Source organism: Leptospira idonii, from assembly GCF_004770995.1.
In the GTDB taxonomy this organism is placed as follows: Bacteria; Spirochaetota; Leptospiria; order Leptospirales; family Leptospiraceae; genus Leptospira_A; species Leptospira_A idonii.
In genome coordinates, this window is the sequence record NZ_RQHW01000031.1 from 1 (window position 1) to 115,343 (window position 115,343).

Genomic DNA, 115,343 nt, shown 5'->3' on the forward strand with positions numbered 1-115,343 from the left:
CACGCTCACGTGCCCGTCGGTAAAAACCAACTTACAATTATGTGCTAAGCCGTCAATTAAGTTTTATAAAAATTTTCCAAGTTACGCTTCAAAAATTAGATTTTTAGAGCGCAAAAAAGAGGGAAAATGATGCGGAATTATGTCTCATTACAAGAGGAGAAAATATATCCTCTCGGAGAATTAAACATACGTTAGGCAATAAGCTTAAGACCGTTACACGACACAAAACGAACAAAAAAATACGATCGATGGAGACAAGGCTTTCTTTCGAAAAAAGGGAGAGGTAGTTCCAACAAACAACGGACATAGCGGATTTTCCGAATGTAAATAAGATACGTCAAAAACAAAAGGTTTAGAACTTTATAAAATACAAATTCTCTGACACAATTCTTCTATGAGTTAGAAGCGCAGATTGTATTGAAAGTAACTGTAGGAGTCCGGCATAAAAACTCCATTCGCATTGGAGGAATACACTCCTCCTGCCGGTTGTTTGGAAGGAAGAAAACCTATATCGAAAGACTCTTCATCCAATCCTAATGCGAAAAAAGTGATCGCAGAAACAAACATGAGTCCGATCCCTACGACCATCACTCCTCCCACCAACTGACGATTGCGCCTGTTTTCCATAGGAAGAGTTCCCGCCAAATCCTTGTAATGATCTCGTTTGCTCTCGGCAGGATCAATGATCGATTTTTGATACGCATACCACATCCAGAACTGATCCGGATTTCCAGACAACGCCGCCTGAAACGCAGCGGTATTCACCCAAGTTACCTGCGGCCTGGCAGCCTCAATCGCTTTGTTTCCTGCATAATTGAAATACAAATAACCTGCATAAAAAAGAAGAGAGCCGTACATAGAATAGGTGGCAAAGTCCTTATAGGTATGATCTAAAAATACGTTCTGTTTGTTCGGATAATAAATCGAAGATTTTCCCGGACGAAGTGTCACATGAAAGCGGGAGAGTTCCCCTTCCTTAGCGTCTACAGGGCGAAATGAATCCACAAAGCCCTCTTTGGAAACCCGCAAACGATTCATTCCCGTAGGAATGGCAACGTTTTCCAAAGGAGTTTTTCCTAAAAATTGAACTCCCAAATAGACATCCGCATCTTCCTCTTCGGAAGTCACAGAGAGGGAAGCAGTATTTTTGATCTGATTCAGCTTGATGTCCAGATAAAACGACTTTCCCGATTCCAAATGAATGGTTTGTTTATAAGGAGCATGTCCCTCCAGAAATACGAATAACTCTCGTTTACCGATCGGAAACTTCTTATCCAATAAGGGAGTTTTTCCCAGATAAACTCCGTCGATATAAACCAAAGAAGATTCGGCGCCGGAGGTTTCAATTTGTACGGTAGTGGTTTCTTTTCCCTGAAGAGACTTGCGGATTTTTTCTCCCAAAGGGGCCATTTCTTGGTAGGCGCGAACGAAGCTTGTTTGATGGGAAAATTTAAGCGTCTTCCCTTCGTATTCATCGAACAATTCCGCATCCAGTTTGAGGTCCAGATCCGTTGCTGTAAATTCCCCGGTAAGAGTAAAGTCACATTCGTATTTGGAAGCGAGAGAATATACATCTTCGAAAAAAGGAGGTTTGATTTCGAAAATCTGCTTCAATTCCAGTTTGATGTATCTAGGATCTTTTTCGGGTTTTAGATTTTTTCTGCCTGCACGAAGATCCGCCAGATCATCCAAGTTTTGAATATCTCGTTTTTTCTTTTTTTTACCGGAAGATTCCGCATCCAATTTTTCCTGCAGAGTTTTCTCGGGATTTTTCCCGAAAGAATGATACACAATTTGAGGATGAGGATGTTCTATATAAATATATTCTAAATTTCTTAAATCAGAGAATAATACGGATGGAAGACCTTTGGATAGATAAGAGAATTTTTCCTCTTTGTGCGAAGATCGAAAAGGAAAGAGACAGAGTTTTCTTTTTTTCTCGAAATCGACAAAACCCTTTACGGATTGTTCCGGAAAACGATAATATTGATCCACCGCAAAGAGCGGAAATATTTGGCAAAAGAACGCAACTAGAAGTAAAAAACTGACAAGTCGCTTCATCCCGAATTTATTTTTCATCCCTACCGAAAGAATAAACCAAACCTATGATACCGAGTATGGGAAGCAAAACCGAAACAGGTGTCTTCTCAAAATAATCTTTGGAAAAAGAAATTTGTTCTCCTAGTCCGGGACCCCAATCGAATAAACTTGTATCCACTCCCAAATAGGAAAAAAGGGCGGTAGTCATGATCACGGAAGGAATCCCGGTTAAAAACAAATATTCGAACAAATTACGAAGAGCCGGCAAGAAATGAACGATAAAAACATGTCCGGAACTTCCACCTAACGAAAGAGAGGCAGCGACATATCCGCTTTGCCTCACATCTCTGATCTTCGCTTGAATCGATTCGTAGCTCATCGCCCAATCGGAAAGTACGATCGCAAAAAGAAGAGTCAATTTTGTTTCCGGAAAAACGGCAAGCACAACCAAAGCGACCAGAAGAGAAGGTAAGGATAAAAAGACGGAAGAGAAAGTTTCAACGAACAACGAATAACGGCTTTTGCGAATATAAGACAAAAAAGAAAAGAAAAAAGATACGAGCAAAGTAACGGCTCTCGCAGGAATGCAGAGAAGTATCGTAGCGACTGCACCGTAAGAAAAAAGAGCGATATTGTCTCTTCCCAAACGATCGCATCCAAGAGGATGTTCCGCAGATAAAAAAGCTTTTTCTCCCGCAAAAGACAAGTTCACTTCATTCGGAGAAGCATTTTTGAAACATCCGAATAAAACCAAAGCGAGAAACAAAACCCTCACCCAATTTCGGGGATTTTTCAGAGATTCAGGCATGTTCCCCTTCCCCGGAAAGTTTTTTCTGCCAATAAAGCGCAGATCGATTTACGATGTAAAATACGATTCCCGTGTACAAGAGTAAGGTGGCAAGAAGCCGAGAATCCATCGATTTGATAGAAAAATATAAGGACTTACCGATTCCAGGAAAAAAGAAAATCTCTTCTACTACCATAGCTCCCGACAATAAGGATCCGAAATCCAAAACGATGAGAATCATAGTCACAGGAAAAAGTTTCAGAAAAATTTCCCTAAAAACGATATGCCTCCAAGGATAACCTCTGGTTTTCAGAAGAAGGACGTATTGAGAATCTGCCTCTTGCCAAACTTCTTTCGATTGGAAGATATAAATGCGTGCGAATACCCTCATTCCTAAAGCCAGTCCGGGCAAAACCACATAATATGTGTTCCACGGTTCATATCCGCCGGGAGGAAAAAGCTCCCATTTATAAAAAAAGAAAAGAAGAAGCAAAACGGCTGCGACAAAGATGGGAGTCGACAGTATGATTTCGGAAACGGACTTAAAAAACAGATCTAACGTTCGAGAACCTAGATACAAAGCGAACAAAGATATTACGATCCCTCCGACGGATCCGAAAAGAATCGCAAATAAGGACAGATGCAAAGTGGGAAGAAATCGGGAAAAGATGTGAGAATAAACCGATTCCCCGCTTTCCGTTTTGCCTCCGTTTTCTAAGAGAATATTTTTCCAAAATTCCCCGAACGGCAGAACAAAAGAAGTAAGGATGGAATCGTTTTCGTTAGATGTAACTTGAGTTAAACCTCCATCCGCATAGAGATAAGCTTTGTCTTTGGAACGGAATGAAGAGATGGAACTGGCGATGAGGCTGAGTAAAAACAAAAACAGGAAAAAACGGATGAGTTCCGATTTCACAGATTTAGGCTTAAGAAAGAAATGCCTTTTGAATCTCTTCAAAGTTTTTCGCTTTGATGAGCTTCTCTCTTTCCTCAGGAATATTTAAAGTTTTTGCGATGAGTGCCAATGTTTTGATGTGATCTTGGAATTTATTTTTGGGAACGATCAACATGATGAAGATTTGCACCAAGGAATGATCCAAAGCCTCGAAGTCGATTCCTTGCGGAGCAATCGCCATCGAACATTTCAATTCATTCACATAATGGACAGAACAGTGAGGAATGGCAACTCCGCTTCCGATTCCCGTGGACATGGACTTTTCTCTGCTTAACAAAGAAGAGACGATCTCTTCTTCATTTGCGGCATCTAGCGTGGATGTAGCGACCATATGAGAAATCATTTTGCGGATCGCTTCTTCTTTAGAAGAAGCTGCGAAATCAAAAATGATATTCTTAGGTTCCAGAATCTCCAGGAGTTGATTCATAGGAGTATTACTTCCATAATTTTTAGACAGGGTTATTTTCCAAGAAAAACCCTAACAAAGACTCCTTCCAAGGGAAAAAAAAGCATAAATATGAGAAACGGATTTCCATTCAATTTGGCAATTAAGAAAGAAATCGGTAATACAATAATAAAACCAAATATGGTAACGAAAAAAGAGCCATAAAAATTTCTTCCCGGTGAGATATGAGAAATCAAAGAAACCGAGGAAAAGCTCACAATCCAGGCAAACGGCAAAGGAATCGTAGAGAATCCCATGACAGAATAGAGCAAAATCCAACCCAAAAAGTAAAAGAACAATACAGGTCTGCGGAAGGCTACCCATGAGATTCCGATTAAGACATAAGTAGATAAAATTTCAAAACTGGAGCGGAAAGGTTCCGCGGTGAAGTTTGCACCACGAAACAAAGGTAATGCGAAATTAGGACCGAGAGATGCGGGATCCACCTCGCCTCTTCCCGGGAAAAACAAAGATGCAGGATTTTGAGATCGAAAGCCCAACCCCATCAGTGAAAATACGGAATCCCATATAAAAGAAAACAGAAGCAGATACCAGAAGACAGGAATCTTTACTGAGTAGTTTTGAGAAACCACTGCATGAAAGAAAAAACCGGAAAGTAACGCCAATACTACAACTGCAGGATGAAACAAAGGCAAAGGAAGAAGCAAAAGATAAAGTAAAATTTGAGATGCGATTGCGATAGGATAAATATGATTTTTAGTACGAAGCAGGTAGTAATAATACAAACCGGAAAGCACCAAACAAAGAATTGTTGAGACTAGATACACGCCCGGTTGAAAAAATAAGAACAAACCGTATACGGCAAGAAGAGAGATAAAATAAAACAGGTCTGCGAATATCTCGGAGGATTTGATTCCCCAACTTCCTTCCGACAATATATAAAGATTTCGTATCATTAAGACTCTTTCGCCTCCAAGATACGAGCTCGGATATCGATTCCGGAAGGACAATATAAAGTGCAGATCCCGCATTCAATGCAGGAAGATTTCAAAAATTCGTCTTCTCTTGTTTTAACAAGGGCCAAAGGATTTGCTTTCGTAGGACAATAGGTATTACATTCATAACAGTCTATACATGCGAATTCATTTCGAATGACAGGAAGTCTTTCGTAAAGAGTAAGATTGTAATGCTCGTAAATATTAAAATTTCCTAATGAATGAATTTCGACGGATTGGATCGGTTCGAACATCCCTTGGAAACTCGCCACTTTATAACGCTGATCGATGTTCTGAGGTATAAAATCCAAAGCCTGACCGTTCGTCAAAAGAAATTGTCTGGGTTCTGTATCCAATCTGCCTTTTTTATCCACAAGACAAACGGAAAGATGCCTTCTCGTAAACGGCTCTCCATAATATAACATTCGTAATATATGGAAGATGGTTTCTGCGCCTAAATAGAGAAGTTCACAATGACGTAAGGAATGGTTCGCTTCTTCGATTCCTAATCCCATTTTAGTATGAATGAGATATTCCGGGATTCCATCCGGGTGTTTGTACTCCAGTTTTTCAGCGAGGAAATAGTTCTGCAAAACCGCCTTAGGAAAAACAGACTGCAAAAGAGCACCGAACTGAGAGAAGGCGTCCGCCATCTCGGATTCGATCATTTCTTTGAAATCCAAATGATTGTAACGAGAATAAGGAGAAAGAATGATATTGAATTCTTTTTGGCTCGAAAAATAAGAGAAATAAGTCTGAAGAGAAACGGAAGGAAAATCCAAAGAAGCAAGAGCACCTTTTTGGAATGTATTCAATAATTCTTCGTATGTGTAACTCTTAGAAGAATAAGGAGATTGAGTTCTCCAACCACCGTCTTGTTTGATTTGAAAATGGGAGCGGCTTTCCGTAAGGGAAGCAACTCCATTGACTGGTGCCAGGATACGTAAGGATCCTGTTTCGACTAAAACCTCCCCAAGCTCGACTCGCTTGGGAAATACATTCGGAATTTCGCTTCCCGGAGGAACGGGGATCAGGAAATTTCCCTGAATCGTCCGCTCCCGTTTGTTTTCTATTTTATGAAATTTCCGGGTAAAGGCGCGAGGAAGCCTAGGGAACAACACTTCCTTAGTCTGACTAGACGGCTTTCACCATGTAAATTTCATCTTTGATTGGGAGTTCTTTTTTGAGATTTTTGATATAAGGCAAAATCTCTCCCATTTCTTCGTAAAATTCGCAGTTGGTTTGCATTCTTCGAGCTACAGTAAAGTATTTATAGAGTTTTTCTTCTCCAGAACGTTTGGACCATTTTTTCTTATTACATTTCACTCGGAGAATGTATTTGTCCTGTTCCGATTCGTATTGGCGAACAACGACACAATGCAAGCAGTTCGCGCAGTAGACTTTTTCACTCATGGAAGACCCCTGAACCTAAGTTGAATGTACAGCTTTTAAAAGAAGGCCGTTTCGTCAAGTAAAGTACCCTGCCAGACCTTAGGCGAGGGCACTTGCCTCTTTTTCTTCCTTGGTGGCCGGCTTAAATTTCCAGTAAGATTCAGCCACAGACAGGAAGGAAACATAGTAAAACCCGATGGCGTAGAGAACCATAAATCCTATGATGTACGGTTTTCCGACCAAAAAGGAAAGATAAATGCAAAATAGGCAGTAGGATCCCATAAAGAATTCTAAAATAGCGCGGTAATCCACAGGTACCACATATTTCATCTTTTCTTTCAGATTCTCTGCTCCGCCCTCGATGCGAAGTTTAGGAGTTCTCTTGAATCCGGATTGAATTCCGAAAACCGCTTCCATCCAAGCGTAAGTGTTCATCACAGCGATTCCCGTTCCGATCATCACCAAAATTGGCAGATAGATGAGTTTGCTTTTCCATTCCTTATGGATTTCTCTTTGAGAATATGCGTAGAAGATCACCGGTCCCAAAGAACCGATGGAAAGGATGGCCGCTGAACCGAAAAGGATTTCCATCGGAAGGTCATCCATTTTGAAACCTGCCCAGTATTCCATCAGTAAGAGAGGAGCTGTCAGAAGGATATTGATGATCATCAAAGGATGAACGGAATAATTGATTAAGTGGGTGATCGCTTCCGCTTTGATCTTCCAAGATTCGTTGGAGTTCCAAATTCTAGGAATCAATTTCACTGCGGTTTGGATCGAACCTTTGCACCAACGGAATTGTTGGGATTTGTATGCATTCATGGTCGCAGGAATCTCTGCCTTACATACCACATCTTTGATGTAACGGAATTTCCATCCTTTCAATTCGGCACGGTAAGATAGATCGAAATCTTCCGTAAGAGTATCGTGTTCCCATCCGCCCGCATCTTCAATACAAGAACGACGCCAGATCCCTGCAGTTCCGTTGAAGTTCATCCAAAGATCGGAACCGTTACGAGCTACTTGCTCGATCATAAAGTGACCGTCGATTCCGAAACTTTGCGCTTTGGTAAGAATGTTGTAATTTTCGTTTAAGTGACCCCATCTGGTTTGCACCATTCCGATGATAGGATCTTTGAAATATCCCATAGTTCTAAGTAAAAAATCGGGTTCAGGAGTAAAATCAGCATCGAAAATAGCGATGAATTCGCCTTTCGCTTTTGCCATCCCTTCGTCTAACGCACCTGCTTTGTGACCTCTTCGATTGGTTCTATGAAGGTGTTCGATCCAAATTCCTTTTTGCGCATAGGAATGAACGAGCCCTCTTACCTTCTCGATGGTCTCGTCCGTAGAGTCGTCCAAAACCTGAATTTGGAGTTTGTCTTTCGGATAATCCAAAGCGCAGGCAGCATCCACAAGACGATCAATCACATAAAACTCGTTAAAGATAGGCAATTGAACAGTTACCACAGGCAATTTTTTGTCGTTTCTGGAAACTATGGATTCCGGTTCTTCGGCACAGTTTTGTTTAAACCTGCTGTATAGAAATACCATGAGGTAGGTATGTAGGCCGAAGTAAAAAAGGAATACTATGTCTAATCCATAGATCGCTAGGAAAGAAAATGACAAGAACGTAAGCATGGCTAATGTCAATGTCGGCAAGTCGACAGTTTCGGTCAAATATTTTGTGCAGCGCCAAATGATTTCGAATTTTCTTTAGTTTCTTTTCCGTACCGATCCTAAAATTTGGTTACCACTTACATGGATTCTCAATGGAAACGTTTTTGGGAAACAGGTCTTTTCCCTTCTCTCGAATTTAGTTTAAGCTTATCTTTCGGTTATTTTCTATCTCTGCTTTTTTACATTTCTTCCCGTGAATTGAGTTTGGTGGATACAAGCGATTCTGCCCTTCCGATTCTACAGGGAATTTTGACAGCGGGGTTCGGATTCGGATTCGTATATAGAAAATATTCTCAAAATCTCCCCAAACCGCTCACCATCGTATTATGTGTCCTGATCCTTACGGAATGGGTTTGGGTATTTCGGGAATCCGCTTCCGAATTTCTGATCGATTACATATTCTCCTTCGATTTGATTTTGGTAGGAGGAGCCGTAGGAAGTTTCGTCGCAGGATTATACTCCGGTTCCTTGAGAGATTACCGTTTTTTAAGTTTCGCTTTAGGAATCACCTTATTCACGTTTCACTCCCTATTCGACCCCAACCACGGTTATTCTCTAAAGACGATCCTGCTTATTCTTTTCACATTACTCGAAATTTATTTACTGAGCACTTTTTTGCAGAAGTCTCCTTTTTCCCTCAGGTTTTATAAAATCAGATCCAAAATAGGAAGACACCCGTTATTCGCTCCTTTTTACAGATCTGCGCTCTCTTTGCTTCTAGCTTATTGTTTTTTGCATTTGTACTTTCAACCCGGCCCGAAGATCCCTTTGATCCTATCCATTTCGTTTTCCGTTTTTTTCGGAAGGATTTTATCCTTAGTAACAAGTATTAAACGAGAAACGAAGGCGGTTTTTTTGATCGCAAGGATTCTTCTAGTAGTAGCTTTTTTCTTTTTTATCTACCAATCGTATTGGAATTCGTTTTATATCGCGCTCTGTATCTTATTAGGAGGAATCATAGGATTTTTCAAACCGAACGAAACAAAACAAAAAGAATATATATTCGTAAGTTTGGAAGCGGCAGGATACATCGGCCTCTCTTTATTGCTTTATCATTGGAACATTATGTTGGGGATTCGATCCCTTCTGGCTCTTTTGTTCGTTCCTATTCTCACACTTCCTTACCTAAGGCAAAAAAATATCACACGACTTCCTAAAGTTCTAATGTTTTGTATCACATCTCTTCTTGCGGTGATATTTTTCTATCCTCCTTCCATTAGAACCAGTCTTCCTTTTTCCAAAAACGAGATTTATGATCCTATCCCTTTTCAAATCCTTAATCTGGATATGAAGACGGATCACTTTATATTTTACAGATCGATTCTGCCTTTTCCTTCCAATAATTTCCTTCCTAAAAAATCGGAAATCGAAGATAAAATCGTAATTTTGAGTTTAAAGAACAATCAATCGCAAATCATTTCTTATATCGAAAGATTGAGCGAAGAAACTCATCCTTTCCTAATCTTTGTAAGTCGAAACAAAAACAACCCTACTCATCATATCAATGCCCTTTCCCTGCTACAAAGATTGAGCTTCTGGAGTTTCGATGTTTATTATCCTTCTTATATGAAACTTCCTGTGGATTTTTCCTCCGATCTTCCTAAAGACTGGAGAATCAAATACTTCCATGAAAGATTGGAGAATGCCTCTCCGGAAGAAGCGCAGAATGTTTTGGATTCCATCATCCGTTTCTCAGGCGGAGATTTGAGGAAAGACGCCCTCACCATTAAACACTCATATTACGAATCTTATTCGTCTTATGCCAGTTATTACCACGAACTAGGCCAGAATAAACTGGCTCTGGATGCGATCGCATTGGCGCGTAAATTCGAAACACCTAAAAAAGATCTCCTTCGCATCGCGTACAACAGTTTGAAGTATGCAACTCCCGAACCAGATTTTATTCCCATTCTGGAAGATCTTTCTTTAGAACCTGAATTTCAGGAATTCGCTTGGAACACTTTAGTCCCTATGTTCGAGTCTCTGGGAGATTGGAACAATGCATTAAAAAACATGTCCAACCTGGAAAGATATTACAGAGCCAAAAATCAGATTGAACTTGCCAATGAATTGGAGTTAGTTAAAGTTAGGCTGTATCTGAATCAGGAAAACTGGAAAGAGGCGGAGCCTTTGATTCTAACGAGGTTCAAAGAAAATCCTCAATCTGTGATTTGGGAAAGACTGAAGAACGAACTCATCGAAAAGAAAGATTCCTCCAGACGAGTTTATGTTCGTCCTGAAATGAAAGAAGCAAGGATTCAATGATGAATACCAGTATCTTAGGCATATTAGCGGCCGTTTTATCCGTCCTTGTGGCAATCCTAATCGAAGGAGCTTCCCTTCGATCGTTTTTACATCTTCCTGCCTTTCTTCTGATTTTGGGAGGAACCTTAGGTGCGACTTTAGCATCTTTCTCTCTAACACAGGTTTCACGATCCATTAGGGATTTAAAAAGTTCTTTGTTTGAAAAAGAACCCCTCGAACTACAATCCATCTTTTTTCGTTTCTGGGAAAAGGCACGGAAAGACGGACTTCTTTCTTTAGAAGAAGAAGCGAAAAAGCTAAAGAACCCTTTTCTACAAAAAGGCGTTCAATTGATCGTAGACGGATCCGATCCCAGAACCATCGAAGAACTTCTTTGGGATGCTCACGAAGAGTTGGAAAAAAAAGATCTTCGTTCCGCAAAAGTATTCGAAACAGCGGCGGGTTTTTCTCCTACGATCGGAATCATAGGAACCGTTCTAGGTCTTGTCAGTGTTTTGGAAAATTTGGAAGGAGGAACAAAAGTATTAGGGCAAGGAATTGCGACTGCATTCATCGCTACTTTTTACGGAATTTCCTTCGCAAACTTGATCTTTCTGCCTCTTGCCAATCAATTGAAATCTTTCGCAAAAAGACAAAGTAACGAAAGACAGGCGATCTTAAGAGGGGTTCTTGCACTGCAATCCGGAGAAAATAGAAGAATTTTAGCGGAAAGAATCGAACCTTTTTTAGAAAGATAAGCTTTCGAATCGTCAAACAGGGACAATTCGATACAATCTGTGGATTTTTTTATCTCTGAAATCTTCAGGAATGCTTTTTTCGGAAAGATCAATGCATTGATAATCCCTTTCTTTCCATTCCTCTTCCGGAATATTCCAGGCAAACTTACGGAAATTAGTCGAAAACCAAATTTCTCCCTTTTCAGTCAGAAATTTAGTGAGAAGAGTTAAGATCAAATTTCGATGATTCTCCTGAACATCCCACTCCTCCGTCATTTTTTTGCTGTTGGAAAAAGTAGGAGGATCCAAAAAAATCATATCGTATCTTTTACGATTCGGATTTTTCGCTTCATCCCGAATCCATGCCAAAACGTCCTTACATACGAATTCGTGATCTCTGCCGGAAAATCCGTTTTGAAGAAGATTCGTTTTTGCCCAATCGATATATGTGTTCGACATATCGACACTTGTAGTGGAAGCAGCGCCGCCTATCGCAGAATATACGGTAAAAGAGCCGGTATAACAGAATAAATTTAAAACGGACTTACCTTTCACTTCTTTAGAGAACCATTCTCTTGTCACTCGGTGGTCCAAAAACAAACCAGTGTCCAAATAGTCGGATAAGTTTACGGAAAATTGAATTTGGTTTTCTTTAACCCAAAAGGAACGAGAATGGGAGCTTAATTTTTCGTATTGATCTCTCCCTTTTTGTTTCTTTCTATTTTTTAAATAAAGGGATTCGGAAGGAATTGCAAAAACAGTTTCCACAATCTTAGCAATTTGTGAGAAGCGGTCTTCTTTTTCTTCTTCCGTTTGAAAACGTAAGGAACTTCTATCATACAATACGAAAGAGTCAGAATAACGATCCAAGATCACAGGAACCTGAGGAATGTCCTCGTCATAGACTCGATAACATTCGATCGAATTCTTTTTGGCCCATTTTTCTCTTTCTTTTTTAAGTTTACGCAAACGGTTTTCAAACATCTGAAGAGCGCCTGTGCCGGATGGAGAAGAAGTCATCGAAAGTCCTTAATACTAGAGATGGCGATTGTTAGGTAATGTCCTGCCTTTTTCCTTTTTAAAGGAAAATTTTTCCGTTTCATTCGCCTTTTTGCCTTTTCTCCTTGTGAGTTTTCTATGGATGAAGAATTTATCTTTCAATGCACAATCGCGATGCTCTCTTTATTTTTTGCGACGGTTCTTCCCGAGGCAATCCAGGCCCTGCAACGATAGGCGTTTCCGCTCAGACAAGAGACGGTGAAGAAATTTTTTTCCTTTCCGAAAAGATCGGAAATGCAACGAATAATGTCGCCGAATGGAGTGCTTTGGCCAGAGGAATGGAAGAAGCTCTTTCCAGGGATGAAAAAATCGTAAAATTCAGACTCGATTCCGAGCTAGTCGTAAAACAGATGAAAGGCGAATACAAGGTAAAAAACCAGGACCTTCTGAAATATAAAATAAAATGCGATCAGTTGAAAACAAAATTCGAATATTTTGAAATTCTTTATGTTCCCAGAGAACAAAATTCCCGAGCCGATGCTCTGGCAAACTTGGCACAAGACTCACCATGAAATTCTCTTTCCTAGTTCTTTTTACACTGCTTCTTCTGATTGGATGTAAACAAAATTTGGCGGTGGACGAGTTCGACGAACTCAAAAGAACCGGCTCCGTTTTTTCCCTGGCTCGTTACTGTGAAGAGAATAAACTCATTCTGGCACGCAGGGAAAAAGAATGCGAAAAGGCATTTGCAGACAGTCTCTCCGAAATCGAGTCGATTCTTTCCCGGCAAATCGACCTCTCCCTTACAAAAGTGATTGTACCAAAATCGAAGGGGGAAGAAATTGAACTTCTACTTAGAACCAAAACAAAATGGGGCATTCGTTATCTGGAAATCTGGAAACAATCCGTGATTTTAGAATAGACAAACCCCGGTCTAAATAGATAAACAAAGTATGGCAATCGGCGATCCTTCACAAATCCTGAAAAAAATCGGTCTAAAAGTGACCAAAAACAGGGAAAAAGTTATTTCTATCCTCCAGGAGTCCAGAAGGCCGCTGAACCACCATGAAATCATGGAAAAATTGCCGAAAGACGAATCCTGGGATCGGGTTACCATTTATCGTGCGTTATCTGACCTTGAGGAAAAAAACCTTTTAAACTCTCTTCACTCGACGGATCGAGTCACCTATTTCGAGTTAAAAGAAGAAGGAAGCCAAACGGTTTCCTTAGCACATGGCCATCTTGTATGTAATTCCTGCGGGAAAATAGAATGTATCGACGATCCTTGGAACGGCATCCCTTCCGCAAAACAACTGAGAGGTTTCCAAACCGAATCCGTAGAAATCGTGTTCAGGGGTATTTGTAAGTCTTGCCAATAACAGACTTAGCTCTATCGATTCCGGAACCCTTTCGTTCCCATTTATCCTTCATTCAATCCACTCTCAAAAAGGCGGGATTCGAATCCTACTTAGTGGGAGGTTCCGTTCGGGACCTAGTAATGAACAAAGTTCCGAAAGAATACGATCTTACCACTTCCGCACGTCCAGAGCACGTAAAATCCCTTTTCAAACAAGTGATTGAAACGGGAATTCAGCATGGAACTGTAACTATAGTTAAAGATAAAATCCATTACGAAATCACCACTTATCGAATCGATAAGGATTACACGGACGGAAGACATCCCGATAAAGTGGAATTCGGAACAAACCTCAGTGAAGATTTAAAACGCCGTGACTTTACGATGAATGCACTCGCCTTAAACCTGGAGACAGGCGAACTCATAGACGAGCACGGAGGCAGAGAAGATATAAACAATCGAATCATTAAAACGATAGGAGATCCTATCTTAAGATTTACCGAAGACGGCCTCCGTCCTGTGCGGGCAATGAGATTCGCAAGCGTGCTCGGGTTCAAAATCGAATCCAATACGAAAGAAGCGATCGCAAAAACGAAAAACATCACTTCCAAAATTTCCGTAGAACGGCTGCAAGATGAGATCATCAAATCCTTCTTGGGTCCTGCCCCTTCCGTTCTTCTGACTCTTCTTCTCGAGGAAGGTACTCTTTCCTTATTCATTCCGGAACTAAAGGAAAAAGTAAAACCGAACGGGGAATACCTCCTTATGCAAGATACCCTTCCTAAAACCCAATTGGGTTTTGTTTTAGGTGCTTGGCTCTTGGCAATTGATCCTTATGTCTCATCTTCCTTGGCGGAAACATCTCTGAAAAAATTGAAATTTTCGAATCAGATGCAAAAGGATGCTGTTTTTTTCCTGGATCTGATACAAAATCTTAAAAAAGAACAAACTAACGAAGAATATCCGATTAGAAAGAAATTTCTTTCTCCGATCAAAAAACACCTAAACACACGTAAGATGACTCCGGAAGATCTTTTTTCCTGTTTAAAAACGATTTTTCCGGACTGGACCAAACAAGCGGAAGGTGTTTGGGAGACTTCTCCCCCTCTGCTTTTGTCCGATTTGCAAATCAACGGGAAAGATTTGGAGAAACTATATCCGAATCTCCCCAAAGAAAGGTACGGAGAACTCCTCAACTTCCTTCTGGACCAAGTTTTGCGCTCTCCAAATAACAATCACTTCGCTCACTTATCAGCACAGTCTGCTCAATTTATAGACAATTTGTAAAGTTTTCGAAAAGGGATTTGTAGGAACTCCTACAGCCGCTTTCAAAAAATGTGCAAAAAATACTCATCCTGCACTCAGGATGCGTGAATCCTGTTCGTTTCAGAACCAGTACAAGTTTATTTTTTTTGGGAACCTTTCTCCTGGTACATTACTTGCACCTGTCCTCTCATAGGAGAAAAGGCAAATGAGAAATAAATATACTCTTCTAGCAACTTCTGTTGCCCTTCTCGCATCAACTTCCCTTTTGGCACAGGACACAAAAGAGAAGTCTTGGTACGATAAGATCAATGTTTCGGGATATGTAGATGTATTCTACATGTACACCATGAACAATGTGGAAGGCGCGAAACGGGATGCTTCCGGTACCTTTAACACGCAAAACAAACAATTCGGAGTCGCAGCTGCTGCTTTAGATTTGCAAAAACTTGCTGAGAAAGATAGCCCATGGGGTTTCCGAGTCGTATTCCAAAACGGTCAAAACAACGTTTATCAGGAAGCACCTTATAACCAAACAAACGGAACAGTAAACATGAACATGTTGCAACAAGCGTATGTTTCCTTTTACTTCCCAGTTTTGAAAGGTATGACAGTTGATATGGGTAAGATGGCGACGCACATCGGTTATGAAGTATTGGAATCGAAAGATAACCCGGTTTACACGATAGGGTACATCTTCTTTAACACAATCCCCTTCATCAACACCGGTGTAAGAGCGAACCTTGCCATTACAGATAAACTCAACTTCGCAGCTTATCTATACAATAGTGTTGGTGGAACAGGATCCGACATCAGCCGTTTGAACAACGGAAACATGTCTGTTTACCAAGACGGTATCAACAAAAATAAGGCGATTGGAACTCAGTTGAAATACGACGTGATCTCAGACAAATTGCAATTTGTTTGGAACACATTGTATGGTGTTGATGTTACTACTGCACGTCCTACCAACGAACAAGTTTGGTTGAACGAGCTGTACGGTTCACCGATCCCTGCAACTAGAGCTAGTTACAAAAACGACTACTGGATGATCAACAACGTTATCATCAACTTCACACCTAACGACAGAACTTTGGTTTCCTTCGACTATACTCAAGGGGATAAAAGCGGTGCGGCGGCTACTTTGAACGATCCTACTACACAAGTAGAAGTTCCGGATGTCGGTAAATTGTCCTTAACAAGAGACGGTGCAACTGCGAAAAGAACTTATAAAACTTACGGTTTATGGTTCAGATACAAATTCACTGATTCTTGGGCACTTGCAGGTCGTTACGAAAGAATTGATGACTCTAAAAATGGTGGTCCACTCGGGGTGAGCAACAACCTTACCGGAAGATACGACCTTCAGTACATGAGCGGTCTAGGCTACAATAACAACACGCAGTATCACTTAGGAAGTGCACAAAGTTTTACAATCACTCCTACTTACTACTACGGAGACAACATCATCATCAAGTTGGACTTGAGACGTGACCAAGCGAAAGCTCCTGTGTTCACGGATGAAAAAGGAAATCCTAAATCTCACCAAAATGGTGTGGTGCTAGGCGTTGTTGCAACTTTCTAAATTGGAAAAGGAGAATAGAAACATGAGAACTAACACTTTCAAAAAAGTCTCCTCTGCAGTTGCTGTTTTAGCTGCGCTTACTTTCGTAGGTTGCACAAAATCATCTGCGGAAAAGAAAGACGACACAACTTTACTTACCTACTTGGTCACAAACCAAACGATTCCTACGGGACCACAAGCTGATTGTCTATCTTCAGTTTTGTTAATGAACCAGTGTATCACTGCTACGACAAAATTGGATGCGGGCGCAAACTGCTCATATGCACATATCAACAGTATGGTTACTGCTGGAGCGGATTACGCTGCAATCAAAACAAAAGTGGTGACAAAATACAATTCCTTGAAGTGTAACTTACCAGAGAACGCATACACTCTTGCTTCGGATGCAATCACTGCATTCAAAGGGGAGTTCCCGATCGTGGTAGACGGAAAGGAAACTACTGTTTTCACAGCGCCTACTTATTACTAAGATTTAACTTCTAGTAAATAGACGCTAAGAGGAGTGGGATGAAAATCATCCTACTCCTCTTTTTTTATTATAGCAAAGAAAAGAGAAAAGATTGGATTACTTATCTTCCAGCTCGTCTCCTCCCCTATTTTCATTCTTATTTTTCTTAGAATTCTTCAACCAGTTTCCCCAACTGAATCCTTTACTTCTTTCGGAAGAAGGTTTAATGATCGTTACTTTCTGCACGAAATTCTTACGGAAAAAAACATACACTTCATCGTCAGGAGCGGAACCTATCTCATAAATAGAAATAGGTCTAGTATAATGAAACACTTCCCCGTCTCCCGATAAAGAAACGCTGTCCGGCTCGCCTAAGTATTCTTTTACGAAAGGTTTTGTCTGTTTATAAAGTTTTTGAAGCATCACTTCTCGGATCTTCAGGCCGTTGTAGCCTTCCTCAGTCAATTTTTCTCTCTGCTCAGCCCGTTTCTGTTCCGTAGTCTTCAGATCTTCTTCGGATTTTTTCAACATCTGATTGCATTTTGTTTCGTCTTGAAAAGTTTCCATACAATTGTCGTATAGCGCTTGTTTGTTCTCAATCTGAACTTTATTAAAACTGGAACAATCGGAAAGAATAAGTAAGGAAATAGGCAGAATGATCGTCTTCTTCATATATTCCTATGGTAACTGAAATATCTAAATCGTCCAAACAATAATGACGGCATCAAAAAATAGAAATAAATGTCATAGATTTTGCTAAAAAGTGGAAGACGATGCTCAAAAACTAAGCAATAGTGTGGAAACATACCAATCGGTTTGTAAAATGAGTACTCTTTATGCTTAGCGGATTTACAATCAAAACCAGACTCATCCTCCTACCGATACCTTTGCTTTTGCCTATTTTGGCCTTATTTATCTCTCTTTTTTCAGAACAAAACAAGTCGATTCGCTTTTCGGAAAAAGAACTCTCGGGAATCATCAGTTTACGCAAGACCTATCACATCTTCGAAACTCTGATTTGGAAATCGAAACGATCCCCAAATATGCAAGAAAATGACAAAATCGATCTCTTACTGGAAGAGGAAAACATTCGAAAACTGACCAATGATTTGGAAAATATTGACAAATCCCCAACGAATGCTCTCTCTCTTCTCGAAAATTTAAGAATTCTGCAGTCGAAAATCGGGGACGATTCCAATCTTATTTTAGATCCGGACATCGATACTTACTATCTGATGGACATCTGTTTGATCCGCTTTCCTTCCATTTACGAATCCTTAGCAAAGATTCGCCTGGAAGGGAATGATCCTTCGAACAAGGCAGATTTAAAGGCGGAACTATTTTCCATCCATAAAGAGATCAAGGAAGTTCGAAAATCCATCGGAAAGATCAAAGAGTTTAATCCTGCTTTTTTTGAGGAAGATTTTCAGAAATCGGAATCTTTGATAACAAAGATTGAAGAAAAAGTTTCCAAAATGGAAGCCCGGATTTCCGACCCGAAAGAAATTTCCATTCCTGCTTGGAACGGAACCGAAGAAGAGGAATTCTCGGAACTGCTTACACTCTCCCTGGATCAGTTGGAAAAACTCATTCAAATCAGAGTCGCTTCTTTCCGTTCCTCGCAAAAATTATCCGCACTCGCTATTTTTATCATACTGTTTGCAGCGGTGAGTTTTCTGGTTCTCATCTTAAAAAGCATACTTTCTCCTTTGTCTCTCATTGTGAAAAAGATAGAAGAATTAACGAGTGAGGATGCCAATCTTTCCCACGAACTTCCGAACTTAGGCCAAAATGAACTAGGGATACTTTCCGAATCTATCAATAAATTTTTATCTAATTTAACCGATATTATATTAAAACTAAAATCTGCATCCCTCAATGCGAATACGTCTTCACATCGACTGAAGAAAGATGCGAGACTCGTTTCCGAATCTGCGAATAATCTGGCAAGCACATCGGAGGAATCCTCTTCCGCTTTGGAAGAACTCAGCCGTTCTTTCGATTTAATGTTAATCTCTATCGTCAGCGAAACGAAAAATATTTCGGAAATAGAAACGGCAATGCGTTCCATCAAAAGTTTTCTGGATTCCGTCAGCGGTTCTCTTGCCTCTTTGGAAAATATCTCCTCTGAATCGAATCGTGTCGCAGAAGAGGGAGATAAAACCGTGAAATACACCGAGAATTCCATGAATGAAATCAAGGAAGTCACCTCCCAAATTTCAGGAATCGTAAAACTCATCACGGATATTTCGGAGCAAACCAACTTACTTGCATTAAATGCAAGTATAGAAGCCGCCAGAGCAGGAGATGCAGGAAAAGGATTCTCAGTCGTTGCGGATGAAATATCCAAACTGGCGAACAAAACAAGATCTTCCGTGAACGGAATCAAAGCATTGATCGAAAAAACGAACTCTGCCGTAAACACAGGTTCCGATCATGTGACCGAAACTGTTACCACCTTATCTCATATAGTCGATAAGTCCCAAGCAATTCGAACCAAAGTGAGTCAACTTCAGAAAGAAATGTCTCTTCAATCCCAAAGCGTCAACTTAGTCACTACTGAGTTAAGAGGTTTGAAGGATATGGCGGAAATGATCGAACATTCCAGCAAAGAACAGAAAAAGGCATCGGAAGAAATGCAGATCGCAATCAACGAACTTGCCAAAAGAGCCGAACTGCTTGCGAGTAATTCGGAAGATTTAAACGAAGTAAGCGATGAGATTTCGGGAGTGTCCGGGAATATTTCCGAAATTACGGGAAGATTTAAAGTGAAATCGCCGAACTAAAGTTCGGCGATTTGATATGGATTATTTTTTTCTTCGGCTGGATTTTCTTTCCGAACTTCCTCCGGAACTGGTTTGAGTGGAAACCTGAGGTTTTGTCTGATTCTTTTTAGAATTCACCTCGTTTCCGAACATATCCACTTCCGCTCTGGATTCTTGACCCACTTTTTTGTATTCTTTCGGAGAACTTTCTCCCACAGAAGATTTATCCGATTCACTCACTTCGATTCTCAATAGGAAGGAAACCACTTCCAATTTCAAATTCTCAACCAGTTGATCGAACAATCTAAATCCTTGAAGTTTGTATTCCACCAAAGGATTTTTTTCTCCGTAACCTACGGTCCAAATCCCTTCCTTCAAGTGATCCATACCGTAAAGATGTTCTTTCCAACGATGATCCAAAATATCAAGGAATACGTTTCTTTCTATGGAATGCCAGATTTCTTCACCGATACCCTGCACTTTTTCGTTATAAGCCGCTTTCAAAGCAGCTGAAATTTCTTCGAAAACCTTTAGCTGCGGATTGGATTCTTTTTTGAATTTAGCAGCATCCACCTGATAAGGAATTCCCAAGGAAGAAGCCCACTCATTCAAAGAGTCGGTATTCCAAGCATCCGTATTATTTCCATCACAATGAGCGACGATTTGGTTTTCTGCCACTTCCTCGAAATAATCCAGGATGGTTTGAGACATGTTTCCTTTTTCAAGAAGTTCATTACGGATTCCGTAAATGTAAATTCTCTGGCGGTTCATCACGTCATCATACTCTAACAAATGTTTTCTGATATCGAAGTTATGACCTTCTACTCTTTTCTGAGCACGAGCAATCGCATTGGATACCATGGAATGTTCCAACTCTTGTCCTTCCGGCATCTTTAAAGTATCCATAATTTTAGCGATTCTGTCGGAACCGAAAATACGCATCAGATCGTCTTGCAAGGAAAGATAAAATCGAGAAGAACCAGGGTCTCCCTGTCTTCCGGAACGACCTCGCAACTGATTGTCGATACGACGAGACTCATGACGTTCAGAACCGATGATATGCAATCCGCCAGCTTCGATCACCAAGTCATGATCTACTTTCCATTTTTTGGCGGAATCCAAGATATTGATGCATTGTTTTTTGATGGCTTCATGGGAAATCGAATTTAAAGCCTCCCCACTCTCATCAAACTTTTGTTTCACGAGAAGTTCTCTAAAACGATAGATCGAATCCAAAACGTCTTTGGAAGTGATTCCCGCTTTTTCGGCGATCTCGTCCAATTTCTCCAACTCATCTTTGTATTTAGGAGCTCCTCCTAAAACGATATCCGTTCCCCTTCCCGCCATATTCGTTGCGATTGTGACTGCGGACGATTTTCCCGCATTGGCAACAATCTCGGATTCGCGTTCGTGTTGTTTCGCATTTAATACGTTATGTGCGACTCCGTTGGCAGTTAAAAGTTTGGAAAGAACTTCCGATTTTTCGATGGAAATCGTTCCCACGAGAACCGGTTGTTTTTTTGCGACTCTCTCTTTGATGTCTTTCAAAACTGCGTCGAATTTTTCTCTTTCCGTTTTATAGACTCTGTCCGCAAGATCTTCCCTTTTTACTTTCAAGTTGGGAGGAATGACGATCACGTCCAAATTATAGATTTTTTTGAATTCTTCCGCTTCCGTATCGGCAGTTCCGGTCATACCGGCTAACTTCTTATAGATACGGAAATAGTTTTGGAAAGTGATGGAAGCGAGTGTTTGGGATTCGCGAGCGATAGGAACTCCTTCCTTCGCTTCCAAAGCCTGGTGCAATCCGTCGGAGTATCTTCTTCCTTTCATCAAACGACCGGTAAATTCATCGACGATGATGACTTGCCCTTCTTGCACCACATAGTCTTTGTCTCTATAAAAGATTTTATGGGCTTTCAAAGCCTGGTTCACGTGATGCACCAGCTCGATGTTTTCGGCGTGATATAGATTTTCCACATCCAGAAGTTTCTCTACATGATGAACTCCTGCCTCAGACAAGATCACATTCCTTGCTTTTTCGTCGATTTCGAAGTCTTCGCCTTCGATCAACTTAGGTATGATATGATCAACTTTGATGTATTTATCGGTAGATTCTTCCGCAGGACCGGAGATGATGAGAGGAGTTCTAGCTTCATCGACTAAAATCGAATCCACCTCGTCCACAATCGCAAAGTTATGTTGTCTTTGTACTTTGTGTTCCTTATAAGAAACCATATTGTCTCTAAGATAATCGAAACCGAATTCGTTGTTGGTTCCGTAAGTGATGTCGGAACCGTAAGCTTCTTTTCTTTCCTCATGATCCATATCGTGTTGGATCACTCCTACGCTTACCTTTAAAAAGTCGAATATAGGCTTCATCCAGTTGGCATCCCTTTTCGCCAAATAGTCGTTTACCGTGACTACGTGGACTCCTTCGCCGGAAAGAGAATTCAAATAGATAGGAAGAGTGGAAGTTAATGTTTTCCCTTCTCCCGTTTTCATTTCGGAGATGTTTCCCCAATGAAGGGAAATTCCCCCCATCATCTGCACGTCGAAATGGCGCATCCCCAAAGTTCTGTATGCGACTTCCCGAACGGTGGCAAAAGCTTCCGGCAGGATGTCGTCCAAAGTCTCCCCCTTCGCCAATCTTTCCTTAAAAGAGGAAGTTTGGAGAGAAAGATCTTGATCACTCAGATCTTTGATTTTGGATTCGAAGGAATTGATTGCCGTAACGATAGGAGTGAGTCTTTTTAAATCTCTTTCGTATTTACTGCCGAATAATAGGGTTAAGAATTTTTGAAACATAATTGATCCGTTATATATTTAGAATATTGCGAAATATGATTTTTCCGGTCTCTTCCATCGCACTTTGTTTGCCGGCTATGTCGGAGAAATCTCCGTTTCCTTTGGCGATGAATTCCCTGTGAACCCCTTGCCAAACGCGAAGCATAGGAAGAGTCGGCTCCAAATGAGTTTGAAAAGCGAAAGCCTTGTTTCCGTAAGAAAACATTTGGTTAGGATAATAACTTCCTTCCAAAAGATGAGTGGCACCGTTCGGAATGGAAAACACGTCTTCATGAAGATGGAATGCTTGGATTTCCGAGGAAAAAATGCCTTGGAAGATAGGGTGGGATTTATCTTTGATTCGAAGAGGAGAAAACCCGACTTCCGGTCCTTTTTCTCCCACAGTCACACTTCCACCTAACACCTTTGCAAGGATTTGAGAACCGAGACAGATCCCGATCATCTTTCTTCCTTCCGTAGCCAACATGCTTTCCACCAATTCATAATAAGGTGCAAAAAAAGAATCCATAGAAGGATCGGCCACGGACTGAGGCCCTCCCAAAAGTACGATCAAATTGAAATTCAAATGCGCTTCCGGCATCAAATGAACATGTTTGTCGTAAGCGTTGTGGTAACTGATTCGATACCCTTTTTCACGTAACACCGGTTCCAAGATACCGGGTCCTTCACAATCTTTGAATCTTATGAGTAAACTTCTCATATACCGTCCATCCCGAACTGGTGTCGGAAGAATTCGATTTTCGGATCTTTACGAATGGCATCCAAAGAAGTTTCCTCCGAAATGGATCCGATAAAGTTATAATATAGACGAAGCGGCTTGGTTTCAAAGAGGAGAGTTTCCGGAGTTGCAGTGACCAAAGCCCCTTCTTTCACTCGAAAACTGGGTTTCATGAATAAAATAGGAAGATGGATGCCTCTGGAGATTTTTTCTTTCTCCATTCTTGCCTTCGCTTTGGAAAATGCCTCTCCCCATCCTGCTTGTTCCGGAAGATCGGGAACCGTCTGATAAGGATCTACCACAAGATAGAGCGCCTTTCTGGGAAATTTTTCCTGAATTTGCTCATGGAGAAAATTCAATGCGGGGATTTCTTTCCAACAAGGGACGCAATCGGGAGAATATACGTTCAAAGCGATTTGATCTTTATCCAGGGAAGAAAAGAAAATCTCTTCTCCGGATTCGGTAACGCCGGACCATTCCGATTCTCCGAAATAAGACGACTTTGCAGGAGCACAAAAGGTTAGGCTCAAAATAAGAAAAAAAAGGCCGGGGAAAGTTTTTTGTCCCATCAATTGTTCCCAATTTAGGCGGTCAAACCAGGGTGTAAAGTCCCTTTTCGAACTTTCCCCCTTGACAGAGAGGTGCCCATCCCCAAACTGGTCTAACATTCCATTCCTTCCTCTGGGGAATCTAAAAAATGAGCCAATCGCACAAAGAAGACTTCGACATCGTATCCTTAATTGAACTCTGCCGTGATAAAAAATACGAAACTTGCGTGGCTGGATTTGGGGCGATCGATAAAATCGAAAAAATCACCCTTCCTAAGAAGCTTAAAAACCGCAAGCTCACAGTACAAGCACTTTATTCTCTCACTAACGATTTAATTCAATGGAAATATCTTTCTAAAGAAGAAAGGGAAAAAATCCAAGAAGAAAAAGACAAATTGGCGGGAGTTACTTCTACGCAAGGTGCCTCTTTCGCTCCTCATGCGGAAGAAGACATCGAAGAAGATTTCATTCCTGAAGAAGAAGCACGTAAGCCGGAACTTATGGATGAAGACGGTTACGAAGATGAGTTCGGCGACGATTCGGATGACGATGATGACGACGACGATTTTGATGATGACGATGATGATTCGGATGATGACGACGAAGAGGAAGAAGACTAAGAGGTCTTTCCCATCAGCTTCGAACCGATTCTCGAAAACCAAGAACTTCTAAATTTCTTTCACTCTCCCACTCAATCTTATATACACTCGCGATTCGATCCTTTAAAGGAAGGGTCGCGGTTTGTATCTTATTATTCTCCCAATCCAGATCTCACACCTTGTTGGATCGGGCTAGGCGCCTTACATCACATTGACTTTGTTTTGCGGCTGCACGGAGACAAAATCAAAAGATGGATCTTTTGGGAACCCTTCTCAGAAGTCGCAAACAATCCTTATTTTCAAAAGAAATGGGAACGAATTGCGGAAGAAATGACAGAGAAAGGAATCGATTTCGTTCTGCTTCCTCCCGACCCTCATTCGGAAGAATGGCAGTCGGAATGGAAACTGTTTTTATCTCGCTCGGAAGGCTCACAAATATCCATAGAGTTTTTTCCTTTCCCCTATTACTCTCGTTTTGCGGCCAAAGAAATCACAGAGTTCAAATCGAATCTTTCCCGGCAGAAAAACCTGCACGAAGAGATCAATCAGTCCACTCAATCTTTCTTTCAAAAGATATGGACTCAAAACTATTTGAAAAACTTGTTTTGTATCGACCGAAAAGAGCATATTTTCTGGTTAGATGGTATATCCCTCGAAGGTAAATCGGTTTTGTTCGTAGGAGCCAGTCCAAGTTTGGAAGAAATCGTCTCCGAGATTCCCAAAATCAGAAAAAATATAATTTTACTGGCGAGCGACACCTGTCTCGGCTTTCTGCTCCACCATTCGATTCTGCCGGATGCGGTTTTATCCATGGATCCGGGGAGAGGAACTTTGTTTCATTTTCTTCCCGAAATTCCCAAGTCCGTTAAAATCATAACTTGGTTAGGCGGAAATCCTCACTTATTCTCTTTGCCGAATCCGATTTATCTGGTAAATACGAATCATCCTTTCGATCAATTGATCGGACATTATTGGAATTCGGAAGCAGTCTCCGAAAAACGATCGGAAGCGGCGAAAGAGGTATGGAAAGAATTTGAAAATCCCAGTTTGAATTTGATCGGTATGGCGATCGCTTTCGCAGAAAGAGGGAAAGCAGACAAACTGATATTAGCCGGTGTGAGTTTTAAAGAAGAATCCGGAAAATCCCATTGTAAGGGAACAGGTTATGAGTCCTACCGATTGCCACAAGCCACTAGAAAAACTACTTACGAAGCTTTGCACCGCAGGCTTTATGGAAAAGAAAGATCTGGAAAAAATTTATTGGCTTGGGATTCCATTTGGAATCGTAAAGAAAGCGTATCTATTCTTCCTTTTTCAGAGTATATATTAGAAAAATCGAATATTACTGGAATGAGAAATGAGAATGAATTCCACTGGATGTCAAGCTTTAGGGGAAACCCCCAAGTAAAACAAAGCTTATGGGAAAGGGCTTTCCAAGAATTTCCCCATGCAGTTTCTCTTTCTACTCTCAAACGTTGGAAACTCGCTTAAGCCCCGAATAATATAGGGATTTCGCTCAAATTCCACTCTGGTTTTTCTTTGTTAGCAGGGAGCATGGGAAAGAATCCAGACTTCTTCTTTTGCTTTTTTTCCTTTGTCACTTCTTGTAAAATTTTTTCCAATCGATCCTCCATAAGATGATGTAAATTTTCCAAATCGACTGTAGTTAAATTTTGATTTTGCTCGTGTACTTCATTATGTAATTCCATATTGAACTCCTTTCTGAATACTACTGTAACAAAGTACTGGGACAAATCTCAGTAGAATGAAGAAAAAAATAAATCAATTGCAATGGGATGAAAGTTATTTAAAAGAGTGTTACTAGGAAAGTTAAAAGCCCTGTGAATTTTCAAGAAATTATCTCTCAGTTAGAGACATCTAAAGAATCAAGAATCAATTACTATTTTGTTACAGAAGAGCAAAATCAAGAAATTTACGCCCTCTTAGTTCATGTCATGGGGTATATGGACAAACTCTATTTGGTGGAAGTCATCTTCACTGTTCTGAAAGAACTTTTGATGAATGCGAATAAAGCCAACGCCAAAAGAGATTATTTCCAAAGAGAAAAATTAGACATTCACAATCCGAAAGATTATGAAAAAGGAATGGAACATTTCCAAGAGAACATCATTCTGAAATGGAATGAACAATTGGAACGTTTGGACGGAGGGAATTTCTACATCAGCCTTCTTATGAAGGTAGAAGGAAAAAGCATCCACTTCGCCGTGGAAAACAACGCTCCCATCACCCAAGAGGAATTGGCCAGAGTCAATAAGAGAATCGAAGTAGCAAAGAACTACAATGATCTTTCCGATGCTTTTTCAGATGTATCAGACAGCACTGAATCCGCCGGACTAGGACTCGTTCTCATCCAGCTTCTTTTGAAAAACTCAGGAATCGGTTCCGACAAATTTAGAATTCATACAAACGACAAATTGACTCGTGCCACTTTAACGGTTCCCGATGTCACTACTCCTCTAGAAATCACTACTACGCTCAAAACAAAAATTCTGAATGAGATCGACGGACTTCCTCCCCTTCCTCATTCCCTTACGAAAATCATTCAACTTTGCAACAATCCGGATTCAGATCTGAATATGATCTCTACGGAGATAGAAAAGAACCCTGCGCTTTCGGCAGATCTTTTGAAACTTTCCAATTCCGCTTTTTTCGCAAACAGAAGCCAAGTCAGTTCCATATTACAGGCAGTGAAAGTGGTAGGGTTAAAAAACCTGAGAAACCTTCTCTATGTTTCCGGAGTCCGCAAAATTATGGACGGACAATACGGAAAGATGATCGATGTTTGGGAACATTCCAGCAGATGCAGTTATTACGCACGTTATTTGGCAGCGGAACAAAATCATACCAACAAATTCGCGGACATCATCGCCGTCAGTGCCTTGTTACACGATATCGGTAAATTCCTGCTTTTATCCGTAGACAGGTCTTTTTTCAAAAAAATAGAAACCTACCAAAGAGGAACCGATTCCGGGAACTCCACTCTTTTGGAGGAAATGGCAATCGGTCTCAGCCATCCTCAACTGGGAGCTCTTTTGGCGGAGAAATGGGAATTCCCTCCCGACCTAAGAGTCGCAATAGAATACCATCACAAACCGTTTTTGGCTCCTGCCGATCTGAGAGACTTGGTAGAGATCATCTATATGGCGAATATGATGTGCGACTTTCAAGAGCAGAAAAAAGGGTTTTATGCGATCGACAAGAACCTTCTTGCCAAATTCAATTTAGATAATATAGACAAATTTTCAAAAGAAGTGAAAAAGGTAGAAACTCTGTATAAAAGTTCTAATGTCTGATTTCATCCGCTTTCGAGAAGTTTCCTTTTTTAGAAATAACAACCCCATCCTGAACAACCTCTCCTTTTCCATCGGAAAAGGAGAGTCTCTTGTGATCCTTGGCCGCAACGGAGCAGGGAAAACGACTCTCATCAATCTATTGTTCGGTTATCTTTGGCCCACTTCCGGTTCCATCACTGTTCTAGGAGAAGAATACGGAAGCACTCCTCTCAAACCCATTCAAAATAAAATAGGAATTTTACAGTCCGCACACCAGGAACACCTTCTGCAAAAATCACTTACTGCGGAAGAAGTCATCATTACAGGAATCCACGGAACTCTGGGTTTGTACAATGACATTACGGAAGAACAGATCCGAATCGCCAAAGAAAAGTTAAACTCTTTAGGGATCGCAAAAAAAGCGGATCAAAAATACACCACTCTCTCTTCGGGGGAAAAAACAAAGGTGCTTCTTTTGAGATCGATCGGACTGGGAAAAGAAATTTTAATTTTGGATGAACCTGCCGCAGCTTTGGACCTCACTGCAAGATACGAATTGAACCAAAGTATCTCCAAAATCAAGGAAGACCATCCTCATCTGACTCGCATTCTAATCACCCACAGATTGGATGAAATCCCAACTGACTTCGATCAGGTGATGCTTATCAAAAACGGAACCATCATCAAAAAGGGAGAGAAAAAAGATACTCTTACCAAAGAATATCTTTCCGATCTTTATGATTTGAATCTCAACGTACAAGTGAAAGACGGTCAATACAACGCCACTTTCGGCTGAGGCAAAAAAAAACCAGAGGGGAAAGGAGATTACCCCCCTGGTGTTAAGAATCTCTAAGCTAGCCTAATACCGTTGTCGTTAATACATGGATCTTTCCAAGAAATTCGATGCGTTGCAACTTCCGCTTCCCACATCCGTAATGGATTTGTCCGCACTAACACAGAACAGTTTCCACCAACGGTTGGAATGGCTCGGGCTGATCGCATAATTTCTCACTTCACCGATGCTTCCTTTAAACACTCTTACAGTGGCTCCGGAAACTCCCATATTCGCTTCGCCGGACCAATTGTAGATGCTGTAGTAACGAACTGCTTGGGACCAGATGGAACCTTTTAAGGAAATGGTTTCAGGGCCGTATCCTGTAGTGATATCGTAATCCAATTCTCCGTTTCCTGCACCGAGAGGAGCCTTTCTGTTCCAAACGATTCTATCGCCGCTGTTGGTCGCACTGTATTGCAGATGCGAATCCAAGTCTCTCGGTTTTGCACCCCAAGAAAGAACGACTCTCATTTCGCTATCTCCTAATACAGGAGATACGAGAATGTTTTGGTTGGCAGGAGTTTCTGAACCTGCTGCGACTACTGTGCGGTAAGTAGTAGAATAAGCCTCTACGGTACTCGAACAATTTCCGCTTTTTCCGGAGCCGGAAACTTCCAAAGTATAGTTTCCTGGAGGAACGTTCGGAATCGCATAAGATCCGTCTGTTGCTGTTTTTACTGCAGCGATGGTCGCACCTGCTCCATCGATGGCATAAGAACCGGATTTCACGTTCACTCCTGGTCGGATGCGGGCGGTTAGATCACAAACTCCCGTGTTATAGAGAGCGGACAATGCTCTTCCGGAAATAGCTCCGGGAGTTTGTGTTCCGGGAACGAAAGTGATGATGTCGAAATTCGTGGTAGCATCCGCTTGAATGTCCACAATCCCTTCCACGGTTTTATAACCGGAAGCTACGAAACGAACCTTCCATCTTCCTGCATTGATGTTGAAGATGGTGTATTGAGTCGCATTTGTAAAGCTGGTAGCTCCGGAGGCGATGGAAGCAGGTTGGACTCCCGTAGTAGGACGGATAGAACCGGTGTTAGGATCTACGATTTCCAAAGAATAAGTTCCGGTAAAAGAGAATCCTCCCGGAGTTTTCACGGAACCGGAAAGATGTCCTCTTCCATCGTTCGTGATCACAGGAGTATTTACCGTCACAGTTCCTCCGCCGGATCCTACTTCCACAGGGAAATAAGTTACGATTCCGTTTTTCTCAACACGTAAGGAATAATTACCGGGAGGAACGAACAAGAAAGAATAACCTCCGTTTGCGTTGGAAGTTTGAGAGCCGATCACTTGGTCTTGTCCGGAAACACGAATCGTAGGAACGGAACAATTCGCATTGTCGAAAGATCCGCTGCAATCTCTTCGAATGTCAGCGACGAAGTTTCCGTCTACGAATCTTCCCAAAGTTAGGGTCGCACCGCTGACAGGAGTAGTAGCAATCGCATCGGTCACTGTTCCTGCGATGGTAGCTCTAGGGCTATGAACAGCGGTGCCGTTCAAGGAAAAAGTCACAGGAGCAGTCGCATACTGATTGGAAGCTACGTTAGAATTGTCCACACTGAGAGCGGTTGCCGCCAGATAACTGGTTCTAGGTGAAGATACTGTGGTATCTACCACTACCAACTGATAAGAAGATTGTCGGAAATTGTATTGGTTTCCTCCGATCACATCGATGGATGCGTTTTGATCGTTGTCCACAGCGATCGCATTTGCGTTCGCAAGAGTGCTTGCGGCACCGGTCGCATAGGCTTGTAAGGCATATCCTACTCTTTCCGTATCGGAAGTGAGTCCGGAAGGAAGAGATACCACATAAGAAGAACCGTTAAATGCAAAGCTTCCTCCGCTTGTGATGGCGATATGAGCCAAAGGCTGACCGCCTGTTGTGGTATTTCCCAAAAGAACTACGAAGAGTCCCGTTTGCGTCGTATGCAAAGAAGGATTCGCAGGAGCAGTGTCTCTTACGGAGATAGTTCCCGCAATTTGAGATCTGTTTGTGATGGATACCATAGAAACATTGCCGGCATTATGATCGTTTCCATTCAAAGTGATGGAAAGAGGATTGGAAGAACAAGGAGCTGCATTTGAACCGCACCAGTTTTCAAAACCGGGAGCGGAAATGGTATAAGCCCATTTTCCCGCTGCCGCAGTGAAATACACTTGGTTGTCGGAAGGACGAACTTCATACACTTTATTGCCCCAAGTGGAATAGTTCCATGGACCGGAACCTTGGTTTGCCACCAAACAGGAAGTTGTAGGACTAATCGCACAAGAACAAACCGCAGAACCAGGATTTGTAGCACAATTGGTTCCTGCAACTGCGGAAAGCGCTTCCAAAATCCAAAGTTTCGATGCGTTTCCGATCAAAGGATCGTTCAATAGATACACCAAATTGGAAGGAGGTTGTGTTCTATCGGGACGGAAATTGATGACAGAGCCAGGAACATGTGACCCGTTTGCATCTGTCACATAACCCACAACATTCGAAGGTTTGGCAACGATTCCGATCGGTGTAGAAAGAGTGATCGTTTTCATCCCTCCGTTAGGAGAAGCAGTGAACAAAAAGGATTGGGAAACCGTGAAAAAATTGTTCGCAGAAACTTCCACATAATAGACTCCGTTCGGAAGCCCGGAAGCGGACAATTGAAAGGAACCGTTGCCATTGCGGGAGGTGGAATCCACAATCGCACCTTGTTCGTTCTTCAATTTGATTTGGAATGGAGTCGTGCTGTCTCCTACAACCGCTCCGTTGATGAGAGAAGCATTGAGGGTAAGACTGCTTTCCGTAGCAGCTAACCAAGGTAAATTGGTTTCTCCTAAGGAAACAACTGTAGTAACGGAAGGATTCGTGCCTTGGAAAGTGAAGTGAAATTGGTCGGAATTGTCTGCGAACGGTTGACCTTGTTGAGTGACACTGGAACCTAAATATTCTACCGTATAATTTCCATTAGGCAAATTAGGAAGATTGAAACTGAAAGATCCGTTAGCTCCCGTTGTAGTGGTCGCCACGGTGTTTCCTTCCGCATCTTTCAAAACAACGGTCACACCTTGTAATCCGCCGCTAGGTACGACAACACCATCTCCGGAAAAACCGGTAGTGGTTACGGTTCCTACGATTTGAGCAGGACCGGAAGTGTAATAAAGTCGTTCTGCAGGAAGATCCCCCACATTCACCAATGTGTAACTTGGCTGGGTAGGATCGAAAACGAAAGAAAAGTCTTGGTAACTGTAATTCAACCCATTGCCGGTATTGATAAGAACCCTGTAATTATTGTTAGGAAGATCATCTATATCGAATACGAAAGAACCGTCGGAAGCGGCTTGAGTGGAAGCAACGAGAGTGTATGTACCTCCGTTCGCAACTTCGATCCTAACAACGATTTGTGTTAAATTGAGACAGTTAGGAGCTGCAGGAGCCCCTGCCATTCCGCAAACATCATTTGCAGGAGAACCGGAAGCAACAGGACGAATTGTACCGATCACCTTGGCGGGACCGGAAGTAGGAACTTCCTGCTCGGCACCATTTTGTGGTACCTCCCCGGAACCCCCCGGAGAAACAGAATCACTAGAAGAAGGTAAAGGAACGCCATTCGAATCGGGAGGAGTTGTAGAAGAAGATGCTACATCAGCACCATTGCCCGCACCACCGGCACCTAACAGGAACCAGAAGGGGGCGGATTTTGACTTTTTAGAGCAGTCTACCGCAAGTAGAGAGAGGGTTAAGACGAAGAAAAAGAGCCCTCGATGTTTCATGAATTTTCACCTCAAAACGTTCGCTTTTAATTTCCAAAAGACAGGGAAATTCCTAAGAATTTCGCCTATCTCGCATACAGTAGGGGTACTTTGTACAAAATTCAAACAATTTTTTTCATTTATGGCAAAAATTTGGCAGGATCTATGGCACACGAACACTCATTTGGGGCATCGGTTTTGATTTTTTCTGAGAAACGAACCAGAAATAAGTTCCCTTCTCCGATTTCGCAATTTCCCTGGGATACCACATGCCGACCGAATTTTTTTCCTGGGAAATCCTAAAACTGGCCATGGTTCCTTTCACTTACGGATTTGTAGGATGGGTTACGAATTGGTTGGCGCTCAAAATGACATTTTACCCTCTCAAATTTTGGGGGATACCTCCTTATCTGGGCTGGCAGGGAATCATTCCTAGAAAAGCCCATAAGATGGCCAGTAAGTCCGTAGATGTGATCACGGAACGATTGTTAAATATCAGAGAAGTCTTTTTGAAAGTGGATCCTATCCGAGCGGAAAAAGAATTTTTACCTTCTATGGATGTCGCGATTCGGGAATCCATGAAAGAGTTCACTCACAGTTTGGATCCTAGACTTTGGGATATGATCCCGGAAGTGGTGAAGGAAGAAATTTACCATAAAGTAAAAAGAGAAAGCGGATTTACGATCAGAAAAGTGATCCGAAAACTACAGGCGGATATAGATTCTCTCTTCGACGTAAAAGAACTCGTATTGAAGAAACTCTCAGGAGATAACGTAAGCTTGGTGGTAGAGCTGTTTCAGGAAGTGGGAGCTCCCGAATTCAAGTTCATAGAAAGATCTGGGTTTTATTTCGGGTTCCTGCTAGGACTGATTCAGATGATCTTTATGATTTATTTTCCCGTAGCATGGACTTTGCCTGTTCAGGGAGTGATTGTGGGATATTTAACGAACTATCTTGCTTTGGAAATGATATTCCGCCCCCTCTTTCCCAAAAAGATATTGGGAATCTATTCCTACCAAGGTTTGTTTCTAAAAAGACAAAGAGAGGTATCTCTACTTTATGCAAAGTTAGTTGCCGAAAAAATACTCACTCCCCGTAATGTGATGCAGGAACTTGTTTTCGGAAAAGCGGCGGACGATATCATGGAAACCATTCGCACCGCAGTCATTCGCCAGGTCGATCAAATCACGACTCTCGCCAAACCTCTCTTATTTGCAGTAGGCAAATGGGAAAATTACGAATCGATTCGAGAGAAAATCGCAAAAACAATGTCTGAAACGGCGATCGCCAATTCTTCTCAATTGGAAAGATATTTGGGAGAAGCGATGGAACTGGAAAAAACGATGGGGGAAAGAATGGCATCCCTTCCTCCGGATGAATTCGAATCCATACTCAGATCCGCATTTCAAGAAGACGAACTACTTCTCATCTTAGTAGGAGCAGCGTTAGGTGCCTTAGTCGGCTGGTCACAAATCTACATTCAATTTTAACGATATACTATGAAACTTCCCACTCTATTAATCACAGGATGTTCCGGCGTCATCGGAAGGCATCTGACCGAATCCATTTTGGACAGATACAAAGTAGTCGCATTAGGAAAAGATTACAGCCGCATCTCCGAAAAAATTCGGCATCACAAACATTTTAAATTCTATGAAAGGGACCTAGGAGCAATCCGAAGTCCGGAAGAATTGAAAGTGACTGAGAACATCGACTTGGTTCTGCATTTAGCGGGAGTCGTTTCCGGTTCCCGCCTGTCCGAAGCGGATTATTTCGCAGTGAATGCGGAATCCACAAAACTTCTCTCCGAATGGGCGAGCACCAAACATTGTAAAGGTTTTTTGCTGGCAAGTTCCGTTTCCGTTTACGGATATCAAATCCAGCCGTTGACGGAAGAAAGTCCCAGATTGGGACAGACTGTATACGCACGATCGAAAATCAAAGCGGAAGAATATTTAGAAACGGCGGAAGTCCCTCATTCCGTCTTCCGCATAGCATCTGTTTATGGAGGAGGAAGCAAAAGTTTCATCTCCAAACTTTTTTCCCTCTATAAAAAAGGGTTTTATCCGCTACCTACAGGGGAAAGAAAAAAATCGATCCTCCATCTGGAAGATTTAGTATCCGCACTTGAAGCTTGGATTTCCAAAGTTTTAGAAATGAAAAAGATACTTCCCGTTTATGTCTTATCCCATCCGAATTCAGTTACGGTTCCCGAAGTGATTCGGGAATTCAAACACGTCCAACCCAAGGCATGGGGGGCTGTGGCATTGCCCTTATTTCCGTTTTTAGCGGTGATTTTCGAATGGTTCTACAAAACCTTACGTAGGCTGAAAAAACTCCCCTACCATGATTCTCCTTTGGCGCCACTCAGACATTCCATAGAAATCTATTCCGCAGAATCCTGGGCGGATTTAGGAGTGAAACCTGTTCGAGATCTGCGAAAAGGATTGAGTGGAGATCAATAATCCTCTACCCTAAGGCCGATACTATATATGATGAAAGTGCGCGTTTTACTCATCTCTATTCTTTTCCTTGGAACAGTCCCGGCGTTTGCGGGAACCTGGATCGAAGACTCGCTGGGTTTTGCTTTTGAATATCCGAGAGGATGGTCCAAAGCGGTGCTTCGCAATGCGGAGACGGCACGCATACAATTCGCAAAAACGAATAAAGAAGCAATCCTTCAAATCGACGTAGTTCGCAGAACCAAAGAATACGATTTGGATCGTTTTATCGAAGAAACCATCGATACCTTTCTGCGCAAATACCCGGATCTAAAAGTAGTCAGAGAAAAAAGCCTGGAAGAAGAAATCCCCGGCTTCGATGAAACCGTATTTTTAGTACTTCATTATATAGAAAATAAAATGGTCGTATCCAATCGGTTCCTGTTCCACAAAAAAGGTAACATGTATTATGTGATCCAAGCAAAAACACCTCGGGCCAGATACGGAGTGTATGCGAAAGATTTAGATCTAATTATGAAAACCTTCCGTTTGGAACCGAGAGCTCGTTACCGTTGGAGAAACGACAGTCTCGCTTATTTGGATCCGGTCCGGGATGAAAAAGCGATTCAATATATTTCCATAACGATCCGACCGATCGACAGTTTCCCGAACCAAGAATCTTCCAAACCTATGGAAGACAATTCTTGGCTAAACAGTGTAGATCCGTTTAAAAACCCTTTTACATCCGATCCGGAAATTCGTCCGAATCAACAACAGAATCCGAATCAACTTCCTAACGAAAACCGCCTTCCTACTGATAATAACTCAAACGACAGCGGTCCTTCCGTCCCTCCAGAAACAGATCCTCTTTAAGGATAGATTCGTTTCTTGCTCTCGTTCGTCCAGGACTTCCTGTCATGACGAACGAGCTTCGGCCTTCCTTGGCCTTCGCCACCGCTAGAAACAAATTTATCCCCAGATTCTTCTTAATCAAATCTTAATCACAACTCTACTTTTCTTCACTACCGTAAATTTGACAAAGATTTTAATCGGTGAGAGAATATTTTCATGAATGAAGCCTGTTATGCGATATTTTATTTTTGTCTGCTGATGTTCATCTCACCTTTTGCGGGATATTATATGGCGCGGATTTTGGATGCGAAAACTCTTCCTACGGAAAGGTTTGTATTTTCTTTTTTAGGAAAACAACTAGAAGGATCTCAGAACGCAAAAGATTATCTAAAAAGTCTATTCCTGTTTCATATTTTAGGAGGAGGGTTTTTGTTTTCCATCTTACTTTTTCAAAACTACCTTCCTCTAAATCCTTTGCAGGTTAAGGGTCTTCATTGGGATTTGGCTTTGAATACGGCAGTCTCTTTTATTACAAACACGAATTGGCAGGCGTATTCGGGCGAATCCCAACTCAGTTACTTCTCACAGATGTTAGGTTTAACTCCGCAAAATTTTCTAAGCGCAGGAGTTGGAATTTCCGTTTTAGCATTCGTTTCCAGAGCAGTTTCTTCATCCCAAAAAAAGGAATTCGGAAATTTTTGGAGGGATTTATATCGTTCTATCTTCTATATATTACTTCCATTGAGTTTTCTTTTAGCCGTTTTGCTGATGAGTCAGGGAGTGGTGCAAACTTTTTCGCCTTATGCTTCCGGAGTAGGATTTGAGGGAGCGAACGTGACAATACCGTTAGGTCCTGCGGCTTCACAAATCGCCATCAAACAAATAGGAACGAATGGAGGAGGTTTTTTCGGAGTAAACAGTGCTCATCCATTTGAAAACCCGACTCCTCTTTCCAATTTCTTAGAGTTGTTTTCTATTTTATTTTTACCTGCGGCTTGTGTCTTTCTTTACGGGAAAATCGCCGGATCGTTCCGACATGCTTGGGTGATATTCTTCGTTATGTTATCTTTTCTGCTTCTGGGATGGTTTGTCGTTTATCAATCAGAGCTTACTTCCAGTTCGGTATGGGAAGGTAAAGAGACAAGATTCAACCTAACCGAGTCCAGTCTTTGGCTTTCCGCAACTTCCGCAGCTTCGAACGGCTCCGTCAACTCAATGCATGACAGTTATTCTCCGTTAGCTGGAGGAGTTGCATTATTTCAAATTATGCTTGGTGAAGTGATTTTCGGAGGTGTGGGAGCCGGTATGTATGGAATGTTTCTTTTTTTGATACTAACAGTCTTTTTATCCGGATTAATGACAGGAAGAACGCCGGAATACTCAGGAAAGAAGATCGAAAGTTATGACATTCAATGGACATTGATCGGAATTTTGGCACCGACTGTATGTATTCTTATAGGTTCTGCAATCACGGTTCTTCTGGATACTGGTTATAGCGCCAAAGGACCTCACGCACTCTCTCAGATTTTATATGCGTTTTCTTCCGCTTCCGGGAACAACGGTTCCGCCTTCGGAGGTTTTACCGCAGATACAAAATGGGCGAATTTATCTTTAAGTATATGTATGTTAGTCGGAAGATTCTCGACAATCACTTCCGTCATTTTGGTAGCAAGCCATCTAGGAGGTAAAATCACTGCGGAAGACGGTTCAGGAAGTTTTAGAACGGACACTGTTTTGTTTGGCGGCCTCGTTTTTGGAATTTTATTGATTGTTGCTGGACTTTCTTTTTTTCCCGTAATCGCTTTGGGACCGGTGTTAGAACAAATTCTGATGAACCAAGGTAAGTTGTTTTAGGAAGGTTTTATAATGATTAAATCGAATTCATTTATCTCTAAAGAAGTTTTTTATCAATCGCTCATTCAGTCTTTTTACAAACTGTCTCCGAAAGCGGTTTTTAAAAATCCGGTGATGGCATCCGTATGGCTAGGTTCTTTGCTTCTGTTTTTGGAAATAACATATCATCTAACAAAAGATATGTTTAAATCCTTGGATCTATTCATCCTGATATGGCTCGTTCTTACCGTTTTATTCGCTAATTTTGCCGAGGCCGTTGCAGAAGGTAGAGGAAAAGCGAGGGCGGATAGCTTAAAGAAGACTAGATCTTCCACGATCGCAAAAAAAGTGAAATCAGCAGGGGACAAAGAGTTTTCCGAAGTTTCTTCCGCCGAGCTTATATTAAACGATATCGTTTACGTAGAAGCCGGATCGGCCATTCCAGGAGACGGAGAAGTTGTTTTAGGAATTGCTAGCGTGGATGAGTCGGCGATCACAGGAGAGTCCGCACCGGTCATTCGGGAAAGCGGAGGAGATAGGTCTGCGGTCACAGGAGGAACCAAAGTCCTTTCCGACTTTTTATATATTCGAATCACATCCAGCCCCGGACAAAGTTTTTTGGATAAGATGATTTCTCTGATTGAAGGAGCTTCCAGACAAAAAACACCGAACGAAATCGCTTTGGGGATCGTTCTTACTTCACTCACTTTTTTATTCGGATTAGCAGTCGTTACATTGATTCCCCTATCGGAATTCGTAGCGAAACAAATAGGAACTGATTGGAATCTTAGATTTTCCATTTGGCTCGCCTTATTTGTTTGTCTCATTCCCACAACGATTGCCGCTCTTTTGAGTGCGATCGGTATCTCGGGAATGGAAAGATTGATCCGTTATAATGTGATCGCAAAAAGCGGAAAAGCTGTGGAAGCCGCCGGCGATATCAACGTATTGTTACTGGATAAAACAGGAACGATTACATTGGGAAACAGAGAAGCAAGACAGTTCTACCCTACGGAAAAATATACCGAAGAAGAGCTGGCCGATGCCGCTCAACTTTCCTCGTTATCCGACGAAACCCCGGAAGGGCGTTCGATCGTCGTTCTGGCAAAACAAAGATTTTCAATCAGAGAGAGGAATCTGAACGAGTTCGATGTCGATTGGATCCCCTTCTCAGCCTTCAATCGAATGAGCGGAGTTGAGATTCGAAAACAAGGCAATCTCATTAGAAATATTAGAAAAGGCGCTATTGATGCGATTAGAAAGTATATCGAATCGCAAGGGGGAACATTCCCCAAATCCGTGGAAACAAAAGCGGAAGAAATCGCAAGAAGAGGTTCTACGCCGATCCTTGTGGCGGAAAATCAGGAAATTTTAGGTATCATTGAACTCAAGGACATCGTAAAGGGAGGACTTAAAGAAAGATTTTCCCATCTCAGAAAGATGGGAATCAGAACCGTGATGATCACCGGAGACAATCCTCTGACTGCCGCCGCAATCGCTGCGGAAGCGGGTGTGGATGATTTTATAGCAGAAGCAACTCCAGAGAGAAAATTGGAGAGAATCAAAGAAGAACAAAAAAACGGTCGTCTAGTAGCTATGATCGGCGACGGAACAAATGATGCTCCCGCACTGGCTCAATCGGATGTAGGGGTTGCAATGAACACGGGCACGCAAACGGCAAGAGAGGCAGGGAACATGATCGATCTAGACAGTAACCCTAGTAAGTTGATCGAAATTGTAGAAATCGGGAAACAACTCCTAATGACAAGAGGAGCATTAACAACATTCAGTATTGCTAATGATGTAGCAAAATATTTTGCGATCCTTCCGGCTCTGTTTCATCCTTTACAATCTTTGAATGTGATGAAATTATCCTCTCCTGAGTCGGCCATTTTATCGGCGGTAATATTCAATGCGCTCATCATTCCAGCATTGATCCCTCTTGCTCTAAGGGGAGTTAAATTCGAACCTAAATCGACTGATTCAGCTTTGGCAAAGAATATTTTTCTTTACGGAGGAGGAGGAATTCTCCTTCCTTTTGTAGGAATCAAACTGATCGACATTATCATAAGCGGAGGAAGTCTATGAGTCGTTTAGAAAAAGACGGGGAATTATTATCCGTGGGCATTCGATTTTTATTCATATCATTAATCCTATTAGGCGGCATTTACCCATTGTGTGTAACTTTCATCGGAGATCGTTTTTTTAAGGATTTATCCCACGGCAGTCTGATCCTTTCGAGAGATGGAAAGACAAAAGGATCTTACCTAATGGCACAAAAATTCGATTCGGAGAAATATTTTTTGATCCGCCCCAGTGTAATGGAATTTCAAAGCGTACCTTCTTCAGCGAGTCAATTGGCTCCTTCCAGCTTAGCTTTACGTCAATCTATCTCGGAAAGAAAAATTATTTTAAATCGCAGGAATATCGATTCTGAAACATGCAAGGAACTTTTATATACATCGGGAAGCGGATTAGACCCTCATATCACCACACAATGCGCAAGGGCACAAATCGATTTCATCGCCAAACACAGGGGAGTTCCTCCGGAAAAAATTTCAAAACTAATTCAAGATCATGAAGAAAAATCCTGGTTCGGAATTTTAGGAAGGAATAGAGTCAACATAGTTAAATTAAATTTTCTGTTAGACGGTTTAGATTCACAAACTTTATGAAAAGTCCTCAAGATTATCTTCTGATCGCAAAACAAGATGAAGTGAAACTACAGGGAAAACTGAAGGTTTTTTTCGGAATGTCCCCCGGAGTCGGTAAAACGTATTCCATGTTGAAAGAAGCTCATCAATTACAAGAAGAAGGTTTCTCCGTATTGGTGGGCATAGTGGAAACACACGGAAGAAAAGAAACTGCAGAACTGGTTTCCGGATTAGTCTCCCTGCCTTTTAAAAAAATTATTTATAAAGATAAGGAATGGAACGAACTGGACGTGGAAACGATCCTTCGAAAAAGACCCGACTACGTACTAGTAGACGAATTAGCACATACGAATATACCTGGATCTCTCCACAAAAAAAGATACCAAGACGTATTCGAAATTCTCGAAGCAGGAATCAACGTATATACTACCGTAAACGTGCAACATCTGGAAAGCCAGGTGGATTCAGTCGAAAAAACGCTTAAATCTCAAGTACAAGAGACTCTCCCCGATTCCATCATGGAAAGAGCCGATGAACTGGTATTGATCGATATCGTCCCGGATGAATTGCTAAAGAGACTTGAAGAAGGTAAGGTTTACGTTCCGGAAAAAGTTCCTTTGGCTAGGGAGAATTTTTTTAAGAAAGAAAATCTAGCTTACTTGAGAGAATTGTCCCTCAGTTACACTGCCCATTATGTGGAAAAAAGACTGCCTAGTGGAAAGGAAAGAATCTTAGTTGTTATCTCTGCGGATCCTAATTGTAAAACCCTACTGCGCCACGCTAAAAAACTATCCTTGGAAAGAAACGGCGACATCATTGCGATTTTTATCGAGCCCGAAGAAAATCTTACTACCTTCCAAAAGAATCTAATTCGTTCTCATATTCGTTTGGCGAAAGAATTGGGAGCGGAAGTGGTTTATTCTTATGAATCCGATCCGGCAGTAGGAATCATTTCCGCAGTCAAGGAAAAAAAAATCCATCGGGTTGTGATCGCTAACGATCTGAATCTACATTATATATTTCCATTTTTTAAAAAGAAACTTCCCGTAAGATTAATGGAAGCATTACCAGGCTGTGAACTCATAGTTCTTTCTTCTCCTCCTAAGGTTGCAAAGAAAGATAAAGTGAATTTAATTCAGTTACTCATCCCCTCGTCACAGTTTCGTTCTTATGCGAGCGTACTTACCGCCACATTCACATTAACTTTTATTAATTTATTTTTATATAACTTTATAGGTTATTGGCCTATTTCCATCTTATACCTTTTTTTCGTGGCTCTTACCGGAATTTTTTACACAAGAGGACCGGTATTGCTTTCCGCATTTCTATCTGCGATGTTTTGGAATTACCTATTTATTCCTCCTCGTTTTACTTTTTATATAAGCAAACTGGAAGATCTTTTGATGTTTTTCGTGTTTATATTCGTAGCTTTGGTAAACGGTAGTTTAACGGCAAAACTGAAAAGGAACGAACTCAAACTCAGATCGAGAGAAGAAAAACTCTCTATTCTTTACGAATTGACCGGGGCACTTTCAAAAACGTCTTTTCATAAGAACATTTTAGAAATAGGAGATTTATTTTTTCAGAAAGTATTCCCATTCCCTGTCAAAATGCATTTGTTCCATGATAACAAATTAGAACCCGTAATTCTGGATCCGAAAGAGTTAGCTGTAGCTCATTGGGTGATCAAAAACGGCAAACCTGCCGGTAAGTTCACCGAAACACTTCCTCTTGCAGAAAGTAGTTTTTACCCTCTGATATCACCAGGAGGAACTGCCGGTGTTTTAAATGTCCGTTCTGATAAAGAACCGACTTTAGAACAAGAAGTTCTTTTAAACACGATTGCAAACCAGGTTTCGATTGCTTTAGAAAGGGAATCCTTATCTGAAGAAGCCAAAAAAACCTACTTACTGAAAGAGTCTGAAAAATTATACAATCTTCTTTTCAATTCCTTATCTCATGAATTAAAGACTCCCCTAACCTCTATTCGTGGTTCCGCATCCGCCTTAATGGATCCAGAAATAGAAAATGATCCTTTAGCAAGGAAATCTTTGATAGAAGAGATTCAAGAAAGTGCTCTTGTGTTGAATTTGCTTCTGGGCAATTTGCTCGACATCAGCAGAATCGAGTCGGGGCATTTATCTTTGACAAAAGATAAGGTTTATCCTAACGAAATCATAACCGATGTGGTCGGTTACTTAGGCAGAATGAAAGGAAATCATAAAATCATCGTCAATATCACAGGAAAAGAAAGACCTCTGTTTTTGGACAGAAGTCTGTTCGGACACGGTTTATTTAATTTGATCTATAATGCATGTTTATACACACCTGCCTACTCTCATATATGGATTTCAGTCGACGTAAAAGATGACGGACAATCGGTCTGGATCGTAGAAGACAACGGAAAAGGATTACCTGAAGACCCATCCACCGTTTTTAAAAAATTTTACAGAGGAGAATTTACCGGGAAAATAGGAACAGGACTTGGACTTGCCATTACGAAATCCATCATAGAATTGCACGGAGGCAATATTATCGCAGAAAATAGAAAAGAAGGCGGAGCCAGATTTGCAATAGAACTTCCATCCTTGGCCCTTAACGAAAAACCAAACCCTCTATGAATCACAAATCCGAATTGATTCTAATCGTAGATGACGACTTTAGCATTCGTAAGATGCTTCGCATCGCAATGGAAGCGAAAGGATATCTTACAATCGAAGCAGGTTCTAAAAAAGAGGCGATCGAACTTACTGCATTAAATTCTCCTAAGCTAATGCTTCTTGATTTACAGTTACCGGACGGCTCAGGCGAAGATGTTGTCCATGAAATAAGACAATGGACAGAAACTCCGATCATTGTCCTTTCAGTGATGAGCTCGGAAGAAGATAAAATTCGCTTGTTAGATGCCGGGGCAGACGATTACGTAACGAAACCATTTTCCATGGGCGAACTTCTAGCAAGAATTCGCACCGCATTGAGAAAAATCCCTTTGGAAGAATCTCCTCCGTTTTGGCAGAGCGGTAATCTACAAATTGATATTGCCGGTCATAAAGTTATTAAAAATTCAATGCCAATTCGATTGACTCCGACCGAATTTCAAATTCTCGCATATTTCATTAAGAACACAGAGAAGATCCTCACCTATGAAATGTTAATCAAGGAAATTTGGGGAGAGAATGCTCAGAATGAAATGAATTCATTACGGGTTCATATTGCTCAGCTAAGAAAAAAGATAGAAAATTCTCCATCCGAACCGGTTTATTTACTGAATCAGCCCGGGGTAGGATATCGTTGGTCGGGCACAACTGCTATGGAGAAATTTTAACATTATGAACAAAGACATCCAAAAATACAATCGTTCCTTATCAGAAACAGAAAAGATGATTTGCGATATCCTTTCGGAAGAAATCAATCTTTATCTTCCCGAAGCAGAAAATAAAATTTGGCACGGACATCCTGTTTGGTTTTTGGAAGGAAATCCGATCGTCGGATACAGCAAATTGAAAAGCTGCATTCGACTTCTATTTTGGAGCGGCCAAACTTTCGAAGAAAAAAAACTAAAACCGGAAGGAAGCTTCAAAGCAGCAGAGGCTCGTTATACGGCCCCGGAAGATATCAATAAAAAGGATCTGAAGCGCTGGATACAAAAAGGCAAAAAAATCCAATGGGACTATAAAAACATCGTCAAAAGAAAAGGAGTTCTGGAGCGATTAAAATAATCTTACTCAGGTTTGTTGGGCGCATCTCCCGGCTCTCAGTCGACGACAACGCTCCCTCGATCCGGTGCGCAGGGGAAATCCGATTGGATTTTAAAAACCGAAGTGTAGATGCGACTGCGGTTTTCTTATTTCCATCTTCAAATGGGCGATCTTTTGTAAGATAAAACAAATACAAGGATGCTTTCTCTATCAGATTATAATGAAATTCTTTATTATCCAAAGCTCCTGTCACTTTAGATAAGGAAGATGCAAGAATATTTCGATCGGCAGATGTTAAAGTTTTCTCGTAGGACTGAATTTGTTTTTTATGAATTTCTACAACCTCGTCGAGAGTTAAATATTGAACGAATGCGATCTTCATAATATGATATTTTTCGACTTTAAGATTCGGTATCTTTTCTAGTTTCTGATTCCGATTTAAAAAAGCGCCAGGGATCCGCAGGGCTTGGTCTCGTTTTTTCGAAGAGAAAAACGAGACGGGAGCGATAGCGCACCCCGAAGGAGCCCGCCCGGGCGCCCTGAAAATAAAAAAGCCACTTTCTCCTTTCGGAGGAAAGCGGCTTTTCCTTTTTTGAGCTTAAAAAGAGGATTAGTCTTTGCTGGAAGCTGCGTCTTTGATTACGTAAGCTGCAATTTCGTTCTTTTGGATTTGTGTAGTACCTTCGAAGATACAAAGGATTTTTGCATCTCTCATGAGTTTTTCCACAGGATATTCTTTCGTGTATCCGTATCCGCCGAAGATTTGAACCGCATCCGTAGCACATTGCATCGCACACTCGGAAGCATATGCTTTCGCAATCGCAGAATACTTAGGAAGAGTAGGATCATTCGCATCGGACAAACGAGCCGCTTTGTAAGTGATCTCTCTGGAAGTTTCCACTTTGATCGCCATATCAGCTAACATATGTTGCACTGCTTGGAAAGTGGAGATTTTCACTCCGAATTGTTCTCTCTCACGAGCGTAACGGCCTGCATGGTCAAGAGCTGCTTGCGCAACACCCACACCCATAACCGCAACGAAAGGACGAGAAGCATTCAATGTTTGAAGCGCATATACGAAACCTAGGTTTTCTCTTCCCACTAGGTTCTCTTCAGGCACTTCGCAATCTTCAAAAATAACTTGGTGAGTGGAAGAAGCACGGATTCCCAATTTGTCTTCTTTTTTTCCTACAGTCAGACCTTTTGCATCACGAGGAACGTAGAAGCAAGAAACCCCTCTGGTTCCGCGGTTTTTATCTGTGTAAGCAAATACGGTGAAAGCTTGTGCGTCGGAAGCTCCGGTGATCCATTGTTTCGCACCGTTGATGATCCATTTGTCTCCTTTTTTCTCGGCACGAGTTGTCATACCGGGAACGTCAGATCCGGCACCAGGCTCGGAAAGACAGAAAGATACTCCGAATTTTCCATCCGCAATCGGAGGAAGCCATTTCAATTTTTGTTCGTGAGTCGCACCTTTTAGGAGAGGAAGAATTCCCAAACCTGTGTATGCGAAACCAAGTGCGATTCCGAGGCATCCTCGGGACAATTCTTCGATCGCTAGGCACTGCTCGATAGCACCCAGACCCCATCCACCGTATTCCTCAGGAATCACGAGTCCGTTGATTCCTAACTCGGAGCGCATTTTATCAACTATTTCTTTCGGATGAGCGTTTTTCTCATCCCAGTGTAATGCTACTTCATGTGGGATTTCTTTTTTTACGAAATTACGAACTAAATCTCTGATTTCAAGCTGTTGCTCTGTAAATGGGCTGTACATTCTGGGAGGTTCCTTCTGAGAATGGGGTATTTACTACCTTTTTTCGTACGTGTGTTTTCATGCCAAGGGTTTTTCTGTCTTTACAAAAGACGGGAATGCTACTAAGATTCGTCACTGTATGTCAAAATACCGTTCTTTATTCCATAAAACCAGAAATTCCCTCCCTTCCCTCGCTCTTATTTCCGTTTTCATTTTCCTCATCGCTTGTACGGGAAGACCGAGTTACACTCCCAAACAACCAGTCTCTTACACCAGCTTCGAAGACTTCTATCAAAAGAAACTAACAGATAGTAAAGCGAAAGGACACAGACCGGGAAACGAAGAAAGATATATCAGTTACGGGAAAAAAACGAAACTTGCATTTCTTTATATTCATGGGTTCGGTGCTTCTCGTGCGGAAGGAGAGGCAGTGATGGAAAAACTCTCCAAAACTTACAAAGCAAACACTTATCTCCTCCGCCTTCCCGGCCATGGCACGAATAAGGAAGACCAAGCCGCTCAGAACTTTTCCGATTATTTGGACGCTTCTGCGGAAGCTTTGGAAATGATGCAGGGCCAAGGTGATAAAGTTATCATCTTCGGTTCTTCGTTAGGTGGTCTTCTATGCACTTGGCTTGCTTCCGAATTTCCCGATAAAGTGGACGGAATGGTTTTGGCGAATCCTTTCTACGGCCCTGTGGACGGAAGCTTAAACATTCTGAACTATCCTGGCGGACTTTCTTTCATTCATCTTCTGAAAGGAAAAGTGAGAAACTCAAGTCATAATGACAATCCTAAAGTCCTTCCGCAAAGAAATGATTTTTGGTATGGAGAACAGTATTACTCCGCTCTAGTAGGTGTGAACGATTTAAGAAATTATGTTTCCCGTCCGGAAGTGTTTCGCAAAGTTACTTCTCCTACTTTACTTCTTTATTATTATAAAAACGATAAAGAACAAGATCCTACTGCAAGTGTTCCTAAGATGAGAGAGGGTTTTGCCAATTTGGGTTTGGACAAATCTCCGAATCCTCTCAACAGAGAAGTGAGAGTGGAGGACGGAATGCACGTATTGATGTCCCAATGGGTGATCACTGACAAACTGTTTATCGAAAAATCCGTGGACAACTGGCTGAAGGATTTAGCGAAATTGAAATAATCAAAATTTCATTCCTAGTGCAATAAATTGCATTGTTTCTGAGATTGATAAGAAAGCATAAAGCAGAGGAATTTTATATGAAAAAACTAGGAATGTTATTGGTTGCGATCGCAATCGTAACTCACTGTAAACCAGATAAAGACGATAAAACAGCGGAGAACCTTCTCATTTTATCTTATCTTTCTTCCAATTCTCAAGCGGCGGCGGCAAGCCAGTCTTCGCAGGTGAGAGCTACTGTAGGTGCGATCGCCAGTAGCATCAACACCGCAGCGAGAGGCAATCAAGTGACTTTCTTTTTTCCGAAAGGAACGTGGACCAAAGAAAGACTTATGGCTTTTTTGAACCGCAAAACATTGAATTATCTGATTTCTTCGGAACTTACGCCGAACATAAAACCTACTGCACTCAGTGCTTCGGGAGGAACTTGTAATTCTTCCGGATGTAATGCCACTTTGAACGGAACCACAAACTGCAGTTCCGGTGGTACAGTGACTTTAACGAATATGAAAGTCACTTTCACTTTCCCGAAAGCTCTTTCTTACGAATCCACTTTGGATGGAACTGCGACAACGGACAAATGTGCAAGTTACGGTGCGGACTATTACAACTATCCTAAGTACGTAAGTGCGGTATCTTCCGGAAAACTTACCATCAAAGGAAAAACGAATGTTTCCGTGAACGATTATACTTTTGCGGCAGGATCGAACAATACGATCATCAATACGGATTTCAATTATGATGAAAACATTACCGTCAATTCAGATGCTCTCGATATAGGAAACAGCACAACCATCGCCTTAAAAGACGTAATTAGCATAGTAAGTTTGAGAACGGTCGGACAACAGAAAGATTTCAGTACATCGAATGTAAACAATGTAATTACAGTAAAAGTCTCTGTAACAGAAGCTTTGACGGGAACCGTTTCCATAAGCGGTCTTGTAGGCGGAGTAGCAGTGAATTTATCCAAAACCTATGCCGGAGACACATTCAGCTATAGATACACTTGTGTGATCAATATCGCAAACCAAATTGGTACTTGCGAAATCGTTCAATAAGTTTAGAATCATCTTTATTGTTTCTCCTGCCTTGGCTGCAGGAGAAATGAATTTTTATGTTCAAAATCATCATTTCACTTATTTGTTCTTCTCTCCTTTTCTGCTCTCCTCCTTCTATCGTTGACCGTTCCGTTTCTTTTACAAGGAACTCTGCACCTAATATACCTTATGCTTCCGGATTGATTTTAGAAGACGGAACCATACTCACCGCCTTTCATGCAGTGATCGGAAATGAGAAGGAAATTAGAATCAGAACCGAAGATAAAAAATTGGAGGAAGTGGAAATTTTATATATGGAATTTCTACTCGATCTGGCTCTTCTCAAACCTAAGAACATCAAACTCTCCTCTCCTCCTTTCTCTTCCAAAGCAAGAGAGGATTTACATCCGGGAGAAGAGATTTATATTTTCGGTTCTCCTTACGGATTGGATCATTCCTATCAAACCGGTTATATTTCTCATACGAATCGATTGGGAGTCGATCCTACTTACCCTCAAATCCCTTTCATTCAAACTTTCGGCCTTTCTGATCCCGGCACTTCCGGTTCAGGTGTGTTTACCAAAAATGGTGAATTCATCGGAATCCAACGTTCTCATTTGGGTTACCAAACAGGAGGAAATTCGGGGCTGGTAATTCCCTCCGGGTTTATAAACGTTTTTTTGAAAAAGGCAAGAGAGAAAGTTTTTCCATGATTTTTTAATTTTTAAGCCAAACTTTCTTTTCCGCAGATTCTAATATAATACCGCTACGGAGAAATCAGAATGATCCATAAAGACAGAGTCGCTCTTATTACGGGAGCCAATCGAGGAATCGGAAAACAAGTTGCCATCGACCTCGCCAAACAAGGTGTTATAGTGATCGTTACTTCCAGAAACGAAGAGGAAGGTCAGGAAACTAGAAAGATCATAAAAGATTCGGGAGGAAAATCCGATTTCTTTCTATTGGATGTTTCTAAGGAAAAAAGTCTGATGGAACTTTACGAATTCATAGAAGGAAGTTACGGCAAACTGGAGATTCTAGTGAACAACGCAGGAATCTTTGCGGACAAAGGAAATTTCTTCGAAACGGGAAGAGAAGAAATGGTGCGTACTTTCGAAACCAATGTAATTGGTCCTCTTCGCCTCACTCAATTGTTTCTTCCTATGATGATGAAACATAACTTTGGTCGTATAGTAAATGTTAGCTCCGGGATGGGACAACTTTCCGATATGGACGCAGGTTACCCCGCCTACCGCATCTCAAAAACTTCGATCAATGCGCTTACCAAAATGACTTTTGCGGAAACAAAAGGAAAAAATATAAAAGTGAATTCTGTCTGCCCAGGTTGGGTGAAAACGGATATGGGGGGTCCGAACGCCAGCCGCTCCATAGAACAAGGTGCGGAAACCATCGTATGGGCGGCACTTCTTCCCGATTCCGGCCCGAACGGAACTTTCCTCAGGGATAAAAAAGAAATTCCTTGGTAACTCTAAATAAGGCAGGCTCAATTTACTGCCAGAAGGAAGTTGTCTATTCCTCTGAACTTCCTGACGAAAGAATACTTTTTAGCCCAAGCAACGCAATTGCGGTACCAATGAAAAGCAAAGCAATTTTAAATACTCGTGATTCTGAACTGTTTTGAGCTTCTGCAAAAATTCTAATCTTTTCTACTTCTGCTTTCTCTATATCATTTGCAGATTCAATTTCTTTCAAGCGAATCTCTTTAGAAGATTGTAGTTCAAACTCACGGCTTTTGATTTCGAGTTCACGATTTTTTGCTTCCTGAGTTTGAATGTCTAAGAATTTAGCAAATTGTGACTCTTTATCAGTATTCTGATTTTTATCGGACATTCAACTAACGTTTAAATTTTAGGTCTAAATATTTGTCCCAAGACATAGACTGAATTACTATTTTTTTACCTACCTGTTTGACTTTATGTACAGATTGAGGGTCTTCCATATATCTTTCGTGAAGCTCGGCAAGTCCTTTTTGGGCATTTTTATAGGCTTTGTCTGGTTTGAAAGAATGTCCTCGTAAGACTACTTTTAATGACATAGTATAATTTTAAACAGCAGTTTCTAGCCTGTCAACTCGCAAAATTGAGTGTTCAATTTCGCTTGTGTAAGAAATTCCTTGGCAATTTCCGCGCAATGAGAGTATAATCTCCCCGCCCTGATTGATGGGAGGGGAACTAGACCCGCCACCCAATGGCTTCCGTTTATCATACCGCCTGATTTGCGTAAAGTGATAGTCGCATTTCCAAATTTTTTATTTCATTCTTTTCACCTTTCTGCCTAAATCTGTTCTTCGACCAGAGATATGGAGGGGAAGTCGCGAAGCGACCGGAGCGTGGCTACGCGGAGCCCGGAGTAGCTCGGGCCCCGAAGGGGCGGGCGCCTAACCTGAAAGGAAAAAATCGATTCGAGTGTTTTGGGCAGGTAGAAAAAACGAATTCGTTTGAGACTTTAGTGTGAGACATAATCTATTCCAAGAGACAGTCTGCCCCGCCTTAGGTTGTGATAAGGCCCAAGAAAGCTTCTTTCTGCTTTCTTTCTATTTCAAAAACTAACAGCTTTCTTAATTGATTGAGTTTTTAGTACTTTCCCCAAACCTAACAGGCTTTCCAGGGTACAGTCTGTACATCGTATAATTCTAGATTAGGTGAGATAAAATGATTTCTTTTTTCCAATGAATCGATTCCAATTCTAAAATTATAAAGTTTATCTACGTATTTAGTTGAGTGTGTCTTTCCGAAATTTAGACCCTTGGGGATAAAATGCTGCATGAACTACAAAGAACTCTTTCCTGACTGGCTGGCCGACTCGAAAATTTATTATGCGACTCTGATCAATCTTTCCGGGGATATTCTTTATGCAAACGAACATTTCATCCGCAACTTTACCCCAAGCGGTCATGAGAACCCTAAAAACTCCCCTTTTCATATTTTAGTGCACCCTTCCGATCGCTCTCAATTCATCAAAGCGGTTCAAAAATGTACGCATGACCCCAAAACAGCGGTTCAATTCCGAAAACAATACGATCCTACTCATCCGGATAGATGGACGGATTGGGAACTCACCCAATGCAAAGATGAAAAGGGGTCTTTATTGGGAATCATACAAGTTGGACACGATCTCAAAGAAGCCAAAGCAAGTGAGGAAAAAGCGAAGATAGAAACGGAAACCTTGTTTCGCTCCACATTCGAACAAGCCGCTGCAGGAATCGTCCATTACTACCCCAGCGGAACCTGGATTCGCTCCAATAAACAATTTCAGGAACTGCTCGGTTATTCGGAAGAAGAACTCAAACACCTCAGCTTCAAAGACATCACCCACCCGGAAGATTATTATCTCAGTGAGAACTACCAACACGAGTTAGTGGAAGGTACCATCGATAAGTATTCCATAGAAAAACGTTTTATCAGAAAAAACGGAAACTACTTCTGGGGACTTGCTCATGTCTCTGCGGTTCACGATGAAAAAAATCAATTCGACTATCTTGTGATGGTCATTCAAGATCTATCGGGAATCAAAACCATTGAGACCCGCCTAAAGGAAAGTGAAGATAAATTCGAAAAGGCATTTTTCACTAACCCCGCCTTTATGCTGATCTCCGACATCAACTCAGGAAAAATGATAGAAGCAAACTCCGCTTGGACGGAAATTTTCGGTTACACTTTAGAAGAGACCATCGGAAAAACGGCAATCGAATTAGGAATCATTTCGGAAAAATTAAGAAACGAATTGTACGACATCATCAGAAAGGATAAGAAGGTTACAAATATCGAACTGACCATCAGCGACAAGTTCGGTCTTCCCAAAGTAATCCTTTACTCCTCCGAACTTTTCACTTATAAAGACGATGATTACGTACTGACTACCGGTATTGACATCACAGAAAGAAGACAACTTCAGGAAGAACTTCTCTCGGAAAAACAAAGGCTACAGAACATTCTCGAAGGTGCGAATGTGGGCGCCTGGGAATGGAACCTTACGACAGGAGAGACTCTTTTCGACGAACGATGGGCGGCGATGTTAGGCTATAAACTGGAAGAGCTGGGAGAAGCAGGTTTCAACACTTTGGAAAAGTTCACCTTCGAAGAAGATCTGGAAAGAATCAATCGAATCATAGAAAAACACATCGCCGGCGAAATCCCTTATTACGAAGCGGAATTTCGCGTAAAACATAAATTAGGTCATACTGTCTGGGTTCTGGACAGGGGAAAAATAACAAAATGGTCGGAAGACCGCAAACCACTGCTTATGTCCGGCACCCAACAAGACATCAGCGACCGTAAACGATACGAAGCCTCTCTCATCAAAAACGAAATTCGCTTGAGGACCATTTTGGAAACGATTCTGGATGCGGTCTTGATCATCGACCAGAAAGGAACCATTCAAAAATGCAATCTGGCGACGGAAAAAACATTCGGATATCATGAATCGGAACTCATCGGCCAAAATGTCAACATACTGATGCCGGAACCGGACCATTCCCAGCACGACCAATATCTGGACAGCTATCGGCTTACAGGCGTGAAACGAATCATCGGTTACGGAAGACAAATCACAGGAAAAAGAAAAAACGGAGAATTATTTCCCGCCGATCTTGCTGTCACCGAATGGGAGTTTTCCGGCCAAACTTATTTTACAGGAACCATCCGAGACATTACCAATAAAATCAAAGTGGAAGAGCAACTGAAACAATCCCAAAAACTGGAAGCCCTCGGCCAAATCTCAGGAGGAATCGCCCACGATTTTAATAATATATTGACGATCGTCAGCGGGAACTTGGAACTCATCGAAAGAAAAATGAACGGCGCCGAACATGGGATGGTGAAACAAATTGCCAACGCACAGAAGGCTGTGGAAAGAGGCGCCCTTCTCACTCAAAAACTTTTGGCTTTCGCAAGAAAACAACCTCTCACTCCCGGCATCTTTGAAATCAATCAAGTCCTCTGGAATATGAGCGAAATTCTGGAACGAGTTTTAGGAAAACATATCGATATCAAATTCAAACTGAACGAAGAACCTTTGTATGTTTATCTGGATAAAAACGATTTGGAAAATTCAATTTTGAATTTGGCGATCAATGCCAGGGATGCGATGGAAAATTCCGGCAATCTAATCATTATTACCGATAAAGTTTCCAGAAACATTCTTCCTGAACTGCAAAACTCGGAAGGAATTGCCGATTCTTTCGTGGAGATCGCAGTCATCGATACGGGCAGAGGAATCCCCCCCGAAAATATCTCCAAAATCTACGAACCTTTTTTCACTACCAAAGAAGCAGGCAGAGGTACTGGTCTCGGCCTTTCCACGATCTACAGTTTCGTAAAACATTTCGGAGGACAAATCAAAGTCTACAGCGAAGTGGATGTCGGTACTTGTTTCAAACTCTATCTTCCTCTTACCGTAAAGTCTGATAAAAAGGAAGAACCGGAAGCGGAAGAAACGATTCAGGAATCGGGAGTTCCCAAAAAATACAAAGGCAAAGTATTATTAGTTGATGATGAGGTGAATATATTGGACATAGCGAAAGAACTTTTGGATGATCTGGGTTTTCAAACGGTTACGGCAACCTCCGCACAGGAAGCACTGGAAGTGTTATCCATCCGTAAAATGGATCTTTTGATCAGCGATATTATGATGCCGGGGAAGGTGGACGGACTGGGTCTTGCGGAAATAGTTAAAGTAGAATATCCGAATATTAAGATTATACTAACATCTGGTTTTCCAGGGGATTTGAGAAAAAGAGAATATACGGATCTGTCCAATTTTAATTTTCTCAACAAACCCTATAAATCCAAGGAATTGGAAGAACTCATAAAGCAAGTGATGGGCAAATGAAATGGAAATCAATACTGCGTTAATACTAGATGATGAGCCCGATTTAAACGAATTCCTTGCGGACGTATTCAAGGAACTGGGAATCGATGATGTCATTCAGCTGACAAAGTCTACGGATCTCTTCGAATCCTACTCCCCTAAAATCGATCTCATTACCATCGATTTATTTATGCCGGACGTGGATGGAGTGGAGATTCTGCGTTATTTGGGAGAAGCCAAATCGGAAGCCTTTATCGTTCTGATGAGCGGTCACAGCCAATCCGTGCTTGCCAGTGCGGAAAGAGTTGCAAAAGCGTACGGATTGAACGTATTGGGAACCCTTAGTAAACCGTTTTCCATAGCTCAAATCGCCAACCTGATCGCCCAAGCGGGCAAGATGACAAAAAAAGCGAACAAAACGGAAAAAAAAGAATTCACTTTCTCAAAAGAAGACATCTTGGATGCGATCCAAAAAAAACAAGTCGTTCTTTACTACCAGCCACAGATCAATCTCAAAACAAAGGAAATCGTGGGATTTGAAGCGCTTGTTAGATGGCTTCACCCGGATCTAGGTATTATTTTTCCGGATCAGTTCCTTCCTTTCGTTTCCAAATACAATGTCCTGGGAGAACTCACCAAACACCTACTCAACGAAGCTTGCAGTTTTTTCGGAGATTTGATCAAAAAAGGAATCAACAAAAGGGTTTCCGTGAACGTTTCCGTCTTCGATCTTGTGGACACTTCCATGCCCGAAGACATCATTCAGTTGATGCAGCAGCATTCTTTGATGTCGAACCAAATCATCATAGAACTCATTGAAACGGGGAAATTAGAAGGTTATCCTAAAGCTTTGGAAATTTTAACCAGACTTTGTATGAAAGGAATCGGCCTCTCTATCGACGATTTCGGAACGGGTTTTTCTTCCTTGGATCAATTGAGCAAAGCTCCTTTCACAGAATTGAAAATCGATAAAGGTTTCGTATTCGATCTTTTAAAAAACCCGAACACAAAATCGATCATCGGCTCTACAGTGCATCTGGCGGAAAAACTGAATATGGAAGTGGTTGCGGAAGGAATCGAAAATAAAGAAACACGCAACCTTCTCAAAGAACTGGGAGTACACATCGGCCAAGGTTATTATTTCAGTGTACCTCTGCCTGCTTCAGGAGTGATGGGTTTTATAGAGAATTTTCACTACGCAGACTAAACAAGAACGAATCGGTTTTCTCATTTACAAAGCATCTTTTTAGGTATATACTTATCCAAGTTTACCAGAAATAAAGGTGGAGTTGTGAATCGAAAAAGCCTATTCTGGGAGCTTACCCTCAAACTGGAAGCGTTCACCCATACCGTTCCCGTTCCGTTCGCTGTGTATTATGCAATCATCACTCAAAAGATGGAGACGGAAAAATGGGTGATTTTCGTCGCCCTCTGTCTCTTTTTTGCGACCGCCATCGGCATCTTAGGAACCATCCTTCGTTATTTTCTAATCAATCATCTCTTTCATCAAATCGAAAGAATCAACATCGAAGATCAATCTTCCAACATCGAATTCACTTTCCAAGACAGAGACTTTGCCAAATCGGTTAAATTATATATCTTCAAATACCCTCTGATCGAGGGAATCATCATCGTCATTCGATGGTTTGCAGGGGTCATCCCCATCGTTACTTTGTATACATATATCGTTGAATACACTCCTTCCGTAGTGCGTTCGGGTATTTTTACCATTGCGATGATTCCCCCTATCTCTTTCGTTACATACTACTTCATCACCGAAAACTCCTTACGAGGGTTATTCGAACTTCCTCAAATCAAAAACGTGGAGATCAAACCTTCCGACATCCCCAAATTCGATTACTTCAAAAGGATCGTTCTGGCTTTTTTCAGTTTGGCAGCTCTACCTGTTTCCGTTTTATCTTATTTACTCTACTCGATTGCGAAAGGGGAAACGATGGTGGAAGAACCTTTGATTCCCATCGTCATCGTATCCTGCATTTTCGTAATCCCTCTTTTCGTTTGTTCCTATATAGTCGCAAAAACAGTAAAACAAGGATTAACCGAAACAAGTAGATCCTTGGATGAACTTGCCAAAGGAAACTTCAACGTAGTAGTCACTCCCACTTCGGGAGACGATTTCGGCCAACAGGCTTTTTATATGAGCAACATCATCCAAAAGCTGAGAGGGATGTACGACGAAATCAAAACCTTGAACGAAGGTTTGGAAGAAAAAGTCAACTTACGAACGGAAGAATTGAACCGCTCTCTGCAGGAAGTTCGGAAACTCAAGTTCCAACAAGACGGAGACTATTTCCTCACCTATCTACTATTAAGTCCTTTAGGAATCAAAGATGCATCCAGCAAACTGGTATCCGTCGATTTTCTTTTGAAACAAAAAAAGAGATTCGAGTTTAAGGAAAAGGAATATGAAATCGGAGGAGACATCAACGTTTCCCACATCATTCATCTGCAGGGGAAAAAATACATACTCTTCGTCAATGCGGACGCAATGGGAAAGTCCATGCAGGGTGCGGGAGGAGCTTTGGTGTTCGGAGCCGTGTTTCAGTCCATCGTACAAAGAACGAAAAACAATTCCAATTTTCAAGATCTAACACCGGAAAGTTGGTTGATTTCCAGTTTCCAGGAAATGCATCGCATCTTCGAAGCGTTCGACGGAACCATGCTGGTCTCTCTTGTGATCGGTCTCATCGAAGAAAAAACGGGACTTATGCATTTTTTAAACGCAGAACACCCTTGGATGGTTTTGTACAGAGACGGAAAAGCTTCTTATCTGCAAGCGGATGCTTCTTATCGAAAATTGGGAACCTTGGGTGCGGAACCGATCCTTTTGACGAAAGAGTTTCAGCTTCTTCCCGGAGATGTGATTTTTGCAGGCTCCGACGGAAAAGACGACATCCTTCTTCCCGAAGAAGGAACCGATTGGGAAATCAATCTGGATGAAAACTTCATCTTGAAGATCATCGAATTGTCCAAAGGAAATTTAAAAGAGATCTTAAAATCGATCGAAGAAAAAGGGGAAGTGATCGATGACTTCTCTCTGATCCGCCTAGGATATTTGGAAGAAGTTCCGCAGAAAACGGGGATCTCTTCCGAAGGAAAACTTAAATTCCGTAAGGCGAAGAAATTATACACCAAAGGAAGTTTTTCCGAATCCATTCAAGTGTTACTCGATCTTATGGAAACGGAACCGAATGCAAGTTCCAAACTGCACAAAGATCTTTCCAAATTATATTATAAGATAGGCAACTATTCCAAAGCTCAGGAACACCTGGAAGTGTATCTCATTTCTTATCCGGAAGACGATGAATTTCTCTACTTCAGTTCCAAGGTTTTTAAAAAATCGGGTAAGTTTGCGGAAGCAATCGAGTTGGGAGAAAAAGTGCGCAATAGGTCTCCGAAAAAGATAAAGTATCTCATCCATCTTTTCCATCTCTATCTCAAACTTCCCGATAAAAGAAAGGCGGGTGAAATTCTCTCTCATCTGGCGATTTTAAAATATCCCAAGGAAGAATTAGCGATTCTTTCCGATTCCCTAAAATAATTTTCCTATCCTTCCATACACGTAGTCAGATACAAAGTAATCTTAGATGATTACTTCTCCCTTAAAGTTCGGAACGAAAATAGGTTACGGTTTCGCAGAAACTGGAATAACAGCCGTTCAAGTATTCGCTCAAATCTATCTCCTTAAATACTATATAGAAGTCGTTAATTTGAATGCCAGCCTGGCGGGGATTGCTCTTTCCATCTCGGTGATTTGGGATGCAGTCAGTGATCCTTTGATGGGAAATATCTCTGACAGGACGAAATCCAAATGGGGAAGAAGAAGACCCTATATTCTTCTGGGAGGGATTTTACTTTCCTTGTCCATTTTGGTTCTTTTTTCCCCTCCGAACATAAACTCTCAGCTCGGTAAATTTCTTTATCTTCTTATCTCTTATCTGGCAGTGAATACAGCTATGACGATCATCTCCGTTCCTCATATCGCATTGGGAGGAGAGCTCACATTCGAACGAAATGAACGAACTTCCGTTTTCGGATGGAGATTGTTTTTTAGCAATTTAGGTATGCTTCTGGGAATGATCGTTCCTGCTGTCATCTTACAATATCTAGGGGATGAATCTGCAAAAGAAAACATAATCAGTTCCAGGACAAGTTCCAGCCAAATCGTTTCTTTCGTGATTTTAATCTCTTCCTTAGTCACCTTTTTCGTTACCAAGGAAAACGACAAAGCGAACTCCGCGTCTAAACCTTCGGGACTTTCCTTTTTTCGTTCCCTAACAACCGTTTTAGGAAATAAAGTGTTTCTTCCTCTTCTCATCGCTTTCGTGATCGCCACCATAGGAAGAACTTTCAATTCCGCAATCGCACTTTATTATTATGAATACAGATTGGGATTGAAAGAATCGGATGTAGTCATCAACATACTTTTTCCGTTTCTTATGGTACTTATGCTTTCCATCGTTTTTTGGGTCTGGGTCGCTAAGAAAGTCGGAAAAAAGATCCCCGCATTTTTTGGGATCTTCCTTTTAGGCGTTCTTACTGTCATCGCCTATCCTTTGTTTCCTTATGGAGAGATCCGCCCTCCTCTCATTGTCGCCTTTTTAGGAGGAATCTTCGCAGGTTCCATCCTCATTATGGATTCGATTCTAACCGATGTAGTGGACTACGATGAATGGAAGACGGGAGAAAAACGAGAAGGACTCTACTTCGGATTTTGGAAGATGGGAGTGAAATTCTCCCAAGCCATAGGAATCGCTATCACTGGTTTTTTACTCGATTTCATAGGGTTCGATGCAAATTCCCAAACGCAGTCTCAGGAAATGGGATGGAACTTAGCTTTGATTTTCGGGCCGGGTGTCGGTTTTTTCTTTATTTTAGGTTCCCTTATTTTTCTTTTTTTCCCTCTAACCGATGATAAACATCTAAGGGTTCAGAAGATTTTAAGGAAACGAGAAGCAAAACGCAGCGGTTTCTAATTCCCAAAGAATTTCTTTTTTTGATTCTTTTTCTTGAACTTTAAACGCAAACCGTTCAAACTTACGGATATATGGGATTCCGAGTTTTTGTTCTTATTATTTCTCTTCCCTTTTTTCTACAATGCGGTTCCGGATTGGTTCTTAAAAACACGGAAGATGTTTTGGATCTTCTGGAAGACTCCAATTCGAATCAGTCCAGACAAGGAGCCGGTTCTTCCGCCTCCTCTACAAACTCCAACCAAAATCTCGATTACTACGGACTTACGGATTCCCCAACGGGAACCAACACGACAGGTGCCGTAGGTACCACAGTGGGCAACCCTCTAGGAAGATAATTCCTACTTACTATTTGATATAATCGAAAAAGTCGTCCATCATCGGCTTAAAGCAGGATCGAATCGTAATTTTCGCAACTCTTTCGTCTTTCGGTCCATAATTGAGGATGATGTCGTTCGGATCCCGGATGAAGGAAAATATCTTCTCTATAAAAATCGTAGCGGAACCATCGCGAATGGAAATCGAATAGTCAAACTCATGTTCGTTGGCATCCACCTCTCCGATTCCGTAAGGAACGTAACAACGAATGAGGCCGGTTCCTTTGAGTGTGCCTGCATCCTGATTTTCCTCTTTGATTTTGGAAGTTTCAGGATCTAATTTATATTCCAGCCATTGTTTCGCCTTCAAAAAGGATCTGGTTTTTTGGTAAGTCTTATTCTCTCTGGTATCTTCCACCTTGCGGTGCTTTCCGGAAACGATCCAGAGCCGCAGGCACATGGAATCGGAGAAAAAGAACAAAAAAAAGGCTAAAACAAATAATTTTCTAATCATCTAAGAAGAGCCTTCTTTCTCCTTCTCCATGCCGCAAAACAAATCTTCACAAAGATCGAAAATTTTCTCCTGATTGGGGCGTGGGTTGGGAAATGGGACAACATTGTCAGGAAGTATAAATGGATTCTGGTTTGTTTTTTTGATCTTATGTCTCTTGGACTCGATTCTATCTCTCACAATACTATCATCGGGACTGGCACCCCCCAATCTACAGCGGAGGAAAAAAAATCCTTCTCGCAATCGAGCTTCCCTTCTGAAAAATTGGATTGAATTTCAGGGAAATTAGTCTGAAATTTTAAAGGATATTAGGGAAGGATTCCGCCAACATGCCCGATTTTGATCGTATCGATCTGATGAATTTTGCCATTTATGGAAATGATTATGACTCCCAATGGGACGAGATTCGTGCCTATTTGAAGTCCAGTGCTTCCGCACAAAGAGAATTAGAAGAAATCAAGAAGTCTTTGCCGTCCCAATCTGCTGGCAAACGCAGAAAAGACGCACTCACACCAAATGACGCAAATGATCCGTCCGATTCCGAAGGAAAAGGAAATGCTAACAGAGGTTATGCAGATCAACAAACAAAGTCTTGGTGGAAAAAAATCATCGGAGATTAAAATGGAAAATACCGTCGACCAAGTCAAAAAAAATGTAGAGACAATGAAAAAGTTTATCACTCCATTTTTCAATTTGGCAGTGTCGACTACCATTTACGGTTATCATAACATCGTTCCTACGGGAAAACTCATCCTCACCTGCAATCATAGAAGCGATATGGATCCTTTCGTGATCGGTTCCGTTTTTCCCCGCTTCATTTCTTGGATCGCTGCGGAATATACGACCCGCATCCCTCTCTTCAAAGACTTAGTAGAGAAAACCGGCACCATACCTATGGCGATCGACGGGAACATCTCTATGGCGAGCATCAAAAAAGTGCAGCAGGTTTTCAAAAACGGAGACGTATTGGGAATTTTCCCAGAAGGCCATGATTATATGGTGAGAAACGATTTTTCCGCTCCGCTTGCCAACTTTCACAGCGGTTTTGCGGCTTTCTGTTTGAGAAACAAAGTGGATATTCTACCTTCCGTCATCATCCCTGAAGAAGAAACCATTTCCGATTACCCTATTCCTCCACTCGTGCGCGCTTTTATGGGAATGCCGAAAGAAGTCTGCGAAATCAAGAAGAGAGTGGTTTATAAAAAAGTGAATTTGGTTTTCGGAGAAGTGATTAAATACGAGAACTATGCACATCTGCCTCTGGACCAAGGGATGAAAATCGTATCCGATGAAACCAGACGCAGAATGGGTGAATTGCAAAAAGCTGATTTTCTTAAAAAATAATTAAATCTCCACTTCGCCGCTGAACACTTCTTTGGCGGGTCCGGTCATGATGATGTTTCCGGATTCTTTCCATTCGATCTGCAAAGTCCCTCCTTTCAGATCGATCTTCACGTTTTTTCCCGTTTTACCGTTCAATACGGAAGCCACCATTACGGCACATGCTCCTGTTCCGCAGGCTAAGGTTTCTCCTGCACCTCTTTCCCAAGTTCTTTGGTAGAGATGGTCTTTCCCTTTGATGGACACGAACTCAACATTCACTCTTTTAGGAAACAATGGATGGTTTTCGATTTTAGGACCGATTTCATGAACGGGGAATTTGTCTGCATCATCCACATAGATCACACAATGAGGATTTCCCATACTAACAGCCGTAAAATGAAACTTCTTTCCGTCTACTTCCAAAACCTGATCGATGACAGGTGCTTCTCCGTCCCATTTGATGGGAACCAAAGCAGGCTTCAAAATAGGCTCACCCATATCGACGGAAACCATCTCCACTTTATCGGAAGGATTTGTGGAAAGATCCAAAGTAAGAACTCCCTTCCCCGTTTCAATGGTAGGTCGTTTATTTTTTGTTAAACCATGATCGTAGACGAATTTACCTACGCAACGAACTCCGTTTCCGCACATCTCGGAACTGCTTCCGTCCGAATTGTACATATCCATTTGGAATTCACCGGATTTGGAATCTCTAATGAAAATCACTCCATCGCTGCCGATTCCGAAATTACGGTCGGAAAGCTTTTGGATTTGTTCCGGGGTAAGACGGATGTTTTCCTTGGTCGCATCGATGTAAACGTAGTCGTTGCCTATCCCTTCCATTTTGGTGAATTTGATCTTCATTGTAAGACTTCCTTTCGATATGCCCTATCTTAAATCCGAGGTCGAATTGGCAAGAAAGTACGGACGCTTTTTTCTTGACCACGTCTCTACTTATTTAGACGATACAAGCACAGCTTTAATTATGAAATCGTGCATTCTCTGTAAGTCAGAATCCTCCTCTCCAGTCTTCAACGAAAACGGAATTCCCATCGTAGAATGTAAAAACTGCGGCCATGTTTATTCTTCCTACGAACAAGAAGAACATTACGAAGGTTATTGGGACGGGGAAAATCAAACCTACGATTTGGAATGGTGGGACGTGGCACACAGAGCCGTTTATTCCGATTTCATTTCCAACTATTTGTCGAAAGACTCAGGCAAATTATTGGATGTGGGATGCGGACTCGGCTTTTTCGTAAAATCAGTGTTAACCGCTAGACCGAAATGGGAAGCATTCGGATACGAAATTTCAACGCAAGCGGTAGAGTTCGCAAAAAAACAAAACGGACTCACCACTGTCTATGCGGGCCTTGTACAAGACTCTAAACTTCCCGCAAACTCATTCGACATCATCACTCTTTGGGACGTCATCGAACACATTCCGAAACCTCATTTTTTATTGGAATACCTATTCACCCTTCTCAAACCGGGCGGGGTTTTGTTTTTACAAACTCCTAACTTCCCCATCCAGTTGGGAAAAGCGAAATTGAAAGTGATGCTGAAAGGAATGAAAGAAGGCGTTCATTACTTGGAAGCCAAAGACCATGTAAACAATTACAAAATGAAAACTTTGGCGGAGCTGGGGAAACAATGCGGGTTTATCAAACCGGAATATAAGGTGCTTATGCCCATTCTTTCCGTGTCCGGTTCGAAAAGTAAATCGGCAGTGTTTGCGAAACTTCTCTATTATTATTTCACAAAAGCGGTTTTCGTTCTGAGTTTCAAAACGGTCAACTGGAACAATACTTTATTCCTTACTCTGAAAAAACCTTAGTTAGATCACCTAACATAGTTTAGAACAAATTCCAAAGAAGAAAGTATATTTTCAGATTCGTAAACAGGCGGTTCCTTCGTTAGCAGTTTTGGGGCCGCTTTTTCTCCGAACCTTTGTTTTTGAAAAACACTAACGATGTTCAGGCGGGAAGCGCCTTCGATATCATCTTTCCAACTATCTCCGATCATAAAAGAGTTCTCTGCTTTTGCATTTGCCAAAGATAATCCCAATTCGAAATATTCTTGTTTCGGTTTTTCCACTCCGGCTTCTTCGGAAGTCAAAAGATGAAAGCGAAACCTTTCCGGAAAAAAGGATTTTGTTTTGATCAGCTGGGTTCTCAACGTTTCATTCGTGAGAAAAAAAACGGGTTCTTTCTCTGTCCATCGGATCAGAAAAGAAAATAACTCTTCCCAAGCAGTATTGGAACTCTTTTCCCTCTGCAGATAGTCCGAAAAAAATTCATAATATTTCGATTCCAAATGAAGGATGGATTCGTTATCTCTAGAGGAAATTCCTCCTTTGATGTAAGAAACCATTTCCTTAAAACAAAGAAGCCTCAAACGATTGGAAGAATGTTTCCCTAATCTTTGTTTTACGTTTTTTCGAGCTTCTTCGTACAAAGGAAGAAAAGAGGATTCCTCACCCAAACCGAGATCCCTCCAAACAGAAGGAAGGTGAGAGAGGCAATGTTCATAGGCCTCTTTAGAAGGTAAAATCGTATTGTCCAAATCGAGAAATAATGCCATCGGATTCAATTTGAAATCGGGACATTTTCCATCCATTCAAAAAAGAACCTATTTGCGATTGTCAATAAATTGCTTGCCTGTTTTTCAAACCATTGTAAACTTCCGATCCTATGAAACGAAACCAAATTATTTTTTCTTTTCTGGCGTTCGCATTCGCAGCCGGTCTGTCCCTATCCGCCGATTCCATCCCGGATCCGGTCTCCTCTTCTCAAGCGGAAAAAGATCTGAAAGCCGCATGGAACAGTAAATATAAAGGGGAAACCATCGTTTCCATAGAATCCGCAGGGGATCCGGGGACTTTGGAGAAATTAGATAAAAAAGGAAAGTTAATCGAAAGAAAACTCAAAGTCCCTTTTTTAGTCGTTTCTGAAAAATCGGGAATCAAAAGAGAATATGAGGCAGGTGCCAATTACGTTCAAAAAGGAAACTCTTGGAAGTTCTCTGAAATAGGAGTAGGAAACGTAAAAACCATAGCGGGTGTTGACGACAAAGCACCAAATAAGCCTAAGGTGAAAGAATTGGCTCTTCAAGCTTTCACTGCCAAGTATCCTGACTATTCCTGGTCCAAAATTCTAATCGATGACGGAACCTTCAACCAAGGAACAAACGGAGGATTTTATCGTTACGAAGGAGATGTGAATCGAACCGACTCAGAAGGAAATACGGTTCAATGTAGGGACATCGATTTTATGTTAGTGAAAAACGCAGCAGGAGAATGGTCGGTAGAAGTGACTTCTTCTGGAAAATGTTATTGAAGTTAGATGGAAGACGGATTTTCGGAATCGAAAATCCGTTTGTTTATTTTCTATTTTTGAACCAAAATTAAAATTTCGGATAGGAAAGGAACCAATCCTTCCAAAAGTTCAGGGAGTTCATATTCCAAAATATCTCCCGCATACACGATATCGTTTTTCTCCATCGCGGAAGCGATATGAGTCAAACTTTCGTTCAACGCAGAAGTGATCTCGTTCAATGTTTTGCCTTCGAGAGAAATTCCAGCCCAATCGATTTCGGAATGTCTTCCTTGCACGGAAACAAGTGCGGAAATAAGTCCGTTGAGTCTTCCCACCGCATCCGTAAGAATCTCAGTAGCAAGATGGTCTTTGCCGGATTGGAAATTTTCGTTCACAAGCATAAAGTCCTTGATGACGGAATCTTTTTCGTCTACGAACTTTTTGATGATAGCAACTAACTCCGATTCATCCATACGGATCACTGCGAGTCTTCCGCTCAAATCCATAAGGAACAATTTAAGGTCGCGCAGATCTTCCAAAAACGAATCGATCGCAGAAGTGGAATCCAAACCGGAAGAAGCTTCTTTCAAAGAAGAAACGATCTCCTCCACATTTTTACCTTTTCCCATCGGTTTGATGGAAGCAAGATTCAAATTCAAAAGATTTTTAGTGGAAAGCAGCATGGATTCGATCCAAGGAATCCCTTCCTGAAGATCCGCAGTTTCTTTTTCAGTCAAAGAATCGCGACCCACAAGTGTAGAACCCACTTTATCCACGTAACTGTCCAATTCGATCAGACTGTCTTCGATGATATCCAACTCTTCTCCAACGAACAAATCGACTCTTTCCGCTCGGTTCAATTCCCAAGTTTCAGCTTCGGAACGGTTGATTTCCAATCCGTTGACGGTAAAATGACGGAGGTATTTTCCGTTGGATTCGATCCATTTTTGAATCTGATCAAGAACTTGCCCCAGATTGGTCTCTCCGCTCAAAGTAGTCTCTAACTTTTGTTCGTTGATATAAATATTCATTGATCACTCCTGATTTCGAAATAAATTGTTTTGTAAATAATTACCCACGGACTTGTTTTTTCCCACGCCCTGTTCCATATAAAGGAACCTTTGTTTGAGTTTCGCCTCATAACTGATAAGATGGGATTCGTGTTCCTTGATCTTCTTATTGTTCCCGGAAACGTTCTCTTCCAGTAACTTCACTTTGCTGGAAATGATTCCTGAAGCGTATTGATTGTAAGGCTTCAAGTTCTCCAAAAGGCGAACCCCTACCCCGTCTTCCATCTTAGCATCGTTATTCGTATCGGAAGCGAATAATTCACGAACCGCATCCGGATTCTCGGAGAGAACCTGAACCAATCTTTGTTCCTCTATGATGAGCAGACCTTCCTGGATTTTTTCCCAATTAGAACCGATGGCCCCTGTGGAAATTCCGATATCTGTGAGAACTCTGAATCCTCCGTCTTTTGTCGCCGGATAATAAGAGTTAGCGATCGTTTTCATTCCTGCGATCAATCTTAGTACGGAATTTTCTCCCGTCAGAATCCCGGACTTCACTTTATTGTCCCAAAATTCTTTGGAGATATCGAGTTCCTTGGAATCGTCTCCCGCTTTTTTATCAGAAATTTTACCGTCTTTATCTACGGTAGTCACCTCTTTGGAAAATTTCATCAATTGGTTGTAAGCTTCCACCCATTCCTTGATGAGAGTCATCCCTTTTTGGTTGTCCACATTGATCTTCAAAGTGACAGGTTCCGTAGTCACTTTATGAATGTTAAATGAGATCCCTTCCAATACGTCCGCGATAGCCTCGTTCGATTCTCTAGTGATTTCCACTCCGTCGATTTTAAACTTAGCGTCTTTTGCTTCCTGAAGAACTTTCAAAGGTTCTGCGGTTCCCGGTTTAGGAGGAGAAACTAATTTTACGGATTTGATTTGGATATCCGCTGCGGATGCATTGGATAAAATCACTTTGGAAAGATTTTTACCTTCCGCAAAATCGGAAATGGCAAGAATGTATTTGCCGTCTTTGGCTGTGACAGGAAGAACTCTTGTTCTGGTGTTTCCTTCTTTTTCAAAAACGATTCCCAACTCCCAAGACGAAGGAACTTCTCCGATCACTTCCCATTCCAAATAAGATCTAGCTTGGATTTCTTTCGGCTCCGTCTCCAAAAAGAAAGCGGTATCCGGTTTCACAACAAGAGCCGTCTCTTTCGCCGCTTCCGTAGGAGCTGCGGCAGGAAGTTCTATTTTGGAAATTTTAAAGTTAGGATCTTTCGTGTTTTTGAATCTGGTTTCTTCCCAAGGGGAAGCGGTTTCCAAATTGAAGTTCAAAGTGGTGACTACTTCCTCTCCTGTGGGTTGGTTCTCTCCCACAATTCCCGCTAATTTTAAAATTCCGTTCGGATCGGAAAATTGAAGTTCGTTGCTTTTTCCTGTTTTAACCGCAGTTACAGTTACGATGGAAGAATCTTTATCCACCTTAATCACGGTTGCTTGTGCGATAGAGCCTGCCAAATTTCGGATTTGGTTCGTAAGCTCGGAGAGATTCCCTCCTCCGAACTGAATGGTTTCTTTGGCTTTGCCGGAATAAATAGTGAAACTTCCTTCCGGAAGTTTGATATCGCTGTCCACCTCAACACCGGATAATTGATGCTTTGCGGCTAATTCTAAAATTTCAAGAGGTCTTTCCCCCGATTTTGCGGCACGAGAGGCTTCTCCGGTAATCGCACCTTCCACGGAAGAGGACACGGATTTCGTAGCGAAAGGAGCAGTAAAAGAGACAAGCGCACGGGTTTTGGTCTGTAGATTCATAGTTAGGTTTTTGACTTCGTTCCAAACCTGAATCTGAGCTTTGGAGTATTCGTTTTCCGTTTCCCATCTTTTGATGGGTCGGCGCTCCAATTCGACGAGCTTTTTGACGATTTCGTTTGTGTTTTGCCCAGTCATGAGCCCTGGCATCGTATAAGCTGGCATTTTCCTACTTGGCCTCTGGATCTAATGTCGTCGAATTCCGATAAATGATTAGGAATTTACAGAATTTTTTCCTTCCCGAATCCTAGAATTATGACTGCTAGCCCTCCTCCGGAAAAAATAGAACTGGGGAATCCTAATATATTCTTTGACCGGGAATTATCCTGGGTCGACTTCAATTTTAGAGTTTTGGAAGAAGCCCAAGACCCGGGAAATCCTCTCCTGGAAAGACTTAAATTTCTCTGTATTACAGAATCCAACCAAGACGAATTTTTTATGGTTCGTGTGGCAGGTCTCATCAACCTGAAACAAGCGGGAATCGAAGAAAGAAGTTTGAACGGAAAAAGAACTTCCGAGATCGTTTCCGAACTCTATGAGAAGGTATCCGGTTTCGTAAAAAAACAATACGACTGCCTTTCCGACATCTTACAAGAGTTAAAATCGAATAAAATCATCGTCGTGCAGGATCCTTCCGAACTTGCAGGAGAAGACATCCAATTCGTTAAAAATTATTACAAAAGAGAAGTGTCTTCCATCCTCACTCCTTTAGCGATTGATCCTTCTCATCCTTTCCCTCATATCCTCAATAGAACTTTAAATTTGGGAATCACTCTCTATTCGGACGAGGATAAAAACAAACAGAAAGAACTTTTTGCGATCGTGCAAGTACCGAACGTACTTCCTCGTTTTTTACAGCTTCCTCAAAGCGCAGATCAGGAAGAAAGAAGATACTTCCCACTGGAAGAGATCATTAAACTTCATTTAAGCGATCTTTTCTTCGGGATGAACGTAAAACAAATCCATACGTTTAAAATCGTAAGAGACGCTGACATCTCCTTCAACGAAGAACAAAACATCGGTGACCTTCTGACCACGATGAAGAACGAATTGAAGAACAGAATGTGGGGAGACGCAATACGTTTGGATGTTCACAGCGGTGCGGGACATATCAAAGACATTCTCAAAGGACTCCTGGAACTGGAAGACTATCAAGTGATGGAGATTCCCACCTTACTTAATTTAAACGATCTTATGTTCTTCCAATCTTTGGAAAAAACAAGTCATTTGAAATTTTCTTATCCCGTTCCTAAAGCGGGTTTCGCCACTAAAAAAAGCGAATCGATTTTTGCGGAAATCAGAAAGAACGATCATCTTCTTCATCATCCTTACGAAAGTTTCCGTTCCATAGAAGATATGTTAAAGATCGCAAGCCAAGATCCCAAGGTGCTCGCCATCAAAATGACTTTGTATCGAACTTCAGGAGATTCTCCTATCATCCAATACTTGGGAGAAGCTGCGGAAAACGGAAAACAAGTTACGGTTCTTGTGGAGCTGAAAGCAAGATTCGACGAAGAAAGAAACATTCGCTGGGCAAAAAAACTGGAAGACTCCGGCGTGCACGTAGTGTATGGAGTCGTCGGTCTCAAAATCCACTGTAAAATGCTTCTCATTGTTAGACGAGAAGACGACAAACTCAATCGTTATGTGCATTTGGGAACGGGAAACTACAATTCCACCACCGCACGATTTTATACGGATCTAAGTTTATTCACTGCGGATCCTGAAATCACGGAAGACGTGGCCATTCTTTTCAATACGATCACCAGTTCGGGAAAGATGCCTCGCCTTACAAAAATCCATGCGGCTCCTACGTTCCTAAAGGAAGAATTTTTACGCCTCATCCAAAGAGAAACGGACAATGCTTTGGCTAAAAAAGAAGCAAGAGTCATCTTCAAGATGAACTCTCTTGTAGATGCGGATGTGATCATGAAACTTTACGAAGCATCTCAGGCAGGAGTAAAAATCGACCTCATCATACGAGGGATTTGCTGCCTTAGACCGGGGATTCCGGGAGTTTCCGAGAACATCAGAGTGCGTTCCATCATAGGAAGGTATTTGGAACATTCTCGTATTTATTCTTTCCACAACAGCGGAAAACCGGAAGTATTTTTGGCTTCTGCGGATTGTATGCCTCGTAACTTTCAGCGCCGAATTGAAGTTATGTTTCCAATCCTCCAAGAAAAACATAAAAAAAGAATCGGTAAAATCTTCGATCTTCTGCTTCGGGACAACACACAAGCAAGGGTTTTAGAGTCGGATGGAAGTTACGTCAGACTCACTTCGGGAGACGACGATCCTCCCGTAAATTCCCAGATCGATTTAGTAGAAATATAAAGGAAATACCATGACTACAAAGTCACTCGACGCAAAACAAGACTTAATCAATCTCATAGGAGAAGGAAAAGTTTTCACTAGAGAAGACGGAAAATTGGACCAAAGCACTTTCGATTCCTACGGAACCGATAGGACGAAAGTGTATAAGCCGAACTACCAAGTTTTAATTTTCCCCGAGACCACGGAAGATGTGGCCAAAGCGGTAGGATACGCATATCAAAACGGAATCTCCATCGTTCCTTCCGGAGGACGTACCGGGTATGCCGGTGGAGCAGTCGCAAAAGACAGCGAAATCGTAATCTCTCTTTCCAAAATGAACAAAGTGGTGGATTTCGATCCTTTCCTTGGCACCTTACACGTACAAGCTGGGATGATCACGAAAGAACTTCATACCCAAGCAGAAGAAAGAGGTTTTTATTTTCCTGTGGATTTTGCCGCCACCGGTTCCAGCCATATAGGCGGAAACATCGCCACAAACGCAGGGGGAGTACGAGTGGTTCATTACGGACTGGTGAGAGACTGGGTTCTCGGACTCACTGTTGTGACAGGGAAAGGAGATGTGATGCGTTTCAACGGAGAGATCCTGAAGAACAACACAGGTTATGATCTCAAACATCTGTTTATCGGCTCGGAAGGAACCTTGGGAATCATCACGGAAGCGGTAGTCAAATTGACGAAACCTCCTACGGACATACGAGTCGTGTTTCTTGCCGTCCCCGAATACAAAAACATTCTGGAAATTTTCAAAGAAACGCACAATCACAACCTCCCTTTGCTTGCCTTCGAATTTTTAACGGACTATTGTCTTCATAAAGTGAAAGAACATTTGGGAGTTTCCGATCCGTTCCCTCAATCTAGCGAATATTATGTGCTTATGGAATACGAAATCAGGGAAGAAGGAGATGAAGAAAAGCTTCTGACGATTTTGGAATCCATTACGGAAAAAGAACTCATTACGGACGGTTCCATCGCACAGAATACGAGACAAAACCAAACCTTCTGGAAATACAGAGAAGGAATCTCCGAATCCCTTTCTCTTGCCTATACCGTACACAAAAACGATATTTCCCTACCTCTTCGCAATATGGAATCCTTCCTGAACGATATGCAATCCTTGTTAGACGCTAAATACCAAGGATTTGAAATCGCGCTTTTCGGTCATATCGGAGACGGAAACCTCCACCTAAACATTGTAAAACCTAAAGAATTGACGGATGCCGATTTTTTCCAAAGATGCAAATCCGTAGATCCGGAAATGTTTCAACTCATCCAGAAACACAAAGGTTCCATTTCCGCAGAACATGGGATCGGTCTTTTGAAAAAAGACTATCTGGGATTCTCTCGCAGCCAGGAAGAGATAGATACTATGAAAGCGATCAAAGCGGTATTCGATCCGAAAGGAATCATGAATCCCGGCAAGGTACTGAACTGACCGTTTATGGATTCCAAAAAGCCTAAGAAAAAATCAAAAAAACCGACCAAAACCAAAACGAAGGTTCCGGAAAAACACAAACTGGAACTGCGTTATCTGCGCGCATCCGATTACGAATCCGTTCAAGAAATTATGGATATGGTTTTTTCCAAGGCTTTCGACGGTGCTTGGACAAAAGAGGAATTCGAAAGGCAAATCACGATTTTTCCGGAAGGTCAAATCGCCATAGAAGACAAAGGGAAAGTGATTGCTGCCGCAATTTCCATGATCGTTCTCTACAGCGATCACGGAGACAAACATACCTACCACACAATCACCGGAGGAGGAGGACTTCCCAATCATAATGAAGATGGGGACAGTTTGTACGGTGTGGACGTATTCGTGAATCCTAAATACCAAGGGCTTAGACTTGGCAGACGTCTTTACGATGCAAGAAAAGAAGTCTGCGAAAAATTGAACCTAAGAAGAATCATCGTAGGCGGATGGCTCCCCGGTTACAAAAACCACGAATCGGAAATGACTCCTCAGGAGTATGTCAATCTGGTCAAACAAAAGGAATTATTCGATCCTGTATTGTCTTTCCAATTGGCCAACGATTTCCACGTAAGAAAAATCGTAACCAACTACTTCCCAGATAACAAAGGCTATAGCTCTTATGCCTGCCTCCTTGAATGGCTGAACATTTACTACGAAGAAGAAGACAAACTCATCGGAGGAAAAAAGACAGTCGTCCGAGTAGGTGCTGTGCAATGGCAGATGAGATCCGTCCGTTCCTTCGAAGAACTGAGAGACCAAGTGGAATTTTTTGTGGATACGGTCGCCAGTTATAATGCGGACTTTTGTCTTTTCCCCGAATTTTTTTATGCGCCTCTTCTCACTCAATTCAACAAAATGAGTGCGTCTAACGCAGTACGAGCGCTAGCCGAACATACGGAAAGAATGAAAGACGAGATGGTGAAACTTGCAGTTTCTTACAACATCAACATCATCACCGGTTCCATGTTCGAATACGAAGATCAAGAGTTGCGCAACGTTTCTTTCCTCTGTAGGAGAGACGGAACCTTCGATTCTCAGTACAAACTGCACGCTACTCCGGACGAAAGATCGTATTGGGGAGTGACGGGTGGAGACACCCTTCGTATCTTCGAAACCGATGCGGGAAGAGTAGGAATTCTAATTTGTTACGATGTGGAATTTCCGGAACTGGCACGTATTCTTGCGGAGAGAGGGATCGACATTCTATTTGTTCCTTATTATACGGACACTAAGAACGGTTATCTGAGAGTCCGCAAATGCGCCCAAGCTAGAGCCATTGAAAATGAAATTTATGTAGTTACCACAGGTTCCGTGGGAAACCTTCCCAATATCGAGAACATGGACATCCAATACTCCCAATCCGCCGTTTTCACTCCTTCTGATTTCTCATTTCCTCACGATGCCATCGCGGCAGAAGCCACTCCTAATACGGAAATGACTCTTATCGCCGATTTGGATCTGGATCTTCTCAAAGAAGTGAGAAAAAAAGGGGCAGTTCGCAATATGTTGGATCGCAGATTGGATCTATTTCGAATCGAATGGCTCGGTAAGATCGTCTAAACATTAGAAAAGACCATTTTTTAACTTTTTGCCTATTTTTTAGGCATCAAACCAAAAAATGCTAGATTTTAATCGGATTCCATAATATGATTTCTTATATGCTCAAGAAAACAATCAAAGTCATGGGGATTTCCCTGCTTTCCTTTGCCTTGGGCATTGCATTTCTTTCCGAAGAAAGTTTACTCACTCGAGTCCGTGTTTCCAAACATTCTCGTGTAGGCAGCCAATCGTCTTCCGCACAGTACAATGAAGTGGCAAGCATCACGGATTCCAGCGAATCTTCGGATGAATTTTCTGGAAAAAGCTCTTTAGAAGATGTAACTCCTGGCTCTCAAAAAGTAGCCTATGGTCGTTTCATCCTCATCCCTCTTCCTGAAGGTTCCGAAACAGCTTCTTTTCATTTTTTAAATTTGTTAGACCAATACATCAGTCTTCCACCACCCGTTTAACTCCTCTCTCCCATTTTAACCTGTGTTCCAAGTCTTTTTGATTTGGGACACAGGATGTTTTTATATCCATTTAACATTTAACTTTTTTCTCATTTGCCAAAGACTCCTTGGATCGTCCTGGTTGTTGCAACACCAGGGCGGTCTCCTTTTTTTGAAATAAAATCAGACATAACAAAAAATGTTTCTTTCGTATATATCCTCATTTTTTTAATGTTTTATACAGTTTTATTGAATTTTAATTATACTGAGTCAAAAGTTATTTGTAAACCAGTCGTCTATTTGAAATGTGGACAGTGTGTTGGGTAGATACTTACAGAAAATCATAATACTAGCACTCGCTTCCGTCATACTTCTACCGACGGAAGAAGACGGTGTATTTGATTCTATTTTTTTAGGTCTCAACCAATCCGATCGTTTTCATTTATCTTATCATACAAAAACAAAATCCATCCCGGACACTGTTGCTTCCACAGAAATCACAGGTGCAGATGATTCTGCTGCAACTCTTGCACGAAGCAGATGCGATTTCTTAGATCTAGTATTTCAAAACAACACACAAAATTACGATCTACGTCTTTATTTTTACTCTCAACTTTTACTCAATAGGGAAGCCGGATACTCCTATCTTCTTTCCTATTTTCTCCTCAATTTACCTCCCCCTATCGCTTAACACAAACCTAGCGGTTTTTTGTAAGAAACCAGGGTAAGTCATATCTTCAAGGGATACCTATCTCCTCATAAGATCTTTTATCCAGGTTTTAAAACAACAGCAGTATCAGGAGGGATACGTATATGCAGAACTATAACTACAAATACCTGATAAGGTCATTCACACATGAGATTTAAACCTATATTATATCTGATGCTCTTCGTTCCTGTCTACTTTGTCACAGCACAACCGACTTCGGAACAAGAACGATCCGCCAATTCGATACTCAACAGGCAGCTTTCCGATGATGACCCTACTTCATTGGGCTCAGAATTGTATCCGAATGATGTACGTAAAGATATAAGTTTGGACCTACCTACTGCAGAGAAGATGTTATGGAAAAACAATCTACTGTTAATCGCTGCTAAGTTTCAAATCGATGCAAAAAAAGCAGGAATCGAACAAGCGGGTTTATATGCGAATCCGAATATTTTCGTAGATCAGAGTATTTATGCGGAACCAACTCAGAGATGGTTCGATTTCTCCAGATCGGGACAGACTACGTACCAAATCCAACAGGTCTTTCTACTTGGCGGTAAAATCGACAAAAGAGTGAAAGTTGCGGAACTAAACGCAAAAATCAGTGAACAAGAGTTTTATGATTTAGCGAGAGCGCTCATCACCAGGCTGAGAAGAACCTTTTATACGATCTACTTTTACAGACAAGCAATCAACTTCTATGATAAAAGTATCGCTTCCATCGAAAAAACGGTCTCTTCTTCTGAACTTGCATATAAAAGAAGAGCCATTCTTCAAGCGGAACTACTTCGACTCAAAGCACTTTTATTCTTTCTTAAAAAAGAAAGAGAAGAATTGGGAATTAAAGTCTATGAGAGAGAAGCAGAACTCAAAGTTCTTTTAAATGAAGACGGATTAAGAGACTCCAAAGTAGCGATTCACTCGATCGTTCAAGCAGGGTCTTTGGAAGCTATTTTACCGAATAACACAAATCTGGAAGATTTAGTATCTAAAGCCAGGGACAATCGCCCCGACTTAAAGATCGCCTTACAAAGCCTAAAGTACGAAGAGGCAAACTTAGAATTACAACATGCGAATGCAATCCCGGATCTTTCCTTCGGACCGATGTACAATAGAGGTGGAACGGCATTCCAAAGTTATTGGGGTGTCACCGCCCAATTGAACGTTCCGATCTTCGACAGAAACCAAGGGAACATAAAGGCTGCGGAAAAAGCGATCCAAGTCAGGAAACAAGAGCTAAAAAATCGTATCTTAGAAGTAGAGAACGAAGTGGCGATCGCATACCAAGCAGCAAGGATTAAAGACGCTTTATATCGCAGATTTATAGACACATATATCAAAGATTATGCGAACCTATCTTTGGATATGATTATGAGTTATGAGAAAAAATACATCACTATCTTGGAATTCGCTGATTTCTTTGAAACATACAGATCCAGCGTAGTAGAAATGTTAAAATTGCAAACGGATCGTATGGAAGCTATTGAAAGCGTAAACTACTCCGTGGGATTGGGGATACTTATCCCTAAAACCAACGACAACCAATCAAACCCAAAACAAGGAAAAGAGGATTAAAAAAATGGGCATTAAAAATCAACTTAGCAAACGTTCATTTCTATTTTTGGGAGCAGGAGCTTTCGTAATCATCCTCTCTGTCACTTTATTCGCCCTTACAAGAGGAACTAAAAAAGTTCCTCACCCGCCGGAAAAGGCAGTGGTCCATGACAACGGAGAAAGAATCGAATTCAAACCCAACAGCCCCGGTTTGGAAATCGTCAAAGCTTCCGTGATCGGAGGAGGAGGAGAATTCGTAAACCTAGAAGCACCTGCAAGACTGATCGCATCCACTTCGCCTTCCGTAAGCGGTGGAAGTAGAATCATACTCTTCGAATCAGCTGAGTTAAACGATCTCTACGTAGGTTACGTTCACGCAAAAAACAAAGTTTATAGATCCCGCAAAAACTTAAGCCGGATTCAAGATATGTTTAAACATCGTGTTGCTACTGAAAAAGATTTGGTCGAATCTGAAACCGATGTAGGAAACGATGCCGCAGAACTTGCAGAATTCGAAGGCAAATTGAGAGCGGTCGGTCTGAATCCTAGCGAACTTGCCACTGCGGGAAATAAAAAAGCTTGGATCATTTCCGACGTCCCTGAATCTCAAATCAGCAATTTAAAACGCGGAAAAAGAGTCACTGTTAAGTTTTCCTCCTTTCCTGATGAAATTTGGGAAGGACAAGCAGAAGCGATCGGAGATAACGTAGACCCTTACACTCGTACTGCGAAGGTCAGAATCGAAATCATCAACAAGGACTACAGACTAAAACCAGGTATGTTTGGGGTTGTCAAATTTCCAGAAGAGACAGCAGACAATACAGTCATTCTTCCTTTCAACTCCATCGTCACAGTAGAAGGAAAGAACTACGTGTTCGTTGAACACGAACCTTTGAACTTTGTCCGCAAGGAAGTGGTTCTAGGAGTTTCAACAAAAGACGTTGTGAACATCATCGACGGAGTGAAACAAGGGGATAGAGTTGTCATCCAAGGTTCCATTCTATTGAAAGGTTTAAGTTTCGGATTCTAACATGATGCGCAATCTTTACATACTAATCGCTCTGGCGAGTTTAAGTTTTTCTGCTCTATTAGGAGAACCTTACTCGCCCAAAGAAAAGCAAGAAGATGAAGTCACTCCAGAATGGAGCCCGGATCAGAACAAAAAATCGAAGTTTGGTGATGATGACGTTTTGGATACAAACACGTTCCTTCCCAAAAAACAACCGAAAACAACCAATTTCTGGGTCTACGGCGCGACGATTGGATCTGCGGCAAGCATCAACCTAAATTTAGGATATTACTACAAAGATATCGTAGTAAGAGTGTCAGGCGGTCGATGGAGACCCCATTGGTACGGAGGTCAAGTAGATCTAGGTTATACGTTTTGGAAAACTCCCGTAATCGCTCATAGTATCTCCGTAGTAGCTGGTTCCTATCAAGTGGATCCTTATGCGCCTGAAGTAGGTCATGGGGGACAAAGTTCTTTTCCTACTGGATTGAATATTCCGGGTTACCAATGGAGAGATCCAAAATACGAAGATCAGTTTATCAGAGCGTATGTTGCGGAAACGGATCCTACCTTAGCCTTGGTTTTAGAGCATCAGAGCAGAGCAAACCAAAAGGTATATCTGAGACAACAATACATTGGACTCACCTACGACATATTACTAAGTAATTTCTTTCTTCAAGTAGGTGCAGGCATCGGGCAAGGGGATTATAAAAATCCTCAATTGCTCTTACAAATGGGATATCTGTTTGATACAAGGTAATTATTTTGAAATTTATAAATACTTTATTAGAGTTCGCCCTAAAGAATAGGATATTTACTCTCGTAGCTGCTGGAGCAGCTTTAATTCTCGGGATATGGTCCTGGATTGACATTCGAAAAGAAGCATATTCGGATATTGCGGATACGCAGGTCAGAATTGTAGCTAAATTTCCAGGAAAAGCAACATTAGAAGTGGAAGAACGCGTAACGATGCCTATTGAAAGGGTATTACATTCTACGCCCAATCTTATCGTCCGCAGATCAAGAACCATCAATGGTTTAGTTGTGTTCCAATTCGTTTTCGAAGAAGGAACTGACGACTATTTCGCACGTATGCGCTTGATGGAAAAAGTCAGAGATGCAGTCATCCCGGAGGAAGTCACCCCCACTTTAGCACCGATGAGCTCTCCTGTTGGAGAAGTTTACAGATATGTCATAGAATCGACGAGTGGGACCCATACTCCTATGGAACTCAGAACGATTCAAGATTGGATTGTTATGCCGAAGATGCTACAAATATCGGGCATTGCCGATGTGATCACCTTCGGAGGGTTGCCGAAACAGTATCATATTGTTACGACCCCCGACAAATTGATCCGCTATAAAGTGACTGTTTCCGATGTAGTTAATGCCATACAACGCAATAATTTGAATACGGGAGGAAATTTCCTTCTACAAGGTGAACAATCTTTGCCTATTCGTTCATTAGGTGCCATTAGAACCTTAGAAGATATTGAAAACATAGTCGTAAAACAAATCAACGGTGTTCCTGTCTTCGTAAAAAACATAGGATCTGTCGAAATTTCACATCCTATCCCTAGTGGAGTATTGGGTTATACCATCCAAAATGACCAAGAAGGTTTAATCGACACCGATTCCGCCGTACAAGGATTAGTTGCAATGAGACGTTGGGTGGAACCGAATGCATTCGGAGAAAGAGTTCGGGCAAAAGTTAAAGAAATTAACGAGAAATATATGCCCGAGGGCACTCAAATAAGAAATACTTACGATCGCGCAGATCTAGTAAATTATACTCTTCGTACAGTCGGCGTTACCCTATTAGAAGGAATTTGTGTAGTCAGCCTAGTAGTAATTTTCTTCATAGGCAGCTTAAAAGCCTCAGTAGTTGTAGTAGCGACTATTCCATTCGCACTTTTGTTTTCATTTACGATGATGAACAGTACTGGCATATCTGCAAGCTTACTATCGCTTGGTGCAGTTGATTTTGGTATCGTTGTCGATAGCGCAGTTGTGATGGTCGAAAACATAATGCGCAGATATAAGGAAGCGACTCCACAGGAAAAGGAAAAAGGAATTTTACGTTTTACTTACGATTGCGCATCTGAAGTAGGAACGGAAGTTTTATTCGCTATTCTAATCATCATTCTTGCCTATCTACCGATTTTTTCATTCGAAAGAATCGAAGGTCGCCTATTCAAGCCGATGGCATTCACTTTGTCTTTTGCTATTTTCGGTGCTTTATTATTCACGATGACAGTTGTTCCTGTTTTGATGTCTTTCTTTTATAGAAAGTACTTCGAATCCAAAAACCCTGGTCCTATCGAATGGCATAACCCCGTTTATCATTGGGTTGAAGCTAAATATGAAATTTTAGTTCACTATCTTGTAGCAAGATCTAAAAAAGTAGTTTCCATTGCATTCGCAGCGGTTGGCTCCCTTTTAGTGATAGGAATGATGTCCATAGGAACAGAATTTCTTCCATCTCTGGATGAAGGAGGTTTCACTCTTCGTTTATATTTCCCTGTAGGAATTTCCTTACCTGAAGCAAAGAAATTCATTCCGAAGATCCGAAAAATGATCTATAACAACGAACAGGTCAATGTGATCCTATCCCAGTATGGAAGGAATGACGATGGAACCGACCCTCTTCCACCAAATCGCTTAGAAATCTATGTAGGCTTAAAAGATTATAAATCCTGGAAAGAAAGGATCACAAAAGAACAGTTATTAATCCGGATGAGGGATAATTTAGAAAGCGGATTACCCGGTGTAAGAGTCAGCTTTTCTCAGCCGATTATGGACAATCTTTCGGAAGCAATTATGGGAACGATCGCCGACCTTGCGGTTTTCGTTTCTGGCCAAGACTTACATGTCATGAGGGAGATATCTTTGCAAATTCTTGATATCGTCTCTAAAATGAAAGGGGCGAGTGAATATGGAATCGAACAAGAAGCTCCCGCTCCTCAGTTAGTCATTCGAATCAAAAGAGATATTGCTGCCAGATATGGAATCAATGTAGAAGATATTCAAAGAATTATCGAAGCAGCAGTCGGGATGGAACCCATTAGCTATCTCTATGAAGGTCCGATGGACACTCCTCCCAAAGAACGTGCGTTATTTGGAATCGCAGTAAGATTTTCAAAAGATTATAGAGAATCGGCAAAGGAAATAGGAAATATTCCGATTATATCTCCAAACGGAGAGCGACTCCCCCTATCTCAGCTAGCATCGATTACTCAGGAGGATTCTCCCACGATGATCTTCCGCCAAGACGGCAAACGAACCATAACGGTTCGCCTAAACGTAAGAGGACGGGATCAAGGTGGTTTCGTAAACGAATTGAGGGAAAGAGTTTCGAAAGAAGTAAAAATTCCAGAAGGTTACGAGGTAAAATACGGTGGTCAGTATGAGAACCTGTCAAGGGTAGGAAAACAATTGGCGATCGTTATTCCTCTGACAATTATGATCATTTTTGGATTACTCTATCTTCTGTATAGAGACCTCAAATCCGTAATGGTCGCCCTTTCTTGCATTCCACTTTCCTTACTAGGAGGAATTTATGCGCTACTCGCAAGAGGGTATTACTTCAATGTTTCCGCTGGGGTTGGTTTTATTTCACTATTCGGTATTGCGACAATGGCGGGAATTTTGTTTGTCTCGAAAGCAAATCACTTGTTACGAGACAATCCTCAAATGACGAATAAAGAAGCATCGATTCTTTCTGCAGTGACACAATTGCGACCAAGATTAATGACTATGTTACTAGCTATGTTAGGGCTCATTCCTGCAACAATGGCAAGCGGAGTAGGTTCGGACGTCCAAAGACCTCTCGCAACAGTGATGGTAGGAGGACTTGCTTCGGCATTATTGCTAGTTTTAACAGTTATGCCTAGTCTATACATCCTAGTGATGGGAGAAAATAGAAGAGAGGAAAAAAAGACAGCAAAACGAGAGCTAGGTTATGATCCGAATGAAAGCTGGAGTTCTGCAACACCAACTACTCATCTAGAAAACCACCAGAAGATGCCTCAAGAATACCCAATTCTCACCTCCCCCTCTGGACCCGTAAAAAAAAGGCGAAAATAAGAACTTCATTTCTCCTATTTGTACCGCCCTTTCTCGCAAAGAAAGGGCGGTTTTTTATTTCAGCCAATCCCAGCCCTTCCAAAAAAGATTGCCTTGCGAAAATTCTTGCCTTTAGGTGGTTTAAAGTTGATGGCAAATGACAATCTTCCCCCTAAAAAGGCGGGAAAACCCAAAAAAATAAAAAGGGTTCATTCTGTTTTAATGAGTTTTGAAGGCAGATTTATCTAGGAAAAATTTCAAACTTTTCTTTATTTCTTCATTTCAATCGCTAGAGCAAAAGAGGCGAGACCTCTCCATCATAGTTATTCCCGGCAAATAGCAACAAAACCATTTGCAATAAGGTAATTATAATGATTAAAAATTTTATAGAAGCCGCACTAAACTACCGCATCTACACCTTAAGTGCAGCGGTTGTTTCCGTTCTCTTCGGTATTTGGGCCTGGATTGATATCCGAAAAGAGGCCTACTCCGACATTGCAGATACGCAAGTTAGATTGATTGCGAAATTTCCAGGTAAGGCAGCCGTAGAGGTCGAAGAAAGGGTCACGCTTCCCATAGAACGGGTATTAAATGCAATTCCTAAAGTCTCGGTCAGGAGATCCAGAACCATCAATGGCTTAGTGGTTTTTCAATTCGTCTTCGAAGACGGAACCGATGATTACTTCGCACGTATGCGTTTGATGGAAAGAGTTCGGGATGCGGATATTCCTGAAGATGTGGATCCTACACTCGGTCCGATGAGTTCTCCTGTAGGCGAAATTTTTCGTTATGTGGTCGAATCCTCTGGCAATCATACTCCGATGGAACTTAGAACGATCCAAGATTGGATCGTCATGCCAAAAATGCTGCAAATTCCAGGAATTGCGGATGTAGTGACTTTCGGAGGTTTACCGAAACAATACCACGTAGTCACATCTCCGGATCGATTGATTCGTTATAAACTTACCATCAACGATATCATTCGCGCCATTCAAGAGAACAACTTGAACACAGGAGGAAATTTACTCCTCCAAGGTGAACAAGGATTCCCCATACGTTCCTTAGGTGCCATTAGAGATCCAAAACATATCGAAAACATAGTCGTAAAAACAGTCAACGGCGTCCCTGTCTTTATTCGAGATTTAGGTACTGTTGAAGTTTCACATCCGATTCCAAGCGGTGTACTAGGATATACCGTTCAGAACGAAGAAGAAGGCCTCATCGATGTGGATTCTTCCGTTCAAGGTTTAGTTGCCATGAGACGTTGGGGCGATCCTAACGAAATGGGAGAAAGAATTCGAGCGAAAGTCAAAGAAATCAATGAGAACTATCTTCCAGAAGGAGTTAAATTAAGAACCACTTATGATAGAACCGATCTGGTAAATTACACTCTTAGAACCATCGGAATGACTCTGGTAGAAGGTGTAATGGTAGTAAGCTTAGTTCTTATCTTCTTCATAGGAAGTGTGAAAGCATCCATGGTGGTCGTAATGACGATTCCTTTTGCGATGTTGTTTGCGTTCCTGCTTATGAATATCACAGGAATTCCCGCCAGTTTACTTTCATTAGGTGCAATCGATTTCGGGATCATCGTGGACGGTGCCGTCATCATGGTAGAAAATATCATGAGGCGTTATCGGGATGCAACCCCTGCGGAAAAACAAAAAGGAATCATCGCCTTCACAAGAGATTCTTCCGCCGAAGTAGGAACTGAAATTCTTTTTTCCATTCTGATCATCATCCTTGCTTATCTTCCTATTTTCTCGTTTGAGAGAATCGAAGGCCGTTTGTTCAAACCTATGGCGTTCACGATTTCATTCGCTATCTTAGGTGCTTTGATCTTCGCAATGACCGTAATTCCCGTAATGATGTCGATCATCTACAGAAAATATTTCGAATCGGCAAACCCCGGTAAAATAGAATGGCATAACCCTTTTTACGAATGGCTGGAAAAGAAATATAAGATACTTATAGAACGCATAGTCGATCGCTCAAGGAAAGTGGTGATATACACTTTCACTGCAGTCACTATCTTTCTGGGAATAGGAATGTATGCCCTAGGAACGGAATTCCTTCCGGAAATGGACGAAGGAGGCTTTAACCTAAGGATCTTTTTTCCCGTAGGAATATCTCTTCCCGAATCCAGAAAGTTTATACCAAAAATCCGACAAACCATTTATAAAAATGAACAGGTGAATATCGTATTATCTCAGTTAGGTCGAAATGATGACGGAACAGACCCTCTTCCACCGAATCGTTTGGAAGTTTTAGTCGGCCTCAAAGATTATAAAAACTGGAAAGAAAGAATCACCAAACAGGAACTTTTGCTTCGTATGAAAAACGATTTGGAAGCAACCCTTCCCGGTGCGCGAATCAGTTTTTCTCAGCCGATTATGGACAACCTGTCCGAAGCGATTATGGGAACCATTGCGGACTTAGCAGTTTTCGTTTCAGGAAACGATCTTAGACTTATGAGAGGGATCGGAAACGAAGTATTAGAAATCATTAAGGACATGAAAGGTGCCAGTGAATTCGGAATCGAACAAGAAGCGGAAAGTCCTCAGTTGACCTTAAGGATCAACCGAGAAGCTGCGGCTCGTTACGGAATCAACGTAATTGACATCCAGCAAATGATAGAAGCTGCAATCGGAATGCAGAGAGTCAGTACTCTTTATGAAGGACCTTCCGACATTCCTCCCAAGACTCCTGCAAGATTCGGAATTGTAGTTCGATTCTCCAAAGATTACCGTGCATCAAAACAGGCAATTGCTAGCATGCCGATCATTTCACCGAAAGGAGAAAGAATCCCCTTATCCGAGTTAGCCGATATTACCTTAGAAGACGGCCCGACGATGATCTTCCGCCAAGAAGGAAGAAGAACCGTAACGGTAAGAACCAATATCCGTGGCAGAGACCAAGGTGGATTCGTAAAAGAACTTCAAAAGAAAGTAAAAGAAAAAATCAAACTGCCGGAAGGGTATGAGATTAAATTCGGGGGGCAATACGAAAACCTATCAAGAGTAGGAACGAAATTGGCAATCGTCATTCCGATTACTATTCTTATTATCTTCGGAGTTCTATTCGCACTATACCGTAACCTGAAATATGTTTATGTAGCTTTGGCTTGTATTCCTTTGTCGTTAATCGGAGGAATCTACGCTTTATTGTTTCGAGGATACTACTTTAACGTTTCCGGAGGAGTAGGCTTTATTTCACTTTTCGGTATCGCGACGATGGCAGGAGTTCTATTCGTATCAAGAACCAATCACTTGTTGATTGACGAGCCCAACCTTTCGGTAAAAGAAGCGGTAAGTAAAGCTGCGGTGATTCAGCTTCGCCCTATGCTTATGACCATGTTATTAGCATTGCTAGGTTTAATCCCTGCAACTTTAGGAACAGGAGTAGGATCAGACGTACAAAGGCCGTTGGCGACAGTGATTGTAGGAGGACTCTTCTCCGCAATGTGTTTGGTGCTAACAGTGCTCCCTTCTCTTTATCTAATCGTGGTAGGAGAAAAGCACAATGTAAGTTCGAATCAATTTCAACCGAGAGAAATTCCTTCTCATCTTTTGGACACGGAAGACGAAGACGAAAATTTTAGTTCTAACGGAAAGGAATCGAAGCAGAAAAAAGGAACTCGTAAAAAAACAAAATAAGGGAAATTTACTTCAAACTATGCACACACAAAGCTTAGTTTTTGCTCTGTGCATAGCCTTCTCTTCTTTATAGTTTCATACTGAAAGCGACGACGAAAAAGTCCTCTTTTTTAGAGAACTGAGCGTTTCTATAATCGAAAACGGCATCCGCAGATCTTCTGTAATTGTATTCCAAACGGATCATAGCAGGATCCCAAGATAATAAATCCAATGTGGCTGTATAACCGTTCGACATGAATCCGTTTCTCGTTCCCGTAGCAACTAACACTTGTTTAGGATCATAAAAACGTTCCACTCTAAGACTCAAACGATAAGCAGGATCCCATTTAAAACTCAGCCATAAAGTACCGTGATACCAATGACGATAAGCCTTCGCTTCCGCATCGCGATAAACCGGAATCGCAGAATCCCATTCGTGCAGCCAAGGTTCATAAAGAAGACTTTCTTTCGCTTTTTGCGCACCCGCATCGAAAGAACCAGCAAAAGAGAGCCATTCCAATGCATGCCATTCTAAAATTGTATTATTATAAAGACGGAGTTGTTTACGTTCATTATCGGGGGCTTCATTTCCCGCAAATTGATTCACTGTTAAAGCTAAGGAAGAAGTGAATTTATATTTCCATTGTAATCCGAAGGATTTATCTCGATTATTCTCCGTTATATTTTGCCATCCGTTCATGATATGAAACTGCATGGAAAACTTATCCGAAAATTGATGGGAGACACGAACCCCCGCAGTATAATAAGGAACGTAATCCAGGGCAAAGGCTCTCGTATAATTCCAGTTCAGATGGGAGATCCAAGATTCGAATCCGATATGTCCGAAATAAATCCCTCCGTCGATCCATGTTTTAGGAGCCACTTTAAAACCTACGTAAGCTTCCTGAAGATTGCGGACTCCCAACTGATTGGAACCGGTGTCTTTCATGGGCTCGTTCGCATAATTCGTATTTACCGAAGTTCCGTATTGTAAAGCAAGGCGGCCTCTGTATTTCGACTCCTCGACCTTAGCATCTATATATGCGAGATTCACATTGAATTCGTCGTTTCGAACCGCTTGGGTGGTATATTTCCGTTCCGTTCCCTTAGGAAGATTGTTATTATAATTGTAATAGGCATCCAAAAAAGCGCCTAACTGAAACGATTCGGGAAGAAGTTCTTTTGTCTTTTTTGGTTCTTCTTTATTTTTGGCTGCTTCCATTTCAGAAGCATTTACTTTTGTCGTTTCCACTTCCGCAGAATTCGTTTTGGGAGACGCCTCCTGCTTTGTTTCTTCCGAGAAAAGGGAAAAAAAACTGGAGAACAAAAAGAAACAAAAGTAAGATGTTTTTTCGAAAATGGTACATTTGAGTGAAGTGTTTGCGCATTTTAACTAACGGATTTCGATCTTCTATATTACAGGATAAACGTTTTTTAAAAGAAGACAATACCCGGCGGCTTTCGCCGGGAAAGTTTTTAATTTAGAAAGTATTAAGAATATTATTTGAGGAGTGCTTTGATTTCCTTAGGAAACTCACGGAACTCTTCCGGAATGATCAGAAGTTTTTTTCTATACTTCGCCTTATACTCTTTTTTGAATTTAGTATGACAGGCTTTGCAGCTGTCTTCCGGTTTACCTACAGCTAACTTTGCATCTATGATTTCTTTCCATTCCGCAGTCTGATCTTCAGGAGCCATCGCAGGAACTTTTTCCAAAATGCGATTCAGATAATCCGCATTCCCTTTTTTATCGTAAAGTTTGGTGGCGGGCTTCGTATAATCTTCCATAAAGTCATGGAGATTCATTTCCAAAGCAGTAGTTTTTTGTGCGCTCTTTTGAGAATACAGAATGGAATAAGAAGAAAGGAAAAGGACGGAAATGCCCAAAAACAAACGTAACTTCATATATATCTCCGGTCAGGTGTGGGAATAGTTTATTCAGCCTGATGCGGCAAAGGCAAGTCGGATTTTCTCCAAACATCAGCACCGAATTGAAATCTTTCCAAGGTCTTGAGATTCACTCTCCCTGAGTATTCGTCTTCGTATTCTTCCAAAAGACGAATGAATTCATCGGACATTCCCGATAGTTTTCTAGTTTCAGGAAGGAATATATATCCTTTCGCCCTTCTGGGAGTGAAGGGAAAATGAATGAGCGTTTTGTAATAGTCCCAATCTTCCATGGAGGAAGGTTTTCCGTTTTGAAATACTCTCATTCCTCTTTTGACATGTTTCACCTCGTCTTCAAAAATCCGTATCATGATTTCCGCAGTCTCCCAGTCCTCGAAATGGGCGAACGCTTTCGCATAGATCTGGGAGTAATCAAGATTGGCTCCTTCAAAAGATAAGGATAGAACTGCAGTGAACTCTTCAACTGATCCTAATTTAGGAACCTGTTTCCAGAAGATATAATTCAAAGGAATGTCTCCGAAAGAAATTCCGAAATCGTTCATTCTTTTCAAATACAACCTAAGATGCGTTTGTTCTTCTTGGATGGTTTTGATGAATCCTAGTTTGACACGCAAAGGAGATTCGGGAAAAGCCAAAATCGCCCAGGCAAAAAGTTCGATGGCCATAAGTTCATGATTAGCAAAATGATGAAGGGTTAAACCTTTGGCAGTAGTTTGATTCAGATGTTCCAAACGAGGGATTTTCGTTTTCACATCGGAAAATTTCAAATTGTCGGCGCGGTTCGGTTTTTCGATACGAAGAGGACGCACATCCGTTTCTTCCTGCCAAACAGAAGGAGGAGGAAGCAGTTTATCTTCCAAATCGGAAGACAATAACAAGTGCTTGGCGTATTCGGATAATTTCATGCGAAAATAAATATTTACTTTCCCTTGAATTTTACGTTCGTAAACTGAGAGGAAAATGGTAGCGAAAAAAGAATCGGGCAGTCATTTTTATTCGGATGTATATGCGGTCGTTCGAAAGATTCCAAAAGGCAAGGTAACCACTTACGGAACCATTGCTGTCATTTTGGGAAAACCGAGAGCCGCAAGAGCGGTCGGATACGCATTAAACGCTTTGAAAAAAGGACAGGAACAGACCGTTCCTTGGCAAAGAGTCATCAACGCCAAAGGACAAATTTCCTTTAAGGGAGACGTCATCAGAGCTTCCTTCCAAAAAAAGATTTTGAAAAAAGAAGGAATCAAGTTTCTCCCTGACGAAGAGACGATTGATCTGAAAAAATACGGCTGGTTTCAATAAGGTAAATTTATGAAAGAACTTCCCATCACACTTACGATCGCAGGTTCCGATTCGGGAGGAGGAGCAGGCGTACAGGCAGACTTAAAAACTTTTTCTTCTCTGGCCACTTTCGGAACGACAGCATTCACCTGCTTAACGGCACAAAACCCGGACGGAGTGTCCGCAATCCATGAAATCCCTTCTTCTTTTATCAAAGAACAACTGGAAGCAGTTTTAAACTACTTCACAGTAGCCGCATGCAAAACGGGAATGTTGTTCTCCGAAGAAATCATACTCACTGTCAGTGAAATCTTAAAATCAAAAAAAGAGATCAAACTGGTGGTCGATCCAGTGATGATCGCAACAAGTGGCGCAAAACTTCTCAAAGACGAAGCCGTGAAAGCTTTAAGAGAAACATTGATCCCCTTGGCGACTGTCATCACTCCGAATTTGGACGAAGCTTCCTTTCTATTGGGGGAACCGATCTCAAAATACGAAGATCTGGAATCTTCCGCCAAAAAATTATTTACCATCTTCAAAGTCCCTATCCTTCTCAAAGGGGGACATCTAACAAATACGGAAACCGCCTCAGACCTGTTATTCGACGGAACTTCCGTTTATACATATCAAAAACCGTATTTGAAGGGAAAAAACACCCATGGAACCGGCTGCACATTCTCATCCGCCATCACCGCCTTTTTGGCTCACGGGCTTTCTTTGCAGGAAGCGGTAGGACACGCAAAAGAATACATCCAACATGCCTTGGAAGAATCAATACAAACGGGAAAGACAAATCACCTAAATCATTTCCCGGAAGGAAACTAGGCAAAAAGGTGAAAAGATTTTAAAAATTTTTGCCGCAAATCCAAAAACAAACGACAAAAATCGAAAACTATGAGTAAAGGAGAACTATGGGTGGCGGGGGGATGCCCCTCCCAAAAGGGTGGGGAGTACCAAAAACCCCCGATCAATACTCTATATTCAATTCCTTGATCTTCTTATCCAAAGTGTTTCGATTGATTCCTAAAAATTTCGCCACTCTGGTTTTAGTGTATCTGAATTTTTTCATCGCATATTGAATCAATCGAGATTCCACTTCGTTCACTACGATTTCCATCGCCCTTCCGTCCAAACCATCTAACTGTCCAGAGGTGAGTCTGCCGGATGCCAGATCCAAAGGTTCATTGGCTCCGTTCGAATCCGCATGGGATAAAGTGGAAACTTCCGCAGTCGTCTCATGCGGATCGTCGAAACTTTCTACGATATCGGAAAAATCCTCTTCGGAGAGAAGCTCTTCCTGAGCAAGAACAACAGCTCTTTCAATTACGTTTTCCAACTCACGAACGTTACCTGGCCATCTGTATTTCAAAAGTAACTTACTTGCTTCTCTGGAAACGCCTTTGATGACTTTATTATTGTCTTTCGCGTATTTCTCCAAGAAATGATTGATCAAAAGAGGGATGTCTTCCGTTCTTTCTCTCAAAGGAGGAGTATTGATTTTAACTACATTCAATCTGTAAAACAGATCGGCTCTGAATTTTTTCTCGGCAACTAACTGTTCTAATTCGGCATTCGTCGCAGCAATGATACGAACATCCACTTTCTTCGCTTTTGTGGAACCGATGGCTTCAATCTCTCTTTCCTGAAGCACTCGCAACAGTTTGGATTGAAGATTCAAATCCATCTCTCCTATCTCATCCAAAAAAATACTTCCCGTATCCGCCAATTCAAACTTACCCTTTTTGTCGGAAACGGCACCGGTAAAAGAGCCTTTTTTATGTCCGAAAAGTTCGCTTTCCAAAAGGTTTTCAGGAATTGCAGCGCAATTGATTTTGATAAAAGGATTTTCCGATCTGGAACTGTTGTAATGAATCGCATTGGCGATCATCTCTTTTCCCGTTCCGGACTCTCCCGTGATTAGAACGGATGCTCTGGAGTCGGCAACCAGCTGGATCTTTTCGAACATTTTTTCCATTGCGGAAGCTTTTCCGATAAGAGACCCGAACTTATATTTATTTTTCAGTTCTCGTTTCAACTGAATGTTCTCTCTGGAAATTTCTTTCTTAGCTTCTTCCACTAGATTTTGGATCTTGATGGATTGTGAGATGATGGAAGCGACCACTTGTAAAAAATCCAAATAAGATTTTAAATCAGTATGTTTCGTTTGAACGATAAACGCATTCACAACACCTAAAATATTTTGCTCACTTAAAATAGGAGCACACAACAAACCTACATTATGCGGATCATTCTTAAAATGGGCAAGATACCCTACTCGATTTAAAAAAGCGGGATGATTGGCTACCGATTCTATGATGGCAGGTTCCCCCGATTCGAACACCATACCCGTAATCCCTTCGCCGGGCTGATAGGTTCCTTTATCCACCTCTTCTTGAGACAAACCGGAAGCGGCGACGATTTTCAAAACACCTTCTTCCTTATTATGAAGAACGATACTCCCCTTCTCTAAACGAAGGGATTTTTCCATAGTCACCATAATCGATTCGAAGATTTCATTTAAATCCAAAGTGTTCGTAACCACTTTCGAAATTTCGATCAAGGTTGCTTGGATCTTAGTTTTCTGTTCCAGGTTACGAATCGTTTGCAGGTTCTTAAACACCTGCCCTGCTTGGTTGGCAAGAACGCTCACAATCTCAAGCATCTCGGCGGTGAAAGCGTTCAAACGATTGGAGTCGAGAGAGATGACACCGATGATTCCGTCGTCCACTATCATCGGAGCAACTAACTCCGATTTAATTTCTTCCTTAACCTGAATGTAGTCCGGATCTTTCGATACGTCATTGACTAGTTTGGCTCTTCCGGTAGAAGCCGCCATACCTGTAATCCCCTGGCCGATTTTGAGTTTGGTTTCCCTCAGCACCTGCTGGTTCATCCCTCGGGAAGTCACCACATCCAACACTCCCGATTTTTCATCAATGAGCATAAGAGAACCTGATTCGACTCCGCAGATATGAATGCATCTGTCTAAGATCAGTTCCAGGAGCCCGTCCGGATCCTGGGTGGAATTCATGGCTGTGGCCACATCGTGAATGGACTGAATCGGGTTTATTTTTTTTAAACTCATAGTTTCTGCTCTTAAAGTCTACGCTCTGCACGAAAAAAACACAAAATCACAATGCCCAAAAAACGACAGTAACGTACAATAAATAGGCATACCCTCTAAATTATGATCATTTAGACGTAGTTTTTCTCGATTACAATATAAAAACCAACATTTGCTTATACTTTAAGCATGAATCGTACCACTTCCCCTCTCTTTTTTTGGAAAATACTTGTGGAATCCGAGTCCCAGGGGTTGAATTTGAGCCATCCCCAATGAAACCGAACTTAGTGGAAGAAACCTTATGTTTGCTTTGCCAAGAGGCCCAAGTGCCGGATGGGATCACAAGACAAGGGAGATTCTACTGCCGTACTTGCGACAGAGAATGGATATTAGAAAAACGTAAAATTCCAAGAGTAGGAAAAACGGTTTTAACAAACAAAGAAAAGACGGAATTCCTTCTCGATTGCCTTTCTTTATTCAACTCTTCCATAGGCTTGGAGGATTTATTTTTTCGATTCACTGAACTCATCTCGGAAAGATTGCAAAGAGACAAAGTGGCTATCTTTGTCACAAACCTAGAGTTAGGTGAGATTAGACTCGCCTATTATACTGCGAAACAAAAAAGCCTGCAAAGAGCCATCAAACGCATGAGGTTGGATTACGACCTCAGCTTCGGGATTCTTGTGGAAAGTATGGCTAAAAGAGAATCCAAGTTTTATACTCTTTCCGAACAAACCCATCCCTTTTATAAATTCTATTCGGAACTAACCGGGACCAAATCTCAATTGGTGATTCCCATTCTCTATGCGAATACGGCGGTAGGGATGCTTGCGGTAGATTACGAAGAAGAGGACTATTCTCTTTTCACTGAAGATCAGGAAGTATTACAACTGGTAGTCGGTCAGTTCGCAGTGTCTCTCAGAAATTCACTGTTATATTCCAAATCGCAAAACCAATCGAAAAATTTTCAAAGCCTACACACTGCGGCACTCACTCTCAGCAAACTCTATTTAGACAATCATGATGAGATGATCCGTATGATCCTTCTCACTCTTTCCGGAATCGTAGAGTCATCGGTTGCCTGTCTCATCGAACGTCCGAAAACCTCCATGAAAGTGAAAGTATTCAAACTCTTTCGAGATCTGGAAAATTTTCAAATCAGTACGGAAACGAATATAGTAGATGTATCCAGCGTGATGCATCTTTTGAATGCGAAAGATACAATCACGATTGATCCTGCAGAATTTCCCGTATTTGCAAATATAGGAGTCATCGGAAAGGAAGCAGTGATTCTTCCTGTAAGTTTGGAAAATGGTACAGAATGTATCTTTACCTTGGCCAAACCGGATTCCCGCTTTCCTCAAGATGAATTGGAAGCACTGAACGCTTTCGTTTCCTTGGCCAGAATCACCATGGAAAATGCAAGTCTATACCATAATCTATCTCAAAAGGAGAGATTAGAAAAGGAAATAGAAATCGCAAAAGAAATCCAAGCGACTTTGCTTCCTCGGAAAATTCCGAACTCTCCCTATCTCTTGTTTGGCGGATTTATGCGACCTGCGAGAGGAATCGGAGGAGATTATTACGACTTCATCATGTCGCCTAATGGAAAAGAATTATTTTTATGCATCGGAGACGTAAGCGGCAAAGGGGTTGCAGCGGGTCTTGTGATGGCGACGGTGCGAACCATCCTTCATTCCTTGGTCAGAGTCAGGGATTCACCTTGGGAAATCGTAAACGACATCAATAATTATCTATATTCCAGCTATAAAGACGCAGCTACTCCCCGATTTATGAGTATGATTCTAATCCGTTGGAGTCTCGAAGCGAATTCCATTGTGGTAGCCGGGGCAGGCCACGGTCTTTTTTACATCCATCGCGCCAAAGATAACAGATTGGAAGTGATAGAAACGGGAGGAGTACTTCTAGGAATCATTCCCGATATTTCTCCTTATAAAAATGAAGACGCAGTTTATTTGGATAAGGATGATACTCTTCTTATGTATACGGACGGAGTTACGGAAGCATTCAATTTGGCGGAAGTACAGTTCGGTGAAGAGAATCTGCAAAGAAGTTTCCTTTCTTCCATTAAAAACGATCCAAAGATTTTACTGGAAAATATTTATGGTGAAATTAAGGATTTTACGAAAGAAAAGGAACAACACGACGACATCACAATGGTCGCCATCCGTAAATTATGATCTCTTCGGAAACAGAACTGCGTTCCCTGTTTGAAACTTTAATCGAAAGAATCGGAAGATCCTCTTTTTTATCATTAATCGACAAACAACCGATTGTTGCTTATTCCGGAGGGAAAGATTCCAGCATTTGTTTGGCATTTTTCGAATACCTTCATAAACAATACGGTTTCTTATCTCCTGCGATATTTCATTTGAATCATGGGATCAGAGACAACTCTTTGCAGGAAGAAAAAATTCTCTCGTTTGTTCATTCCCGATTTCCTCGTTTTTTTTTTATAAAAAAAAAATTCCTAATCTGGCAAAACGCTTAAAGAAAAGTTTGGAAGAAACTGGACGAATCGTACGTTACAAACACTTAAACAAACTTTCCTACGAACATAAAAGTTTTTTCGTAACCGGCCATCATAATGAAGATTACCTGGAATCGGTTCTACTTCATTTGATTCGAGGAGGAGGAAACGCTTCTCTCAAGACATTGTCTCCGTTAGATCAAAATCGTTTTTTACCTCTGGTATTTTTTACGGATACAGAAAAAGAAAGAGCCGATTTTTTGATCTCGGAACTTTACCCAATCTTTGAAGATGAATCGAATGAGGACGATCGTTATAAGAGGAATCGAATCAGAAAAGAGATTCTGCCGGTTTTAAAGAAGGAAAACATTGATTGTCATAAGTTGTATTGGAATTTCCACAGTTGGGATAAAGATCATTTCGATTTTCCCAACCGATTTTTAGAAACATCTTCAAAACAAAACCGCCCTAATACCGTCTTTTCCCTTTCCGTATCTCACCAAACATGGATTCAACTTACCAAGCAATCCCAAAAACAAATTTTGGATCTTTTACTGAAAGAGATGGGGTTTTATCCTACGGATCGTTCCCGTTTCGAAGAATTTCTCCGCCAAACGGAAGGAGAAAAAGCCTATCTGGAAACGAATCAATACATTCTTTACAAAATGAAATTAGGCGACCTGCAAATTTATTCCCAAAACTCCCCTCTTCTACGGCATCCTTCCTCAGAAAGAGAAAATGAGAAATTTCTAATTCATTGGAATGCCAAATCGAAAGTATATGAAGACCCAAATCATCAATTGAGACTGGGAACCGCCTCCGAAGGAGAAAAGATTAAAATCAAGACAGGAAACAAGGAGATCTCAGAATGTCTGAGAGAAAGAAAAATCCCTTTTTTCCTAAGGCAGAATGTTCCCATCCTGTATAACGGAAACGAACCTTTGCAGATTTTATTTTCATTGTATTCGGAAGAAGAGAAAGATTATCCCTCACTGGATCGGAATCGTTTTTTATGAGTGAACAAAAACCAATCAAATACCACGAAGAAGTCAATTTTCCTACAACTACCTTTTTCGATTCGATCGCCAAAATCACGGATGATACGAATTTTCCCGAAGGACAGTTGTTAGGTTTTTTAGGAAGGTCCAATTCGGGAAAATCCTCCCTTCTCAATGCGATCACGAATCACAAAGGTCTCGCTAAAGTTTCCAAAACTCCCGGAAAAACAAAACTCATCAACGTATTTACCACCAAACATGGATTCTCTCTTGTCGATTTACCGGGTTTCGGATATTCGAAAGCCTCTTTGAAAGAACACAAAGAGATGATGACTCTCATCGAAACGTTTTTAAATCGTATCTCTTCCTTAAAATTCCTATTCATCCTATGTGATGCCCAAAGGACATTTCCGGAAGAAGAGATGCAGATGATCGAAACCGCCGTCACGAAAAAAATACAACCTGTGGTGATCCGAACGAAAGCGGACAAATTGAATCAAAAAGGAAAAAACGAAGTTCAAAAAGATATGGAAGTCGTTATGAACGAATTAGGTTATCCTTTCCCTTTATTTTTCGTTTCTTCCACTACGGGCAAAGGAATCAACGAACTCAGAAAGTTCATTCTCAGCAAAACAGGCGTTATGTAGATAAGTATTCTATAAAAAAAGGCACTTACATGAAGCAGTAAGTGCCTTAGAGAACGTAGGAACAAGAAGCAGATTCTGAGGAAAGTCTACGATTGAGTTTTTTTCTTACAAAGACCTTCCGACTCTCTAGCTCTACAATGTGCACAAGGGTTCAGGTTAGCACATCCCTTTCTAGGAGCCACAGACTCCGGATGATTTTGCATTGCCGGCAAATCTTCCTGATTCTGCTGTATTTCTCTGTAATGATCCTTTCCCAATGGACTCTCTCCTGCAGTATCTGTAAGAACTATTTAATTGAGATTAAGAATCAAATTCAATAACTTTTTAAAGAAATCAGCAAAAAAATAAGGATTTTGCATCGATTGTATCTATCCGTCCGAACCATTTTCGTAGCCAGGAACTTCTCCCCTCTTCTTTCGGAACGATCTTTTGAAAGACCCCATCGGAACAGAATCGAATCTTCCGATTTCCCGAACCATCACCTAACAAAAAATAAAACTGAAATAAAATGACAATATGAAAGTCGCCAAACAGGAAAATGGATATTCATCGGATAAAATAAAATTTAAAATGCCTAAATCACACGGAGACATTCAAAAATGAAAAAAAGTTTCGCACTTCTTTCCCTTACGATCCTTTCTTTGGCGGCAGTCCATTGCGGTAAAAAATCACCGGAAGAACAATTGATAGAACTCGCACCTAAATTTCAAAAAGCGATCTGTGCCAAAACCATCGGATGCACTAAGGATCAATTCGAAAAAATTCCTCCTCAATTCAGAAGTATGATCCCTCCTTTTATGCAATCGGAAGAAAATTGCGTCGCATTCTTCTCTCAAAAATTCGAAGAAGCGAAAAAAGAAAGAGAAACCAGCAAAAAAGAACTCACTCAAGAAATGGTGGATTCCATCTCTACTTGTATCACCGCTTTGGAAGGAGCTTCTTGTGACGTGTTCCAAGGCAACAAAGGAGAAGGAGTTAAAATTCCCGGCTGCGAATCAATCAACAATTTTAAGTAAGGTGATCTACCGGGTCTCCTAAGAAACCCGGATTCGACCTTTTTAAATGATTACCGATCCGAATTACGAAACGGCAACTTGTTTCGTAATTCGATGAATCCTCAAAACTAAAACCGCAGCAATCAAACACAATCCTCCAGCCACCATAGTCGACACGGTGTAAGTTCCCAAAGAAGAACGCAACACTCCGCCGGATAATGCAGCAAAGGCGGCTCCTAATTGATGGCCCGCCACGATCCATCCGAATATGATAGGCGCCTCTTTTCTCCCGAAAATATCGTTCGTCAATCGGACTGTAGGAGGTACTGTGGCGATCCAATCCAAACCATAAAACAAAGCAAAGACGGGAATTCCGAAATACGTGATATTAAATGCAAAAGGAAGATAGATCAAAGCGATCCCTCTCAGGCCGTAATACCAAAATAACAGAACTCTATTATTAAATTTATCAGACATCCAGCCGGATAATGTGGTACCTACCAAATCCAATCCGCCCATCACCGCCAAAATACCTGCTCCTTCCACGGCACCTAATCCGTAATCGCCGCACATGGCGATAAAATGGGTGCCGATATATCCGTTTGTGGTAGCTCCGCAGATAAAAAAGCTGATGAAAAGCAGCCAGAAGTCTCGGAAAGTTACCGCCTTTCTCAAAGAATCGAAAGCGATTGCGATCGGATTTCGAGTGGTTTGTTCCGAATGTAAAGGGGCATCTTTCGGTTCCCCATACAACCTAAGTCCCAAAGAGGCGGGCCTTTCCGGCAAAAATAGATATACTAAGGGAAAAACGACGGAGATACCACAAGCCACCGTCAGGATCACATTCCTCCATCCGTAAGTTTCCACAATCGTGGCAAGTAACGGAAGAAATACGAGCTGACCTGTGGCGGAACTGGCGGTGAGAATTCCCATCGCAAGCCCTCTTTTCTCCTGAAACCATCTGCTGACTATGGTAGCGGCAAGAGTGGTTGAGGTGACTCCTGTGGTACCTCCCACAATCAATCCCCAAATCAACCACATATGCCAGCTCTCCTGCATCCAACTGGAGACAGCTACGCTGACACCTAATACGAACAAAGCGGATAAAACCGTTTTTCTAAGACCGAAACGTTCCATCGCCGCTGCGGAAAAAGGGCCCATTAGCCCGAAAAGGGCCAAATTGATGGAAAGTGCGATGGAGATCGTCGCTCGGTCCCATCCCATGGAAAGTTCCAAAGGAACCATCATCACACTGGGAGCGGCTCTGGTTCCCGCAGTGACGAGCAGGACAAAAAAGCCGACTCCTATCGCCACCCAAGAATAATGAAAACGCCCTTCGAAAGAACGACTGATCCAACCGGAAACCACTCTCATATTTTCTCCTTGAAAACCGAACCGTTTCGTTTCTATTGTTACTAAGCGGTAACAATAAACCCAAATTGTGACCGAGCTGTAACATGTAAAGAAAAAAGAAAGAGATTTCGGGAAAGTTAAAATGAAAAAAACACCTGGCCAAACGGCACAAATACAAATCTTGGAAGCGGTAGATCGATTGTTCTATCAGGAAGGAGCCAGAGCTGTAGGAGTAGATTCCGTAGTGAAAGAAGCAGGCGTAAATAAAATGGCGCTTTACAGACAGTTCGAATCCAAAGACGGGCTTTTACTCCATTATCTGCAAAGAAGGGACGAAAGTTTTTGGGAACGTTTTGAAAAAAGCATCTCCAAACACCCGCAAGATGCCCGAAAACAATTAATCCAGATCTTTATCGATCTCTCTGAGAGAACACAGAACAAAACGTACAGAGGATGTCCTTTCATCAATATCGCAGTGGAATTTCCGGATAAAAAACATCCTGCCAGAAATATGGTCGCAGAAAACAAATCCAAACTCTTGAAAGAGCTGACTCGGTTGAGTAAGGAAACGGGAGCAAAAGATTATAAAACTCTTGCGATAGGTCTTGGTTTTTTAGTGGAAGGAGCTTACGCAGCAAGCCAAACCTATTCGGAGCAAACGGCTTTATTCAAGTCCTTGCCTAAGGTGGCTACTTCTATGATCGATTCTTATTTGAAGAAATAATTAGATGAGAGTATTCAAAAAGTTGCCGGATTTGGATTCGTTCCCTGCCTGCATCATTCCGAATACGTTAGATACCATTAGTTTTCTGATATCGGAAAGCATATCGAAGGTTTCCCGAAGATTCTCCTTCATTTTAAGAAGTCTCACTTCCTCTTCCAGTCTGCGTTTTTCGGAAGCGATCTCTTTCGCCTTATCGTCTTCTTCGAAGGATTTAGTTTTATCAGAACCTACGGACGATTTGCCTTTTTGTTTTTCGGATTCAAGTCTGATCTCCAAGTCTTTGATTTTGGATTCCAACTCTTCTTTCTTTTCCCGTTCCACCGCTTGCACAGGGTTCATACGATCCTTATCTTTGGCTTTTTTATCTTCCTCTTCTTTGGAAACGGAAAATAGATCCTTAAAGGACTTCCCATCGGAATAGGGTTCTAAGCTCGGATCGGTTTTGGATATGGATTCAGGACGTTTTTGAGTGGTAGCGGAAGTCTCCCCACTAACGGCAACCATACGTCCATCTCTCATCTCATAATTGATTTTGACTTGAACGGAACGAACTTCGCTTCCTTCTTGGAAGGCTTGGTTTTTGAATTCTTGAACATGACCCAATTCATGGGCGATGACATGCAAAGCGGATAAATTTTCCGTAGAACTTTCCAGTCTTCCGTGGCCGACAAAGCTCACGCGGTTGTCCTGGTAAGGATTCTTCAGATGGGCAGTGTGGTTCTGTAATCCCGTTAAATTCATAACTCCGCTCACTTGGTACTTCGGAGGATCTAGGGATTAGATTACGATAAATTTGAAAAAAAGAAAGATTTTTATCACCCTAAAAATCGGGTTTTTGACATAACAAGGAAAGTGGTAAGAGCGTCACGGCCTTCGAAAGAAGACCGTGGTTCCTAAGGAAGAAAATTAAAGATTTCTTATGCAACGGACATAATTTCTATCCGTTTTGATGGTTCTTTTTTCCGTTCCGAAAGACTGACGATCGAAAGAAACGGAATATGCCGTTTCTCCCGGAATATCGGTTTCATTGGCCCAAGAAGACCAGTATTCCCCTTCCACTGTGGAAGGAAAATAAAGAAGCACTGCCGATCTACCGGTAACAGTTAATCTCTGTAACTCGATCAAATTAGGAACTCTCCAGTTGCTTCCCAACTGACTGCAAGCTGCAAACAATTCACTGGATCCTGAAATACCCACTTGAGATGCATTCGTCACAGTTTGCGGATAGGCAAGAGTGTTACATGCGTGAGTTTTGGAATCACAATAAGCAACTTGATTCGCACCGTAACGATACGGATCGTGAGGGTTCAAAACGGTTCCTGCGGATGCACCCAAACAATCGTTTTGTGCCAAACGATACACTTGGCCTGAGGAACATTTTTGCCATTGTAAACCGGCAACGGAATCAGTAACGGTTCCGTTGTAGTTGTCCACCAAGGAACCTCTGTTTGCGATGAGTCCCGCAATCAAAACATTCGTTTCTTCGGGAGACAAACCGAAAGTATCTTCTACCGGTTTGGCTTCACAATTCCAGAAAAATGAAAAGGCAGCTAAGACGAGAGCAAGAGTATATTTTGTATTTTTCATTGTTTCTCTTCTCCTAAAAAATATGGTTAAAGTTTACAAAGGCTTGGGAGTCTTCGTTTGATTTTGCATAATCCACATAGATAATGGTCGCTTGGTTCCAAGGGATTCTGAATCCGATACCTCTGGAGTGTTTGTAACCTTGCAGATTGACCATCTTGGTTTCGTCCCAAACACGTCCCACATCGTAGAAAGGAACCAATTGGAAATCGAAATGTTGTCCCCAAATATCTACGGAAGCGAACTTCCAACGGATTTCGAAGTTGGCAAAACCCATGGTTTGCCCCACGAAACGATCCTGCTTATAACCTCTGATTGTGGTTCTACCGCCTAACCCGGATTGGTTGGTTTCCGTTCCCCACATGTTTCTGTATTCGTAAAAAGGAGCGTCACCGTTCGTTTGAATCAAACTGGCTCTTGCCGCCACTACTAGTTTCTCTAATAGTTCAGGGGGTTTGCGAGTGAACCAAGTCACAGGGCTCATAAAGATTCTTCCGGAAACCAGGTTCTTATTGAACTCGGAGCTGGAACCGATCGCTTTCGCAGATCTTTCATGGGTGTATTCCAAAAATAAACCTCGGTTCGGATCCGGCTCGAAGTCACGAGTGTCATACACGATACCGGCACGGATCGTATTCGTATAACCACCTTTAAATCCGTTGATCTTTCCGTCTCTTTCGTCACGGCTCACTCTAGTTTCTCCGTGAGGAGTTGCGATTTCTTTATCGGTGTCTAAGAAACTGAGAGGGAAACCTCCCAATTGGTCGTATCCGCCGAATTTAGCATCATAGGTTTTCCCGTCGTAAGTACGGATGATTTGTTTGGACAAACGCATACCGGTTACTGTTCTTACCTTTCCTCCGAAGAATGAATATTCTCCTGAAAAACTGAAGTTAGGGTTCTCTATATCATAACGGTTGTAACGTGAATCGGTTACGTAAGGAGCTTCACCGATCCCTGCATCTCCCGGTCTTCTGTAATGTAAGTTAGCTTCGTAGTCCGCAAAAGGAGCGTTACGAATCATTCTTCCCGTAGGATCGTTTCTTTCCAGATAAGATAACGGCTGTAATGTTTTTTCACCGATTCCGAAGTAAAGAGAGTTCGGATTTCTTTCATAAACCAAATCCGCACGTACGCGCCACTTCGTATCCATAATGTACGGAGCATCCATACTCAACCAGTGGTACGGAGCGTTCTTTGTCGTATTGAAATATTGAGCGAAGATACGATAGCGATAAGGAGTATATTCGAAAAGTGGATTGTTTCTTTCCCCGTTATTGAGGTAAATCACCCTAGCGCCGTAACCGATCCCTACGTTCGGATCGGAGTTAACAAGAGGAAGACCGGTAAAATAACCGCCTTCTTTTTTATTCTTTATGTCCCTCTCGCTTAATCTCTTTTTTTCATCGACTTCGAACGGCATATTTGCCGGACGAGGACGAGGGGCATCTTGTGAGTCCGTAGCTTGGGCCCAAAGAGAGAGGGATGTGATAAACAGAAGAAACACACTACTTCTGATAAAAATTGAGTACATTCTACACCTATTCGTTCTGGAAACTGGCTAATCATCGATAGTTCCCAAAAAAATGTCAAATAGATTCAAAAATTTATGTTTTTTCTGACTCAATTTTGTCTAATATAACCATCGGCTCGTCCTGCTGGACGATCTCTCCAGCCTTTTTCAAAATTTCATTCACTTTACAATCGAATGGCGCTTTGATTGCATTCTCCATTTTCATGGCTTCTAAGATCAAAATCGTTTCTCCCGCCTTGAACTTTTTCCCTACTTCTGCCAGCATTTGTATGATTTTTCCGGGCATCGGACTTTTGATTTCGGGAGAGTTTTGCGTAGCAAGTGCCAATTCTCTTTCCTTTCTTTTGAAAGACCAAGTTTCTCCGGAAAGATGAAGAAAGATTTCATTCCCAACGGGAAGGTAGGTGAGTTTTCTTCCGTCTTCAAATTCGATTTCTCCACCTGCGGGGAAAAAATCTTTCCTGGAAGATAGAGGAGGAATGGATACGGAGTTCACTGCATTCTTTCGAATGACTTTGATTTGGTTTTCGGAAACGATCAGAGAGATGTCTCCTTCGTTCGTTTCAAATCGGTGGATCATACGGATGCCTCCTTCCAAGGATCGGAAACCGTTTTTAAAGAAGAAGCGAAAGCGGCAAAAGAAAGTTTTTCTTCAGCGCTAATATTTTGATGCAGAAGTTCTTTTTCATTTCCTGCAATGAAGTGAGTGGAAACCAAACCTTCCCGAAACCCTTCCGCATCCACTAAGTTTCTCAGAAACCCAGTGTTCGTAATGGGACCGAATACGATCGTGTTTTTCAACGCTTCCACCATTTTATCGATCGCTTCCGAACGTGTGGGCGCCCAAACGATGAGTTTAGCGATCATAGGATCATAATATAATGATATTTCGGAACCGGAAACAATCCCTGAATCGACTCGAATTCCTTCTCCTTCCGGAAAACGTGCAGAATGTATCTTCCCGATGGAAGGAAGAAAATGATTGGAAGGATCTTCCGCATAGATACGGACTTCGATGGCATGTCCTTTTTGTTCCGGTGCGGAAGGGAGTTTTTCTCCTTCAGCCACTCGGATCTGAAGTTCCACAAGATCCAAACCGGTCGTCATTTCCGTGACAGGATGTTCCACCTGAAGACGAGTGTTCATTTCCAGAAAATAAAACTCGCCACTTTCACCTAATATGAATTCTACGGTTCCGGCCCCTTCGTATTGAACGGACTTCGCCGCTTGTACTGCAGCTTCGGCCATCTTCGCCTTAAGTTCCTTAGAAAAACGAGGGGCAGGAGTTTCTTCCACTACCTTTTGGTGCCTTCTCTGCAAAGAACAATCTCTCTCATGAAGATGGATCACGTTTCCGTGCTGATCACCAAACACTTGAAACTCGACGTGTCTAGGATTGAGAATGTATTTTTCCAGAAGGATTCGATCGTCTCCGAAAGCGGAAAGTGCTTCTCTTTTGGCGGATAAAATGGAAGATTCCAACTCTTCGAAAGAGTCGACTCTTCTCATACCTTTTCCCCCTCCTCCCGCACTCGCTTTGGCCATGATGGGAAAACCTATTTTTTTAGCTTCCGACTGGAACTTTTCCATAGATTGATCGTTGCCTTCATATCCTGGAACTACGGGAACTCCGAACTTGGCAACTAACAGACGTGAACCGATTTTATCTCCCATCGCTCGGATGGAATCGGGTTTAGGACCTAGGAAATGAATTCCTTTGGATTTCAATTTTTCGGCAAACTCCGCATTCTCGGAAAGAAATCCGTAACCGGGATGCACTGCATCCGCTTTTGTCTCTTCGCAGGCTTGTAGGATTTTATCCTGATCCAAATAAGAAAGTCTGGGTTCGGGAGGACCGATCCAAAATGCTTCATCCGCAAGACGTACATACAAACTGTCCTTGTCCGCATCCGAATAGACCGCTACAGTTTTGATTCCCAGACGTTTCGCCGTTCGAATCACTCGAACAGCAATTTCCCCTCGATTTGCGATTAGAATTTTTTTGATGGAAGGCATGAGTAGAATCAGACTCCAGTATCTAAGAAAATAAATCAACCATGTTTGGAAGCGAGTTGACCCGTAGGTTTTTTGCCTTCTTGTGGATGGGAATGAAAAAATTTCGGGAAAATCTATCGGAATCCGATCGATTGTTTTTCTTTTACGGCGTCTCTTTTCTGGCCTTATTCACAATCTTTCGCATCTTGTTTTTCTCCATCTATTCCTACAGAATCCAGGAACTTCATTTAACTTCCATTTTACAATCGTTCTTAATCGGAATTCGTTTCGACTTGGCCACAATAGGAATGCTTTTGGGAGTTTGTTACATCCTTTCCCAAATACCATATCTCAATCGTTTTTCGTTCTTTCGTTTTATATGGTCCTTTCCTCCTCTGCCTATATTCGCCTGGTGTATAGGCCATCTTTCCGGTGATTTATTATATTACGAAAATGCAAATAAACATATAGGTTACGAAGCAGTCGTGTTTTTGGGAGACCTTCCCATCCTTATCAAATCCGCCTTTCAAGAGAATCCGATCGCCGCAGGACTTACTTCCGCAGCAATTCTCTGTTTTTTTGCAGCAGCTCCCTATTTCTACGGAAAGAACTTATTTCCCAAAGAGAACAAACAAAAATCCCTGCTCTCCTCTTCCTTACGCCTTCTTCTTTCCTTTCTGATCGTAGGGATTCTTGTTCGAGGAGGGGTTCAAGAAACCCCCTTACGTGCAAGCAACGCCATCCATACGAACGATACTCTGATCAACAACATTCCGTTGAACGGGATTTATACGACGATCATGGATTTTAAAAGTCAATCGATCCCTGAATCCCTTCGAATGGACTTAAACGAAGCAGCCTCCATCGTTAAAAAAGAAATCGATTACGAAGGAGCCGAGTTTATCAACCATCCGGACTATCCGATTCTCAGAAAACAAAAGGAAACAAATCCGGGAATACCGCCTAATATCGTTTTGGTTTTACAAGAATCATGGACAGGAAAATTCGTTTGGCCTATTACGGATGGAAAGGTAAACGGAAAAGAACTCGCACCTTTTTATAACAAAATCGCAAAACAAGGACATAGCTTTAAGAATTTTTTTGCCAACGGAGGAAGGACTTCCAACGGACTACTTTCCATTCTTACGGGAATTCCGGACAGACCCGGCCTAACAGCGGTTCGCACTCACCAGGTTTTAGGAAACTTTTCAGGATTGGGAAATATATTTCAAAAATGGGGGTATGAAACCATTTTTGTGACGGGAGATGATCTGCAATTCGACAGTTTGGGAACGATCCTCCCTCACTGGGGATTCCAAAAATTAATCGGCAAAAAAGAAATCGAATCCTTAAACAAATATAAGATCGGTGCTTGGGGATACGACGATCAGAATCTCTTCGAAATCCTAAAAGAAGAGATGGATCTCTCTCATAGAAAAGGAAAACCGTTTTTGGGAACCGTGCTTACGATGACAACCCATTACCCTTATAAAGTTCCAGATCCAAAATTCGAAATCTTCGATGCGTCCGTTCCCGATTACGACTATCTGAATACCTATCATTATGCGGATTGGGCGATTTCCGATTTCATCTCCAAAGCGGAGAAGTCGCCTTACTTTAAAAATACGATTTTCGTCTTTGTGGCAGACCACACACATCATCGTTATTTGAATTATTTTGAAGACAGAAATGTTCCCCTTCTCTTCTGGTCTCCCGGAAAAATCAAACCCAAACTGGATGAAAGACAAAGTTCTCAATTGGATGTTCTTCCCACTATTTTGGGTTTGGTGGGAAAAGAAACCCTGTTCTCCGCAATGGGAAGAAATTTATTCGCACCGAACAATGATAAATCTTCCGCTTACTTCGCATACGGGGCCGCCTTCGGCTGGGTGGAAAACAATCAATTCTTTTACAGATGGGTGGATGGAAACAAAGACTTCATATTCACCGCCTACCCACCGTATACGGAACACCGAGAATGCCATCAAACTCCCGTTTTATGTCTTCCTTCTTTCGAAAAATCAAAAGCATTTTTCAACGTATCCTTAGAACTAATGAATCGAAACAAAGTATTTCCCGGCGGAGCTTTATAATGTCCATACGCAAAAAAATCCAAAACACACCCGTAGGTTTGGAAAGAAACATGAGCGTTTCTTTTTGGTGGTTATTCGACCAGATACCTCCCCGCGCTTTCATCGAATCCAAAATATACGACCGATACCATGACATCAGCCTGCTTTTGGAAATCGATCTTGCCAAACAAGTCGTGATTGGATGCGAAATAGAAGAAAGAAGAACTCCTTTCGGCACCTGTCCCGGGGCCATTCAAAGTTATCATTTTTTGACAGGTAAAAAATTCAATCGCCCCGCTTTGGAAATCGCAGTGAGAGAAAACATTCCTGCCTCCAAAAACGGATGCATTCGAATCGATCAGCTTCTCTATTATGCAGTGGACAATTTCGTCTCCGCATTGGGTTACGAATTAAAAAGCCGCCAAATCCCCGATAAATGGAACGAAGAAAGACATGCTCCCGATGCAGAACCTTTCGACAAAAGAAGCGCAGCAGTTCACCAATGGTGGATCCGAGATCGAGTCATGAAGAACAGTTGTTTTACGATGAGCAAACAGTTTCAAAACGAAGAAGCCAAAATTCCTCTTCAAAAAGAACCTACCATCACTACGATGCTTCTTGCCATGAGGAAGTCCTAAGCCGAGATTCATTTCTAGTTCTCCGATTTAAGAACTTTTCATCTTTCCTTAGGGCGCCTCGCAATGGATTCAGGAATCAATCCTTTATTGAGGAAGCGATCCGGCTCTCCCTCGACGGGGGCGCTCGGTCGATCCGTGGCGCTGGGGGGAAGAGCTTTAGAATTCTGATCCTATACGACCAGATCTCCCTACAGACCCAAACAATGATTTGGACTTACTTTCGTTAAATTTTGAGAGAGATTTGGTGTAAAAATCAAAAAATTTATCCTGATAAGAATAAATTTTCTTGAATCACAGGCTTCGATTAGTTAGAGTTATACGTAATTTTCATGATGCACTTTTATGTATTTATTATATTCCTACAACTAAAAGCTGCCTAGTCGATTATTATCTTACAAATACAATCATTTAAAACAAAACGGACAGAAAGAATTTATGAACTTTAAACAAGAAAAAGCAAAAACAAAGATTACCTTTACCATTAATAGCGACTCTTTAGAATATTCGATGAAGGACAATAGACAGGACACTTATGCCCTCATTCCCTTGGAGGACATTGAAAATGATAAATCAATCATTGATAATGAGGTTCAAACTGCAATCAACAAAAAAGCGGCTCCAATATTAGGTGCACTAACAGGTATTACTGTCTTCCTCTATGCGAAGATAACAGACACCGTTCCATACCTAGCTATACCGATAGTATTTATTTGCGCACTCACTTTACGTCTACTGCTCAAACACTATGCGATTAAGTATACCGTTTTAAATTCAAAAAAACAAAAGATTTATATTTTGCATGATAATTCGCACGATATGATCCTTGAGAATATATTCTATCAAAGAAATAAATATTTAAGAGACAACTTCACACTCATCGACGAAAAAAAACCTATTTCTGACGAGCTAAACAAGTTTCTTTGGTTGAAAAGGTTAGGCGCCATTAGTGAAGAAGAATACGAAACCTATAAAAGCAAATTAAATCAATGACGATACTAGAAGTTTCAAGCGAAACAACTAAGACCAAATAACTTTCAATCCAGAAACTTTATATTTCTTTATTTCCGAATCTTTAGAGATGAATGTAAGTTTTCTAGAGATACATTGCCAAATAAGCATTCGATCGAAAAGATCTTCATGAAAACCTTCTTTCAAATTGAGATTTGAGTTCCCCGACCTGGAAAGATTTCATATTACTTTAATTTTGTCTCAAGTTGACAAGAAAATAGTTTTTATTTTTCTAGTTCCGTAAAATTGGTTTTCATCCATTCCACATAACTACTCTTATCACTACTCTACAACTGTCATTTCAAACCACTCGTCCCTCGTTTCCGGTTCGACGAACTTATCGATGACATAACTCATTCCTGCATCTATAGGCATTTCCATCATACTGTATTTATCCGTTTTTCCTTCCAATACATAGAACTCCCCTTCGGTTCCTACTTCCCAAAATTCATATGCATCTTCCGAACCCGAGGGAACTTGTTTCCATAAAACCAGATTGTCATCGTCGTTGAGTTTGATACGAATGAATTCCCCTTCTTCAAAAGAATATCGGAGTAACTCCTCTTCTTGGGAAACCACCAATTCTCCTTGTTCATCGTAGTATTGATGATTGTTCATAAGAAAATTCAATACCGTTAAATAATAAGGATTCACCGCTTTTTTATACCACGGTTTGGGATCTCCATGCCATCCTAAATAAAATGCAGTGAGTTCTGATATTTCGGAACCTTCCAAATCTTCGCATTCGATCATAATATCATTAGGGAACTTTTTGTACGCATATTCAGCCGTCTTAATATCTCCTTCCTCATCTCCTTTTTGATAAAGATCTATGGCACCAAATGAATGTAAGGATTCATGGGCGATCGTTGCAGAGAGTACGATTCCGTTCTCTTTATGAATCAAACAAACATCAATCGACTGACCCTCACCGCCAACATGAATGTCTTCATGATGTGCTATACTTTCGTTGTTCAATAAAAAGATAATATGAATTTGATAAGAAGGATATTGTTCTTTAAGTTGTTCCATCATATCGCTTGCATCTTTATATTCCAGTTGTTCCGCAATTTGATGGGCAGCCTCTTCGCTTCCTGAAGAGGCTCCGGTCTCACTTAAATCGGCGAGGATCGTGTCGGAATCGGGGTTGAGACACAAACATTCGAAATTCACATCCGCATTGTATCCGGATGCTTGGGAAACAATCCAGGCCATTGCTTCTTCCACTTTCGCCCATGTTTCCGATTTTTCTTCTTCTCCCCACTCGTTCCCTTTTTCAGATACGAAAACTCCCACTGCCAGACAGTTTCCTAAAAGTTTTTTGGCAGACCCGCTCCAAGTAGTATCCATAGACAACCTCAATCAATTTATTGCAGAATTGCTTGGTTTATACTTAAAAAAGAAAGTTGTAAAGATATTTTAGAATGTTTCTTTTTATCAAAAAGTTTTTTCGCGATAGGGATGCGGAGGGCAAGGGTCGGAACGACCGAAGCGTCAGCGGAGCCCGGAGAAGCCCGGCCCCGACAAACAAGGGTAAAATTCGTCGGGGATCGCCCTGTACATTCTTTAACGGACTCCCGGAAAAGAATTCACATATTGGATTTTAAAGTCGGGGAAAGACTTTACGATTTGGACTTTGAAGTCAGGAAAAGAATTGACAATTTGCCATTTTCCGCACTCGCTCGGAAAGGAATTGACTTGCTTCACTTTCAGATCGGGGAAAGACTCCACTACTTGCACCTTAAAGTCAGGAAAGGAATCTACGAACTTCACCTTGCCATAAAGTTTTTTCCCTCCGTAACTGCAGTCCGAGCCGATTTTTCCTGCGAACAGTGAAGTCGTCGTCAGCAGTAAAACGAACGCTATTCCTAATTTCATACAAACACCTTGCTTCTATTTTTTGATCTTTTATCTTGAGTCGTTTCGAAGATTTGCAAGCACTATATGAAATAAAAAACTCGATTTTTATTTCCAAGGTTGGATTCTTTCGCAAATGGCCGAAGAAGAAGCAATTTTATTCACCCAATGCCTTCAAAACGATTTTACCTCCCTTTTGGATAAATACGATCCGATCCCCAATGCACTTCACGTTGGTTATGCGGAAGCAAATCGACTTCTGGGAGAAATGATAGAAGACGGTCCCGTTCATTCCCTGGTGGAATGGGCGTATCAAACGAATCCGAAACAATTGAAAATCGTTCACATTCGGGATTGGCACGATCCGGATGCGGAAAGCCAAAAAGATCATTTACAGCAGTTTGGTGATCATTGTTTGAAACATACGAAGGGAGCCGAATTCGTTTTCGAGTCTTTGATTCAAAAGTATCCGGACAGACATTCCCTAGTGGATGCTTCCGGCCTGAACGATTTCGTGGATACGAATTTGGAGGAGGTTCTTCGACCCTATCGCGGCAAAAAAATGAAAGTGGGGATTACAGGTGTTTGGACGGAAGCGAAGGTTACCTTTCTTGCTTACGATCTCAAAACGAGATACCCCGAATTCGAAGTGGCTGTTTGTTCCGCTTTGACGGCCAGTTCTTCCTTATCCATGCACTTCATCGCCCTGGACCAACTCAAACAAATATTAGGTGTTAGAGTATATCCTTCCATCGGTGCGTTCACTCAATTTCTTACCGGTTCCCAGCCGGATCTAGAGAAAAAAATCATCACTCATTCCCGTATCTCTTCGGATCGTTTCAAACTGGATCCTAAATATCCCATTTCGGATGCGGATCAAAAAATTCTTCTCTATCTTTTCCGGGACTGCAAGGAAGCGGAATTCAAAACTTTGGACGGAGGTTTTTCGGGCAATGTGGTTTTGAAATCGAAGTCTGTGGATGCTTTCGGGCACATTCAGGTTCCTTGCGTAGTAAAAATAGGCGGAAGAGATTTGATTGCGAAGGAAAGAACTTCTTTCGAAAGGATCCAGGAAGTTTTAGGAAACAACGCCCCTTCCATCGTGGATTTTTGCGAGTTGGGGGAAAGAGGAGCCATTAAATATCGTTATGCGGCAATGTTGGACGGAAATGTGCGAACATTTCAAAAGATGTTCGCAGAAAACTCATCTCCTGAAAAAATCGATGCCGTTTTGAACGTAGTGTTCGGTCAACAATTGGGAAGATTGTACGAAGCAGGCAGTTCGGAAAAACTGAATCTTTTGGAATATTACGACTTCCAGCCAAAATATGCGAAAGGAGTTCGCTCTCGTGTGGAAGCTTTGCTAGGCAGCCCACAGACCGATTCCAGAATCGAAATCATTCCCGGAGTTTCCGTCCCCAATCCTTGCCTTTTTTACGAGAACGATCTGATTCGTTTGAGAGAATACAATGCCGTAAATCACAACCTAGCGTATGTTCATGGGGATTTGAACGGTGCCAATATCATTTTGGATGCCCAAGACAATGTTTGGATGATCGATTTTTTCCATACCCACAGAGGCCATATCTTAAGAGACCTTTTGAAACTGGAAAACGACATACTTTATATTTTCACAAAAATAGAAACGGAAGAAGAACTGAAAGAGGCTTTGGTTCTTTCCGGCATTCTCATCGGACAGGAAGATCTGGGCATCAAACTTCCTTTCGAGGTTCCTTCCGTTCTGAAAAACCCTAAACTTCAGAAAGCCTACCGAGTGATCGCAAAACTGAGATCCTTTTATCCGGGTTTGGTGAAACTGGACAGAGACCCTTATCAGATGCATGTAGGCCTTCTTCGTTATGCGATGCATACTTTGGCCTTCGATGAAAGCAATGATATACAAAGAAAATGGGCTCTGCACAGCGGAACCCTTCTCATAGAAAAAGTGAAGGAATACATTCAGAGATCGAAAACACTGCGCATCGATTTTTTAAAACCTTCCGAAACCAAACACCCTGCCCTGGTGCAGAATATCGGTTTGACCATACTGCCTGGACGCAAAGACAGAGGAAGGGTTTTGGAAGACGATATGGAAGAGATGAAAAAACAAGGAATCACTCATGTTATCAGTCTTATCACCGAACAAGAGTATGCTGACTACGGAGTTTCTGACATGAAGTCAGAATACGTAAACGCAGGATTCCTTCCCCACTATCTTCCTACTTTAGACCAAAGGGTGCCTAGTCTGCCTGAACTACAAAAAACGATCTTATGGATGGACGAAGCTTTGCAAAAACAGGGAAAAATTTTGATACACTGCGTCGGTGGTCTGGGAAGATCCGGAACACTCGCCGCAGCGTATCTAATGTGGAAGGAAAAGATGAATTCGAAAGAAGCGATTCAAAAAATAAGAGAGTCCAGAAGCGAAAGAGCGATCGAATCCAGGGAACAGGAAAAATTCCTCTCAGATTTGGAGACTAATTTTTAAGAAAAAATAAACAGAACAAACCTTAGGCGAAAGTCTTTTCCTTGATGATGCGAACCAAATCGGGATAAGACTTCGCTTCCAATTTCACTTTGAGGCTCATCAATACTTCTTCCAGTTGTTCTTTGGAAACGGAAGCTTCTTCCAAAACTTTGCTAAGAGCAGTTCCCGATTTCAATTGTTGCAGTACCGCTTTTTCCAAAGGATTGAATTTATCGTCCCCGCTCGCTCTTTTTTGAATTTGAGAGAACTGTCTGGAAGTGACGAATTTACCGTCTAACGCCAGATTGAGGCTGCTTCCTAAGCTCAAAGGATTGTCCGATTTAAGAATGTATCCGTCCGCACCTGCTTTGACTGCGGCAAGAAAGGTAGGCATATCTTCCTTCATGGTATACACGACGACTTTCATAGAGGGGTAATTTTTTTTCAGCTCGGGGAGAAGGTCCAGTCCGTTGGAGTCCCTAAGCCTGAGATCCAGAAGAAGTATATCGGGGCGATTGAGACTGATTTGTTTTCCCAGTCCCAAAGCGTCGTCCCATTCCCCTACAAGCTCGAAATCTTCCGTTGATTCCAAGGATCGTTTTACTGCTGTACGGATGAGCAGGTTATCTTCCACTACAAAAACTCGCTTCTTATTTTTAAACATATCTCTATGATACTCAATTTTTTCATTTTAGTACATAGGAGAAGGACTAGCTTTTTGTGGAAAATGTAAGGAAATTTATTGCACTCTGTTTTAGGGCTTTGCCTTAGTCCGCACTTCCTCTGTTAGTTTGTCAAGTTCTTTCTTTTTGGTAAACATCAGGTCGTGGATGTGGGTCTGCATCTCTTCGTATTTGGTGAAATCGGCAGGATTCACGATTCCCAAGCCCATATAACCGACAGTATTTCCTTTTTGGGTTTGTTGGTAAGAGGCAATTCCGGATTTCAATGCGACGTAGACGGGGATTTTTTGATCGAAAGCGATTTTGATCATTCCTTTTTTCAAAGGTTGGATCTCTTCTGTGTATGTATTATGTCCTTCGGGATAGACGATGTAGGAATTGGACTTCAAACCTTCCAAAAGATTACGCACCGATACTGCAACAGACATCGCTTTGGAATTGTCAAAAACTTGCGATCCCATAGCCAACATCCACCAGTAGGCAATCACCGTTTTTTTGATCACTTGGTTGGCTAAATAAGGTTTTCTAATCACATAACAATCATAAGGAAAATCAAGTTCATTGACGTGATTGAGGAAGATCATATGTCCTTTTTCGGGAGGATTGATTTCATTGAACAAAATCAAGTTGGTGTTTGTGAGACTTTTTACGTCTTCCGCCCAAACCTTGGTTCCTTCCAAAAATGATTTGATTCTTGCTTCCTTATCCCCTTGCGCCGCTTTCAATAATCCTTTCATCATATAAGGATTCGCTTTCCCCAAAACCAAAAGCAAAACGCGCATGTATACCTTCATTACCAAATGGCCGTATTCTGCCTTTTGCCCTCGAAGAGCTCGCACTAAAAAATCATCTAATATTGGAATTTTCGCCATACTGGGCATTTAGTCAGAAGCGGCATTTCCGGGAAATAAAAAAGCCCAAGAAAACTTGGGCTTCTTTCAGGGACTAAACGGTGTTAATTAGTTACACTACGGAGCGGTTGTTTGTCCTGTAGTGGTAGGAGCCGGTTTGTTCGGAACATTCAACTCTTTCTTTCTTTCCTGATCGTATTTCAAGAAAACCAAGTTGTTTGAATCGATATCATAAACTCTTCCTTTCGTATCCGCATGATCCACTCTGTATTCTTCAGGAACACGAACATCGAACATCGCTTGCAGTCTTTGATCGAAACGAACATAAGGATTTTTTGAGAAATCGTATGTCACTCCATCCACTTTCACAGGTTGTCCGTCCGTTACTTGTCCGTTGTCGTCACGAGTAGGTTCCGACTTTGCTTGAGAGTTATTGAGATAATAATTATCGTAAGGATATTTCAACTTGAAGATGTTGATCGCATTTGCTTTGGAATCGCGAGCCAAGTTGATCGCACCGAAATAATTCTCAATACGATACTTTCTGTGGCTTGGTTGCAGCTTTTGGTGTTTCTCCAAATTCTTTTCCACTTTCAATGCAGTCACTCTGGCATCTTTCGCAAGACCCAAGTGTCTGTATCCCAATTCCATATTCTTTTCAATCGCATACTTGTTATATACGTAGTGTACTTCTTTCGGATCGTACATTCTTCTGGAGAAAGGAGCTTCCCTAGGTTGATCCATTACATCTTGGCGGAAATAAGAACCTTTTCCGTATTCGATGGAAATATCCAGCAACGCTTTATCCAAGTTGTTGTTGGCGTTTTTTCTTTCCATCGCCACTTTCATCATCTCTTCCGCACGAAGCACGTAAAGTTGAGAAAGTTCTTCCGTCATTTTCTCTACGCCTAACTGGCATTCGAGGAACCTTTGGTAAGAGGCAACATAATTGCCTTCGAAGTAATATTGCAATCCTTCTTGGTAGATTCGTTTTGCTTCGTTATACTTTTTGAAACGAAATCCTTCTTTGCCTTCCGGTGCATTCAGTACGGAAGGATTTCCCTCCGGGTCTTCTCCACGGAAGTTTTTCACGATCGGTTCCAACTCCCTAAGATAGGTGAGAAGTTCGATTCGTTTTTTATAAGCTTTGTTAGAGACCGCTTCCGCAAATACAACTGTTTGCGTAGCAAGGGTCAAGATGAGGATGAGAAGAGATTGTTTCATAGCTCTGCCGTTCATTTCCGTTTCCGTAATTTTCCTTCCGAGGAAAAAATCTTACAAGTAATTTCAGGGTGGTCCCTGCTAGGATTATCGGAGATTTCTGATATTGGATTGACAGATTGTATTTTAAAAATGAGCCTTTTCCTAGATTTTTCCCATGTCCACAGCCGCCGCCCAATCCAAAAAAGTTTCTTTTCGTGCGAAAGAGGCCACCGCTTGCCCGATTTGCGATGAAAACCACCAAAAAGAGCAAATGTTTCAGGGAGGGGGAAGGCTGATTGCCGGTAAATTAGCGCAAGACCTTCGCCGTCTTTACGAGAAAAATAAAAAATTCGGTCGAGTCAGCCCGATGGACTACGTTTTAAATGTTTGTCCCAGATGCCTCTATTCTTCTTTTCCCAAAGACTGGAGCACAATTTCCCCTTCGGAAAATGAATCCATTCGCATGCAGACGGACATCCGCCGTTCTTATATTGAAAAAATCCTAGGACCTCTGGATTTCACTGGAGACAGGCAGCTCGTTTTGGGTGCCGCTTCTTATCTTTTGGCGATGGATTGTTACCAACAAAGAGGGGCCTCTGTTTGCCCCACTCCCAAAAAAGCGGTCTGTGCCATCCGAGGGGCTTGGTATTTTTCCGACCTTCATGACGAATTTCCTGAATTGGGTTACGATAAAATCAGAGACCTTCTCTACCAAAAAGCGGCCATCATCTACGGAGCCACTTTGGAATTGATGCAAAACGGACAAGAACCTGTGGACCAAGCGGCAGGGATGCTCGGGCCGGATACAGACAATAACTGGGGTTTTGACGGTGTGATCTACCTCAACGCTTATCTTACCAAACGTTTTAAGGATCAATTGGCTCCTAAACCGGAAGACCAAGTGGTTCTGCTTTCCCGCGCCAAAAGAACCTTAGCGAAGTTATATGGTTCAGGAAAATCGTCGAAAGGAAAGCCTGGCCCTATTTTGGAAATGTCGAGAGAGCTCTATGATGAATACAATGCACTCATAGAATCTTTAGGCGGAGAAAAGTAAGGATTGCCCAACTACGCTCTTTGTGTCGATTACGACGGAAGTTTTTTCCACGGCTGGCAGAGACAAAAACAATTCACCACAGTCCAGGGCAACCTGGAAAAAGCGTTAGCAACAGTTCTTCGCTCCAACCCCCACACTCCTCTTTCCGTAGCGGGCAGAACCGATACGGGAGTGCATGCTTTGGGGATGATCTGTAATTTCAAAACGGAAGAACCCATTTCTAACCTGCATAAGATGATCGTTTCCTTAAATGCTTTGGGAGGAGAAGGTTTGGGAGTGAGAGGGGCGACGGAGGTACCACAAGACTTCCATTCCCGTTTCAGCTGTGATGCCCGCGAATATGTATATCAAATCTACAATGGGAAATATGAAAGACCTCATTTGAAAAACAGAGCCCTTTGGGTGAAATATCCGGTGGATTGGGATCGAATTTTGGCGGAGGTACCACATCTCATCGGAGAGAAAGATTTCCGATCCTTTGCCAAATCGAAATCGATGGAAGGAAAAAGAGCCGTTCGGGAAATTCTTTCGGTACAACTCGAACAAGACAAAGAGGTTCCCGAAATTTTTAAAATTCGCATCCGTGCGGACGGTTTTATGCACAATATGGTAAGGATCACAGTAGGAACTTTACTAGACATTGGAAAGGGACGTTGGGAATCTAGATCCATTGAGTCTATTTTGGAGGAGGAGGACCGCTCCCAAGCAGGAATCACACTTCCCCCCCATGGCCTTTATTTTGTCCGTGCCTATTATAAAAATTTCCCCCAAATTCACGCCCTTTACGAGCCTTCCTTCCTCAAATAAATTTTGGTTTTGGCTGGGATTTGTTCTTTTTCTTTCTCCCCTATCTATTTTCAGCCAAACTCTGGAAGATTACAATAAAAGAAGGTATGAAATCGGAGGCTGGGTAGGTGCTGCCAATCCTTTGCCAGGAACAGAGACCGTAAAATACCTAGATACCACACTCGGCGGGGGGTTTTATGCGAGAATGCCCTGGCCTTATATTTTCTATACGGAAGTAGGAGGCTCTTATGCTGTATTTCTTTCCCGTTCCGAAAGAGGTCTAACGACCATTCCCATCTATGCGGCCTTAGCTTATAAAATTCCAGTGGAACTCCCCATCCAATTTTTTGTCAAAGCGGGAGGGGGACAAGCCTATGTGGTAGCAAGACCTTCCGACACTGCCAGGTGGGATCCATTAGCTTATGCAGGATTAGAAGCGAGTTTTATCGCAGGTAGAAGAATCCGAATCGGTGTTAGGTTGGACTATAATAAAATTATGGAAACGAATTTGGGAACTCCTTCTTCTTATCAGTTTCCTCTTTCCAGTCCTTACGACGATCCTAGACTTCTGAACCCTGCCAACTACAGACTTAGGAACGTAGACTTCTTTTATTTCGGTCTAACAGTGGGAGTTTTATTATGAAGACAGCTCTTTCACG

98 protein-coding genes and 3 pseudogenes (1 of these 101 running past the window's edge) are annotated in these 115,343 nt (G+C 41.7%); 61 read left to right on the forward strand and 40 right to left on the reverse strand.

Annotated features, from left to right (window positions below; all coding sequences use genetic code 11):
- Positions 1 to 399: 399 nt before the first annotated feature.
- The 8 genes from EHS15_RS08380 to EHS15_RS08415 all read right to left on the reverse strand — a co-directional run bounded on the left by EHS15_RS08380 (position 400) and on the right by EHS15_RS08415 (position 8,216).
- Entirely contained in the window at positions 400 to 2,079 is a 1,680-nt protein-coding gene (locus EHS15_RS08380; RefSeq protein WP_135760116.1) for a PEGA domain-containing protein, read from the reverse strand.
- Positions 2,069 to 2,848, reverse strand: coding sequence for an ABC transporter permease subunit (locus EHS15_RS08385; protein WP_135760117.1), 780 nt, complete (start codon positions 2,846 to 2,848; stop codon positions 2,069 to 2,071). The genes EHS15_RS08380 and EHS15_RS08385 overlap by 11 nt, the downstream gene beginning before the upstream one ends.
- Entirely contained in the window at positions 2,841 to 3,743 is a 903-nt protein-coding gene (locus EHS15_RS08390; RefSeq protein ID WP_135760269.1) for an ABC transporter permease subunit, read from the reverse strand. Before EHS15_RS08390 ends, EHS15_RS08385 begins: the two co-directional genes overlap by 8 nt.
- 10 nt (positions 3,744 to 3,753) lie before the next feature.
- On the reverse strand, positions 3,754 to 4,209 hold the full coding sequence (locus tag EHS15_RS08395; RefSeq protein ID WP_135760118.1) for a PTS sugar transporter subunit IIA: 456 nt from the start codon (positions 4,207 to 4,209) through the stop codon (positions 3,754 to 3,756).
- 32 nt (positions 4,210 to 4,241) lie between these two features.
- Complete coding sequence (locus EHS15_RS08400; protein ID WP_135760119.1) at positions 4,242 to 5,144, reverse strand: hypothetical protein; 903 nt, start codon at positions 5,142 to 5,144, stop codon at positions 4,242 to 4,244.
- Complete coding sequence (locus EHS15_RS08405; RefSeq protein ID WP_135760120.1) at positions 5,144 to 6,304, reverse strand: oxidoreductase; 1,161 nt, start codon at positions 6,302 to 6,304, stop codon at positions 5,144 to 5,146. Before EHS15_RS08405 ends, EHS15_RS08400 begins: the two co-directional genes overlap by 1 nt.
- A gap of 13 nt (positions 6,305 to 6,317) precedes the next feature.
- Positions 6,318 to 6,596, reverse strand: a complete 279-nt coding sequence (locus EHS15_RS08410) for a hypothetical protein (protein ID WP_109020131.1) — start codon at positions 6,594 to 6,596, stop codon at positions 6,318 to 6,320.
- Positions 6,597 to 6,674: 78 nt separating this feature from the next.
- Positions 6,675 to 8,216 (reverse strand): cellulose synthase family protein, encoded by a 1,542-nt coding sequence (locus tag EHS15_RS08415; protein WP_135760270.1) that lies wholly within the window; start codon positions 8,214 to 8,216, stop codon positions 6,675 to 6,677.
- A gap of 120 nt (positions 8,217 to 8,336) precedes the next feature.
- Here EHS15_RS08415 and EHS15_RS08420 point away from each other — a divergent pair, with 120 nt between their 5' ends.
- Together EHS15_RS08420 and EHS15_RS08425 are read left to right on the forward strand one after the other, a co-directional pair.
- Positions 8,337 to 10,520, forward strand: a complete 2,184-nt coding sequence (locus EHS15_RS08420) for a hypothetical protein (RefSeq protein ID WP_135760121.1) — start codon at positions 8,337 to 8,339, stop codon at positions 10,518 to 10,520.
- Entirely contained in the window at positions 10,520 to 11,257 is a 738-nt protein-coding gene (locus tag EHS15_RS08425) for a motility protein A (RefSeq protein ID WP_210416327.1), read from the forward strand. Before EHS15_RS08420 ends, EHS15_RS08425 begins: the two co-directional genes overlap by 1 nt.
- Positions 11,258 to 11,269: 12 nt before the next feature.
- Here the strand turns inward: EHS15_RS08425 and EHS15_RS08430 are convergent, their stop codons facing one another.
- Positions 11,270 to 12,256, reverse strand: a complete 987-nt coding sequence (locus EHS15_RS08430; RefSeq protein ID WP_135760123.1) for a class I SAM-dependent methyltransferase — start codon at positions 12,254 to 12,256, stop codon at positions 11,270 to 11,272.
- 140 nt (positions 12,257 to 12,396) lie between these two features.
- Between EHS15_RS08430 and EHS15_RS08435 the strand changes: the two genes are divergently transcribed.
- From EHS15_RS08435 to EHS15_RS08460, 6 genes are all read left to right on the forward strand, one after another.
- Positions 12,397 to 12,807, forward strand: coding sequence for a ribonuclease HI family protein (locus EHS15_RS08435; RefSeq protein ID WP_135760124.1), 411 nt, complete (start codon positions 12,397 to 12,399; stop codon positions 12,805 to 12,807).
- Positions 12,804 to 13,157 carry a hypothetical protein gene (locus EHS15_RS08440; RefSeq protein WP_135760125.1) on the forward strand — a complete coding sequence of 118 codons (354 nt, stop codon included), beginning with the start codon at positions 12,804 to 12,806 and terminating at the stop codon, positions 13,155 to 13,157. The genes EHS15_RS08435 and EHS15_RS08440 overlap by 4 nt, the downstream gene beginning before the upstream one ends.
- 31 nt (positions 13,158 to 13,188) lie before the next feature.
- A complete protein-coding gene (locus tag EHS15_RS08445) occupies positions 13,189 to 13,614 on the forward strand; it encodes a Fur family transcriptional regulator (RefSeq protein WP_135760126.1) in 426 nt (141 codons plus the stop codon).
- Positions 13,605 to 14,879 carry a CCA tRNA nucleotidyltransferase gene (locus EHS15_RS08450; protein WP_135760127.1) on the forward strand — a complete coding sequence of 425 codons (1,275 nt, stop codon included), beginning with the start codon at positions 13,605 to 13,607 and terminating at the stop codon, positions 14,877 to 14,879. Before EHS15_RS08445 ends, EHS15_RS08450 begins: the two co-directional genes overlap by 10 nt.
- Positions 14,880 to 15,063: 184 nt before the next feature.
- Positions 15,064 to 16,440, forward strand: a complete 1,377-nt coding sequence (locus tag EHS15_RS08455) for an outer membrane beta-barrel protein (RefSeq protein ID WP_135760128.1) — start codon at positions 15,064 to 15,066, stop codon at positions 16,438 to 16,440.
- A 22-nt stretch (positions 16,441 to 16,462) separates the two neighbouring features.
- Complete coding sequence (locus EHS15_RS08460; RefSeq protein ID WP_135760129.1) at positions 16,463 to 16,909, forward strand: hypothetical protein; 447 nt, start codon at positions 16,463 to 16,465, stop codon at positions 16,907 to 16,909.
- A gap of 96 nt (positions 16,910 to 17,005) precedes the next feature.
- Here the strand turns inward: EHS15_RS08460 and EHS15_RS08465 are convergent, their stop codons facing one another.
- Positions 17,006 to 17,560, reverse strand: a complete 555-nt coding sequence (locus EHS15_RS08465; RefSeq protein ID WP_135760130.1) for a hypothetical protein — start codon at positions 17,558 to 17,560, stop codon at positions 17,006 to 17,008.
- A gap of 164 nt (positions 17,561 to 17,724) precedes the next feature.
- Between EHS15_RS08465 and EHS15_RS08470 the strand changes: the two genes are divergently transcribed.
- On the forward strand, positions 17,725 to 19,674 hold the full coding sequence (locus EHS15_RS08470) for a methyl-accepting chemotaxis protein (protein WP_135760131.1): 1,950 nt from the start codon (positions 17,725 to 17,727) through the stop codon (positions 19,672 to 19,674).
- A 21-nt stretch (positions 19,675 to 19,695) separates the two neighbouring features.
- On the opposite strand, the gene secA is transcribed toward EHS15_RS08470, so the two are convergent.
- The 3 genes from secA to EHS15_RS08485 are packed head-to-tail and all read right to left on the reverse strand — an operon-like array spanning position 19,696 to position 23,748.
- Positions 19,696 to 22,461 (reverse strand): preprotein translocase subunit SecA, encoded by a 2,766-nt coding sequence (gene secA, locus EHS15_RS08475; protein ID WP_135760132.1) that lies wholly within the window; start codon positions 22,459 to 22,461, stop codon positions 19,696 to 19,698.
- A gap of 10 nt (positions 22,462 to 22,471) precedes the next feature.
- Positions 22,472 to 23,161: a type 1 glutamine amidotransferase gene (locus tag EHS15_RS08480; protein WP_135760133.1), complete on the reverse strand. Its 690-nt coding sequence runs from the start codon at positions 23,159 to 23,161 to the stop codon at positions 22,472 to 22,474.
- Complete coding sequence (locus EHS15_RS08485; protein WP_135760134.1) at positions 23,158 to 23,748, reverse strand: TlpA family protein disulfide reductase; 591 nt, start codon at positions 23,746 to 23,748, stop codon at positions 23,158 to 23,160. Before EHS15_RS08485 ends, EHS15_RS08480 begins: the two co-directional genes overlap by 4 nt.
- Before the next feature lie 128 nt (positions 23,749 to 23,876).
- Between EHS15_RS08485 and EHS15_RS08490 the strand changes: the two genes are divergently transcribed.
- On the forward strand, positions 23,877 to 24,347 hold the full coding sequence (locus EHS15_RS08490) for a DNA primase (RefSeq protein ID WP_135760135.1): 471 nt from the start codon (positions 23,877 to 23,879) through the stop codon (positions 24,345 to 24,347).
- 201 nt (positions 24,348 to 24,548) lie between these two features.
- Positions 24,549 to 25,817 (forward strand): 6-hydroxymethylpterin diphosphokinase MptE-like protein, encoded by a 1,269-nt coding sequence (locus EHS15_RS08495; RefSeq protein ID WP_135760136.1) that lies wholly within the window; start codon positions 24,549 to 24,551, stop codon positions 25,815 to 25,817.
- On the opposite strand, the gene EHS15_RS08500 is transcribed toward EHS15_RS08495, so the two are convergent.
- A complete protein-coding gene (locus EHS15_RS08500) occupies positions 25,814 to 26,035 on the reverse strand; it encodes a hypothetical protein (protein ID WP_135760137.1) in 222 nt (73 codons plus the stop codon). The genes EHS15_RS08495 and EHS15_RS08500 overlap by 4 nt on opposite strands.
- A 132-nt stretch (positions 26,036 to 26,167) precedes the next feature.
- On the opposite strand from EHS15_RS08500, the gene EHS15_RS08505 reads away from it, so the two are divergent.
- Positions 26,168 to 27,640, forward strand: a complete 1,473-nt coding sequence (locus EHS15_RS08505; protein ID WP_135760138.1) for an HDOD domain-containing protein — start codon at positions 26,168 to 26,170, stop codon at positions 27,638 to 27,640.
- Positions 27,633 to 28,415, forward strand: coding sequence for an ABC transporter ATP-binding protein (locus tag EHS15_RS08510; RefSeq protein WP_135760139.1), 783 nt, complete (start codon positions 27,633 to 27,635; stop codon positions 28,413 to 28,415). Before EHS15_RS08505 ends, EHS15_RS08510 begins: the two co-directional genes overlap by 8 nt.
- Positions 28,416 to 28,493: 78 nt before the next feature.
- Here EHS15_RS08510 and EHS15_RS08515 read toward each other — a convergent pair whose 3' ends face one another.
- Positions 28,494 to 32,213, reverse strand: coding sequence for an SdrD B-like domain-containing protein (locus EHS15_RS08515; RefSeq protein ID WP_135760140.1), 3,720 nt, complete (start codon positions 32,211 to 32,213; stop codon positions 28,494 to 28,496).
- A 290-nt stretch (positions 32,214 to 32,503) separates the two neighbouring features.
- On the opposite strand from EHS15_RS08515, the gene EHS15_RS08520 reads away from it, so the two are divergent.
- From EHS15_RS08520 to EHS15_RS08560, 9 genes are all read left to right on the forward strand, one after another.
- Positions 32,504 to 33,682, forward strand: coding sequence for a DUF445 domain-containing protein (locus EHS15_RS08520; RefSeq protein ID WP_135760271.1), 1,179 nt, complete (start codon positions 32,504 to 32,506; stop codon positions 33,680 to 33,682).
- Positions 33,683 to 33,691: 9 nt separating this feature from the next.
- Positions 33,692 to 34,657, forward strand: coding sequence for an NAD-dependent epimerase/dehydratase family protein (locus EHS15_RS08525; protein WP_135760141.1), 966 nt, complete (start codon positions 33,692 to 33,694; stop codon positions 34,655 to 34,657).
- 27 nt (positions 34,658 to 34,684) lie between these two features.
- Positions 34,685 to 35,506, forward strand: coding sequence for a hypothetical protein (locus EHS15_RS08530; protein WP_210416326.1), 822 nt, complete (start codon positions 34,685 to 34,687; stop codon positions 35,504 to 35,506).
- A 195-nt stretch (positions 35,507 to 35,701) separates the two neighbouring features.
- Positions 35,702 to 37,339 (forward strand): potassium-transporting ATPase subunit KdpA, encoded by a 1,638-nt coding sequence (gene kdpA / locus EHS15_RS08535; protein WP_135760142.1) that lies wholly within the window; start codon positions 35,702 to 35,704, stop codon positions 37,337 to 37,339.
- A 9-nt stretch (positions 37,340 to 37,348) separates the two neighbouring features.
- The gene (kdpB, locus tag EHS15_RS08540; RefSeq protein ID WP_425460638.1) at positions 37,349 to 39,406 is read left to right on the forward strand and encodes a potassium-transporting ATPase subunit KdpB; all 2,058 of its coding nucleotides are present in this window, start codon (positions 37,349 to 37,351) and stop codon (positions 39,404 to 39,406) included.
- On the forward strand, positions 39,403 to 39,993 hold the full coding sequence (locus tag EHS15_RS08545; RefSeq protein WP_135760144.1) for a potassium-transporting ATPase subunit C: 591 nt from the start codon (positions 39,403 to 39,405) through the stop codon (positions 39,991 to 39,993). Before kdpB ends, EHS15_RS08545 begins: the two co-directional genes overlap by 4 nt.
- The gene (locus tag EHS15_RS08550) at positions 39,990 to 42,593 is read left to right on the forward strand and encodes a DUF4118 domain-containing protein (RefSeq protein WP_135760145.1); all 2,604 of its coding nucleotides are present in this window, start codon (positions 39,990 to 39,992) and stop codon (positions 42,591 to 42,593) included. The genes EHS15_RS08545 and EHS15_RS08550 overlap by 4 nt, the downstream gene beginning before the upstream one ends.
- Complete coding sequence (locus tag EHS15_RS08555; protein WP_135760146.1) at positions 42,590 to 43,297, forward strand: response regulator; 708 nt, start codon at positions 42,590 to 42,592, stop codon at positions 43,295 to 43,297. The genes EHS15_RS08550 and EHS15_RS08555 overlap by 4 nt, the downstream gene beginning before the upstream one ends.
- A gap of 4 nt (positions 43,298 to 43,301) precedes the next feature.
- Positions 43,302 to 43,691, forward strand: a complete 390-nt coding sequence (locus tag EHS15_RS08560; protein ID WP_135760147.1) for a DUF1801 domain-containing protein — start codon at positions 43,302 to 43,304, stop codon at positions 43,689 to 43,691.
- Here EHS15_RS08560 and EHS15_RS19500 read toward each other — a convergent pair.
- Both EHS15_RS19500 and EHS15_RS08570 read right to left on the reverse strand, forming a co-directional pair.
- On the reverse strand, positions 43,657 to 44,052 hold the full coding sequence (locus tag EHS15_RS19500; protein ID WP_135760148.1) for a Fic family protein: 396 nt from the start codon (positions 44,050 to 44,052) through the stop codon (positions 43,657 to 43,659). The genes EHS15_RS08560 and EHS15_RS19500 overlap by 35 nt on opposite strands.
- A 228-nt stretch (positions 44,053 to 44,280) precedes the next feature.
- The gene (locus EHS15_RS08570) at positions 44,281 to 45,447 is read right to left on the reverse strand and encodes an acyl-CoA dehydrogenase family protein (RefSeq protein ID WP_135760149.1); all 1,167 of its coding nucleotides are present in this window, start codon (positions 45,445 to 45,447) and stop codon (positions 44,281 to 44,283) included.
- A gap of 118 nt (positions 45,448 to 45,565) precedes the next feature.
- Here EHS15_RS08570 and EHS15_RS08575 point away from each other — a divergent pair, with 118 nt between their 5' ends.
- The 4 genes from EHS15_RS08575 to EHS15_RS08590 all read left to right on the forward strand — a co-directional run bounded on the left by EHS15_RS08575 (position 45,566) and on the right by EHS15_RS08590 (position 49,103).
- Positions 45,566 to 46,582: an alpha/beta hydrolase gene (locus EHS15_RS08575; protein WP_135760150.1), complete on the forward strand. Its 1,017-nt coding sequence runs from the start codon at positions 45,566 to 45,568 to the stop codon at positions 46,580 to 46,582.
- A gap of 77 nt (positions 46,583 to 46,659) precedes the next feature.
- Positions 46,660 to 47,637 (forward strand): hypothetical protein, encoded by a 978-nt coding sequence (locus EHS15_RS08580; RefSeq protein ID WP_135760151.1) that lies wholly within the window; start codon positions 46,660 to 46,662, stop codon positions 47,635 to 47,637.
- Between the two features lie 56 nt (positions 47,638 to 47,693).
- Positions 47,694 to 48,329: a S1C family serine protease gene (locus EHS15_RS08585; RefSeq protein WP_135760152.1), complete on the forward strand. Its 636-nt coding sequence runs from the start codon at positions 47,694 to 47,696 to the stop codon at positions 48,327 to 48,329.
- Positions 48,330 to 48,398: 69 nt separating this feature from the next.
- Positions 48,399 to 49,103 (forward strand): SDR family oxidoreductase, encoded by a 705-nt coding sequence (locus tag EHS15_RS08590; protein ID WP_135760153.1) that lies wholly within the window; start codon positions 48,399 to 48,401, stop codon positions 49,101 to 49,103.
- A gap of 43 nt (positions 49,104 to 49,146) precedes the next feature.
- Here EHS15_RS08590 and EHS15_RS08595 read toward each other — a convergent pair whose 3' ends face one another.
- Together EHS15_RS08595 and EHS15_RS08600 are read right to left on the reverse strand one after the other, a co-directional pair.
- Entirely contained in the window at positions 49,147 to 49,467 is a 321-nt protein-coding gene (locus tag EHS15_RS08595) for a hypothetical protein (protein WP_135760154.1), read from the reverse strand.
- Positions 49,468 to 49,471: 4 nt separating this feature from the next.
- Positions 49,472 to 49,672, reverse strand: a complete 201-nt coding sequence (locus EHS15_RS08600; RefSeq protein WP_135760155.1) for a hypothetical protein — start codon at positions 49,670 to 49,672, stop codon at positions 49,472 to 49,474.
- 728 nt (positions 49,673 to 50,400) lie between these two features.
- Between EHS15_RS08600 and EHS15_RS08605 the strand changes: the two genes are divergently transcribed.
- The 5 genes from EHS15_RS08605 (at position 50,401) to EHS15_RS08625 (ending at position 58,777) form a co-directional block, all read left to right on the forward strand.
- Positions 50,401 to 53,466 carry a PAS domain S-box protein gene (locus tag EHS15_RS08605; protein WP_135760156.1) on the forward strand — a complete coding sequence of 1,022 codons (3,066 nt, stop codon included), beginning with the start codon at positions 50,401 to 50,403 and terminating at the stop codon, positions 53,464 to 53,466.
- Position 53,467: 1 nt separating this feature from the next.
- Positions 53,468 to 54,652 carry an EAL domain-containing response regulator gene (locus EHS15_RS08610; RefSeq protein WP_135760157.1) on the forward strand — a complete coding sequence of 395 codons (1,185 nt, stop codon included), beginning with the start codon at positions 53,468 to 53,470 and terminating at the stop codon, positions 54,650 to 54,652.
- Between the two features lie 84 nt (positions 54,653 to 54,736).
- Entirely contained in the window at positions 54,737 to 57,007 is a 2,271-nt protein-coding gene (locus tag EHS15_RS08615) for a SpoIIE family protein phosphatase (RefSeq protein WP_135760158.1), read from the forward strand.
- A gap of 46 nt (positions 57,008 to 57,053) precedes the next feature.
- A complete protein-coding gene (locus EHS15_RS08620) occupies positions 57,054 to 58,442 on the forward strand; it encodes an MFS transporter (RefSeq protein WP_135760159.1) in 1,389 nt (462 codons plus the stop codon).
- A gap of 71 nt (positions 58,443 to 58,513) precedes the next feature.
- Positions 58,514 to 58,777, forward strand: coding sequence for a hypothetical protein (locus EHS15_RS08625; RefSeq protein ID WP_246051994.1), 264 nt, complete (start codon positions 58,514 to 58,516; stop codon positions 58,775 to 58,777).
- Positions 58,778 to 58,787: 10 nt separating this feature from the next.
- On the opposite strand, the gene EHS15_RS08630 is transcribed toward EHS15_RS08625, so the two are convergent.
- Positions 58,788 to 59,270 carry a DUF4468 domain-containing protein gene (locus tag EHS15_RS08630; RefSeq protein ID WP_135760160.1) on the reverse strand — a complete coding sequence of 161 codons (483 nt, stop codon included), beginning with the start codon at positions 59,268 to 59,270 and terminating at the stop codon, positions 58,788 to 58,790.
- Positions 59,271 to 59,596: 326 nt separating this feature from the next.
- Here EHS15_RS08630 and EHS15_RS08635 point away from each other — a divergent pair, with 326 nt between their 5' ends.
- Positions 59,597 to 59,887: a hypothetical protein gene (locus tag EHS15_RS08635; RefSeq protein WP_135760161.1), complete on the forward strand. Its 291-nt coding sequence runs from the start codon at positions 59,597 to 59,599 to the stop codon at positions 59,885 to 59,887.
- A gap of 1 nt (position 59,888) precedes the next feature.
- Positions 59,889 to 60,611: a lysophospholipid acyltransferase family protein gene (locus EHS15_RS08640; RefSeq protein WP_135760162.1), complete on the forward strand. Its 723-nt coding sequence runs from the start codon at positions 59,889 to 59,891 to the stop codon at positions 60,609 to 60,611.
- On the opposite strand, the gene dapF is transcribed toward EHS15_RS08640, so the two are convergent.
- Positions 60,612 to 61,454, reverse strand: a complete 843-nt coding sequence (dapF, locus tag EHS15_RS08645) for a diaminopimelate epimerase (protein ID WP_135760163.1) — start codon at positions 61,452 to 61,454, stop codon at positions 60,612 to 60,614.
- Positions 61,455 to 61,572: 118 nt separating this feature from the next.
- Between dapF and EHS15_RS08650 the strand changes: the two genes are divergently transcribed.
- A complete protein-coding gene (locus tag EHS15_RS08650) occupies positions 61,573 to 62,427 on the forward strand; it encodes a methyltransferase domain-containing protein (protein ID WP_210416328.1) in 855 nt (284 codons plus the stop codon).
- 5 nt (positions 62,428 to 62,432) lie between these two features.
- Here EHS15_RS08650 and EHS15_RS08655 read toward each other — a convergent pair whose 3' ends face one another.
- Positions 62,433 to 63,209 (reverse strand): HAD family hydrolase, encoded by a 777-nt coding sequence (locus EHS15_RS08655; protein ID WP_135760164.1) that lies wholly within the window; start codon positions 63,207 to 63,209, stop codon positions 62,433 to 62,435.
- Between the two features lie 74 nt (positions 63,210 to 63,283).
- Here EHS15_RS08655 and EHS15_RS08660 point away from each other — a divergent pair, with 74 nt between their 5' ends.
- On the forward strand, positions 63,284 to 63,928 hold the full coding sequence (locus EHS15_RS08660) for a hypothetical protein (RefSeq protein WP_135760165.1): 645 nt from the start codon (positions 63,284 to 63,286) through the stop codon (positions 63,926 to 63,928).
- Positions 63,929 to 63,978: 50 nt separating this feature from the next.
- On the opposite strand, the gene EHS15_RS08665 is transcribed toward EHS15_RS08660, so the two are convergent.
- Positions 63,979 to 64,938, reverse strand: a complete 960-nt coding sequence (locus EHS15_RS08665) for a hypothetical protein (RefSeq protein ID WP_135760166.1) — start codon at positions 64,936 to 64,938, stop codon at positions 63,979 to 63,981.
- A 3-nt stretch (positions 64,939 to 64,941) separates the two neighbouring features.
- Positions 64,942 to 66,894: a flagellar filament capping protein FliD gene (gene fliD, locus EHS15_RS08670; protein WP_135760167.1), complete on the reverse strand. Its 1,953-nt coding sequence runs from the start codon at positions 66,892 to 66,894 to the stop codon at positions 64,942 to 64,944.
- Between the two features lie 90 nt (positions 66,895 to 66,984).
- Between fliD and ppk1 the strand changes: the two genes are divergently transcribed.
- The 10 genes and pseudogenes from ppk1 (at position 66,985) to EHS15_RS08720 (ending at position 83,515) form a co-directional block, all read left to right on the forward strand.
- Positions 66,985 to 69,066: a polyphosphate kinase 1 gene (gene ppk1 / locus EHS15_RS08675; RefSeq protein ID WP_135760168.1), complete on the forward strand. Its 2,082-nt coding sequence runs from the start codon at positions 66,985 to 66,987 to the stop codon at positions 69,064 to 69,066.
- A gap of 10 nt (positions 69,067 to 69,076) precedes the next feature.
- Positions 69,077 to 70,498, forward strand: a complete 1,422-nt coding sequence (locus EHS15_RS08680) for an FAD-binding oxidoreductase (RefSeq protein ID WP_135760169.1) — start codon at positions 69,077 to 69,079, stop codon at positions 70,496 to 70,498.
- A gap of 6 nt (positions 70,499 to 70,504) precedes the next feature.
- Positions 70,505 to 72,094, forward strand: a complete 1,590-nt coding sequence (locus EHS15_RS08685; RefSeq protein WP_135760170.1) for a carbon-nitrogen hydrolase family protein — start codon at positions 70,505 to 70,507, stop codon at positions 72,092 to 72,094.
- Positions 72,095 to 72,180: 86 nt separating this feature from the next.
- The gene (locus EHS15_RS08690) at positions 72,181 to 72,543 is read left to right on the forward strand and encodes a hypothetical protein (protein ID WP_135760171.1); all 363 of its coding nucleotides are present in this window, start codon (positions 72,181 to 72,183) and stop codon (positions 72,541 to 72,543) included.
- A 286-nt stretch (positions 72,544 to 72,829) separates the two neighbouring features.
- Positions 72,830 to 73,213 (forward strand): hypothetical protein, encoded by a 384-nt coding sequence (locus EHS15_RS08695; RefSeq protein WP_135760172.1) that lies wholly within the window; start codon positions 72,830 to 72,832, stop codon positions 73,211 to 73,213.
- 351 nt (positions 73,214 to 73,564) lie between these two features.
- Positions 73,565 to 74,806: pseudogene (locus EHS15_RS08700) on the forward strand (TolC family protein); the annotation flags it as partial.
- A 10-nt stretch (positions 74,807 to 74,816) separates the two neighbouring features.
- Positions 74,817 to 75,815, forward strand: coding sequence for an efflux RND transporter periplasmic adaptor subunit (locus EHS15_RS08705; RefSeq protein ID WP_167884192.1), 999 nt, complete (start codon positions 74,817 to 74,819; stop codon positions 75,813 to 75,815).
- A gap of 4 nt (positions 75,816 to 75,819) precedes the next feature.
- Positions 75,820 to 76,554: a hypothetical protein gene (locus EHS15_RS08710; protein WP_135760275.1), complete on the forward strand. Its 735-nt coding sequence runs from the start codon at positions 75,820 to 75,822 to the stop codon at positions 76,552 to 76,554.
- Between the two features lie 5 nt (positions 76,555 to 76,559).
- Positions 76,560 to 79,712 (forward strand): annotated as a pseudogene (locus tag EHS15_RS08715) (efflux RND transporter permease subunit); the annotation flags it as partial.
- Positions 79,713 to 80,230: 518 nt separating this feature from the next.
- Positions 80,231 to 83,515 (forward strand): efflux RND transporter permease subunit, encoded by a 3,285-nt coding sequence (locus EHS15_RS08720; RefSeq protein ID WP_135760175.1) that lies wholly within the window; start codon positions 80,231 to 80,233, stop codon positions 83,513 to 83,515.
- A 67-nt stretch (positions 83,516 to 83,582) separates the two neighbouring features.
- Here EHS15_RS08720 and EHS15_RS08725 read toward each other — a convergent pair whose 3' ends face one another.
- The 3 genes from EHS15_RS08725 to EHS15_RS08735 all read right to left on the reverse strand — a co-directional run bounded on the left by EHS15_RS08725 (position 83,583) and on the right by EHS15_RS08735 (position 86,307).
- Positions 83,583 to 84,821, reverse strand: a complete 1,239-nt coding sequence (locus tag EHS15_RS08725) for a porin (protein WP_246051995.1) — start codon at positions 84,819 to 84,821, stop codon at positions 83,583 to 83,585.
- 173 nt (positions 84,822 to 84,994) lie between these two features.
- Entirely contained in the window at positions 84,995 to 85,399 is a 405-nt protein-coding gene (locus EHS15_RS08730; RefSeq protein ID WP_135760176.1) for a hypothetical protein, read from the reverse strand.
- Between the two features lie 29 nt (positions 85,400 to 85,428).
- Positions 85,429 to 86,307 (reverse strand): DUF455 family protein, encoded by an 879-nt coding sequence (locus tag EHS15_RS08735; RefSeq protein ID WP_135760177.1) that lies wholly within the window; start codon positions 86,305 to 86,307, stop codon positions 85,429 to 85,431.
- 55 nt (positions 86,308 to 86,362) lie between these two features.
- Between EHS15_RS08735 and EHS15_RS08740 the strand changes: the two genes are divergently transcribed.
- Both EHS15_RS08740 and thiD read left to right on the forward strand, forming a co-directional pair.
- Positions 86,363 to 86,701: an MGMT family protein gene (locus tag EHS15_RS08740; protein WP_135760178.1), complete on the forward strand. Its 339-nt coding sequence runs from the start codon at positions 86,363 to 86,365 to the stop codon at positions 86,699 to 86,701.
- 9 nt (positions 86,702 to 86,710) lie between these two features.
- Positions 86,711 to 87,505, forward strand: coding sequence for a bifunctional hydroxymethylpyrimidine kinase/phosphomethylpyrimidine kinase (gene thiD, locus EHS15_RS08745; protein WP_135760179.1), 795 nt, complete (start codon positions 86,711 to 86,713; stop codon positions 87,503 to 87,505).
- A 142-nt stretch (positions 87,506 to 87,647) separates the two neighbouring features.
- On the opposite strand, the gene EHS15_RS08750 is transcribed toward thiD, so the two are convergent.
- A complete protein-coding gene (locus EHS15_RS08750; RefSeq protein ID WP_167884193.1) occupies positions 87,648 to 89,711 on the reverse strand; it encodes a sigma-54-dependent Fis family transcriptional regulator in 2,064 nt (687 codons plus the stop codon).
- A gap of 305 nt (positions 89,712 to 90,016) precedes the next feature.
- On the opposite strand from EHS15_RS08750, the gene EHS15_RS08755 reads away from it, so the two are divergent.
- From EHS15_RS08755 to EHS15_RS08775, 5 genes are all read left to right on the forward strand, one after another.
- The gene (locus tag EHS15_RS08755) at positions 90,017 to 91,945 is read left to right on the forward strand and encodes a GAF domain-containing SpoIIE family protein phosphatase (protein WP_135760181.1); all 1,929 of its coding nucleotides are present in this window, start codon (positions 90,017 to 90,019) and stop codon (positions 91,943 to 91,945) included.
- Positions 91,942 to 92,256, forward strand: a complete 315-nt coding sequence (locus EHS15_RS19440; protein WP_135760182.1) for a PP-loop family protein — start codon at positions 91,942 to 91,944, stop codon at positions 92,254 to 92,256. Before EHS15_RS08755 ends, EHS15_RS19440 begins: the two co-directional genes overlap by 4 nt.
- A gap of 8 nt (positions 92,257 to 92,264) precedes the next feature.
- Positions 92,265 to 93,251 (forward strand): tRNA lysidine(34) synthetase TilS, encoded by a 987-nt coding sequence (tilS, locus tag EHS15_RS19445; RefSeq protein WP_167884188.1) that lies wholly within the window; start codon positions 92,265 to 92,267, stop codon positions 93,249 to 93,251.
- Positions 93,248 to 93,880 carry a ribosome biogenesis GTP-binding protein YihA/YsxC gene (gene yihA / locus EHS15_RS08770; protein WP_135760184.1) on the forward strand — a complete coding sequence of 211 codons (633 nt, stop codon included), beginning with the start codon at positions 93,248 to 93,250 and terminating at the stop codon, positions 93,878 to 93,880. Before tilS ends, yihA begins: the two co-directional genes overlap by 4 nt.
- 599 nt (positions 93,881 to 94,479) lie before the next feature.
- A complete protein-coding gene (locus EHS15_RS08775) occupies positions 94,480 to 94,896 on the forward strand; it encodes an LA_2478/LA_2722/LA_4182 family protein (protein ID WP_135760185.1) in 417 nt (138 codons plus the stop codon).
- A 63-nt stretch (positions 94,897 to 94,959) separates the two neighbouring features.
- Here EHS15_RS08775 and EHS15_RS08780 read toward each other — a convergent pair whose 3' ends face one another.
- Positions 94,960 to 96,249 carry an MFS transporter gene (locus EHS15_RS08780; RefSeq protein ID WP_135760186.1) on the reverse strand — a complete coding sequence of 430 codons (1,290 nt, stop codon included), beginning with the start codon at positions 96,247 to 96,249 and terminating at the stop codon, positions 94,960 to 94,962.
- A gap of 121 nt (positions 96,250 to 96,370) precedes the next feature.
- Between EHS15_RS08780 and EHS15_RS08785 the strand changes: the two genes are divergently transcribed.
- The gene (locus tag EHS15_RS08785) at positions 96,371 to 96,952 is read left to right on the forward strand and encodes a TetR/AcrR family transcriptional regulator (RefSeq protein ID WP_135760187.1); all 582 of its coding nucleotides are present in this window, start codon (positions 96,371 to 96,373) and stop codon (positions 96,950 to 96,952) included.
- On the opposite strand, the gene EHS15_RS08790 is transcribed toward EHS15_RS08785, so the two are convergent.
- From EHS15_RS08790 to EHS15_RS08810, 5 genes are all read right to left on the reverse strand, one after another.
- Positions 96,953 to 97,693 carry a hypothetical protein gene (locus EHS15_RS08790; protein WP_135760188.1) on the reverse strand — a complete coding sequence of 247 codons (741 nt, stop codon included), beginning with the start codon at positions 97,691 to 97,693 and terminating at the stop codon, positions 96,953 to 96,955.
- A gap of 165 nt (positions 97,694 to 97,858) precedes the next feature.
- Positions 97,859 to 98,539: a surface adhesin Lsa25 gene (lsa25, locus tag EHS15_RS08795; protein ID WP_135760189.1), complete on the reverse strand. Its 681-nt coding sequence runs from the start codon at positions 98,537 to 98,539 to the stop codon at positions 97,859 to 97,861.
- Between the two features lie 13 nt (positions 98,540 to 98,552).
- Complete coding sequence (gene omp85 / locus EHS15_RS08800; protein WP_135760190.1) at positions 98,553 to 100,070, reverse strand: Omp85 family outer membrane protein; 1,518 nt, start codon at positions 100,068 to 100,070, stop codon at positions 98,553 to 98,555.
- A gap of 73 nt (positions 100,071 to 100,143) precedes the next feature.
- Positions 100,144 to 100,650 (reverse strand): acyl-CoA carboxylase biotin carboxyl carrier protein subunit, encoded by a 507-nt coding sequence (locus EHS15_RS08805; RefSeq protein WP_135760191.1) that lies wholly within the window; start codon positions 100,648 to 100,650, stop codon positions 100,144 to 100,146.
- Complete coding sequence (locus tag EHS15_RS08810; protein ID WP_135760192.1) at positions 100,647 to 102,086, reverse strand: acetyl-CoA carboxylase biotin carboxylase subunit; 1,440 nt, start codon at positions 102,084 to 102,086, stop codon at positions 100,647 to 100,649. The genes EHS15_RS08805 and EHS15_RS08810 overlap by 4 nt, the downstream gene beginning before the upstream one ends.
- Before the next feature lie 92 nt (positions 102,087 to 102,178).
- On the opposite strand from EHS15_RS08810, the gene EHS15_RS08815 reads away from it, so the two are divergent.
- The 3 genes from EHS15_RS08815 (at position 102,179) to EHS15_RS08825 (ending at position 105,765) form a co-directional block, all read left to right on the forward strand.
- Positions 102,179 to 104,158: an LTA synthase family protein gene (locus EHS15_RS08815; RefSeq protein WP_135760193.1), complete on the forward strand. Its 1,980-nt coding sequence runs from the start codon at positions 102,179 to 102,181 to the stop codon at positions 104,156 to 104,158.
- Complete coding sequence (locus tag EHS15_RS08820; RefSeq protein WP_167884189.1) at positions 104,158 to 104,775, forward strand: DUF2889 domain-containing protein; 618 nt, start codon at positions 104,158 to 104,160, stop codon at positions 104,773 to 104,775. The genes EHS15_RS08815 and EHS15_RS08820 overlap by 1 nt, the downstream gene beginning before the upstream one ends.
- Positions 104,776 to 105,210: 435 nt before the next feature.
- Entirely contained in the window at positions 105,211 to 105,765 is a 555-nt protein-coding gene (locus EHS15_RS08825; RefSeq protein WP_135760195.1) for a hypothetical protein, read from the forward strand.
- A gap of 27 nt (positions 105,766 to 105,792) precedes the next feature.
- Here EHS15_RS08825 and EHS15_RS19355 read toward each other — a convergent pair.
- From EHS15_RS19355 to EHS15_RS08840, 3 genes and pseudogenes are all read right to left on the reverse strand, one after another.
- Positions 105,793 to 105,930 (reverse strand): annotated as a pseudogene (locus EHS15_RS19355) (type II toxin-antitoxin system VapC family toxin); the annotation flags it as partial.
- Positions 105,931 to 106,065: 135 nt separating this feature from the next.
- The gene (locus tag EHS15_RS08835; RefSeq protein ID WP_135760197.1) at positions 106,066 to 107,133 is read right to left on the reverse strand and encodes a hypothetical protein; all 1,068 of its coding nucleotides are present in this window, start codon (positions 107,131 to 107,133) and stop codon (positions 106,066 to 106,068) included.
- 216 nt (positions 107,134 to 107,349) lie between these two features.
- On the reverse strand, positions 107,350 to 107,661 hold the full coding sequence (locus EHS15_RS08840; protein WP_135760198.1) for a 7(1) septoil knot domain-containing protein: 312 nt from the start codon (positions 107,659 to 107,661) through the stop codon (positions 107,350 to 107,352).
- Positions 107,662 to 107,776: 115 nt separating this feature from the next.
- Here EHS15_RS08840 and EHS15_RS08845 point away from each other — a divergent pair, with 115 nt between their 5' ends.
- Positions 107,777 to 110,128, forward strand: a complete 2,352-nt coding sequence (locus tag EHS15_RS08845) for an isochorismatase family protein (RefSeq protein WP_135760199.1) — start codon at positions 107,777 to 107,779, stop codon at positions 110,126 to 110,128.
- A gap of 22 nt (positions 110,129 to 110,150) precedes the next feature.
- Here the strand turns inward: EHS15_RS08845 and EHS15_RS08850 are convergent, their stop codons facing one another.
- The 3 genes from EHS15_RS08850 to EHS15_RS08860 all read right to left on the reverse strand — a co-directional run bounded on the left by EHS15_RS08850 (position 110,151) and on the right by EHS15_RS08860 (position 112,865).
- The gene (locus tag EHS15_RS08850) at positions 110,151 to 110,741 is read right to left on the reverse strand and encodes a response regulator (RefSeq protein ID WP_167884190.1); all 591 of its coding nucleotides are present in this window, start codon (positions 110,739 to 110,741) and stop codon (positions 110,151 to 110,153) included.
- Positions 110,742 to 110,861: 120 nt separating this feature from the next.
- Complete coding sequence (locus EHS15_RS08855; RefSeq protein ID WP_135760201.1) at positions 110,862 to 111,662, reverse strand: lysophospholipid acyltransferase family protein; 801 nt, start codon at positions 111,660 to 111,662, stop codon at positions 110,862 to 110,864.
- Positions 111,663 to 111,758: 96 nt separating this feature from the next.
- On the reverse strand, positions 111,759 to 112,865 hold the full coding sequence (locus EHS15_RS08860) for an LIC11274 family protein (RefSeq protein ID WP_246051998.1): 1,107 nt from the start codon (positions 112,863 to 112,865) through the stop codon (positions 111,759 to 111,761).
- Positions 112,866 to 113,019: 154 nt separating this feature from the next.
- Here EHS15_RS08860 and EHS15_RS08865 point away from each other — a divergent pair, with 154 nt between their 5' ends.
- The 4 genes in view from EHS15_RS08865 to EHS15_RS08880 are tightly spaced (at most 3 nt apart) and all read left to right on the forward strand, a layout consistent with a single transcriptional unit that may run on beyond the window.
- Positions 113,020 to 113,898, forward strand: coding sequence for a DUF2225 domain-containing protein (locus tag EHS15_RS08865; RefSeq protein WP_135760203.1), 879 nt, complete (start codon positions 113,020 to 113,022; stop codon positions 113,896 to 113,898).
- Between the two features lie 3 nt (positions 113,899 to 113,901).
- Positions 113,902 to 114,705 (forward strand): tRNA pseudouridine(38-40) synthase TruA, encoded by an 804-nt coding sequence (truA, locus tag EHS15_RS08870; protein ID WP_135760204.1) that lies wholly within the window; start codon positions 113,902 to 113,904, stop codon positions 114,703 to 114,705.
- The gene (locus EHS15_RS08875) at positions 114,626 to 115,327 is read left to right on the forward strand and encodes a hypothetical protein (protein ID WP_342775510.1); all 702 of its coding nucleotides are present in this window, start codon (positions 114,626 to 114,628) and stop codon (positions 115,325 to 115,327) included. The genes truA and EHS15_RS08875 overlap by 80 nt, the downstream gene beginning before the upstream one ends.
- Positions 115,324 to 115,343 carry the 5' end (the start) of an LIC11270 family surface protein gene (locus EHS15_RS08880; RefSeq protein ID WP_425460636.1) on the forward strand. Its footprint extends 1,294 nt past the window's final position, so the window shows 20 of its 1,314 coding nt (coding positions 1-20); its start codon is at positions 115,324 to 115,326; its stop codon lies beyond the right edge, outside the window. The genes EHS15_RS08875 and EHS15_RS08880 overlap by 4 nt, the downstream gene beginning before the upstream one ends.

Coding starts and splice junctions, on each gene's coding strand:
- EHS15_RS08400 (WP_135760119.1), bottom strand. CDS start 5,144: ATGATACGAAATCTTTATATATTGTCGGAAGGAAGTTGGGGAATCAAA.
- EHS15_RS08640 (WP_135760162.1), top strand. CDS start 59,889: ATGGAAAATACCGTCGACCAAGTCAAAAAAAATGTAGAGACAATGAAA.
- EHS15_RS08530 (WP_210416326.1), top strand. CDS start 34,685: ATGATGAAAGTGCGCGTTTTACTCATCTCTATTCTTTTCCTTGGAACA.
- EHS15_RS08470 (WP_135760131.1), top strand. CDS start 17,725: ATGCTTAGCGGATTTACAATCAAAACCAGACTCATCCTCCTACCGATA.
- EHS15_RS08875 (WP_342775510.1), top strand. CDS start 114,626: ATGGCCTTTATTTTGTCCGTGCCTATTATAAAAATTTCCCCCAAATTC.
- EHS15_RS08805 (WP_135760191.1), bottom strand. CDS start 100,650: ATGATCCACCGATTTGAAACGAACGAAGGAGACATCTCTCTGATCGTT.
- EHS15_RS08600 (WP_135760155.1), bottom strand. CDS start 49,672: ATGTCATTAAAAGTAGTCTTACGAGGACATTCTTTCAAACCAGACAAA.
- EHS15_RS08490 (WP_135760135.1), top strand. CDS start 23,877: ATGAGCCAATCGCACAAAGAAGACTTCGACATCGTATCCTTAATTGAA.
- EHS15_RS08620 (WP_135760159.1), top strand. CDS start 57,054: ATGATTACTTCTCCCTTAAAGTTCGGAACGAAAATAGGTTACGGTTTC.
- EHS15_RS08575 (WP_135760150.1), top strand. CDS start 45,566: ATGTCAAAATACCGTTCTTTATTCCATAAAACCAGAAATTCCCTCCCT.
- EHS15_RS08720 (WP_135760175.1), top strand. CDS start 80,231: ATGATTAAAAATTTTATAGAAGCCGCACTAAACTACCGCATCTACACC.
- EHS15_RS08485 (WP_135760134.1), bottom strand. CDS start 23,748: ATGGGACAAAAAACTTTCCCCGGCCTTTTTTTTCTTATTTTGAGCCTA.
- EHS15_RS08835 (WP_135760197.1), bottom strand. CDS start 107,133: ATGGATACTACTTGGAGCGGGTCTGCCAAAAAACTTTTAGGAAACTGT.
- EHS15_RS08460 (WP_135760129.1), top strand. CDS start 16,463: ATGAGAACTAACACTTTCAAAAAAGTCTCCTCTGCAGTTGCTGTTTTA.
- EHS15_RS08385 (WP_135760117.1), bottom strand. CDS start 2,848: ATGCCTGAATCTCTGAAAAATCCCCGAAATTGGGTGAGGGTTTTGTTT.
- EHS15_RS08775 (WP_135760185.1), top strand. CDS start 94,480: ATGAAAAAAAGTTTCGCACTTCTTTCCCTTACGATCCTTTCTTTGGCG.
- fliD (WP_135760167.1), bottom strand. CDS start 66,894: ATGCCAGCTTATACGATGCCAGGGCTCATGACTGGGCAAAACACAAAC.
- EHS15_RS08625 (WP_246051994.1), top strand. CDS start 58,514: ATGGGATTCCGAGTTTTTGTTCTTATTATTTCTCTTCCCTTTTTTCTA.
- EHS15_RS08860 (WP_246051998.1), bottom strand. CDS start 112,865: ATGAAACAATCTCTTCTCATCCTCATCTTGACCCTTGCTACGCAAACA.
- EHS15_RS08560 (WP_135760147.1), top strand. CDS start 43,302: ATGAACAAAGACATCCAAAAATACAATCGTTCCTTATCAGAAACAGAA.
- EHS15_RS08435 (WP_135760124.1), top strand. CDS start 12,397: ATGCACAATCGCGATGCTCTCTTTATTTTTTGCGACGGTTCTTCCCGA.
- secA (WP_135760132.1), bottom strand. CDS start 22,461: ATGTTTCAAAAATTCTTAACCCTATTATTCGGCAGTAAATACGAAAGA.
- kdpA (WP_135760142.1), top strand. CDS start 35,702: ATGAATGAAGCCTGTTATGCGATATTTTATTTTTGTCTGCTGATGTTC.
- omp85 (WP_135760190.1), bottom strand. CDS start 100,070: ATGTACTCAATTTTTATCAGAAGTAGTGTGTTTCTTCTGTTTATCACA.
- EHS15_RS08525 (WP_135760141.1), top strand. CDS start 33,692: ATGAAACTTCCCACTCTATTAATCACAGGATGTTCCGGCGTCATCGGA.
- EHS15_RS08690 (WP_135760171.1), top strand. CDS start 72,181: ATGATTTCTTATATGCTCAAGAAAACAATCAAAGTCATGGGGATTTCC.
- EHS15_RS08520 (WP_135760271.1), top strand. CDS start 32,504: ATGGTTCCTTTCACTTACGGATTTGTAGGATGGGTTACGAATTGGTTG.
- EHS15_RS08445 (WP_135760126.1), top strand. CDS start 13,189: ATGGCAATCGGCGATCCTTCACAAATCCTGAAAAAAATCGGTCTAAAA.
- EHS15_RS08430 (WP_135760123.1), bottom strand. CDS start 12,256: ATGACTTCTTCTCCATCCGGCACAGGCGCTCTTCAGATGTTTGAAAAC.
- EHS15_RS08750 (WP_167884193.1), bottom strand. CDS start 89,711: ATGAATTCCACCCAGGATCCGGACGGGCTCCTGGAACTGATCTTAGAC.
- EHS15_RS08825 (WP_135760195.1), top strand. CDS start 105,211: ATGAACTTTAAACAAGAAAAAGCAAAAACAAAGATTACCTTTACCATT.
- EHS15_RS08395 (WP_135760118.1), bottom strand. CDS start 4,209: ATGAATCAACTCCTGGAGATTCTGGAACCTAAGAATATCATTTTTGAT.
- EHS15_RS08555 (WP_135760146.1), top strand. CDS start 42,590: ATGAATCACAAATCCGAATTGATTCTAATCGTAGATGACGACTTTAGC.
- EHS15_RS08455 (WP_135760128.1), top strand. CDS start 15,064: ATGAGAAATAAATATACTCTTCTAGCAACTTCTGTTGCCCTTCTCGCA.
- EHS15_RS08590 (WP_135760153.1), top strand. CDS start 48,399: ATGATCCATAAAGACAGAGTCGCTCTTATTACGGGAGCCAATCGAGGA.
- EHS15_RS08425 (WP_210416327.1), top strand. CDS start 10,520: ATGAATACCAGTATCTTAGGCATATTAGCGGCCGTTTTATCCGTCCTT.
- EHS15_RS19500 (WP_135760148.1), bottom strand. CDS start 44,052: ATGAAGATCGCATTCGTTCAATATTTAACTCTCGACGAGGTTGTAGAA.
- EHS15_RS08665 (WP_135760166.1), bottom strand. CDS start 64,938: ATGAATATTTATATCAACGAACAAAAGTTAGAGACTACTTTGAGCGGA.
- EHS15_RS08570 (WP_135760149.1), bottom strand. CDS start 45,447: ATGTACAGCCCATTTACAGAGCAACAGCTTGAAATCAGAGATTTAGTT.
- EHS15_RS08500 (WP_135760137.1), bottom strand. CDS start 26,035: ATGGAATTACATAATGAAGTACACGAGCAAAATCAAAATTTAACTACA.
- EHS15_RS08605 (WP_135760156.1), top strand. CDS start 50,401: ATGAACTACAAAGAACTCTTTCCTGACTGGCTGGCCGACTCGAAAATT.
- thiD (WP_135760179.1), top strand. CDS start 86,711: ATGAAAGAACTTCCCATCACACTTACGATCGCAGGTTCCGATTCGGGA.
- EHS15_RS08465 (WP_135760130.1), bottom strand. CDS start 17,560: ATGAAGAAGACGATCATTCTGCCTATTTCCTTACTTATTCTTTCCGAT.
- EHS15_RS08740 (WP_135760178.1), top strand. CDS start 86,363: ATGGTAGCGAAAAAAGAATCGGGCAGTCATTTTTATTCGGATGTATAT.
- EHS15_RS08635 (WP_135760161.1), top strand. CDS start 59,597: ATGCCCGATTTTGATCGTATCGATCTGATGAATTTTGCCATTTATGGA.
- EHS15_RS08655 (WP_135760164.1), bottom strand. CDS start 63,209: ATGGATGGAAAATGTCCCGATTTCAAATTGAATCCGATGGCATTATTT.
- EHS15_RS08815 (WP_135760193.1), top strand. CDS start 102,179: ATGAAAAAATTTCGGGAAAATCTATCGGAATCCGATCGATTGTTTTTC.
- EHS15_RS08415 (WP_135760270.1), bottom strand. CDS start 8,216: ATGCTTACGTTCTTGTCATTTTCTTTCCTAGCGATCTATGGATTAGAC.
- EHS15_RS08855 (WP_135760201.1), bottom strand. CDS start 111,662: ATGGCGAAAATTCCAATATTAGATGATTTTTTAGTGCGAGCTCTTCGA.
- EHS15_RS08820 (WP_167884189.1), top strand. CDS start 104,158: ATGTCCATACGCAAAAAAATCCAAAACACACCCGTAGGTTTGGAAAGA.
- EHS15_RS19440 (WP_135760182.1), top strand. CDS start 91,942: ATGATCTCTTCGGAAACAGAACTGCGTTCCCTGTTTGAAACTTTAATC.
- EHS15_RS08685 (WP_135760170.1), top strand. CDS start 70,505: ATGGATTCCAAAAAGCCTAAGAAAAAATCAAAAAAACCGACCAAAACC.
- EHS15_RS08810 (WP_135760192.1), bottom strand. CDS start 102,086: ATGCCTTCCATCAAAAAAATTCTAATCGCAAATCGAGGGGAAATTGCT.
- EHS15_RS08585 (WP_135760152.1), top strand. CDS start 47,694: ATGTTCAAAATCATCATTTCACTTATTTGTTCTTCTCTCCTTTTCTGC.
- EHS15_RS08680 (WP_135760169.1), top strand. CDS start 69,077: ATGACTACAAAGTCACTCGACGCAAAACAAGACTTAATCAATCTCATA.
- EHS15_RS08550 (WP_135760145.1), top strand. CDS start 39,990: ATGAAAAGTCCTCAAGATTATCTTCTGATCGCAAAACAAGATGAAGTG.
- dapF (WP_135760163.1), bottom strand. CDS start 61,454: ATGAAGATCAAATTCACCAAAATGGAAGGGATAGGCAACGACTACGTT.
- EHS15_RS08730 (WP_135760176.1), bottom strand. CDS start 85,399: ATGAAGTTACGTTTGTTTTTGGGCATTTCCGTCCTTTTCCTTTCTTCT.
- EHS15_RS08510 (WP_135760139.1), top strand. CDS start 27,633: ATGTCTGATTTCATCCGCTTTCGAGAAGTTTCCTTTTTTAGAAATAAC.
- EHS15_RS08420 (WP_135760121.1), top strand. CDS start 8,337: ATGGATTCTCAATGGAAACGTTTTTGGGAAACAGGTCTTTTCCCTTCT.
- ppk1 (WP_135760168.1), top strand. CDS start 66,985: ATGACTGCTAGCCCTCCTCCGGAAAAAATAGAACTGGGGAATCCTAAT.
- EHS15_RS08755 (WP_135760181.1), top strand. CDS start 90,017: ATGAAACCGAACTTAGTGGAAGAAACCTTATGTTTGCTTTGCCAAGAG.
- EHS15_RS08735 (WP_135760177.1), bottom strand. CDS start 86,307: ATGAAATTATCCGAATACGCCAAGCACTTGTTATTGTCTTCCGATTTG.
- EHS15_RS08410 (WP_109020131.1), bottom strand. CDS start 6,596: ATGAGTGAAAAAGTCTACTGCGCGAACTGCTTGCATTGTGTCGTTGTT.
- EHS15_RS08610 (WP_135760157.1), top strand. CDS start 53,468: ATGGAAATCAATACTGCGTTAATACTAGATGATGAGCCCGATTTAAAC.
- EHS15_RS08845 (WP_135760199.1), top strand. CDS start 107,777: ATGGCCGAAGAAGAAGCAATTTTATTCACCCAATGCCTTCAAAACGAT.
- EHS15_RS08780 (WP_135760186.1), bottom strand. CDS start 96,249: ATGAGAGTGGTTTCCGGTTGGATCAGTCGTTCTTTCGAAGGGCGTTTT.
- EHS15_RS08710 (WP_135760275.1), top strand. CDS start 75,820: ATGCGCAATCTTTACATACTAATCGCTCTGGCGAGTTTAAGTTTTTCT.
- EHS15_RS08580 (WP_135760151.1), top strand. CDS start 46,660: ATGAAAAAACTAGGAATGTTATTGGTTGCGATCGCAATCGTAACTCAC.
- EHS15_RS08785 (WP_135760187.1), top strand. CDS start 96,371: ATGAAAAAAACACCTGGCCAAACGGCACAAATACAAATCTTGGAAGCG.
- EHS15_RS08515 (WP_135760140.1), bottom strand. CDS start 32,213: ATGAAACATCGAGGGCTCTTTTTCTTCGTCTTAACCCTCTCTCTACTT.
- EHS15_RS08480 (WP_135760133.1), bottom strand. CDS start 23,161: ATGAGAAGTTTACTCATAAGATTCAAAGATTGTGAAGGACCCGGTATC.
- EHS15_RS08660 (WP_135760165.1), top strand. CDS start 63,284: ATGAAACGAAACCAAATTATTTTTTCTTTTCTGGCGTTCGCATTCGCA.
- EHS15_RS08545 (WP_135760144.1), top strand. CDS start 39,403: ATGAGTCGTTTAGAAAAAGACGGGGAATTATTATCCGTGGGCATTCGA.
- EHS15_RS08840 (WP_135760198.1), bottom strand. CDS start 107,661: ATGAAATTAGGAATAGCGTTCGTTTTACTGCTGACGACGACTTCACTG.
- EHS15_RS08440 (WP_135760125.1), top strand. CDS start 12,804: ATGAAATTCTCTTTCCTAGTTCTTTTTACACTGCTTCTTCTGATTGGA.
- EHS15_RS08630 (WP_135760160.1), bottom strand. CDS start 59,270: ATGATTAGAAAATTATTTGTTTTAGCCTTTTTTTTGTTCTTTTTCTCC.
- EHS15_RS08595 (WP_135760154.1), bottom strand. CDS start 49,467: ATGTCCGATAAAAATCAGAATACTGATAAAGAGTCACAATTTGCTAAA.
- EHS15_RS08790 (WP_135760188.1), bottom strand. CDS start 97,693: ATGAATTTAACGGGATTACAGAACCACACTGCCCATCTGAAGAATCCT.
- EHS15_RS08865 (WP_135760203.1), top strand. CDS start 113,020: ATGTCCACAGCCGCCGCCCAATCCAAAAAAGTTTCTTTTCGTGCGAAA.
- EHS15_RS08380 (WP_135760116.1), bottom strand. CDS start 2,079: ATGAAAAATAAATTCGGGATGAAGCGACTTGTCAGTTTTTTACTTCTA.
- lsa25 (WP_135760189.1), bottom strand. CDS start 98,539: ATGAAAAATACAAAATATACTCTTGCTCTCGTCTTAGCTGCCTTTTCA.
- yihA (WP_135760184.1), top strand. CDS start 93,248: ATGAGTGAACAAAAACCAATCAAATACCACGAAGAAGTCAATTTTCCT.